The 115343-nt window shown below is 55.1% G+C and carries 110 protein-coding genes, 1 rRNA gene and 2 riboswitches (1 of these 113 cut by a window edge); of the genes, 41 read left to right on the forward strand and 70 right to left on the reverse strand.

From position 1 onward, the window contains the following. Positions 1-6 precede the first annotated feature (6 nt). The 3 genes from M655_RS25890 to M655_RS25900 form a co-directional block, all read right to left on the reverse strand. The gene (locus M655_RS25890) at positions 7-270 is read right to left on the reverse strand and encodes a hypothetical protein (RefSeq protein ID WP_025845724.1); all 264 of its coding nucleotides are present in this window, start codon (positions 268-270) and stop codon (positions 7-9) included. A 145-nt stretch (positions 271-415) separates the two neighbouring features. Then, the gene (locus M655_RS25895; protein WP_005835534.1) at positions 416-565 is read right to left on the reverse strand and encodes a hypothetical protein; all 150 of its coding nucleotides are present in this window, start codon (positions 563-565) and stop codon (positions 416-418) included. A gap of 65 nt (positions 566-630) precedes the next feature. After that, on the reverse strand, positions 631-1638 hold the full coding sequence (locus M655_RS25900; protein WP_005835535.1) for an LCP family protein: 1008 nt from the start codon (positions 1636-1638) through the stop codon (positions 631-633). Between the two features lie 189 nt (positions 1639-1827). Between M655_RS25900 and M655_RS25905 the strand changes: the two genes are divergently transcribed. Together M655_RS25905 and M655_RS25910 are read left to right on the forward strand one after the other, a co-directional pair. Next, complete coding sequence (locus M655_RS25905) at positions 1828-2001, forward strand: hypothetical protein (protein ID WP_286085932.1); 174 nt, start codon at positions 1828-1830, stop codon at positions 1999-2001. 15 nt (positions 2002-2016) lie between these two features. Beyond that, the gene (locus tag M655_RS25910; RefSeq protein WP_026558274.1) at positions 2017-2418 is read left to right on the forward strand and encodes an MFS transporter; all 402 of its coding nucleotides are present in this window, start codon (positions 2017-2019) and stop codon (positions 2416-2418) included. Positions 2419-2547: 129 nt separating this feature from the next. Here the strand turns inward: M655_RS25910 and M655_RS25920 are convergent, their stop codons facing one another. The 4 genes from M655_RS25920 to M655_RS25935 form a co-directional block, all read right to left on the reverse strand. Next, the gene (locus M655_RS25920; protein ID WP_007776867.1) at positions 2548-3420 is read right to left on the reverse strand and encodes an aldo/keto reductase; all 873 of its coding nucleotides are present in this window, start codon (positions 3418-3420) and stop codon (positions 2548-2550) included. Positions 3421-3501: 81 nt separating this feature from the next. Further along, positions 3502-3930: a BrxA/BrxB family bacilliredoxin gene (locus tag M655_RS25925; RefSeq protein WP_005835537.1), complete on the reverse strand. Its 429-nt coding sequence runs from the start codon at positions 3928-3930 to the stop codon at positions 3502-3504. A gap of 88 nt (positions 3931-4018) precedes the next feature. Further along, complete coding sequence (rnjA, locus tag M655_RS25930) at positions 4019-5689, reverse strand: ribonuclease J1 (protein WP_035316672.1); 1671 nt, start codon at positions 5687-5689, stop codon at positions 4019-4021. Positions 5690-5787: 98 nt separating this feature from the next. Beyond that, positions 5788-6564, reverse strand: a complete 777-nt coding sequence (locus M655_RS25935; protein WP_007776861.1) for a hypothetical protein — start codon at positions 6562-6564, stop codon at positions 5788-5790. Between the two features lie 110 nt (positions 6565-6674). On the opposite strand from M655_RS25935, the gene M655_RS25940 reads away from it, so the two are divergent. Further along, a complete protein-coding gene (locus M655_RS25940) occupies positions 6675-7013 on the forward strand; it encodes a YqzG/YhdC family protein (protein ID WP_005835540.1) in 339 nt (112 codons plus the stop codon). Here the strand turns inward: M655_RS25940 and M655_RS25945 are convergent, their stop codons facing one another. Further along, positions 7014-7637: an SCO family protein gene (locus M655_RS25945; RefSeq protein WP_005835541.1), complete on the reverse strand. Its 624-nt coding sequence runs from the start codon at positions 7635-7637 to the stop codon at positions 7014-7016. 125 nt (positions 7638-7762) lie between these two features. After that, positions 7763-8074: a rhodanese-like domain-containing protein gene (locus M655_RS25950; protein WP_005835542.1), complete on the reverse strand. Its 312-nt coding sequence runs from the start codon at positions 8072-8074 to the stop codon at positions 7763-7765. A 310-nt stretch (positions 8075-8384) separates the two neighbouring features. Here M655_RS25950 and M655_RS25955 point away from each other — a divergent pair, with 310 nt between their 5' ends. The 13 genes from M655_RS25955 (at position 8385) to M655_RS26015 (ending at position 20824) form a co-directional block, all read left to right on the forward strand. After that, entirely contained in the window at positions 8385-8573 is a 189-nt protein-coding gene (locus M655_RS25955) for a hypothetical protein (RefSeq protein WP_007776855.1), read from the forward strand. 115 nt (positions 8574-8688) lie between these two features. Next, positions 8689-8797: riboswitch (SAM riboswitch) on the forward strand. Between the two features lie 89 nt (positions 8798-8886). Further along, a complete protein-coding gene (locus M655_RS25960; protein WP_026558275.1) occupies positions 8887-10191 on the forward strand; it encodes a homocysteine synthase in 1305 nt (434 codons plus the stop codon). 234 nt (positions 10192-10425) lie between these two features. Next, positions 10426-11481 (forward strand): ArsR/SmtB family transcription factor, encoded by a 1056-nt coding sequence (locus M655_RS25965; RefSeq protein WP_026558276.1) that lies wholly within the window; start codon positions 10426-10428, stop codon positions 11479-11481. After that, positions 11478-12692, forward strand: a complete 1215-nt coding sequence (locus M655_RS25970) for an MFS transporter (RefSeq protein ID WP_005835547.1) — start codon at positions 11478-11480, stop codon at positions 12690-12692. The genes M655_RS25965 and M655_RS25970 overlap by 4 nt, the downstream gene beginning before the upstream one ends. A 66-nt stretch (positions 12693-12758) precedes the next feature. Further along, positions 12759-13697 carry an AAA family ATPase gene (locus tag M655_RS25975; protein WP_026558278.1) on the forward strand — a complete coding sequence of 313 codons (939 nt, stop codon included), beginning with the start codon at positions 12759-12761 and terminating at the stop codon, positions 13695-13697. 4 nt (positions 13698-13701) lie between these two features. Next, on the forward strand, positions 13702-14892 hold the full coding sequence (locus M655_RS25980; protein ID WP_005835549.1) for a DUF58 domain-containing protein: 1191 nt from the start codon (positions 13702-13704) through the stop codon (positions 14890-14892). Between the two features lie 11 nt (positions 14893-14903). After that, on the forward strand, positions 14904-16238 hold the full coding sequence (locus M655_RS25985) for a DUF4129 domain-containing protein (RefSeq protein ID WP_286085933.1): 1335 nt from the start codon (positions 14904-14906) through the stop codon (positions 16236-16238). A gap of 155 nt (positions 16239-16393) precedes the next feature. Beyond that, a complete protein-coding gene (locus tag M655_RS25990; RefSeq protein ID WP_026558280.1) occupies positions 16394-17485 on the forward strand; it encodes an ArsR/SmtB family transcription factor in 1092 nt (363 codons plus the stop codon). Between the two features lies 1 nt (position 17486). Next, complete coding sequence (locus M655_RS25995) at positions 17487-18296, forward strand: ABC transporter permease (RefSeq protein ID WP_007776835.1); 810 nt, start codon at positions 17487-17489, stop codon at positions 18294-18296. A 16-nt stretch (positions 18297-18312) separates the two neighbouring features. After that, positions 18313-19299 carry an ABC transporter ATP-binding protein gene (locus M655_RS26000; protein ID WP_026558281.1) on the forward strand — a complete coding sequence of 329 codons (987 nt, stop codon included), beginning with the start codon at positions 18313-18315 and terminating at the stop codon, positions 19297-19299. After that, positions 19296-20111, forward strand: a complete 816-nt coding sequence (locus M655_RS26005) for an ABC transporter permease (RefSeq protein ID WP_005835554.1) — start codon at positions 19296-19298, stop codon at positions 20109-20111. The genes M655_RS26000 and M655_RS26005 overlap by 4 nt, the downstream gene beginning before the upstream one ends. Before the next feature lie 165 nt (positions 20112-20276). Next, on the forward strand, positions 20277-20582 hold the full coding sequence (locus tag M655_RS26010) for a hypothetical protein (RefSeq protein WP_007776828.1): 306 nt from the start codon (positions 20277-20279) through the stop codon (positions 20580-20582). A gap of 152 nt (positions 20583-20734) precedes the next feature. Further along, positions 20735-20824 (forward strand): putative holin-like toxin, encoded by a 90-nt coding sequence (locus tag M655_RS26015; protein ID WP_221175370.1) that lies wholly within the window; start codon positions 20735-20737, stop codon positions 20822-20824. Positions 20825-21198: 374 nt separating this feature from the next. On the opposite strand, the gene pdxR is transcribed toward M655_RS26015, so the two are convergent. The 4 genes from pdxR to M655_RS26035 form a co-directional block, all read right to left on the reverse strand. Further along, positions 21199-22578, reverse strand: a complete 1380-nt coding sequence (pdxR, locus tag M655_RS26020) for a MocR-like pyridoxine biosynthesis transcription factor PdxR (RefSeq protein ID WP_026558282.1) — start codon at positions 22576-22578, stop codon at positions 21199-21201. Between the two features lie 69 nt (positions 22579-22647). After that, positions 22648-23703, reverse strand: coding sequence for an MFS transporter (locus M655_RS26025; RefSeq protein WP_051353964.1), 1056 nt, complete (start codon positions 23701-23703; stop codon positions 22648-22650). Positions 23704-23763: 60 nt separating this feature from the next. After that, positions 23764-24351, reverse strand: coding sequence for a TetR/AcrR family transcriptional regulator (locus M655_RS26030; protein ID WP_025845752.1), 588 nt, complete (start codon positions 24349-24351; stop codon positions 23764-23766). A 159-nt stretch (positions 24352-24510) separates the two neighbouring features. Then, a complete protein-coding gene (locus tag M655_RS26035; protein WP_005834020.1) occupies positions 24511-25539 on the reverse strand; it encodes an NADH:flavin oxidoreductase/NADH oxidase in 1029 nt (342 codons plus the stop codon). Between the two features lie 146 nt (positions 25540-25685). Here M655_RS26035 and M655_RS26040 point away from each other — a divergent pair, with 146 nt between their 5' ends. Further along, complete coding sequence (locus tag M655_RS26040; RefSeq protein WP_152344134.1) at positions 25686-25961, forward strand: hypothetical protein; 276 nt, start codon at positions 25686-25688, stop codon at positions 25959-25961. A 293-nt stretch (positions 25962-26254) separates the two neighbouring features. On the opposite strand, the gene M655_RS26045 is transcribed toward M655_RS26040, so the two are convergent. Continuing rightward, complete coding sequence (locus M655_RS26045) at positions 26255-27358, reverse strand: citrate synthase/methylcitrate synthase (RefSeq protein WP_026558284.1); 1104 nt, start codon at positions 27356-27358, stop codon at positions 26255-26257. Between the two features lie 123 nt (positions 27359-27481). Next, positions 27482-28399, reverse strand: a complete 918-nt coding sequence (locus tag M655_RS26050) for a LysR family transcriptional regulator (RefSeq protein ID WP_026558285.1) — start codon at positions 28397-28399, stop codon at positions 27482-27484. A 287-nt stretch (positions 28400-28686) separates the two neighbouring features. Between M655_RS26050 and M655_RS26055 the strand changes: the two genes are divergently transcribed. Next, the gene (locus M655_RS26055; protein ID WP_026558286.1) at positions 28687-30333 is read left to right on the forward strand and encodes a DUF6583 family protein; all 1647 of its coding nucleotides are present in this window, start codon (positions 28687-28689) and stop codon (positions 30331-30333) included. A gap of 53 nt (positions 30334-30386) precedes the next feature. On the opposite strand, the gene M655_RS26060 is transcribed toward M655_RS26055, so the two are convergent. The 3 genes from M655_RS26060 to M655_RS26070 all read right to left on the reverse strand — a co-directional run bounded on the left by M655_RS26060 (position 30387) and on the right by M655_RS26070 (position 33237). After that, the gene (locus M655_RS26060) at positions 30387-30833 is read right to left on the reverse strand and encodes a metal-dependent hydrolase (RefSeq protein WP_286085934.1); all 447 of its coding nucleotides are present in this window, start codon (positions 30831-30833) and stop codon (positions 30387-30389) included. A 51-nt stretch (positions 30834-30884) separates the two neighbouring features. Next, positions 30885-31247 (reverse strand): cupin domain-containing protein, encoded by a 363-nt coding sequence (locus tag M655_RS26065; protein WP_026558288.1) that lies wholly within the window; start codon positions 31245-31247, stop codon positions 30885-30887. 157 nt (positions 31248-31404) lie between these two features. Then, positions 31405-33237 (reverse strand): SgrR family transcriptional regulator, encoded by a 1833-nt coding sequence (locus M655_RS26070; RefSeq protein WP_026558289.1) that lies wholly within the window; start codon positions 33235-33237, stop codon positions 31405-31407. A 102-nt stretch (positions 33238-33339) separates the two neighbouring features. On the opposite strand from M655_RS26070, the gene M655_RS26075 reads away from it, so the two are divergent. After that, positions 33340-34587: an MFS transporter gene (locus tag M655_RS26075; RefSeq protein ID WP_025845763.1), complete on the forward strand. Its 1248-nt coding sequence runs from the start codon at positions 33340-33342 to the stop codon at positions 34585-34587. Positions 34588-34808: 221 nt separating this feature from the next. Here M655_RS26075 and M655_RS26080 read toward each other — a convergent pair whose 3' ends face one another. The 5 genes from M655_RS26080 to M655_RS26100 form a co-directional block, all read right to left on the reverse strand. Next, positions 34809-36497: a methyl-accepting chemotaxis protein gene (locus M655_RS26080; protein ID WP_026558291.1), complete on the reverse strand. Its 1689-nt coding sequence runs from the start codon at positions 36495-36497 to the stop codon at positions 34809-34811. A gap of 187 nt (positions 36498-36684) precedes the next feature. Beyond that, a complete protein-coding gene (gene clpP / locus M655_RS26085; RefSeq protein WP_025845767.1) occupies positions 36685-37266 on the reverse strand; it encodes an ATP-dependent Clp endopeptidase proteolytic subunit ClpP in 582 nt (193 codons plus the stop codon). A gap of 40 nt (positions 37267-37306) precedes the next feature. Beyond that, positions 37307-37570 (reverse strand): hypothetical protein, encoded by a 264-nt coding sequence (locus M655_RS26090; protein ID WP_026558292.1) that lies wholly within the window; start codon positions 37568-37570, stop codon positions 37307-37309. After that, a complete protein-coding gene (locus tag M655_RS26095; RefSeq protein ID WP_007780915.1) occupies positions 37567-38160 on the reverse strand; it encodes a winged helix-turn-helix domain-containing protein in 594 nt (197 codons plus the stop codon). The genes M655_RS26090 and M655_RS26095 overlap by 4 nt, the downstream gene beginning before the upstream one ends. A gap of 155 nt (positions 38161-38315) precedes the next feature. After that, positions 38316-39083 (reverse strand): MBL fold metallo-hydrolase, encoded by a 768-nt coding sequence (locus M655_RS26100; protein ID WP_026558293.1) that lies wholly within the window; start codon positions 39081-39083, stop codon positions 38316-38318. 122 nt (positions 39084-39205) lie between these two features. Between M655_RS26100 and M655_RS26105 the strand changes: the two genes are divergently transcribed. The 3 genes from M655_RS26105 (at position 39206) to M655_RS26115 (ending at position 40166) form a co-directional block, all read left to right on the forward strand. Beyond that, positions 39206-39619, forward strand: a complete 414-nt coding sequence (locus M655_RS26105) for an Lrp/AsnC family transcriptional regulator (protein ID WP_026558294.1) — start codon at positions 39206-39208, stop codon at positions 39617-39619. 98 nt (positions 39620-39717) lie between these two features. Further along, a complete protein-coding gene (locus M655_RS26110) occupies positions 39718-40005 on the forward strand; it encodes a hypothetical protein (protein WP_007780905.1) in 288 nt (95 codons plus the stop codon). Positions 40006-40031: 26 nt separating this feature from the next. Further along, positions 40032-40166, forward strand: coding sequence for a hypothetical protein (locus M655_RS26115; protein ID WP_005833986.1), 135 nt, complete (start codon positions 40032-40034; stop codon positions 40164-40166). Positions 40167-40254: 88 nt separating this feature from the next. On the opposite strand, the gene M655_RS26120 is transcribed toward M655_RS26115, so the two are convergent. Continuing rightward, a protein-coding gene (locus M655_RS26120) for an IS3 family transposase (protein ID WP_369750415.1) occupies positions 40255-41405 on the reverse strand; the annotation gives its coding sequence in 2 pieces (ribosomal slippage) (positions 40255-41147 and positions 41147-41405; 1152 coding nt in all). A gap of 239 nt (positions 41406-41644) precedes the next feature. Next, positions 41645-41989: a cupin domain-containing protein gene (locus M655_RS26125; protein WP_005833313.1), complete on the reverse strand. Its 345-nt coding sequence runs from the start codon at positions 41987-41989 to the stop codon at positions 41645-41647. 239 nt (positions 41990-42228) lie between these two features. Between M655_RS26125 and M655_RS26130 the strand changes: the two genes are divergently transcribed. After that, entirely contained in the window at positions 42229-43395 is a 1167-nt protein-coding gene (locus M655_RS26130; RefSeq protein WP_005833311.1) for a cation:proton antiporter, read from the forward strand. Positions 43396-43571: 176 nt separating this feature from the next. Beyond that, positions 43572-44711, forward strand: coding sequence for a glycerate kinase (locus M655_RS26135; protein WP_026558295.1), 1140 nt, complete (start codon positions 43572-43574; stop codon positions 44709-44711). Between the two features lie 185 nt (positions 44712-44896). Here the strand turns inward: M655_RS26135 and rpmG are convergent, their stop codons facing one another. After that, positions 44897-45046, reverse strand: a complete 150-nt coding sequence (gene rpmG, locus M655_RS26140) for a 50S ribosomal protein L33 (RefSeq protein WP_005833307.1) — start codon at positions 45044-45046, stop codon at positions 44897-44899. Positions 45047-45067: 21 nt separating this feature from the next. After that, positions 45068-46276, reverse strand: coding sequence for a GTP-binding protein (locus M655_RS26145; protein WP_026558296.1), 1209 nt, complete (start codon positions 46274-46276; stop codon positions 45068-45070). A gap of 194 nt (positions 46277-46470) precedes the next feature. On the opposite strand from M655_RS26145, the gene M655_RS26150 reads away from it, so the two are divergent. Next, positions 46471-47232 (forward strand): DUF3800 domain-containing protein, encoded by a 762-nt coding sequence (locus M655_RS26150; protein ID WP_005833303.1) that lies wholly within the window; start codon positions 46471-46473, stop codon positions 47230-47232. 311 nt (positions 47233-47543) lie between these two features. Here the strand turns inward: M655_RS26150 and M655_RS26155 are convergent, their stop codons facing one another. Continuing rightward, positions 47544-48500, reverse strand: coding sequence for a YybI family spore inner coat protein (locus M655_RS26155; RefSeq protein WP_026558297.1), 957 nt, complete (start codon positions 48498-48500; stop codon positions 47544-47546). Between the two features lie 223 nt (positions 48501-48723). On the opposite strand from M655_RS26155, the gene M655_RS26160 reads away from it, so the two are divergent. From M655_RS26160 to M655_RS26170, 3 genes are all read left to right on the forward strand, one after another. Beyond that, positions 48724-50085, forward strand: a complete 1362-nt coding sequence (locus tag M655_RS26160) for an FG-GAP repeat domain-containing protein (RefSeq protein WP_005833299.1) — start codon at positions 48724-48726, stop codon at positions 50083-50085. A 78-nt stretch (positions 50086-50163) separates the two neighbouring features. Continuing rightward, positions 50164-50874: a response regulator transcription factor gene (locus M655_RS26165; protein WP_007782640.1), complete on the forward strand. Its 711-nt coding sequence runs from the start codon at positions 50164-50166 to the stop codon at positions 50872-50874. Continuing rightward, positions 50861-52276, forward strand: a complete 1416-nt coding sequence (locus M655_RS26170) for a sensor histidine kinase (RefSeq protein WP_007782636.1) — start codon at positions 50861-50863, stop codon at positions 52274-52276. The genes M655_RS26165 and M655_RS26170 overlap by 14 nt, the downstream gene beginning before the upstream one ends. Before the next feature lie 114 nt (positions 52277-52390). Here the strand turns inward: M655_RS26170 and M655_RS26175 are convergent, their stop codons facing one another. After that, complete coding sequence (locus M655_RS26175; protein WP_026558298.1) at positions 52391-53023, reverse strand: nitroreductase family protein; 633 nt, start codon at positions 53021-53023, stop codon at positions 52391-52393. Between the two features lie 161 nt (positions 53024-53184). Here M655_RS26175 and M655_RS26180 point away from each other — a divergent pair, with 161 nt between their 5' ends. Beyond that, complete coding sequence (locus M655_RS26180) at positions 53185-53940, forward strand: SDR family NAD(P)-dependent oxidoreductase (protein ID WP_007782629.1); 756 nt, start codon at positions 53185-53187, stop codon at positions 53938-53940. Positions 53941-54176: 236 nt separating this feature from the next. Here M655_RS26180 and M655_RS26185 read toward each other — a convergent pair whose 3' ends face one another. The 6 genes from M655_RS26185 to M655_RS26210 form a co-directional block, all read right to left on the reverse strand. Then, positions 54177-55850 carry a b(o/a)3-type cytochrome-c oxidase subunit 1 gene (locus tag M655_RS26185; RefSeq protein WP_007782622.1) on the reverse strand — a complete coding sequence of 558 codons (1674 nt, stop codon included), beginning with the start codon at positions 55848-55850 and terminating at the stop codon, positions 54177-54179. Between the two features lie 15 nt (positions 55851-55865). Beyond that, a complete protein-coding gene (locus M655_RS26190) occupies positions 55866-56333 on the reverse strand; it encodes a cytochrome c oxidase subunit II (protein WP_005833289.1) in 468 nt (155 codons plus the stop codon). Between the two features lie 24 nt (positions 56334-56357). Continuing rightward, positions 56358-56525 carry a cytochrome c oxidase subunit 2A gene (locus tag M655_RS26195; RefSeq protein ID WP_005833287.1) on the reverse strand — a complete coding sequence of 56 codons (168 nt, stop codon included), beginning with the start codon at positions 56523-56525 and terminating at the stop codon, positions 56358-56360. A gap of 205 nt (positions 56526-56730) precedes the next feature. Then, positions 56731-58428, reverse strand: a complete 1698-nt coding sequence (locus M655_RS26200; protein ID WP_026558299.1) for a YcdB/YcdC domain-containing protein — start codon at positions 58426-58428, stop codon at positions 56731-56733. Positions 58429-58588: 160 nt separating this feature from the next. After that, positions 58589-59245 carry a response regulator transcription factor gene (locus tag M655_RS26205; RefSeq protein WP_026558300.1) on the reverse strand — a complete coding sequence of 219 codons (657 nt, stop codon included), beginning with the start codon at positions 59243-59245 and terminating at the stop codon, positions 58589-58591. After that, positions 59220-60311, reverse strand: a complete 1092-nt coding sequence (locus tag M655_RS26210) for a PAS domain-containing sensor histidine kinase (RefSeq protein ID WP_005833281.1) — start codon at positions 60309-60311, stop codon at positions 59220-59222. The genes M655_RS26205 and M655_RS26210 overlap by 26 nt, the downstream gene beginning before the upstream one ends. A gap of 175 nt (positions 60312-60486) precedes the next feature. Between M655_RS26210 and M655_RS26215 the strand changes: the two genes are divergently transcribed. Further along, positions 60487-61002 (forward strand): GNAT family N-acetyltransferase, encoded by a 516-nt coding sequence (locus tag M655_RS26215; RefSeq protein ID WP_026558301.1) that lies wholly within the window; start codon positions 60487-60489, stop codon positions 61000-61002. A gap of 205 nt (positions 61003-61207) precedes the next feature. Here M655_RS26215 and M655_RS26220 read toward each other — a convergent pair whose 3' ends face one another. Together M655_RS26220 and M655_RS26225 are read right to left on the reverse strand one after the other, a co-directional pair. After that, positions 61208-62206, reverse strand: a complete 999-nt coding sequence (locus M655_RS26220) for a copper amine oxidase N-terminal domain-containing protein (RefSeq protein WP_025845797.1) — start codon at positions 62204-62206, stop codon at positions 61208-61210. A 624-nt stretch (positions 62207-62830) separates the two neighbouring features. Beyond that, positions 62831-64057: an ISL3 family transposase gene (locus M655_RS26225; protein WP_353505611.1), complete on the reverse strand. Its 1227-nt coding sequence runs from the start codon at positions 64055-64057 to the stop codon at positions 62831-62833. Positions 64058-64451: 394 nt separating this feature from the next. Between M655_RS26225 and M655_RS26230 the strand changes: the two genes are divergently transcribed. Next, positions 64452-65174, forward strand: coding sequence for a hypothetical protein (locus M655_RS26230; protein WP_051353965.1), 723 nt, complete (start codon positions 64452-64454; stop codon positions 65172-65174). 633 nt (positions 65175-65807) lie between these two features. Here M655_RS26230 and yunB read toward each other — a convergent pair. From yunB to M655_RS28200, 16 genes are all read right to left on the reverse strand, one after another. Continuing rightward, a complete protein-coding gene (gene yunB / locus M655_RS26235; protein WP_026558302.1) occupies positions 65808-66509 on the reverse strand; it encodes a sporulation protein YunB in 702 nt (233 codons plus the stop codon). A gap of 46 nt (positions 66510-66555) precedes the next feature. Continuing rightward, positions 66556-69360 (reverse strand): calcium-translocating P-type ATPase, SERCA-type, encoded by a 2805-nt coding sequence (locus tag M655_RS26240; protein WP_026558303.1) that lies wholly within the window; start codon positions 69358-69360, stop codon positions 66556-66558. A gap of 172 nt (positions 69361-69532) precedes the next feature. After that, on the reverse strand, positions 69533-69793 hold the full coding sequence (locus M655_RS26245) for an HPr family phosphocarrier protein (RefSeq protein WP_005835578.1): 261 nt from the start codon (positions 69791-69793) through the stop codon (positions 69533-69535). 16 nt (positions 69794-69809) lie between these two features. Then, a complete protein-coding gene (locus M655_RS26250) occupies positions 69810-71726 on the reverse strand; it encodes a PTS fructose transporter subunit IIABC (RefSeq protein WP_026558304.1) in 1917 nt (638 codons plus the stop codon). A gap of 13 nt (positions 71727-71739) precedes the next feature. Then, positions 71740-72654: a 1-phosphofructokinase gene (gene pfkB / locus M655_RS26255; protein ID WP_005835575.1), complete on the reverse strand. Its 915-nt coding sequence runs from the start codon at positions 72652-72654 to the stop codon at positions 71740-71742. Beyond that, the gene (locus tag M655_RS26260) at positions 72651-73403 is read right to left on the reverse strand and encodes a DeoR/GlpR family DNA-binding transcription regulator (protein ID WP_007782597.1); all 753 of its coding nucleotides are present in this window, start codon (positions 73401-73403) and stop codon (positions 72651-72653) included. Before M655_RS26260 ends, pfkB begins: the two co-directional genes overlap by 4 nt. Positions 73404-73641: 238 nt before the next feature. Next, a complete protein-coding gene (locus M655_RS26265) occupies positions 73642-75246 on the reverse strand; it encodes a methyl-accepting chemotaxis protein (RefSeq protein ID WP_005835572.1) in 1605 nt (534 codons plus the stop codon). A 428-nt stretch (positions 75247-75674) separates the two neighbouring features. After that, a complete protein-coding gene (locus tag M655_RS26270; RefSeq protein ID WP_026558305.1) occupies positions 75675-76415 on the reverse strand; it encodes an MntP/YtaF family protein in 741 nt (246 codons plus the stop codon). 238 nt (positions 76416-76653) lie between these two features. Beyond that, positions 76654-77613, reverse strand: a complete 960-nt coding sequence (locus tag M655_RS26275; protein WP_005832237.1) for a sporulation protein — start codon at positions 77611-77613, stop codon at positions 76654-76656. Positions 77614-77648: 35 nt separating this feature from the next. Then, the gene (locus M655_RS26280) at positions 77649-78563 is read right to left on the reverse strand and encodes an arginase family protein (protein ID WP_286086040.1); all 915 of its coding nucleotides are present in this window, start codon (positions 78561-78563) and stop codon (positions 77649-77651) included. Then, complete coding sequence (locus M655_RS26285) at positions 78553-79332, reverse strand: hypothetical protein (protein WP_005832234.1); 780 nt, start codon at positions 79330-79332, stop codon at positions 78553-78555. The genes M655_RS26280 and M655_RS26285 overlap by 11 nt, the downstream gene beginning before the upstream one ends. Before the next feature lie 12 nt (positions 79333-79344). Further along, complete coding sequence (locus tag M655_RS26290; protein WP_026558307.1) at positions 79345-81672, reverse strand: universal stress protein; 2328 nt, start codon at positions 81670-81672, stop codon at positions 79345-79347. A gap of 15 nt (positions 81673-81687) precedes the next feature. After that, positions 81688-82248, reverse strand: coding sequence for a potassium-transporting ATPase subunit KdpC (kdpC, locus tag M655_RS26295; protein WP_005832230.1), 561 nt, complete (start codon positions 82246-82248; stop codon positions 81688-81690). 34 nt (positions 82249-82282) lie between these two features. After that, the gene (gene kdpB / locus M655_RS26300) at positions 82283-84322 is read right to left on the reverse strand and encodes a potassium-transporting ATPase subunit KdpB (protein ID WP_026558308.1); all 2040 of its coding nucleotides are present in this window, start codon (positions 84320-84322) and stop codon (positions 82283-82285) included. Positions 84323-84349: 27 nt separating this feature from the next. Beyond that, positions 84350-86023, reverse strand: a complete 1674-nt coding sequence (kdpA, locus tag M655_RS26305) for a potassium-transporting ATPase subunit KdpA (protein ID WP_026558309.1) — start codon at positions 86021-86023, stop codon at positions 84350-84352. A 50-nt stretch (positions 86024-86073) separates the two neighbouring features. Then, positions 86074-86130 carry a potassium-transporting ATPase subunit F gene (locus M655_RS28200; RefSeq protein ID WP_353505650.1) on the reverse strand — a complete coding sequence of 19 codons (57 nt, stop codon included), beginning with the start codon at positions 86128-86130 and terminating at the stop codon, positions 86074-86076. Positions 86131-86750: 620 nt separating this feature from the next. Then, a riboswitch (cyclic di-AMP (ydaO/yuaA leader) is annotated at positions 86751-86894 on the reverse strand. 277 nt (positions 86895-87171) lie between these two features. Here M655_RS28200 and M655_RS26315 point away from each other — a divergent pair. Then, the gene (locus M655_RS26315; protein WP_005832223.1) at positions 87172-87543 is read left to right on the forward strand and encodes a Na-translocating system protein MpsC family protein; all 372 of its coding nucleotides are present in this window, start codon (positions 87172-87174) and stop codon (positions 87541-87543) included. Positions 87544-87598: 55 nt separating this feature from the next. On the opposite strand, the gene M655_RS26320 is transcribed toward M655_RS26315, so the two are convergent. From M655_RS26320 to M655_RS26365, 10 genes are all read right to left on the reverse strand, one after another. Next, positions 87599-88654, reverse strand: a complete 1056-nt coding sequence (locus M655_RS26320) for an ABC transporter ATP-binding protein (protein WP_005832222.1) — start codon at positions 88652-88654, stop codon at positions 87599-87601. Next, positions 88651-90393 (reverse strand): ABC transporter permease, encoded by a 1743-nt coding sequence (locus M655_RS26325; RefSeq protein ID WP_286085936.1) that lies wholly within the window; start codon positions 90391-90393, stop codon positions 88651-88653. Before M655_RS26325 ends, M655_RS26320 begins: the two co-directional genes overlap by 4 nt. Continuing rightward, positions 90383-91474, reverse strand: coding sequence for an ABC transporter substrate-binding protein (locus M655_RS26330; protein WP_005832219.1), 1092 nt, complete (start codon positions 91472-91474; stop codon positions 90383-90385). The genes M655_RS26325 and M655_RS26330 overlap by 11 nt, the downstream gene beginning before the upstream one ends. A 35-nt stretch (positions 91475-91509) precedes the next feature. Continuing rightward, positions 91510-92289: a 5'/3'-nucleotidase SurE gene (gene surE, locus M655_RS26335; RefSeq protein ID WP_005832217.1), complete on the reverse strand. Its 780-nt coding sequence runs from the start codon at positions 92287-92289 to the stop codon at positions 91510-91512. Positions 92290-92304: 15 nt separating this feature from the next. Continuing rightward, positions 92305-93087, reverse strand: a complete 783-nt coding sequence (locus M655_RS26340; protein ID WP_025845826.1) for a sugar phosphate isomerase/epimerase family protein — start codon at positions 93085-93087, stop codon at positions 92305-92307. Further along, positions 93063-93884 (reverse strand): PHP domain-containing protein, encoded by an 822-nt coding sequence (locus M655_RS26345; RefSeq protein WP_005832214.1) that lies wholly within the window; start codon positions 93882-93884, stop codon positions 93063-93065. The genes M655_RS26340 and M655_RS26345 overlap by 25 nt, the downstream gene beginning before the upstream one ends. Positions 93885-94133: 249 nt before the next feature. Next, on the reverse strand, positions 94134-94334 hold the full coding sequence (locus M655_RS26350; protein WP_005832212.1) for a copper ion binding protein: 201 nt from the start codon (positions 94332-94334) through the stop codon (positions 94134-94136). Positions 94335-94402: 68 nt separating this feature from the next. Then, positions 94403-96820 carry a heavy metal translocating P-type ATPase gene (locus tag M655_RS26355; RefSeq protein ID WP_005832210.1) on the reverse strand — a complete coding sequence of 806 codons (2418 nt, stop codon included), beginning with the start codon at positions 96818-96820 and terminating at the stop codon, positions 94403-94405. A 204-nt stretch (positions 96821-97024) separates the two neighbouring features. Next, positions 97025-97951 (reverse strand): pseudouridine-5'-phosphate glycosidase, encoded by a 927-nt coding sequence (locus tag M655_RS26360; protein ID WP_005832208.1) that lies wholly within the window; start codon positions 97949-97951, stop codon positions 97025-97027. A 3-nt stretch (positions 97952-97954) separates the two neighbouring features. Next, a complete protein-coding gene (locus tag M655_RS26365) occupies positions 97955-99055 on the reverse strand; it encodes a carbohydrate kinase (protein ID WP_026558312.1) in 1101 nt (366 codons plus the stop codon). Positions 99056-99232: 177 nt separating this feature from the next. Between M655_RS26365 and M655_RS26370 the strand changes: the two genes are divergently transcribed. The 5 genes from M655_RS26370 (at position 99233) to M655_RS26390 (ending at position 102234) form a co-directional block, all read left to right on the forward strand. Next, positions 99233-99667, forward strand: a complete 435-nt coding sequence (locus tag M655_RS26370; protein ID WP_005832205.1) for a MarR family winged helix-turn-helix transcriptional regulator — start codon at positions 99233-99235, stop codon at positions 99665-99667. A 125-nt stretch (positions 99668-99792) separates the two neighbouring features. Next, positions 99793-100419 (forward strand): FMN-dependent NADH-azoreductase, encoded by a 627-nt coding sequence (locus tag M655_RS26375; RefSeq protein WP_007782549.1) that lies wholly within the window; start codon positions 99793-99795, stop codon positions 100417-100419. A gap of 77 nt (positions 100420-100496) precedes the next feature. After that, positions 100497-100883, forward strand: a complete 387-nt coding sequence (locus M655_RS26380) for a DoxX family protein (RefSeq protein ID WP_005832202.1) — start codon at positions 100497-100499, stop codon at positions 100881-100883. A 59-nt stretch (positions 100884-100942) separates the two neighbouring features. After that, a complete protein-coding gene (locus tag M655_RS26385; protein WP_005832200.1) occupies positions 100943-101719 on the forward strand; it encodes a pirin family protein in 777 nt (258 codons plus the stop codon). Between the two features lie 200 nt (positions 101720-101919). Next, positions 101920-102234, forward strand: a complete 315-nt coding sequence (locus M655_RS26390; RefSeq protein ID WP_286086041.1) for an MFS transporter — start codon at positions 101920-101922, stop codon at positions 102232-102234. A 174-nt stretch (positions 102235-102408) separates the two neighbouring features. On the opposite strand, the gene scpC is transcribed toward M655_RS26390, so the two are convergent. After that, positions 102409-103920, reverse strand: coding sequence for a succinyl-CoA:acetate CoA-transferase ScpC (gene scpC, locus M655_RS26395; RefSeq protein WP_005832198.1), 1512 nt, complete (start codon positions 103918-103920; stop codon positions 102409-102411). 150 nt (positions 103921-104070) lie between these two features. Next, positions 104071-104742 (reverse strand): LytTR family DNA-binding domain-containing protein, encoded by a 672-nt coding sequence (locus M655_RS26400; RefSeq protein WP_005832196.1) that lies wholly within the window; start codon positions 104740-104742, stop codon positions 104071-104073. A 227-nt stretch (positions 104743-104969) separates the two neighbouring features. Here M655_RS26400 and M655_RS26405 point away from each other — a divergent pair, with 227 nt between their 5' ends. The 4 genes from M655_RS26405 (at position 104970) to menC (ending at position 111034) form a co-directional block, all read left to right on the forward strand. Next, a complete protein-coding gene (locus M655_RS26405; protein WP_005832195.1) occupies positions 104970-106991 on the forward strand; it encodes a sigma-54 interaction domain-containing protein in 2022 nt (673 codons plus the stop codon). A 180-nt stretch (positions 106992-107171) separates the two neighbouring features. Continuing rightward, entirely contained in the window at positions 107172-108590 is a 1419-nt protein-coding gene (locus M655_RS26410; protein ID WP_005832193.1) for a YfcC family protein, read from the forward strand. Between the two features lie 96 nt (positions 108591-108686). Further along, positions 108687-109829 (forward strand): M20 peptidase aminoacylase family protein, encoded by a 1143-nt coding sequence (locus M655_RS26415; protein WP_005832192.1) that lies wholly within the window; start codon positions 108687-108689, stop codon positions 109827-109829. A gap of 56 nt (positions 109830-109885) precedes the next feature. Continuing rightward, positions 109886-111034, forward strand: a complete 1149-nt coding sequence (gene menC, locus M655_RS26420; RefSeq protein WP_026558314.1) for an o-succinylbenzoate synthase — start codon at positions 109886-109888, stop codon at positions 111032-111034. 75 nt (positions 111035-111109) lie between these two features. Here the strand turns inward: menC and M655_RS26425 are convergent, their stop codons facing one another. The 5 genes from M655_RS26425 to M655_RS26445 all read right to left on the reverse strand — a co-directional run. Further along, on the reverse strand, positions 111110-112018 hold the full coding sequence (locus M655_RS26425; protein ID WP_025845284.1) for a hypothetical protein: 909 nt from the start codon (positions 112016-112018) through the stop codon (positions 111110-111112). Positions 112019-112159: 141 nt separating this feature from the next. Continuing rightward, positions 112160-112453 carry a HesB/YadR/YfhF family protein gene (locus tag M655_RS26430; RefSeq protein WP_005832187.1) on the reverse strand — a complete coding sequence of 98 codons (294 nt, stop codon included), beginning with the start codon at positions 112451-112453 and terminating at the stop codon, positions 112160-112162. Between the two features lie 142 nt (positions 112454-112595). Next, a complete protein-coding gene (locus M655_RS26435) occupies positions 112596-113885 on the reverse strand; it encodes a sensor histidine kinase (RefSeq protein WP_005832186.1) in 1290 nt (429 codons plus the stop codon). Next, entirely contained in the window at positions 113885-114559 is a 675-nt protein-coding gene (locus tag M655_RS26440; RefSeq protein WP_005832185.1) for a response regulator transcription factor, read from the reverse strand. Before M655_RS26440 ends, M655_RS26435 begins: the two co-directional genes overlap by 1 nt. Before the next feature lie 307 nt (positions 114560-114866). Then, a 23S ribosomal RNA gene (locus M655_RS26445) occupies positions 114867-115343 on the reverse strand (it continues 2495 nt past the right edge of the window).

Consider the following 115343-nt stretch of genomic DNA (forward strand, 5'->3'; position numbering starts at 1 on the left):
ACTTTTTTAATCCATTACTCCGTTGCGAATGATGGTGGCATTGACGTGAAAATGAAACGTCGCTTTCTCAAGGATTCTCGCCTTCAAGCGTATGCGAATATCGAACACCGGCGGCGATACTTGCTCCAGCTTGATTCGGGCGTTGCTGGAAATCGTGTCAAAAGCAAGGTGCACCATATCCTTGGGATTGCCGCGGTTCTTGTCGGTCTTCCCGAAAATTTGCGCCGGGACGGACGTGTCGTAGCTGCCAATCCGGAATTTCCCGTGCACGAGCTTGATGAGAAACGCTTCCTTGGGCGATAGCCTTCGAGCAGGCGCTGAATCGCCTCCTGGGTGTGATAGACCCGATTGCTCCCGGCTCCCCCGAGCTGCCGCTCCACTTCCCCTATGCTTGCCTCAGCCAGACAAATTTCTCTCAGCTTCGGGATGAGCTCGCTGTAAACGACTTGGCATCCGCCATGCTGGTCAAAAAATACAGCCGCATGCGGCCGTCCGGCTCGTCGATATGTTCCGTTCGCAAGTCCCCTGTATGGGAAAACCATTTACGCGCAATCTCCTGGTCCATTCCCCTCACCCCCATACATAGCAAATCATGGTTAGTCTGCCCGAAAACACAAAAAAACAGCACGCTCAATTTGGCGTGCTGTTTTCGTTGCTATCGGTCGTGCTATTCGTTTGCGAAACCGCTTCTTCTGCTGGCGGTTCCAGCTTTTCCTTGATAAAAGACTGGATCTGGTCGACATCCGGAATGAGCACCGCGCCTGCCCGATGGGATTCGCGGAACATCCCCATTGGCGGCAATTGGTAGTTGCCTGGCTCCGCGGTGTTTAATTTCAGCCCAAGCGCAGACAGCCTCAGCATATCCATGGAACTGATATTCGTCTGGATATACGGCGTCACTTCTTTCAGGATGGACGGCAATTGAATCAAGGTCGTGCCGCTCTTCATCTGGCTCACCACAGCCGTCAGCAGCTTGCGCTGACGCTCTGTGCGCGTGTAGTCCGATGTGGCGTCATGGCGAAAACGAACGTATTGCAGAGCCTTGTTGCCATCCAGTTGCTGCAGTCCCTTTTTCAAATTGATGTCGTAGATGCCTTTATCGGTCGGGTCGTGATAGTACATATTTTTTTCCACATCAATCTCGACACCACCGACAGAGTCAATCAAAGCCTTGAAGCCTTCAAAGTCGGTGATGACGTAGCGGTCCACCGGAAGCCCTGTAAACTGGCTGACGGTCTTCATCGCCAGTTCCGGTCCGCCCTCCACGATCGCCGAGTTGATGCGCGAGCTGCCGTTCCCCGGAATGTCTACGTACGTGTCGCGCAAAATGGAAAATACGTCGTAGCGCTTGGAGGCCGGGTCGATACTGACGAGCATCATCGAGTCCGAACGGGGGAGCCCGTTATTTTTCATTCCCCTGCGGTCCACCCCCATCAACAGGATGTTCACCCGCTCTTCGCCATCCCATTCCGGAATCTCCGCCGCTTTCGTCGCGGCACCGCCATCCGGCGGGGCTGGCCGAATGACATTCGGCTCTTGAATATTGTGAGCAAACTGATAAAAAGAGTATCCGTAATAACCTGCTGTCGCGGCAATCGCGACAAACATCAGGAGCAACACCCGTTTCCACATTCGCATAAAGAACTACTCCACCTTTTATTCTCTGTATCACATGAACTCATCTCACCACTTGTTTAGTATACTCGAATCTATAGGATGTGGAGCAGCCTTTATTTGGGTGCTTTTCACTTTTTATATTTTTATGTTTGCAATGTTTAAAATATTCGTTATACTACAAGCAACACAATCCCAAAGGGGTGACCGGCCGTGATTTCTCCCACTTCCTTTTTGCAGCGGTATCCGCGAGTAGCCCTGTTCTTCCTGGTTGCGAGCTTCATCAACTCTTCCGGCAGCGCTTTCATGTTGCCGCTTACCACTTTGTACGTACATACGATTTTGCAACGCTCCATGACCGAGGCAGGCTTTGTGCTGATGGTTTAATCGCTGGCAGGAATTGTGGGGCAGTTCGTCGGCGGGACGCTTTTTCACCGCCTGGGCGCCAAACGGCTGATTGTCGGGGCCTTGCTGGTTCAAGGACTCATCCAGTTGTCGATTCCGCTCACGAATAGCTGGCCTGTTTACATCGCGCTGATGACCGGGCTTGGCTTTACCTTCAACCTGTCGTTCCCGGCGATTCAGGCGTTCATCGGCTTTCGCTGGAAAGAGCAGCGCCGAGAGCTGTTCAACATCGTATATGTCGCGAACAACCTGGGAATGGCCATCGGCACCTCGCTGGCCGGGGTCATTGCCACTTCCTGCGGCGAGCAGGAACGCAGCATGGAGGTGTCAATACTGCCGCCCGGATCGAGCGCCACGGCCGAACGGCCACAGCCTGCCACGCTCCAGCCTGCTTCGTGAAATCGCTCTGCCATCGACCTGCCCAATCCTCGCCTAGCTCCGGTTATCACCACCAGCTTGTTTCCAGCCACGCTCTAAAAAACAAAAAGAAAGCCCCTTCCAGAAAATCAGAAGAGACTTTCGCTTTTGTCAAAAAGACAGCTCCGGCAACTGATACCATTCGCCAGCCATCCATTCGCGCGCCTTCCAGCGCAGCACGTCCGGGCGCACCAGCGGCATGATCTGTTGAAACAGCTCCACGCGTTCGATGTCCGTCATCGGCACGAAGGCGTTGGCCGCGGCCAAGTCCGCTTCCAGCTCGTCCATTCTGCTCACGCCGAGGATCGCCGTCGAAACGGGGAGACTCCACGTATAGCGCAGCGCTTGCTCTGTCCACGGAGCCAGCTTGCCCAGCCCCATCACTTTCATGCCGATGACCGCGACGCCTTTTTCCACCGCTTGCGGAACGAAATCGTGCGCAAAGCTGTAGATGAAATGATCGAGAGCAGACAAAGCGACGAGGGCGCTGTCAAAAGGAAAGCGGCGAATCGCTTCTGCCAGCAGGCGCGGGTCTGTGTGCCCGCTGATGCTGATTTTGCGGATCAAGCCTTGCTCTCGCGCTTCCAGCATCGCTTCCAGCGCGCCTCCTTTTGCAAAAATCGCCTCCAGATCGTGCGGCTGCATGATGTTGTGCATCCGCCACTCGTCGACGTAATCGGTCTGCAGCCGCTTCAAGCTGCCCTCCAAATCTTTCAGGGCCAGGTCGCGCGTGCGTCCTCCCGTCTTCGTCGCGATCCACACGCGGTCGCGCAAGCCTGCAAGCCCCAGTCCTACCCGTGTCTCCGACTGTCCAGCGCTGTATGTAGGGGCTGTATCAAAGTAATTGACTCCTGCTTCTACGGCGCGCCGAATGATGGCGATTGCCTGCTCCTCGGTGCAATCGTGCTCGTCCACAATTCGCTGGGCGCCGAAGCCGAGCAAAGAGACTTGATGCGGATCTCGTCCAAACGATCGGGTCTGCATGCTGCGGGCAGCTCCTTTCAGGTTCATCGGGATGTGAAACAAGACGCCCGTTCGCGAGCGTCTTGTCATGGCCATGCTAGCTTATTTGTACGTGTCGTAAGCGGTAGTCAACAGGTTGGAGATCGTTTGCAGGTCGTTGTTCTCAATCTGATGACGCTCGATCATCGTCATGATTTTGCCGTCCTTCATGATCGCAAAAGACGGGGAAGATGGCGCGTAGCCTTCAAAGTACTCGCGGGCTTTCGCTGTCGCTTCCTTGTCTTGTCCTGCAAATACAGTGTAAATGTTGTCTGGCTTGGTGGAATGGTTCAAGGAATGAACCACTGCCGGACGAGCCAGCCCTGCCGCGCAGCCGCAAACCGAGTTTACGACTACCAGCGTCAGACCTTTTGCGTTTGGCAGCGTCTGCTCAACCTCTTCTGCTGTGCGCAGCTCTACAAATCCGTTGCGCGTCAGTTCGTCGCGCATCGGTTGAATTACTTGGCTCATATATGCTTCATAAGACATCATGGGGCAACCTCTCCTTTGTATCACGTATCCATTTACGTATTATTATAACCCGATCGCGTCCCCGGGAGAACGAAGAAGTGCTCCAGTCCTACACTTCCATCAAAATGGTGAGAATCATCGGATTGCGGCCCGTCTTTTCGTAAATAAACGGCTTGATGACTTCGTTGATCTGGGACTTCAACTCCGACCATTCCTTGATCTTCTTGTCCAACGCTTCCTGGAGGCGCTGGCGAACCAACAGCGTCGCTTCCTGGATGAGCGATTCCGAACCGCGCACGTACACAAAGCCGCGGCTGACAATGTCAGGTCCGGTGAGAATCTTGAAGTTTTTCATATCGAGGCTGACGACCACGACCATCAGGCCATCCTCTGCCAAATGCTTGCGGTCGCGCAGGACGATGTTGCCCACGTCGCCGATGCCGCTGCCGTCGATCAGGACGATGCCGGCGTGAACTTTGCTGAGCCATGCCTTTTCGCGGTTGCAGTTCAGCACCTCGCCGTTGTCCATGAGGAAAATGTTGCTCTCCTCAATTCCTACCTGCTGCGCCAGCTTCGCGTGCGTCTTCAACATCCGGTACTCCCCGTGAATCGGGATAAAGTACTTGGGACGAATGAAGTTGAGCATGAGCTTCAACTCCTCGCTGCTGCCGTGACCGGACGCGTGAATGTCAAACACGTGGCTGAGCACGACGTTCGCGCCCGCGCGGTACAGCTTGTCAATCGTCCTGCTGACATTGATCGTGTTGCCTGGAATCGGGGAAGCCGAGATAATGACGGTATCCTCCGGGTAGATCGACACGGTCCGGTGCGATCCGGAAGCGATTCGGGTCAATGCCGCCATCGGCTCGCCTTGGCTTCCGGTGCAAATAATCAGCACCTGATTGTCGGCGTAGTTGTCAATGTGCTTGATATCAATCAGCATGCCCTCCGGCATCTGGATGTAGCCCAGTTCTTGTCCGATCAGGAACACTTTTTCCATGCTGCGGCCTATCACCGCTACTTTGCGATTGCACTGCTCGGCAGCGTCTACTACTTGCTGCAGGCGATGCACGTTGGACGCGAATGTCGCCAGGATGATCCGCCCGCGCGCTTTGCGCACCACGTCGAGAATCCCTTCGCCAACGGTGCGCTCCGACATGGTGAAGCCGTAGCGCTCGCTGTTCGTACTGTCAGAGAGCAGCGCCAAAACGTCGCCGCTCGCCCCGATTTTCGCAATCTTGCCGTACTCGGTCGTCTGTCCGACTGGCGTCATATCGAATTTGAAGTCACCTGTATGAATGACCATCCCTTCCGGCGTATGAATCACAACCCCGAACGAATCCGGAATGCTGTGATTCGTGCGGAAAAAGGACGCTTTCAGGCGGTTGAAGGGGATTTCCGTATCTTCTGAGATCGGAATCATCTTCACGTCATTTTGCATGCGATGCTCTTCCAGCTTCGCCTTGACCAAGCCCAGGGTCAGACGACCACCGTAGATCGGCACGTTAATTTGCTTGAAAATATAAGGAATCGCTCCGATGTGATCCTCATGTCCGTGCGTTAACAAAAGTGCTTTAATCTTGTGCTGGTTGTCCACCAAATAGGAAATATCGGGGATGACCAGATCAATACCGAACATTTCATTCTCGGGGAACTTCACCCCGCAGTCAATGATGATAATTTCGTCCTCATACTCGACGCAATACATATTTTTTCCGATCTCGCCGAGGCCGCCCATCGCGAAAATCTTAACGTCGCTCAAACTCTTTCCTCCTAACATCATCGTGCATGATTTTGGGAACCCGAACCAAGCATGCCATTCTTATTGTAACACAACGCGAGGCGTTCGTTTCATCCAGTCTTGACAATTCGACACATTCATCTTCGGTCAATAATAGAAAACTGATACGCAATCGCCGCTACTCTCTCATCCGTGACCGTACTGACCCGCTCCCAAAAGTTTTCTTCCATGTTTGTATCTTCTGTCCATACCGGCGCGATTTCCCCCGCAGCGAGCTTGAGCGGCAACGCCTGTTTGTCTTCGATGACGGCCCCACTTTCGTTTTGCAGGCGAACCAAAAGCTCAATGCCCAGCGGCTGCCCCGACTGGTTCCGGACCAAAATCAGGCTGTCGTAAGGTTGGCCAGCACACCTTTTCAGACAGTCCCTTTTGCTGTAGACGAGCGTGACGTCAATCGGCTTATTGCTCGACGCCTGCACGGGCACGGCCTGCCACTTGTTTTTTACACTCTGCACAACCGAGACGTACTCCACCTTCGACATAAACGGCCCCATGCCTAAAAAAGCCCCGGCAAACAGGAGAAACAGACCAGACGACGTGGCGAGAAACAACAGATTCATTTTCCAGAACGGTTTGCGCATCACAAAGAAAAAGACGAGGTACATAATAAAAAACACGAAGACGAGGAACAGGCAAAAATAAAGAAACAGCTCCAGATCGGCTTTGGTCGGAAGCACCGGAATGCCGTACTGTACTTGCCAATACACGTTGGCAGCGAGGCAGCCTCCGTAAATCAGCAGCGCTGACACGACAGGCGGCCACCATTTTTTCCAGAAGCCGCTCCGGCGAGAGCGCAGCGCAAAAATCGCCAGGATGAGCGGAACACCAAATAAGGGAATGAGCAAGTAGTACATGAAATCCCCCGCTTTCCAAATTGTAAATATTTTCTACGAATGACATGAAAAAAAGGCTTCAAAATAGAGGGCAAGCTTGTTTTCCAATACAAAAAAGGGGGTCTTACGCCATGCAAGCCTCTGTATCCGTTCGCCTCGCGCGAAGCGTCCTGACCGCCATCGCAGCAAGCCTGCTGTTATTCTTCTTCCAGTATGCCCCTGCCTGCGCCCAGCCGCCATATGCCAAATGGGGCAGATTGGCGATGCAGGAGACGATGAAAAAATATCCGCATGCCCAGATCGTCGACTACCTGCACGTCGGGCGCACAGCAAAAACGCCCACCACGTCAGAGGAGACGTTCAAACTCTTGCTCCAGGAGGGCAATCGCAGGTGGGCGTTACTCGTGCATATTGAATTTGAAAATCAAACCGAGCATGTCGTGCAGATCACGTACGAGGAATCAGCCTGATTAGTCCGCAAGCTGCTCCATTTCCTTCAGCATCTGCTCCATGTCCATGTCGGCTGCCATGCCGTAGGCGCGGCGCATGTTTCCATCGCCATCGACGAGGAACATGCGGGCGGTATGGGCAAAGGAACCGTCAGGCTGCTTCAATACGGCAATCCCGAAATCCTTCGTCACCTTTTCCACCGCCTGGGCATCGCCGCGCAAAAACTTCCAGCCGCTCTGATCCGCCTTGAACTTCGCCGCGTACTGCTGCAACACTTCTGGCGTGTCGAAATCCGGGTCAAAGGTGATGGAAATGAACTCGACCTTGTCGCCGAACAGCTTTTTCTCCTTGAGCTGCTCTTGCAGCTTGGACATGTTGTACGTCGTCGCCGGGCAAATGTCAGGGCAGTTGGTGAACATGAACTCGACCAGCCGCACCTTGCCTTTGCCTTCCGAAAACGTAAACGAAGTGCCGTCACTGTTGTCCAACGTAAAATCGGCAATCGGCTTCATCACGGGAATCGGCTCTTTTGCCATGTATTTGTAGCCCAACACGCCTACAATCGCGAGGATAATCACGCCTGCGAGCACCGTAAACCAATGGCGCTGCAACGCGGATCCTTGTTGCTGTGCTCCCTCACTCACGATTTTCTTCCTCCCCTGCTTCTCTCATGCGTCCGCCGCTATACCGCGTAAAAGCGCATGTTTCTTTTTGTGTGGAAAACGTCTCGGCGTTGCCAGTGCGGTCGTGACCGTATGGACCGTACGGCTTACACTTCCTTCTCGCCAGGCCAAGCCAGCATGCCGCCGACCATATTGGCAGCGTCAAAGCCAAGCTCACACAAATATTCGGTCGCTCTGTGGCTGCGCGCACCGCTGCGGCACACCATGACGACCGGGATCTCCTTGTCCAGCTCGTCGATGCGATGCGGCAAAAAGCCGAGCGGAATCAGCTTGGCTTCTTTGATATGGCCTTCGTTCCACTCCTCCACCTCACGCACGTCAATCACCTGAAGCTTTTCGTTGGCCGCGAGCTTTTCCAGCAGCTCCTGCGGGGTAATTTCCTTCACGCCATGGCTCATCGCGTATGTTCCTCCTATATGTACAATCGTTTGGTCGTTTTCTGCCACTCCCATCATATCATAGGGCCATGCCATTTTCTAACGACGCGGGCGGCGAAAGCGCGGAGATATAGGGACAAATTTGTGACAGTGTGAGGGTGGGTTTGTTTTTGGACAGGGAGATGGTTGGTCGGTACAGGCGGGTGACACATTTACAAAAATAACCATTCTATATATGAAGACTACTATACAAAACAGCATTCTCTTTTTGGTTTGGAAAAAGGCGGGTGCAAAGAAACGCAGAGCACCCTTGGAAAAGGAGGTAGTTTATATGGTGTACGTACTGGGAATTGCTGCTGTTTGTACGCTATTTGCCGTTCTTTTGTATGTGAAAAAAGGAAAAGCCGCGCCTGGAATCAGCCACGCCTCAAGGAGTGCGGGGCATCAGCCTGCAAACCACGTCAACAAGGCGTATCACACAGGTACTTTGGACGTCATGGGAAACAGCATGAACGGGTGAGCATGAACAAATCTCTCAACGCCTCAATCCCACCAAATCCAACCTGATAACTCATTATTGATTATTGACAGCGAAGTGTGGTTTTTCATACAATTATGACAACAACTGAAGCAACAGTTCATCAAGAGCGGTGGAGGGACAGGCCCTGTGAAACCCGGCAACCAGCAAGCGTGCCTTGCGCGGTGCTAATTCCTGCAGAATCCATAGATTCTGAGAGATGAGTGCACACCCGTGTATAGCCGGAGCCTTCTTCTCCTCAGAGGAATGCTCCGTTTTTTTATCCCTAATCCCCATATATAAAGGAGAGATAAGCATGTCTGACCAGCAACAATGGAAACCGGAAACCCTCGCTGTACATGGTGGACAAGAAGTAGATCCCGTAACAGGCTCGCGCGCCGTTCCGATCTATCAGACGACTTCCTACGTCTTCCGCGACACGGAGCACGCCGCCAACCTGTTTGGCTTAAAAGAGTTCGGCAACATTTACACCCGCATCATGAATCCGACCCAGGACGCCTTTGAAAAGCGCGTGGCACTCCTAGAAGGCGGCGTCGGTGCTCTGGCAACTTCCTCTGGTCAGGCAGCGATCACCTTTTCCATTTTGAACATCGCCCAAGCCGGGGATGAAATTGTCGCATCCAGCAGCTTGTACGGCGGTACGTACAACCTTTTTGCGCACACTTTGCCGCGTCTTGGCATCAAGGTTCACTTTGTCGATCAGTCCAATCCGGAAAACTTCCGGGCGTTCATCAATGAGAAAACAAAGGCGCTCTTTTGCGAGACGATCGGCAACCCTCGCATTGACGTGGCGGACTTGCAGGCAATCGCTGACATCGCGCACGAAAACGGCGTGCCGCTGATCGTGGACAACACGTTCGCTTCGCCGATCCTGTGCCGTCCATTCGAGCATGGCGCAGACATCGTCGTCCACTCCACGACCAAGTTCATCGGCGGGCACGGCACAGCGATCGGCGGCATCATCGTCGATTCCGGCAAGTTCGACTGGAACAACGGCAAATTCCCGGGCCTGACGACACCAGACCCGAGCTACCACGGCGTCGTCTATACGGAAGCAGTCGGACCGCTCGCCTACATCATCAAGGCGCGCGTCCAACTGCAGCGCGACATCGGCGCAGCCGTGGCCCCGATCAACTCCTTCCTGTTCCTGCAAGGTCTGGAGACGCTGCACCTGCGCATGGAACGCCACAGCCAGAACGCCCTGGCCGTAGCCCAATTCCTCGCCGCGCATCCAGCGGTCGAGTGGGTCAGCTACCCTGGCCTGGAAGGTGACGCCAACTACGCGCTGGCACAAAAATATTTGCCAAAAGGCGCTGGCGCCATCCTCACCTTTGGCATTCGCGGCGGCGTGAAGGCAGGCAAAACACTGATTGAATCCGTGAAGCTGTTCTCGCACCTGGCCAACGTGGGCGATTCCAAGTCGCTCGTCATCCATCCGGCCAGCACGACGCACCAGCAGATGAATGAGGAAGAACAGGCGGCTGCCGGGGTCACGCCAGGGCTGATCCGACTGTCGGTGGGCACAGAGGCGATCGACGACATCATCGGCGATCTGGAGCAGGCATTGCAACGCGCCGTTCAACCTTCTACTGTCAACTAAGTTTGCTTTTGTCTCGTAAAAAGTGGCACGCAACTCTCGCGGGAGAGGCGTGCCGCTTTTCTTTTTTCGGGTGCTGTCTTCTGCTTGCTGCTTTCAGGCGCTCGCCCCTCTTCCTGCCACACTCAACGATTCTGGTTCGAAATCCATCTAACCAGTCATACGAAAAATATTGAATTTACAATTCAAAACATTTAGAATGAGACGTACTACAAATACTGGAAGGATGATCCCCTCTTGAAAGTATGGAACATCGGGAGCGAACGCACGACCTACGAGGTGCAATTCGCCTTTTCGCCGCTTTTTGAAGCAGCGCTGGGCATCGCCGTTGCCACTTACGAGCAGATTCATCACACGCTGGAGCAGCCGCCCGCCCACTGGCGCGAGCTAATCGAGGCGCTGCCTCCTGCTGTCCAGCGCGAGGTCGCTTACGCCAAGGCGCACAACACATGGAAGACGCTTTTGCATCTGCTTCACCAGTACCGCCAGCAGCCTTTTGCCGAGCTGAAGTCGTTTCTTGGCTACGTCAGGCAGTTGCCAGAGGAAGAGCTGCGCTACCAGGCACTGCCTTTTTTGGGCGAAGCGCAGCAAGCTTCCCGGCGAAAAGCCGCGCAAGGAAGCAGCGCCGATCGCGAACTGTTGCAGGCGGCCTGTCGCAGCCATCTCTTTTTCGAACGGTACATCGCCCATATTACTTCGGTGGACGCGGAGGAATTGCGCCAGCACCTGCTCGTGCTGATGGAAGGCTGGTATCAGGCGCACATCGAGCCGCAGGAGGAGCGCATCTGCCGCATGCTCGAACGGGAGATTGCCCAAAAGCGCGGCATGCAAGAAAAGCTCGACCCGGAAGCGCTGGTGGAATGGGCGACTGGAGCAAGCTATCCGCCTGAGCCGACTGTCACCCGCGTCCTGCTGATTCCGCAGGCGGTCTATCGCCCCTGGACGGTGCAGGCCGATGACGCAGGCTGCAAAATTTTTTACTACCCGGTTGCCGATGAAAACTTGCGCGAGCAAATCGACCCGTATCAGCCGCCGCAGACGCTGGTCCAATCCTTCAAGGCGCTCGGAGACGAGCAGCGGCTCCGCATGGCGAAAATGCTCGCAAAACAGGAGCTGACGCTGCAAGAACTGACAGAAGCGCTCCAGATGGCCAAATCGACGGTGCATCATCACTTGTCGATGCTGCGCTCCGCCCGGCTGGTCGAGACGAGCGGAACCCGCTATCGCCTGCGCAGCCAAGCTCTCTCGCAACTCCCGCTGCTACTCGGGCAGTTTCTCGACACGGACAAATGATGACAGCAGCCACGAGCACATCCGCCCTCTGGAAAGACCGCTCCTACCGCTACATCCTGCTCGGCCAGCTCACCTCCGAGCTGGGCGCCTCGCTCGGCACGCTCGCCAATAGCTGGATCATCTACCAGGTGACCGGCTCGCAGGCAGCCGTCGGGCAGATGTGGCTGCTCTACTTTGTACCATCGCTCGTCGTGCAGCTTGTGGCCGGACCGTATCTCGACCGCTATGACAAAAAACGCGTCATGCTGTTTTCGCAATGGATGCGCAGCATCGCGTTCGGCTGTTCCTTCGCCGCGATTGCGACCACGCCCGGCTCCTTGTGGCCGCTCTACTTGACCGCGCTCGTGAACGGCCTCGTCCAGCCGCTGTACGTCCCGGCAAGCCAGTCATTGCTTCCTGCTCTCGTCCCAAAAGAACAGTTGCTGCAAGCAAACGCCTATCTGGACAGCGCGCTGCGCATCGCCATGATCGCAGGTCCGCCGCTGGGCGGGATTCTCGTCGCCAGCATCGGTGGCGATCAGGTGCTGGCATTGGTCGCCGTCGGCTATGCGCTCAGTGGAGCTTTTCTTCTCCCGTGCAAAAACGCTCCCGCCCTCCCTGCCCGGGTGGCCGAATCGTGGTTTTCCATGTTCAAAGCCGGCCTCGCGATTTTTGGGGAAAAGCCGCTGCTTCTCTATCTGAGCCTGTATTCGGCTCTCGTGCAGTTTGCGGTAGGGGTCACGCTCGTGCTCAACCTTCCGTTTGTGGCGGGAGAGCTGCACGGAACAGCCTTTCACGTCGGGTTGTTTTTGGCCAGCTATCCGTTCGGCTACTTGTTTGGGACGTTTCTCGTGCCGCGGCTGCGCAATGGACGGGAACAGCCGCTCATCATGCTAGGCTCTCTGGTCGCAGGCGGGGCGAGCTTCGTCACTCTAGGGTTTACCCATATGATCGAACTGGCGATTTTGATAGAAGTGCTGGCGGGTGTCGCCGCGCCGTTTTTCCAGTTGCACAGCACCCGTCTCTATCAGCTCCACGTCCCGCCCGCCATGATGGGGCGCGTCTTCTCCGTGCGCCTGCTGATCGTCCGCACGACCATGCCCGCAGGCATCTGGCTGGGCGGAACACTCAGCGACAGCGTCGGCGTTCGGCCCCTCTACGTCGCCATCGGCGCGTTAATTGTCGTCGCTGCCGTCGGCGGGATTACTTTACAAAAAATTTGTAAAATATAGGATATTCCATGTATAATGAAATCCAGCAACTGCCTCTCCATCCTATCTACTTAAAGGAGAATTTCCATGACTCATCCCGCTCTGGATAGCCTTTTGACTTCCGTAAATCGCGTAATCGTAGGAAAAGAAGAGCAGGTTCGCCTGCTGGTGACCGCTCTGTTGGCGCGCGGGCACGTGCTGCTGGAAGACTTGCCTGGCATGGGCAAGACCGTGCTTGCCAAAACGTTGGCGCAGGCCATCGGCGGGACGTACAACCGCCTGCAGTTCACCGCTGATCTGCTGCCTTCCGATGTAGTCGGACTGCACGTGTTCAACCAGCGGACGAGCGAATTTGAACTGCGCAAAGGACCTGTTTTCGCGGACGTTTTGCTCGCGGATGAAATCAACCGCGCAACGCCCCGCACCCAATCCGGTCTGCTCGAATGCATGGAAGAACGCCAGGTCACCATCGAAGGCGTCACGCTGCCGCTGCCCTCAACGATGCTGGTGATCGCCACCCAAAACCCAATTGAATCGGAGGGGACCTATCCCCTGCCCGAAGCCCAGTTGGACCGCTTCCTGTTCCGCCTGTCACTCGGCTACGGCACGCGCAAGGACGCCAAGGAAATACTCCGCAGATTCCGCAGCACCTCTCCTCTGGAGACGGTGCAGCCAGTGATCTCGGTGGAACAAATCGCCGCCCTGCAAAAAGAAGTGACGGCCGTCCATGTCAGTCAGGCGGTAGAAGATTACGTCATCGACCTGACGGAATCGACGCGCAGCCACCGCTCCGTCGATGTCGGCATCAGTCCGCGCGCCATGCTCGCCCTCTTGCGCGCAGCCCAGGCTTACGCTTTTGTCTCGGGCCGCGCCTATGTATTGCCGGACGACGTGAAGGCTGTTTTCCCGAGCCTCGCCGTCCATCGCATCCGCCTGTCCATGGAAGCGGAGCTGCATGTAACCGAGCAGGAAGTGGTAGCGCAGATCATGTCGAGCGTGCCAGCCCCCGTCGAGGAAAGCGTGTAGCCGGATGGATACGAAGCAAACTTTTCATGTGATCGGCTTTGTGCTTCTGCTTTTCGCGCTGTTTTCCGGCAGTTGGTTTCTTTGGCTGCTCGGCGGGTTTTTCTTTTTCATGCCTGCCGCCCAAAAGTGGTGGGCCGAGTCGCTCCCCAAATGGATCAAGCTGGAGTGGACAAGCGATCAAACCCGCGTCATGCCTGGTACGCCTGTGACGATTACCGTGCGCCTGTACAATCGCTCCTGGCTGCCGTTGCCCTCGACATGGCTGCGCTTTTCCTTGCCTGAGCACGTCACGGCCGACGGCGGGGACGAAGTGAAAACGAGCAACCAGCGGACGATTGTGCGACTGCGCTTCGACTTGCCCATGCGCCAGAGCGCAGCCCGAACCTTGACGCTTACTCCCCACAAGCGCGGCACCGTCTGGCTGACGGAGATTCAATCGGAGACATTGCCGCTGTTCGCCGGGGAAGTCACTTCCTTGCCGTTGTCGCTATCGTTTTCCCTGCTCGTCTACCCGTTGCCGCTGCCGCTGCCTCCGCTGTCACTGGAAGAGACGCAGCCGGACGGAGGCAGGCTCTCGCGCCAACGGCAACAGGAGGATGTCACTTTTTTGCGGGGAGCGCGGCCGTATATGCCCGGGGATCGGTTCAAGCATATTCATTGGAAAGCGACTGCCAAGACGGGCACGCTCGAGACAAGGCTGTTCGAGCACACCGCCCATCCAAACTGGCGGATCGTCGGCCATATTTTGCCGTCCTATGAACCGTTGCAGCAGCGGCATAACGATGTCGTCAATGAACGGATTATATCCAGCCTTGCTGCGCTGTCCATGCTGTGCCGGAAAAAGTCGATTGGCTACGAGCTGCTTCTCACCGTCAAGCAGCGCGGCCGCGAGCATTTTCACATGCCTGCCGGCAGCGGCAAGACGCACCATCTGCACGTCATGACCCAACTCGCGCAAATGCACCATTATGTGACGACGCCGCTAGCCAGCCTGCTCCGCCGTCTGGAGGAAAGTCCGGCCAAGGAAGCGATCATCCTCGTGACGGCGCGGCCGGAGGAATTGCCCCAGACGACTTTGGAGCGATTGGTGCGGCGCGGACACAACATTGCCGTGCTCGACGTATCCGGGGAACAGGCTACGGTCAGGCGATATGAACAGGCGCGTCTGGAAAAAAGGAGCGTGATGGCGCGATGAGCTTTTCCCTCGTGAGCCGATGGACGCTTACTTTTTGGCTGGAGGCGCTGCTCGTTGGCGGTTCGCTGATGATGCTTGGCTGGATGACGGCAGACTTTGGCGCGCTGCTGTTCTTTTGCCTCGCTGGCTGTCTGCTCCTGATCGCGGGAAGCTGGCTGTATCACCACGGCGGCCGCCATACCGTGCTGCATCTCTTGCTCTATCCGTTTGTGCTTGGCGTCGGGGTGCTCAGCTTTGTTCTGTTCGGCTCGTGGCTGATCGCCCTCGCCCTGGCAGGCGTCTTTTTTTGGCGGATTCAGGGAGCGGCTGCAAACGGGATCAACCATGTCAGTCTGCTGCGGCGGTTCGTTCTGGCCTTTATGGTTTGCCTGATCCAGTTGGTTGTCGCGGCTCTGTACGGAACTGCCGTTGATTCGGAGACGTTTTCGCCTGCCCCTTACTTCGGCATGCTCGCCCTCGTGACCGCAAGCTACGTGCTGATCGCGGTCGGGGCTTACCTGCTGCGGGAGGAAGCCCTTCCCATCCGCCTGCCTGCCCGCCTCCGCCTGATGCTCGCGGGTCAGGTGCTGGGGACGCGCCTGCTTGTGACAGTTGGCTATGTGGCGGCTGCCTCTGCCCTGCTCGGTTTGTTGAGCCTGCTCTGGTCGTGGGTGAAAGGACCGCTTGGCACCGGGCTTTACATGCTGATCGAGCCTGCCTTGCAGATGCTGGCGGAGTGGATTTCCGGGCTGTCGCAAGTATTGGACAAAGACCAGCGCGTTCATAATGTGCTGAACAACGAAGGGCAAGGCGGCAATCCTCCCCTGGAACCCGTCAGTCAGGGCGAACCGCTCTTTTCCTTGCTGGAGCCTTATCTGATCTCGCTTTTCGTCGTCGTAGCGCTGTTTCTGTTGGGCAGGTACATGTGGAAACGGCGCAATCGCAACTGGCAGGCGGAGCCAAAAGCAGTCACGGCAGCCCCGGCGATTGATCTGGCCCCGCTGCCCCCCGCTGCTGAAGGCGAAGCGGCGGAATGGGATGTCTCCAAATGGTTCAAAAAACCGCTTGGCCCCGCAGACGACGCGACCCGCTACGCCTACTTCCAGTTTTTGCAGACGATGGGCAAGCAAGGTGTCACGATCCACCCGCATGAAACGACGCAGGAGTTTTTGCAGCGGCTGCAAAAGCATCCTGCGCTGACGGCGGCACAACTGGAGCTGGCAGGCAAAATCACCGACTTTTACGAGCAGTATCGTTACCAGGAACATCCCTTGTCGCAGCAAGAACTTGCGGACATGCAGCAAGCTGTCCAGGCGCTGGTGGCCTATGAGCAGACCAGCAGTCCGAGTGAACCAAAAGAAGTGTAACGGGCACGATCATGAAGCAACCACGCGCTCCCGGCGTCTGTGGTTGCTTTTTTTCGCTTGACAACCGTTTCTTCCTCTTGCATAATTTTTTCACTTTTGCCCACTCGTAAATTCAATTCACCAAACGGTTAATCGAAAAGAAAGGAGGTTTCGCAATGCAAGACCTGGCTGCCTGGCTGCAAAAGCATTTGTCGATTGCGTACGTGCCGGGTCACGAGTTTTTTCTCAGCCTGCACGTGCTCGCCAACCCTGACCACCACACGAGCCGTCTTGGCTGGGCGCAGGAGTCTCTCTCCGCGCTTCCCGCATCGCTTGTGAAAAAGCTGCACCAGTTCAGCAACATGTCCAACCAGTTTCTCGATGCAATGGACTTCCTGGTGCCGTGGGAGGAGCGATACGAGCATTCCGTCGAGGCCAGCCTGGAGCAGTTGCAGGCAATGGATGCGGCACAGTTTGCCCAGTTGATGCTGGGGCCTGTCTATCACCCCCGGCAACTGCAACAGTGGATGCAAGGGCACACGGACGATCTGTTTGAGCAGCTCAAGCCGGAGCATCGGGAGTTACTGCGGCATCCCTTGTCCACAAAACGCCGTTTTCTTGAGTTTTGCCACGCCTACCTCCCTTTTTTCCGGGCAGAGGAACGGCGCATCGAACCTTGGCTGGTACGCGCGGTCCACGAGGGACAGGAGCGGATTGCCGCGGATCCGGTCGGCTTTTTGGCGCAGGTGCATCCTCGGCTGAAGGTGCATGAGAACTTTTTGCAGTTTCACAAAGCGCAGACGTACACCTTCGCCTACTCCGAGCTGGCGGGCATCCACCTGCGCGCCTCCACCTTCGTCTCGCCCCACCTGCTGCTCGGCATTTGCGGGGAGCATATTTCCGTCGGCTTTGCGGTCGACGTTCCGGGCATCTCCACAGCCTCAACCATTCCCGCGGACTTCACGCTGAAAATGAAGGTGTTCAGCGACCCGACGCGGACGGCTATTCTCAAGTCGCTGCTCGATCACCCTTACTGCACGCAGCAGTTGGCAGACTTGCACGGCATCAGCGAGCCAGCCGTCAACAAGCATTTGAAGCTGCTGGTAGAGGCGGGCTTCGTCTGGAGCGAGCGGCGCGGTCGGTACGTGTTTTACCGCGGCATCACTTCCCGGCTGGAACAACTGGCTGTCGATCTTCACGAGTTCATCGACATGCCTGCCCCTGGCCTTGCACTCTCGACGCCAAAACCATCTGAACGGAGGAACTGACGTGTTTCGAGTTGCCAAAGCAACCTTTGTCCGCAATACGCTGGTGATGATGCGCGCCTACCCGTGGTCGTTCGTCATCGGCCACATCCTGTCTGGCGTGTACACCGTGCTGTTCGCCTACTTTGCCTATCATTACGTATTTGCCGGGCAGTTGGACGGCCGTTTCCTGCATTTGACGGGGACAGACGATTATTTGTCCTACGCCATTTTGGGCGGCGCCTTCTACGCTTTTGCCGTCTCCACGCTGATGAATGTCAGCCGCTCGCTCATTACCGAGCTGCGGGAAGGAACACTGGAGGCGGTATTGCTCACCCCGTCCCTGCGCAGAGGATACTTTTTGGGCAACGTTGCCCAACAGCTCATGCGCACAGTGTTTGAATTTTCCGTCATCGTCATCGTCGGCGCCTTGTTCGGGCTTACGCTTGTCCACGCCCACATCGGGAGCGCTATCGTTGTCTGGCTTTTGTCTACCGGGGCGTTTTTCTGTCAGGCGCTCGTCTTGGGCAGCCTGATGCTGCGCTTTCGCGATACGTACATCACGCAAAACACGCTGTTTGTCATCATGGCGTTTGTATCCGGCGTCACGTTTCCCATCCCGTACTTGCCGGAATGGCTGCAGCCGCTGGGCGCGATCATGCCGCTTGCCCCTGCGCTGGACGCTTTTCGCCAATGCGTGATCCAGGGCAAGCCGCTGATCGCCGTTTCCCCACAGCTTTTCCACATGGCGGCTCTGTCGCTCGTCTACCTCGCGATCGGCGTGTGGGGCATGCGGCGGATGGAAAAGCGCGTCGTCGAATCAATCTTTGGATAACAGGAGGTTTTTTCTCATGCTGATTGTGGAAAATGTGCGGAAAGTATATCGGGTGAAGGAGAAAAAAGGCTGGCTCCGGCAGCAATGGAAACAGGTCGAGGCGGTCTCCGACGTTTCGTTTCGGATGGTGCCCGGCAAAATCATCGGGCTGTTGGGCATCAACGGCGCGGGAAAGACGACGACGATCAAAATGTGCTCCACGCTGCTCACCCCGACCAGCGGCACGATTACGGTTGACGGATATGACGCGGTAAAAGACGATCGGTTCGTGAAGGCCAAGGTCAACATGATTGCGGGCGGCGAACGGATGCTGTACTGGCGGTTGACCGGGCGGGAAAACTTGCAGTATTTCGGCAGCTTGTACGGACTGCACGGCCAGGCGCTGCGCAGCCGGATTGACGCCTTGCTTTTGCAGGTCGGACTGCTGGACGCGGCCGATACGCCTGTCGAGCGCTACTCCAAAGGGATGAAGCAACGGCTGCAAATCGCCCGCGGACTCATCAACGACCCGCGCTACCTGTTCCTGGATGAGCCGACGCTGGGGCTGGACGCGCCCATCGCCAGACAGCTTCGCAAGCATGTCAAGGAACTGGCTGTAGAGCACGGAAAAGCGATTCTTTTGACCAGCCACTACATCCACGAGGTCGAGGAACTGTGTGACGAGGTGTACATCATCGACAAAGGAAAGCTCGTCGCCCACGACACGCCCGAGCAGTTGACTCGCTCGCTCCACCTGGAGACGGCTTTGCACGTCGTGATCCCCGCCCTCTCCGACACGCTGGACACCGATCTGCAAAAGCTCGCCCTGCGCAACGGCGGCACGCGGGAAATCGCGGAGACGGACGAACAGACATGGGAAGTGACCTTGCGCGGCAAAACCGATATGACGACTCCGCTGCTCTCGCTTTTGGCCGCCCACCAATCGCCTGTCCTGCGCCTGCACACCGAGCAGCCGTCGCTGGAGGACGTCATCCTGCACATGGCGGAAAGGAGAGGCGCATGAAACAGCTCGCTTCCTTGCTGTGGGCGGAAATGGTGAAGGAGCACCGCCATTCTTTTCACAGCAAAATGGTGTACTTCAGCCTGCTCATCTGGCCAGCCATCATGTTTGTGACCGCGTATTATTCTTTTGCCCCTTTTCGCCTGGGGGCTGACTCGCCGCTTGCCCGCTTTCTCTCGCCGGAACAACTGCCCCTGTTTTTGCTGACCGGGTATCTCGGCTACATTTTTTTCTGGTGCCTGGTGCAGTCTGCCTGGCAAATGAGCTTTGAGCGGGAGGCGGGGACGATGGAGATGATTTTTATCAGCCCGGTCAATCGTCTGGCCTTTCTATACGGGCGCTCGCTGTCTTCGCTCGTCGAGGGGGGCTGGCTGTTCTTTTGCTTCACGCTGCTTGCGCTTTTGTTCGTCGGCGGCGTTCACCTGAGCGGATGGTGGGCAGTGCCGCTCGCCTTTGTCGTCCTGCTCGGCTCGGCGATCGTCTGGGGTGGATTTTTGAGCGTCCTGTTTCTGTTTTCCCGCGATTCCAGCTTTTTGTACACCGTGCTGGATGAGCCGATGCTGATTTTCTCCGGCGTCCGCCTCCCGCCCATGGCTTATCCGCTCTGGGCCAAGGCGATTTCCTTTTGCTTTCCGTTGACCTACGCTCTCCAGCTCGTGCGCGGTTTGCTGATGGAAGGGGCTTCGCTCGCGTCCTTGCTGCCCGAATTGGCGCTTTTGGTCGGTGTCTTGCTTGTGCTGGTGATGGCGACGGTCCTGCTGTTGAAAAAAGCGGAAAGGCATATGAAAGAGACGGGGAATATGGTGATGTATTGAGGTTTTTCTGGAAAATCAAGGATGGGTAGCCTATATTGGGGACATGAAGGTACAAGCTGGTATGACGACAATCGCTGGTTCTGAGTAACGAACGTCAGTCGGCCCGCTCCAATGAAGGGTGGGCTGGCTAGTACCATGCGGAAAGGGAAAGGCTGGTGGTCATGCATGAAAAAGTATGTAGCCATGTGCTGTTTGTCAGTCGTATATACTTTTTTTGGAGAAATGCTCGTATTTTTGCTAGCCGATCCGCATGCCCTTGGCGATACTACTATTTATCACTTTTTGAAAAATGGTTATTACATCATGGGGTTTGTTATTGTCGTGTGGACTGTGAAAGTGATATATAGGAAAGGTTTTCATAGAAATAAAAAGGAGCTTGTACTCGATTATGCGATATATGCTGTGATGGTTATGTTGGCGTACACTTGCACAAATATTGTAATTGATACGTATTTTGCGCATTTGGTCTGATAATACTTGGGGCCAGTCTGGATCGCTCTTTGCCGCTGGCGGATTTCTTCTTTCAGCCGTTCAAAGCTGAGTTAGATGGTCGGCTCATCTCCCGCGTCGGAAACGGAAGGAGCGTGGGAGCGTGGCAAGTACTTCCTGAAACGCTTTCGCTCATGCTCCAGTTTGGCGGTTTTCTTGTCGGACTGTTGAGCCTTGTCGTAGCAATCGTCGTTGCCCTGACCAAACGAAATGACCGCCCTTAAAGCTTTGACAGGCTAAGGCGGTCATTTTGTCAGTCGTGCAATAAACTTGAGCCGATCCCCTGAAAGGGGCCGTCTTGTACTGCCGACATAGTGTTCCCGCACCGTGTCGGTTTCTTTTTAGTGTTCCCGTTGCATCAGTCGAAATACTGATAACTTTTCTATTTCCATCCTAGCACCCTTCCCGCTTCACTGACAACGGGCTTTGGAGATCGGCTGGCCTTTGAAGCAGATTGTCCCGTCCAGATCGAATATAAATCTCATCTCGTGTTTGTCCCCTTTGCTTTGTCGCTTTCTTGTCCATCATAGAGGGTCAAGGGCCACTGCTTGAAGGGACAGATGGAACAAGGTGAGCGGGACAGAAAAAAAGGGTACAGTCACCCGAACCAGGCAGAAGCGAGCAGGCGAATGCCTTCCTCGATCTCCTGCTCGCTCAAAGCGCCGTACCCAAGCAATACCGTCGCATACTGCCGCGTGTCATGCACCCAGTACCTTGCTGTTCCGTACACCTTCACGCCGCACCGCGCAGCACGCTCCATCCACTCCGCTTCGCTGCCCTTTTTCTGCACGGTCAAAAAAGCGTGCAGTCCCGTGTCCTTCCCTTCCACTTCCACGCGCTCGCCCATCCAGCGGGAGACGGCCTGAAGAAATGCCTTGCGCTTGTCAGCGTAGCTTTTGCGCATGGCCTGCACGTGCCTGTGCCAATAGCCGTCCGACAAATATGCAGCCAAAGTCAACTGATCGAGCCTGGAAACGGGTTGATCGTATTCCGGCACCCGCTGGTGAAAGCGCGCCAACAGCTCATACGGCAGGACGAGATAGCTGACGTTGCAGACAGGCAGCAGCGCTTTGGACAGGCGTCCGATGTAGACCACCTTTTGCGGAGACAGGCTCTGGATCGCGGGGAGAAAGCTTTCCTCGTACTTGAACTCCCACTCGTAGTCATCCTCCACGATATACGCCCGGGACTGCACCCATTCGCTCAACGCATGCCGTTTTTCGAGCGGCATGACCAGCTTGTGGATGAACTGCTGCGACGGACTCACGTACATGACATCGGCCCCGCTATCGACCAGCTCCTGCATAGAAACGCCGTCCGCCCCAAGGGATATGCCCCGCACCTGATAGCCGCCGTTTGCAAACGTGTTTCGCGCCCCGTCATAGCCGGGGTTTTCCACGCCGATGACCTGCTTTTCCCTGTCCAGCAACTGAACGAGAACCGACACAAGCTGCTGTGGAGTCGCGCCGACGATGATCTGCTCCGGCGCAGCCGCGACTTTGCGCGTCTCGTGCAGCAGCTTCACCAGCTCTTTGCGCAGGGCAAACTCGCCCTGTGGCTGCTCCTCGACCATATAGCGCTGCTGGTGGTCAGCGATTACGCGGTTGCGAAGTTTGTTCCACTGCTGAAACGAAAAACGCCCCAATTCGATATCGCCGTAGCGAAAATCTATGCGAATGTCCGCCGCTTGCGCTTCCCCCGGACTTGCGGCTGGCGTGATCGAAGGACGCTCTGCCTGATACACGACCTGATAGCCTTTTTTCGGGATGCTCCTGGCGTAGCCTTCCGAGACTAGCAACTGGTATGCGACTTCCACCGTATTTTTGCTGACGCCAAGCGATTGCGCACAACTGCGGATCGAAGGCAGAAATTCCTCGTCCTGCAAATGGCCGTGCCTGATTTCGTCTTTTACATAGTGATAAATTTGCGTAAAAAGCGGTTCCTTTTCACGAAACCGGATGGCAGACAGCTCTCGCAAACCGTCTCCCCCTTTCCAGCCGTCCTTTTTTCCTTAGTCTACCATACTGGCCGTTTTGGGGGATTCGCTTCAACTGTTGGCCTGCAAGCCGGAGCTACGGGTTTTGCCGAAGCGGAAATAGTAGAACAGGAAAATCAGCGCGTGCAAAGCGGCAAGCACCAGGTAGATATTGCTGTAAACAAAGCCGGCCGGATACGGGTTCACAGGATTCCACTGGGTCGTTGCGCCAAGATCAATCACTTTACTGTAAATCCCCGAAGCAATCCCCATGGAGATGAAGTTCAGCATCGAAAAAATCCCCCTCCCTACTCCCGCCTGCTCCTTCGCCAAGGTTGCGGAAATCGAATTTGCCAGCGTAATTTGCATGAACGACTGGCCCACATTGCCAAAGATCAAAAAGCAGGCAATCCCGATGACCGCTATGCCCGTAAAAGTAGAGAGCAGTCCGAAGCAGACGAGCAGCAAGCCGGACGCCAGAAAAAACAGGTACGCGTTCCCTTTCCGGTCTGCGAGCTTCCCGCCCACTCTGCCGAGAAGCGCCGAGGCAACGGCTGCCGGGACCATGACAAAGCCGATCCAGTTTGTCGACAGCTCTTGCACGGACGAAAGCAGCAGCGGGCTGACGTAGTACAGCGAGATCCCCATTCCGTTGATAAGAACCGCGAGTACAAGTCCTGCCGTGTAGCGTTTGTTGGCAAAAATTTTCGGCTGCACAAACGGATCGGCAGCCCGGCGAATCCGCACGATGAACAGCGCCAGTGTAAGCAGGCTGCCAAGTAGGAACCACCACGTACCGTTCGTGACTCCGAGAAGGAACAGCGCGACCGAAACGCCGAGCAGAGCGCCGCCCAGCCAATCAAAAGACCCGCGCGAGAGCGTATCTTCCTCTGCCAAATATTTGCGGTAAAACGGCAGCGGCGCGAGAATCAAAAGCGGCACGGCGAACAGCCAGCGCCAATGCGCAAAGCTGACGATGAGCGCCGACAGCACAGGCCCAAGCGCCCCGCCGAGCGCCAGCCCGACTGCCGTCATGCCGAGGACAGAGCCACGCCTCTCTGGCGGGAAATAACGGACGGGAATGAGCATCGCCGTAGCCGGAATGGCCGCCGCCCCTGCCGCCTGCAAAATTCTGCCGAAGAGCGCCAGCGCAAACGATTGCTGACTGACATTCGCTTGATAAAAAAACTAGGGAGTCAACGCCCTAGCAAAAATCTCCACGCTTTCCGCGATCAGCGCCTCCAGCGAGACACCCGAAAAGTTGTCCGGCCCATCCAGATTGTTCATGAACGCTCCGAAGTTCATCATCATGAAAGCCGTTGCCTGTGCCTCCGGGTTGGTTCGAACCATTTTGCCCCTTTTGCCCATCTCTGCGAAGTAATTCGTCAACCCGGTCAAAAGCTGGCGGGGATGCTTTTGCGTGCGCTCGCGGAAGCCTGGCAGTTGTCCTTCGTCTTTGATGCTGATCCAGATCATTTTCCGGTTTCGGTTCATCAGCTCATGGTACGTCCGGCTGACCAAAAGCAGGTCTGCGCGCAAATCCCACACGAGCCGCTCCGCAAACAGCTTTGTCATCTCCTCCGTATAATGAAAACGGTCAAAAGCGCTCTCCAGCAGATTGCGCTTGCTGCCGAACTGGCGGAACAGCGTCTTTTCACTCAAACCTGCCGCGGCCGCGATTTCTTGCGTCGTGACACCGTTGTAGCCTTTTTCCGCGATAAGATCAATGGCTGCCATCATCAGTCGTTCACTGCTGCTGAGACGATTGCTGTCCATGCTTCCCTCATCCTCAAAAATGATTGTCAGTACTGACTGACATTTGTCTTATACGTCTTTCCAGGTTGTGTCAATCCTTGCACAAGAAAAAGGGCTTCCCCCCATGTCCGCCACATCGCGGCATGAAGGGTTGCCCCGCTTTCTTCTGAAAAATGTCATTTAGAACGCGCGCGCATACTGCTTGGGCGGCTGGGCTTCTTCAGCCGACAGCGCGTGGATTGCATGCAGCGCCCAGTACGGATCGCGCAGCATGCCGCGGCCTACTGCAACCAAATCCGTGTCGCCGTTGCCAATCACTGCTTCTGCCAGCTTCGGATCGTCGAGGTTCCCTACCGCGATGACCGGAACATCGAGCGCCTGCTTGATCGCCCGGGCAAGCGGAACCTGATAGCCAGGGTGGATTCCCGGACGTCCGCCGGAGCCGATCGGGCCCTCGCCGCCACTCGACAGGTGGAAAATGTCAACGCCTGCTTCCTTGTATCTGCGGCACAGCTCTGTGCTGTAGTCCAGGCCGTATCCGCCATCTACGTATTCCACGGCAGAGACGCGCATGATGAGCGGCATGTCTGCTGGAATCACTTCTTTGATGGCGGCGATGACTTCTACGCCAAACAAAGCTTTGTCGCGTCCGTACTCATCTTCCCGCACGTTTGTCAGTGGGGAGTGGAACTGGTGGATCAAGTAGCCGTGAGCGCCGTGAATCTCGATCGTGTCCATGCCTGCTTCCACCGCGCGTCTTGCCGCTTCCTGAAACTTGACGACCATCGCTTTGACTTCTTCTGTGGTCAGTGCTCGCGGCGTTTTGTAGCGGGAGCCTGGAAACGCAATCGCGGATGCAGACACGGGAACTTCCGCGTCTTCCGCTTTGCGGCCCGCATGCCCGATCTGGATGCCGATTTTCGCGCCGTATTTGTGAACTTCCGAGACGATTCGCTTGTACGCGGGAATCTGCTCGTCGGACCACAGTCCGAGGTCGTAGTTGGAAATGCGGCCGTCCGGCTCTACGTCTGTCATCTCTACGATGATGAGGCCTGTGCCTCCTACCGCGCGGGACACGTAATGAACGAAGTGCCAGTCTGTCGGCGTACCGTCCTGCGCTTCCACGGAGTATTGGCACATCGGCGGCATGACTACGCGATTTTTCAAGGTCAATCCTTTGAACTGAAACGGGGTAGACAACAAAGCCATTTGTTCCACTCCTTACTTTTTTTCATTATCATGCCAAAAGTTAGCGTGCTCTGCAATCCCTTGGCTGCACTTTGGGGATTTTCTGGTGGGGCGGTTGGAAAAGGTCAGCATGGTTTGCTTCGTCGGTGCTTTTGTTGGGGGAAGGAATGAGACGAGATGGCTGGAGCTTCTTGGGATACCCGCTGGGGGTTAGACTGCCCGGTCGGTATCCCAAAGAGCTTTCGCGGATTTCTCCTCTTTCCTCGTCAGGAGCGAATGTGTTCGTCGATGGGTTACAAAAAGCAAGAAAAAAAGAATTGGTAGCGAATACTCGGAAGTCTATTGCCGATGCCGCTCGACCAGCCTTCCAGCTAAAAGCCAAAACACGCCTTTTATCATCTTCAACCTCGAACCAGCAACCTGCCCAGACTCCCTTCATTTAACGCGTTTTCCCTCCACCCATACGAAGCAGACAGCCCCAACTCCCTTACCGGAAGCCAAAGCACCTAAACCGTTTCCTCTTATTTTCTCCGTCCATCGCTACGACCACAATTAACCGTCAGCGCACGGTGTCTCGCTTACGAAAACTGCCGTCTTATCACCTCACCTGCACAAGCAAGCCCTGCCTGATCTGACCCGGCGTACAGCCTTGCCCCAACTCATTTCTGCAGCAAAAAAAGCCACCCGCGCCAACGGATAGCTTTTCTCCAAAACAAAAGACAAGACGCCTTCTCTATTATTCCGGCATGGTGCCGATGTAATTCGATTGAGGACGGATGATCCGGTTTTTCGCGGCTTGCTCCAAAATGTGAGCGGTCCAGCCAACCACGCGGCTGACGGCGAACGTCGGCGTGAACAGGTTGTCGTCCAGCCCTACCGCGCGCATCACTGCGGCGGCAAAGAACTCGACGTTTGTATTGAGCTTGCGGCCTGGCTTGTATTCTTCCAGCAGTTGCAGGCCGACCTTTTCTACGTGTGTCGCGAGGTCAAACCACGGATCGTTGGCCGACAGCTCGGAAGCGACGACGCGCAAAGCGGTTGCCCGCGGGTCGACGGTTTTGTAGACGCGGTGTCCGAATCCCATCAGGCGGCCGCCGTTTTCCAGCTTGTTGCGAATCCACGGCTCCGCGTTTTCCTTCGTGCCGATCGCTTCGATCATCTCGGTCACTTCGGACGGAGCGCCACCGTGCAAAGGACCTTTCAAGGTGCCGATGGCCGCCGTAACCGCAGAAATCAGGTCAGACTCTGTAGAGCTGACGACGCGGCCTGCGAAGGTAGAGGCATTCATGCCGTGCTCCTGCGTCAAAATCAGGTACGCATCCAGCGCCCGCACATGAGCCGGATTCGGCTTTTCCCCTTTTAACATGTACAGGTAGTTTGCCGTGTGATCCAGCTCCGGATTCGGGTCGAGCGGCTCGCGGCCTTCCAGACAGGCGAAGCGGTACGCGACAATCGTCGGCATTTTCGCTGCCAGCGCGATGACCTCATCAATGGTTGGCGGGAAGCCGTGGGAGGAACTGCCCAGAGCGGAAACACCCGTGCGCAGCACGCTCATCATATCGACATCTGCCGGAATCAGCTTCAGGATTCCTTTGACATGTTCCGGCAGTTCGCGGTTTGCTTTGAGCTTGTTCTTCAATTCTGTAAGCTCCTGCTCGCTTGGCATATGTCCGAACCAGAGCAGGTGTGCGACTTCTTCAAATGTGTGATGAATAGCGAGATCGCGTGCCCAATGCCCGCGGTAAACAAGCAGTCCGTTAATTCCATCGACCAGGCTCAGGTCTGTTTCTGCTACGGCGATTCCATCCAGACCAATTGCCAAAGGATGTTGTTTTGTCATGATCGCCACTCCTTTTTCATCTCTTTTCCCTCCAGTATATCGATTATCAATATGAAAGGGAAATAGAATTAAAACCCGCTATTAATCACATTTCGTAATCATTCGGGTTTACAGCAGCCCAAGCTATGCCTTGCTTCCTCCTTGCATGACCGGAGACATCGGCGGATACAGCGCCTGCAAAATCTCCATGAAGTGCTTCGCAGGCTCGCTGATCCCGGCTTTGGGCACGAGCAGGTAGGAGGCGACCTTTGGCAACACAAGTCCCGGCGTAGGCAGCTCGATAAAGCGATTTTCGAACAAATCCCGGCTCACGGCCGAACGTGGCAAAAAAGAGACGCCAAGCCCGTCTTCAATGAAGCGTTTGGTAATGTCCACCTGCGAGACAGCCATCGTGCGCAAGGCCAGCCCTCTCTGGCGCAAAAGCAGCAGCAGCTCGTCCCAGTAGCCCGGGTGATTGTGGGTCAGCAAACGGTTGGACTGCACCTCCTGCTCCCAATCGGGCAGCGGTGCGTCTATGTCCCCGCCGCTGTGCGGTACCGCAAATACAACCGGGTCCTCGTACAGCATGTACGTGTCCAACTGGAACTCTCCGGGCACCATCCGGGTCAGTCCCAGGTCTACTTGTCCACTCTGAACCAGCGGGCCGATCTCGACGGAGTCGGCAATTTTGATCGAGATGTCGACATCGGGATACTGCTTGGTAAAACGGTGAAGCAAATGGGAGAAGCGGGCACGGGCAATGATCGGCGAGACTGCCACCTGGAGCTTTTCCCGATACCCTTGGCGCCACGCCTGCAAATCCTCCATACTGTGGTGCCACTGTTCCAAAAGCCCTTTTGCATGCGGCAGATAGCGCTTGCCTGCTGCCGTCAGCCGAACGCGCTTGCCGACGCGTTCAAACAGCTTGATCCCCAACTCCTTTTCCAATTGCCGGATATGTTGGCTGACAGTGGGCTGAGCGATAAACAACGCCTCAGCCGTCTGATGAAAATTTTCGGTTGTAGCCGCCACCAGAAACGTTTGCAGCACGCGAAAGTCCACACGATCTCCTCCTATCCATCTCTTGTCTCTATAGCCCCCAAAAACCTGCTTGTACCATCCATTTTCGTCGATTCCCACCGAAAACGAAAGAAAGGATCAGACAAAACGGTCCCAGGGTGAATTTGCATAACAGCCTGCCCTACTTTTGGGTCTTTCTTCCTCTTTTTTGAAATATTTTACTGGAAATCACTTTCATCCATCCTCCTTATGGTACAATACAAAATCGAGTGCGAAAAACCATTTGCATTCGCACGCCAAAGAGAGATAGTCACAAAGGGGAGGAACTCATGGAAACCACAACAAACGTGAACCCGCCACGCAAAAGCTTGAAAAAGCCGCTGTTAATTGCCGGAGCGGCTGCTGTCGTAATTTTGGGCGGGCTTGGAACAGCCTACGCCAAATTCGACTTGTTCAAAAGCGCGAAAACGATCTACCTGCAATCCGAAGCTGAGAGCATGCTGAAGTTCTCATCTGACATGTCCAAGGCTTATGGGGAATACGAAGACTACATGAAGCCATATCTGGAAAAACCTGTACACTCCACTACGGAGCTGTCTGACATTACAGTGGATGCTGCCCTCCCGGACCCGCAAGCCCAGAAGGTACTCGAACTGTTGAAAAGTGCAAAAATTGTGATGCAAAGCAACATCGACGAGCAAAAAAACCAGCAGCAAGGCAACTTCGAAGTCCATCTCAAGGACAAGAAGCTGGCTACTATTGAATATTTCCTGAACGACACCCAGTTCGGTTTCCGTCTGCCTGAGTTTTACTCCAAGTATGGCTATATGGATTTGAAAGACCGCGATGCGCTCAACCAAAAGTTCGGCCAAGAGCTGCCGAAGCGCTTCCTCACTTATCGTGACCTGATGGAAGCTGTCCGCATCAGCCAGGATGAAGTGAAAAGCACGCTGACGCCTTACGCGATGCTGTACGCGGAATCGATCAAGGACAGCCAGGTGACCATCAACAAGGACGCTTCCTTCACGGAAGAAGGCTTCAAGGAAAGCGCGCGTGAAATCACCGTAACCTTTACCGAAGAAGAAGCGAAAGCCCTCGCAACGAAGCTCGCGGAGAAGGCAAAAGCGGACCAAAAGCTGTTTGACCTGATCTACACCCGCTACCACAATGTTTCGACATTGATGGCTGACAGCGGCTACGCCGTAGAGGAAATTTCCAAGGAAGAATTCAAGAAAAACTACGACCAAGGCTTCGACGACTTGCTGAAAGACATCAACGACTCCACTACAGAAAGCAAGGAACAGCTCAAAATGGTCGTGCTCGTAGACGGCGATCACCAAATTCTGTCCCGCAAGCTGATGTTTACCGGGAAAGACAACAAGGAAGAGCAACTGTTCTTCAGCGGCATCGCTTACCAAAAAGGCGCAGACAGCTTCTATCGCTACGCCCTGCACAATCCGGAAGACCCGAAAAACGGCGAGCTGTCCTACACGTACAAAGCGACCGAGCGAAACGGCAAAACAAACGGCAAGCTGAGCGTGATGGTCAAAGACAACGAGCAGCCTGCTCTGGATCTGGCTACCACGTTCGAATCCGTGAAGGAAGGCCAAAAAGTAACAGGCAAATACGACTTCGCTCTCGTCGTAGCGGATGAATACTCCGAGCCAGTCGCTTTGAACGGGAACATCACCGTATCCGAAACGACGACAGACAACGGCCGCGATTCCGATGGCAGCGTGAAAATCAACTTCGACAATCCGACTCCTGACATGCCAAAAGGATTCAGCCTGAAAGTGAAGTCCAAGCAAGAATTCGGAAAAGCGCTGGAGATTCCGGCGATGACGGCTGATAATGCCATCAACCTCGCAAACCTCACCGACGAGCAAATGATGGAAATTCAGCAGGAAGCAGGAACCGCAGCGCAAAAATTCATGCAAGAAAACGCCGAGCTGGTGCAGCAATTCATGATGCCGTAAGCCGCGCACCTGCGATAAGCAAAGAACCCTGTCCACAAGGCAGGGTTTTTTTTCTACCGATATCCCATGTAGATGATGAATCCGATCGCCGCGTAAAAGACGAGCCGGTCTACCGTCCGATAGAGCGTCTTCGACAGCCGCAGGCCGATCCACCCCGTCCGCAGCGGCCAAAAAAGCTGAATACGCCCCACCAGCATATCGCTGACCAGATGCGACAGCCCCCCCCAAAGAGCAGCCCAGCCCGCTGGCGTATCGCCCCAAAAAAGGGCCGGCAGCAGCAGGATGACCCAGGAATGGGTGATCGTCCGGTGGCCCAGTCCTCTTTGCAGCATTTTCGAAAAAGGGCCGAAAAGATGCCCCAGCTTGCTTCGCGCCTGATCGATATCCGGCACCAGCGCCATCGTGGCTCCAATCACGCTGCCCTCCCAGGAGGGGTACGCCCAGTAGCCCGCGATTGCGCCCAGAAGCATGTGTGTCTTCCACGTCATTTGCTGTTTCACACCGACTTTCCAAGATGTTCTCGTTCGCTTTTGCCCAGTTGGCGTGAAGAGCTATGCTTCCAAGAGCGGCATGAAACTTTGCGGATCGAGCCGCTCGCCTTCGATGACGATCGCCGTCATGCCGGACCCGGTTCCCGATTCGTGCCCTTCTCCCGTCTCCCAAAAAGCCGCCTGTCCCGCCTGAATCGGAATGCGCTGGTCATCCTCTCCCCGCACCCAGCCTTCTCCGCTGACCACGAGAAAAAGCTGCGGGCAAACAGCCGGATGGTAGCCCACTACTCCGCCAGCCTGCAGATGAATGCAGCCGATAGACACTGGCTCGTCTGTGCGCACGATACGGGAAAACACAGCGCTGACAGAATCAAAACGTTCGATCTCCTTGCCTGCCTGTCTGTCGAACCGGAAACGTTTCATAGCCTCTCCCCCAGCTTTTGTCATTGAACCCCTATCTTAGCGCAATTGCCGCCTCGCGGACAGACTCCGATTTCCCTCAGCTTTATGTTATAATAGAAGCAGGAGGAACTAGCCAATACACCTCCTCTTTTTTATGCCCGCGCGCATGCGTGTTCCGTCAATCTGTACCGGCAGCATGCTCCTGTTTGAACCAGATGTCTTTGTAGTTGGCCTGTCCGAGCGCATTCAGCGAGACTCCGGCAAGCGCCGAGTTGTAGACCGAATGCTGCCGCGTATGGTACAGGTACAAGAGAGCCGATTGCTGTTCGAGCAACTGCTCGATATCGCGCAGCCTCCTTTGCTGGCACTCCCCGGACTGCTCCTCCATCAACTGCTCCAGCTCGCGGTCGATTTGCTCGCACAAGGCCGGACTCCACAGTTGACGCACAAAGCTGATATCCGAACGGAAAAACTCGACCATGCCCAAAATCCACTGTTCATCAAAAACTTCGCCCGCCAAAACGAGATCGGCTTGCCGCAACACGTCCGGCTTTTTCAACTCCTCGATCGGCACGACAGTCACCTCTACATCCACGCCGCACTCCGCCAAATGCCGCTGTACCCACTCCGCGTTGTTTTCGTTTCCCGCTCCTTCGTATGTAAACAGCTTCAAGCACTCTCCGCGGTAGCCGCTTTGCATGACGGCAGTCCGTTTTTTCTCGCAGCTCTGCTCGGCTAACGCTGGCTCCACTCCGGCGACCTCGGGGAAAAAGCTGAAGGCGCGCCCGTAACGATTTCCGCGCAGCTCCGCGATCATTTGCTTGCGCGAAAGGATGCGATCGAGCGCCTGGCGGAAAGCGGGAATTTGCTGCGGTCCTTGCCGATTCAGGTTAAAGGCGAGATAAGTCGCTCCCCGCTCTACCTGCTTCAGCTCCTGCCATCTGCCCAGCGGCTTCGGCATGCTCCACGCTGTCTGGAAGTGCACCTCTTTCGCTGTGGCGAAAAATTTTTCGCTGCGCTTGTCGAATGGCGGCACCACCCAGATTTCCACCCGATCCAAATGGGCCCTCCCGAGAAAATAAGTCGGAAATGCCTCCAGCACAAACATCTGCTCGTCGTTTTCCACCAGGCGAAAAGGCCCGCTCCCGACTGGCAGACGGCTGTACTCTTCCCCTTTTTGCTGCACCACGTCCCAAGGAACGATGGACAGCCGATCCGAGGCCAAATAGGCGGGCAGCAAACAGTTTGGGCGGCGCAGCTCGATTTGCAGTACGGTGTCCCGCAGCGCAGTCATGCGCACGACATCCTGCAGCATCCACCAATACGGCGATTTCGTCTTTGGGTCAGCTACCCGCTCCAGCGTCCAGATCACATCATGAGCCGTAAGCTCGCGCCCGTGATGGAAAGACACGCCTTTTCGCAAATAAAACGTCCAGCTCGTCCCGTCCTCATTCGTCTCCCAGTAATGGGCCAGGTGCGGCTTGTACGTGTTTTGCTTCTCGTCGTACCGAATGAGCGTATCGAAAATTTGCCTGACCATGTGCGATTCGGTCCGTCGGTTGACAAACGCCGGGTCGAGAAAAGGAATTGTCCGGTAAAAGGCCATGCGCAGCGTGTCCAATGTGCGCGTTTCCACTGTTTGACTGCGAAAGCCAAACTGACCGGAGAGCCAGTCGAAAAAGCGTTCCCTGCCCCTTGCAGACAGCTCCGACTCATGGAGAAGCTGCATGGCCCGCTCCAGGTCGCCGTGCTGGATATGCGCCTTGGCGAGCGGGATGACGATCTGCTCCGCACTGCGCACGAAGACGAGCCGCGATCCTCGCCCGCGCCCCCGGCCCGGCATCCACTCAATCCAGCCTTGCTCCGAGAATTGCTTCAAAATGTTTTTGACATTGCGAACCGTACAGCAAAAAATCTCGGCCAACTCGCTCAACGTAATTTCCAGCGCCTCGCCCTCCGGCCTGTCGGCAAAATGCTGGCGCAAGCGCAAGTAATGATAAACAATCTGCATCGTCAGCTCACTCTTTTCGTTAAAAGGGGAACTTGTTCTCTTATTACTCTACCCTTTTTCTTCCCCTTTTTCCAACTACAATGGAGTACAAAGAGGGGGGGTATGATGTCCATGCTGGTCAGCCAAACAAAACCGAAGGCCAATCCGCAATCGCCGCAGAGCGCCTCGCTCTGGCGCAACCGGCCGTTTCTCGTCCTGTTTTGCACCTCGACTTTGCTCGCTTGCGGCAGCAAAGTGTACGAACTCGCCTTGCCGCTTATTTTGTACGACATGACCCAGTCACCCGTGGCGATGACGACGATGAAAAGCATCGAGTTTTTGCCCAATTTGCTGCTCGCCATGTTCATTGGCGTATGGGTCGACCGCTTTTCCAAAAAGCGCTGGTCGCAATGGATGGTGTTCGGGCAAATGGTGCTGCTGTTTTTGCTGTACGGCTTGTCAGCGGCGGGCCAGGCCCAGATCATGCACTACTACGTGGCCGGATTTTTGCTGATGGCCCTGCACTACGGCTTTCAAAATGCCCGGGTCAGCATGCTCAAGCAGGTTGTCCCCACACCGCTGCTCACCTCGGCAAACGCCCGCTTTTCCTTCATGACTACGTTCATCGAGATCATGGGTCCGGCGCTCACGGGCTTTATCCTGCTGCTCGCCAGCCTGCACGCGGGTTTGTTGATTACAGGCTTCGCCTATTTGCTGGCTTTTGTCGCCATCTCGTTTCTGGAAAAGACCGATACGCCCCCGGCGCCAAAAACAGGCTTCTGGCAGGAGCTGAAGGCCGGCTGGATCGAGCTTTTGCGCAATCAGGCGCTGTGGCGCATCAGCCTGCTCGTCATTTTTCTCAACGCGACTTCCGGCATGTACGACGCGATGATTATTTTCTTTGCCAAAGACCAGTTGCGGCTGGACACGTCTACGCTCGGGCTGGTTCTGTCCGCGGCCGGTCTCGGCGGCCTTGTTGGCAGCTCGGCGGTAGCCTCCCTGCGGCGGCGCTTTCCGATTGGGCAGTTGATGGGCACGACGATTTTGTTGCTCGGCTTCTCCTACCTGCTCATGGTTTTTGCCAGCAGTACGTGGTTGCTCTGTCTGTCGCTGTTTCTCACCGGGCTGATTTCTACCGTTGAAAATGTGTGCATCTGGACGTTTCGCCAGGAGACTACCCCGGCCCATTTGATCGGGCGGATCAGCGGCATTACCGGCTCCATCTTCAAGCTGGGCATCGTCTTTTCCATCTACGGCTCCGGCTTCATGACGGTATCGTTCGGCCCGTGGGCGGTATTTCTCGCCGCAGCCGTCGGCAATGGGCTGATTTTTTTGCTCTATCGCAAGCTCGCCCTGTGGCGGCTGGCATGATTGCGGGCAGCGAGGCTCAGGGGGGTGGGGGTGCTTTCCGGCTTTCTTGGCTGGCTCGGCCCTCTCCGCTGGCCCAACTCTATCAGCTTGCCCCGCCCCCTCAGCTTACCCGACTCTCTCCGCTGTCCCGGCTCCCTCGTCGTCTTGCCCGTCAAAAAAGCCACCCGCAGGTTGTTCACGCCTGCAAGTGGCTTTTCCGCTTCCCAGTTACTCCCTTATCCTCACGCCTTGAAACGGCTGATTAACTTCTCCAAATCCTCTGCGAGATTGGCCAGCGAGGCCGCCGAAGAGTGGATTTCCTGCATGGAGGCCAACTGCTGTTCGGTGGCGGCGGACACATCCAGCGTCCGTGTCACGGCCGTTTGCGTGACGGAGGCGATCAGTTCCATCGACGACGCGACTTTTCCTGTGCTCTCAGTCAGGGCGCGGGAAGCGGCCGAGACATTTTCCACGTCGTTTGCCACGCCGACAACGGCATCGCGAATGTGCGAAAAGACTTCGCCTGCCTGCGCTACGCCCTCCATCCCGGCCGCCACTTCTTGCGAGCCTTTTTGCATGGACGAGACTGCTTCGAGCGTCTCTGCGCGTATGGCCGTAACCAGTTGCGTGATCTCCTGAGCGGACGCGGAAGCCTGCTCGGCCAGCTTTCGCACTTCATCGGCGACAACCGCAAAGCCTCTGCCCTGCTCACCCGCCCGTGCCGCCTCGATCGCGGCATTGAGCGCCAGCAGGTTCGTCTGACCAGCGATTTGCGTGATGACCTCGACAATTTGCCCGATTTGCTCGGAACGGCTTCCCAGTCCGCTGACTGCATGCGCAAGCTGCTCCATAGTCTCGCCTACGCCATTCATCTGCTCCACCGCAAGCTGAACCGTCCGGGTTCCGCCAGTAGCCAGCTCTGAGGCGTTCATCGCGGCAGCGGAAACGTTTTGGGCGCGGGCGGCAATACGCTCGATGCCCGCAGCCATTTCCTGCACTTCCTTGTCGCCCTCTTCTACTTGATGCGACTGTGTGTCCGCACCTGCTGCCATTTCCTGAATCGTTTCTGCGATCTGCTCGGTCGCTTTGCTCGTCTGCTCCGAGCTGGTCGTCAACTGCTCTGCCGCCGCCGCTACCTGCTGGGCGTGCCCGCGAATGAGCGAAACGAGCTGGCGCAGATTCGCCAGCATCCGATTGAACGACGCAGCTAACTGTCCGATCTCATCGTTGGATGATACCGTAAGCTCATGGGTCAGGTCGCCTTCTCCGTCCGCTATGGCCGCAAGCTGGGCATTCACCCGGTTCAGCGGACGAATGATCGCCCGAACCAGCAGTCCCCCGATTACGAAAGCGATGAGAAAGCCCGCGACACTAAACGCAATCTGAATGTTCACAGACACAGCTTCCTGCGCTGCCAGCTCCTGCGTGTCCGCCTCTTTTTCCTGGCGCACGTCCTCCATCAGTCCGCTCACCGTCGAGTCGAGCGTCTTCCGCGATTGGCGCTCGATGCCGAAATGATGGCTCAGCGCCTCTTCCCGCTTGCCTTGGTCAAGCGCTTCTACCGCTTTGTTGCTCGCCGCCAAATATGCCGCGTATAGCTGCTGCGCTTTTTGCAGCGTCTCTTTTTGCTTGGCGGTAATGTCCTCATACTCGTTCATTTTTTGGAACAAGGCTTCCACTTTGTCCGCCTTTTCCTTCAGTTCCTCGCGAAATTCCTCGTCTCCGGTGAGCAAATACCCGCGCTCGTCATTGTTTCGGCCCGTGATCGTAAACTGCATCTCCCGCAAGTCGGTCAAAAGGTCCCCGTCATCGAGCATTTCTTCATAAGCAGCTTTCAATGTTTTCGTATGAATATACATATATTTACCTGAGCTAAACATGATGGCCAAAATCACGCCAAAAGCGAGAATAAATTTCGTTCTAATCTTCATCAGAGCGCCTCTTTCTGTCGAAATAAACAAATTTATGTCGAAAATACTCGGCTGCCACCCTTTTTCTTTCCCCGTCGCCATCGGTCCTAAACTAGTCGGAAAATTCATGCACCATTGCTTGCCAAAAAGAAAAAGCACCCGCGGAGCAGTCCGTGGATGCGTTGCAAGCATATGATCTTTTTATCGGCTACAGCTTTTCGATTACTTTATCAATCAAGCCGTATTCAAGCGCTTCGGCTGCCGACATGAAGTAGTCGCGGTCGGCATCTTTTTCGATTTTCTCGACTGGCTTGCCTGTACGCTCCGAGATAATCGAGTAGAGCATGCTGCGATGCTTGAGGATTCGCTCTGCGGCGATCTTGATGTCGCTCGCCTGCCCCTGGCTGCCGCCCCACGGCTGATGAATCATGACTTCCGCGTTTGGCAGGGCGTAGCGTTTGCCCGGCGCTCCCGCTACCAGCAGCATCGCGCCCATGGAGGCCGCCATTCCCGTGCAAATTGTGGACACGTCCGGGGCGACGAACTGCATCGTGTCGATGATCGCCATTCCCGCTGTCACCGAGCCGCCAGGCGAGTTGATGTACAGATGGATGTCTTTTTTCGGGTCTTCCGCCGCAAGAAACAGCAGTTGGGCCACCACCGCATTCGCAACCTGGTCGTCAATGGCGCTGCCCAGAAAAATGATGCGGTCTTTCAGCAAACGGGAGTAAATATCGTACGAACGCTCTCCATAACTCGTCTGCTCCACCACTACCGGAATCAGATTCATGCAAAACCCTCCTTTATTATTTGTTCACGGATGGAATGGATTACGCTGCCAGCCTCATGCTGTTGGCCTGTGGCGTCGCAACAGCCGCCTTGCTTTTGCCAAACCCGGAGGAGACTTGCGTGACGATAGCCGGGTTGTCGCTTGGCCCCACTGTCCACGCGGTCACAGCGGCTTCCCTGTCGACAGCGTCACTGCCGCCGTCTCTCGCAGGCAGCGCAATGACATTGCCCCGCTTTGATTCGGTCCGACTTTCCCACACGACGACTGGCCTTGGTTGGCCTGCTGCTTTGGCTTCAGCCTTCATGACTGATCGCCTCCTTCTTTTGGATAAACCGCGAGAATGACCTGATACGTCTCCTGCCCCTGCGCTGCTGTCTGATACTTTTTGACCAACTGATTCACCAACTGCACGTATTCCTCGACAAAAGCGCTCCGCTCCTCCGCGCTGGCGAGGCGAATGCTGGTATCGAGTGTGGCACTCGGAATTTCTTTTTCCTGATCCGAGCGCTCCAATAGGAGCAGGGCATCGCGCTTGATCCGCTCCGCCGTATGGATCAAGTGCGACAAAGCCCCCTGGTCCTTCATCTGCTGCACCGTGTCGTTTGCCCAGTTCAGCCCTTCGGAGAGCACGTAAGTCCGGGCAATCGCCAAATACAGCACCTCGACCAGATTGCGAACCTGCCGACTGCCCACCCGTCTGACCAGCCCGACTTTTTCCAAAGCCTTCAGGTGATAATTGACGCGCTGTGGAATCTCGTTGATTCCCCGCGCCACTTCTGCCGCTGAAGCAGGCTCCACCAGTCGGCTCAAAATCTCCGCCCTGAGCGGATTCAACAGCGCCATCGCCTGCTCCGGCGTCTCGACAACATACGTTTCAAGCTGTTCGTGCGCCACAACAACACCTCATGACATTAATCATTTACGTAAAAACAGTTTATTACGTGAGATTCGATTTGTCAAATGCTGGACAAGCCCGAAAAATGACCGTACGAAAAAAGCAGCTCCGCCCGTTCGCGAAGCTGCTGTATCTGTCTTTTTCCGTCGGGATTTTACCGGGGAGCAGGGTAGGCGATTCTCTCTCCATCTGCGGGTATCCGCACGCGGTCCTGAAGCTTTCTTTTCGCCAAAAACTTATGCAGCTCGGCGCGTGACAACAGGCAGTGATTCCACGTCTCCATGTGCGCAACGAACAGGTGGCTGTCCGGTGCGGCGGCCGCTACAAGAGCGATGTCCTCCCCCGTCATGGTGATCGGATCGCCCGTCAAAAACCGGGCCGCTCCGGCAAACACGACAATCACGTCGGGAGCAAACCGCCCGATGGCCTCCTCCACCTCGGCACACCAGACCGTATCCCCTGCCACGTACAGCGTCGGCTCGCCAGGTGCCTGCAACACAAAGCCGGACACTGGCCCCATCTGTTTCCCGATCTCGCCTGTCCCGTGCCTTCCGCCTGTGCGGTAGAGGCGAATCCCTTGCCATTCCTGCTCGCTTTCGATCGCGTTTACATGGGAAAAGCCCTCCTGGTGCAGCATGTCCGCATCCGGCGGCTGGCAAAAAACAGGCAGGTCGGCGGGCAGCAAGCGGAGTGCTTTTTCGTCCAGATGATCTCTGTGCGTATGCGTCACCAAAACCGCCTCCACACCATCCAGCACTTCTTCCGTGGAAAAAGGCAGCTCCACCAGCGGATTCGCTCGCTGATGCGGCGTATTTGGCACAGCAGACAGCTCCCCCGCCGCGCTGAACATCGGGTCGATCAAAAACGTGCGGCCGCCGTAGGTCACTTTGAGCGTAGCATGTCGAACAAGTTGGATGTGCATGTCTTCTCTTTCCTCCAATCGCAGGCGTATAATCGTGGTAACTTGCTTTTATTGTAAAAGACGCACGCAGGTAGCCGCGAAACAAATCCGGCGCCTCACTTTCACCGCGAAAGGAGATTTTCATGCTCGACCAAACCGACCATGCCATTCTGGCTTTGCTGCGTCAAAACAGCCGTCTTTTGTGGAAAGACATCGGCGAGCAGGTCCATCTGAGCGGGCAAGCCGTCGGCAACCGGATCAGAAGACTGGAGGAGCAAGGCGTCATTATCGGCTACACGACCATCGTCGACGAGGCAAAGCTGACTCCTTCGCTCACCGCGATGGTCACGATGTTCATGAAGACGACCGACCATTCGCGCTTTGCCCGCTTCGTCGCAAGCCGCAGCGAAGTCATCGAAGCTCATCGCATTAGCGGGGAAGGCTGCTACACGCTGAAAATCAACGTCGCGGACCACACCGCCTTAAACCGCTTTTTGGACGATCTCCTGCCCTTTGGCAACTACCGCGTCAACCTGTCTATCGGCCAACTCAAATAGTGCAGCGATTGTGACCAGAAGCAATCTCCCTTCTTTTACGTATTGCCTGATGATGTGAACAAGAGTAGAATGATGGGTACGAAAGGAGGGGAATCGCCATGGAAGATATGCTGTTGCTGCTTTCGCTGGAGGATTTCTTCGCCTTGCTCGCCCTTTTTGTGGGCTGCTTTACGTCTGCTTTTTGTCTCAGACGTTGTCATCGCCCGCAAATACAGGCGTTTCGTTGGAGTTCCAGTGACACCTATCGACCTTCCATCAATCCTTGCCTGGTTGAGACTTATCCGATGGCAGCAAGGCAACCGCTGCGCTTCCGCATGCTCCGGCGCGCGCGGCATGCGAATGGCGACAAGGATACATACCGCTCCCTTTTGGATCTGGCTGTTTGAACAAAATCCAAAAGGAGGTAGATCATATGATCGCCAAGTACATCGGAGAAGCTTTGTTGTTTGTGGTAGGTTTGCCGCTTTTCGCTTACCAGACCGGAGAAAGCCTGCACGCTTTGGCAGACGCTTTCGCGCAAATGTCCGATTTCGTTAACTGGAAATAAGCACGCCGTTTTTGGGCGGAAAAAAGTAATAAGCCTGGCTGTCTGTGGTCATAGCCCCGTCAAGTAGACACTAAAAAAAGACGCTATCTTAAGCGGCGATCGATTCCCGGTATTGGACTGGGGAGAGGTCGCCGAGTTTTTTCTGGAACCGTTCTGTATTGTAGAATTCGATGTATTCAGCGATCAGTTTGCGAGCGTGAGCTATATCTCTTGGTTTCTCCAGATACAACTTTTCCGTCTTCAGGTGTGAAAAAAACGATTCAACACAAGCGTTGTCGAAGCAGTTCCCCCGTCTGGAATGGCTTCCGGTTAGCCCTTGTTCTTGCAACAGATTTGCGTATGTCTTGGTAGTGTACTGGAATCCTTGGTCGGAGTGCAGGATCGCATCTCCATTACCCAGTTGCTTCACCGTAGACAGCACAAGATCAAGATCGTTTCTCTCCGACACTTCCCAAGCAACCGTTTCGTTATTATACAGATCCAGGACCACGGACAGATAAATGAAGTCATCGACGACTCGAATATAGGTAATATCGGTTACATATTTCTTTCTAGCCTCGTCCGCAGCGAACTGGCGATTAAGGACATTGTTGAACACGATGGAGGGCTTGCGGCCGGCAAATGGACGCTTTTTGCGGATCACTGAGCGGATGCCCAATTCTCGCATCAGTCGGCGAACTTTCTTCGTATTTACTTGTAGTCCCTCTTTGCGTAGAGCCGTGCGCATTCGTTTATACCCAAAGTATGGGCGAATGCGGTGAATTGCCAGTATATGTTCCTTTAGGTCGGCATCCTGCTCCACACGTACCTTACGAACCTTCTCCGTCGCCTTCCACTTGTAGTAGCCCGCCCGGGAGACCTCCGCTATTTCGCATAGCATGACCACAGCGTACTTGCGACTCATTTCTTCGATCGTCCTAAACCGGGTTTGCTTATCCAACTTCCCTCCCCGTGTAGATTTGGATTGAGCTTTTTTAGGTATTCGACCTGCGCTTTCAAGTAGTTGTTCTCTTCCTCTAGACTGCTGAAATACTTCTTGATCCATCGCCCTCTATAGTCTTCAAACGTTTCACCGTTTTGCCGTTTCTGTACCCACTCCCGAATCTGCGTCTTACTTTTAATGCCTAATTTCTCCATTATCATTGGGTAGCTCCAATGCTCCTCAACCCGCAAACGTACTGCTTCGCTCTTCGTTGCTTCGTCATATTGCTGCTGTTTTTGCCCTTTACGTGGCGGCATAAGAAAATCCCCTCCGGTCAACAGTGTTGATCTCATCATACCATGAGGTCTTTTTTCACTGTCTACCATGAGGGGATAATACCATCTGTTTCTGATGACAGTCAGGCTTTTTGTTTTGGCATAAAGGGGCGAAGAGCAGGTAGGCTGAGGCAGGAGAGGAGTCTTTTCCTTTTCATGCGCTCGCTAGTGCTTTTCCTGCCCTTTCCCCGCTCGCTGCTGCCTCGCCCTCGCCAAACCGGCTACTCCACCTGGATGCGATCTCCCCGCGTGGTCGGTTGCGAAATGACGAGAAACTCCACGTCTTCGCCGCTCTCGTTTTTCATCTGATGCCGTGCTCCCGGCGGCACTTCTACTCCTTCCTGCGGGCCGATCTCGTGGCGAACGCCCTCCACCTCCAGAACAGCCTGTCCAGAGAGCACAAAGAAAAATTGGCGGGAGCGCTCGTGGTAGTGGCGCACCTCAGCCGTTTCTCTCGGCATCCGCTCAAAAATGACGCTCAGCTCCGTCCCCTTGACCAGATGCCAGCCGTCGCAGTGGTCGCCCCATATGTAGTGCTCCGCATTATGCTTGCTGATTTTCACCATCGCTCGCCTCCTGTTTTTGCTTCTCATCATGACATGCACACGACCAGCCCGCAAGCGTTTCTTTACTTTTTACGGGCGCTATGTTAAAATGTCATCATAACGCAAATGAATATTCGCTTTGTTAATGGAGGAGCCTGTCATCATAGGGTTCTTTTTGTCTTTTTTCAGCCGACAAAAAGAAAACCCCGTGATTACGGGCTCTTTTTGCATCTTACACACAGATTAAAGGGGGAAACCGCATGCTTATTTTTCAACTGGCTGTCATCCTGATCGCCTCCAAAATCGCCGGAGACATCAGCGTGCGCCTCGGACAGCCGTCCGTTTTGGGGAAACTGCTGATCGGGATCGTGCTCGGCCCAACCGTGCTCGGGCTGGTGACCGACACGGAAATTTTGAAAGAAATCAGCCAGATCGGCGTCATCCTGCTCATGTTCATCGCCGGACTGGAAACCGATATCGACGAGTTCAAGCGCACCGCGAAGTCCTCCACCAGCGTTGGCGTGGCCGGCATCATCGCGCCTTTGGCACTCGGCTACGTCGCCGGGATTACGATGGGGCTTTCTTTGTTTGAGGCTCTCTTTTTGGGACTGTTGCTCTCGGCCACCAGCGTAAGCATCTCTGTACAGACGCTGAAAGAGTTGGGCAAGCTAAAATCGAGAGAGGGCGCAACTATCATGGGGGCTGCCGTCATTGACGACGTGCTCGTCATTTTGGCGCTGGCGTTTTTGATGAGCTTCGCTGGCGGCGATGTGAACCTCGGCCTGGTCATTGCGAAAAAGCTCGCGTTTTTCGCAATCGTGATCTTGCTGTCCTGGAAAGTCGTCCCGTGGGTGTTGCGTAAATTCGCGCCGCTGCAAGTCAGCGAGTCCGTGATCTCCGCAGCCCTGATTATTTGCTTCCTGTTCGCTTACTTTGCCGAGTACACGGGCGTTGCCGCCATTATCGGCTCCTATATTGCGGGTGTCGCGATCAGCCTCACCGGCTACAAGCAAGAAATCACCCACAAGGTAGAAACGATCAGCTACGCCGTCTTTGTGCCCGTCTTCTTCACCTCGATCGGCGTCACCGCCCAATTTTCCGGGATCGTGGAAAATCTGTGGCTGATTGCGATGTTGAGCGTGATCGCCATTGTTTCCAAGCTGGTCGGCGGTGCCATCGGCGCAAAACTCACCGGCTTCCCTTGGAAAAATTCGCTCGCCATCGGCGCTGCCATGATATCGCGTGGCGAAGTGGCGCTGATTATCGCGGCGATTGGTTTGGAAAACAACCTGCTGTCTGACGACATGTTTGCCGTCCTGATTGTCGTGGTTCTGGTGACGACGATTGTCACCCCGCCGATGATGAAATGGCTGTTCGCGGACAAAAACACGCAGGAAGAGCAACTTTTGATGAAAAAGAACGCATAGGCGACAAGCCGGGCTGTTCCACGTCAGATGACGTTGGAGCAGCCTTTTTCATTTGGACATCCTTCGCAATCTGTGCCGTTTCGGTTTATGATGGAGAAAAATGGTTCCCGAACACGCAGGAGCTTTTTTTCGCTGCTGTCGAAAAGGATCAGACCATGCAAAGGAGGGTGCCCGGCATGAAAGTCGTCGTAGCGCCGGACTCTTTCAAAGGAAGCCTCACTGCCAAGCAAGTCAGCGAAGCGATTCGCGCAGGCATACGTCGCGCCGATCCGCACGCCGATATCGTCGCCAAACCGATGGCAGACGGCGGAGAAGGTACGCTGCAATGCCTTGTCGACGCGACTGATGGGAAAATCATGACGGCCACCGTCAAAGACCCGCTCGGCCGACCTGTTGCCGCCGAGTTCGGCATTCTCGGCGACGGCGTTACCTGCGTGATCGAGCTGGCTGCCTCTTCCGGCCTGTATCTCATCTCCAAAGCGGAGCGCAACCCGCTTCGCACCACTACCTACGGCTTCGGGCAACTGATCGTAGCTGGCCTCGACCTGGGCTGCCGCCGCTTTATTCTCGGCCTCGGCGGCAGCGCTACGAACGATGGCGGCGCGGGCATGCTGCAAGCTTTGGGCTACAGGCTGCTCGACCAGGCCGATCAGCCCTTGCCCTTTGGCGGGGGAGAGCTTTCCCGCCTGAGCCGCATTGATTGCAGCCAAAAAGACAAGCGGCTCGCTGAATGTCAGTTTGTCATCGCCTGCGACGTCACCAACCCGTTTGTCGGTCCAAACGGCGCTTCCCACGTATTCGGCCCGCAAAAAGGGGCCACCCCGGAAATGGCGCTCGCGCTGGACGAGCATTTGCGCCATTTTGCAGACGTGATGGAGAAAAGCCGGGGAATCGCCATTCACGATCTGCCGGGAACAGGCGCTGCGGGCGGTGTGGCAGGGGCGCTTCTCGCCTTTCTCGGCGGCGAGCTGCGGGCGGGGATTCAGATTGTCATGGAGACAACCCGCCTCGCTTGCGCCATGCAGGGCGCCGATCTCGTCATCACCGGAGAAGGCCAGGTGGACGTGCAAACCGCCCAAGGAAAAACTCCGTGCGGCGTAGCCCAGCTCGCGCAGCAATTCGGCATCCCCGTCATCGTGCTGGCGGGTTCCATCGGCGAAGGGATCGAAGCGTTGTATGAAAAAGGCGTCACCGCCGTCGTCAGCATCGCCAATCGGCCGATGACGCTGGATGAGTCCATGCGGGACAGCGCGGCGCTTCTGGAGCAGGCGGCTGAGCAGGTTATGCGGATTTGGGCTAGTCGGAGCGGTTCATGAGGACTGGGGCGTGGGGGCAGGTGGTTGGTTGGCTTTCGGAGTTAGTTCGGTTGCGGCTGCACAGTCGGCTTGGTTGTGGCTCCACTGCCAACTCGACTGCCGTTCCATTGCCCCACTTGCCTGCCCTTCCCCGCCAAAAAAGCTCTCCCACAGCAACATGCTGCCAAGGGAGAGCTTTTCGTCGTCTACTTCGTTTCCCGATGCAATGTATGGCGCTTCAGGCGGGGCGAATACTTTTTCAGCTCCAGCCGCTCCGGATTGGTTCGCTTGTTTTTGGTCGTGATGTAGTTGCGATCTCCTGTTTCGGTGCATTGCAGCGTAATGTTGACGCGCATGTCGATTTCCTCCTTTTTGTCTTACACTTGCATCTCTACGACGGTGCTGGAAGTGGGTAGCGGGTCAGGCAGCTTGGCCCAGTCCGAACGGTACTCCTCATCCGTCAAGAGACAAGCATCCAACTGCTCTGTCACCGCTTCCCGGTCCAGGCCGATGCCGATGAACACAAGCTCTGTCATCCTGTCCCCGTGCTCCGGGTCCCAGGCGCGCTGCAAATCTGGTTCTTCCGCCAACAGCGCTTGCCTTTCCTCGGCAGGCAGCGCAGCCGCCCAAAAGCCTGCCGTACCGACCTCGATCGAAGGCCCTGCCTGGCTGAGCGTCATAGCCAGATCGTTGCGCGTTGCCAGCCAGAAAAAGCCTTTGGCCCGCACGACATCCTCCGGCCAGGCCGACAGCCACTCGCCAAACCGCTCGGGGTGAAACGGCCTGCGCGCACGATAGACGAAGGAAGAAATGCCGTACTCGTCCGTCTCTGGCGTATGCTCTTCTTTTTGCAGCTCGGCGATCCATCCTGCCGACTGGCTGGCCGTTTCAAAATCAAACAGTCCCGTATTCAAAATCTCATGCGGGTCCACCTGTCCGCGCACCGCCCGAATAAAGCGGGCCTTTGGCTGCAATTTGCGCAGCACTGCCTCCAGTTGCTCCAGCTCTTCCGGGTCTACCCGGTCGCATTTGTTCAAAATGAGGACGTCGCAAAACTCAATCTGGTCGATCAACAGGTCGACCACTTCCCGAGTATCGTCCTCCCCCACTGCCTGATCCCTGTCCAGAAGACTTTCTCCCGAGGAAAAGTCAAGCCAGAAACGGTACGCATCTACGACCGTCACCATCGTGTCCAGCCGGGTCAAGGCAGACAGGTTGATGCCGTTTTCCTCGTCGACATACGTAAAGGTCTGGGCGACAGGAACAGGCTCGCCGATCCCCGTCGATTCGATCAGTATGTAGTCATACCGTCCTTCGCGCGCCAGCCGCTCCACTTCTGTCAGCAAATCCTCGCGCAGCGTACAGCAGATGCAGCCGTTCGACATTTCCACGACCTTCTCGTCTACGCGGGAAACGCCCCCTCCTTGCGCTACCAATGTGCCATCCACATTCACTTCGCTGAGGTCGTTGACGATGACGGCGACGCGCATGCCTTCCCGATTGTTCAAGACGTGATTGAGCAATGTTGTTTTTCCTGCCCCCAGATAGCCGCTCAGGACGGTTACCGGGATTCTTTTATCGGTCATAAGCTGATCTCCTTTGCGCTACAAAACGTAATTATTACGATTTAATAAACATGCTAACGCAATGCTCTTTCGCTTGTCAAGACAAATCGTAATCATTACGTTTAAACACAGTAATGATGAAATAACCCCACCCCCGCTCTTATTTCTTCGTTTGCTATAATCAATTTATGTCGCAATGGAAAGTAGGAGCAGATGTGACTTTATACGGATTTTACACAGATGAATCAGGAAACAACGGCTTCAATGATATGAGAAATCAACCCGTTCTCTGCTACGCGGGCATCCTGGTCCCCATCCATTACCAGGTGCATTTGCATCATGAGGTCCAGAAAATCAAAGACAATCTGGAAAAAGATATAAAGGCCACCATTCACGGCATACCCGCTGAGCAGTTTCCACATATCGACTTTTTTAAAAAGTTTGAAATCCACGGAAAGGCGTTTATTGACGGTGAAAATTTCTACTATAACTTATCGGATCGCCAACGCTTCAAAGTGGTGGAAGAGTTGTTGTCTTTAGTGAAGGCTTCAGAAGTAAAGGTAGTGGCTGCTCTAGTCAACAAACAGCTTTACCAGACCCAGACACGTGAAACCAACCATAACCGTATGCATATCCATGCGTATACGGAACTTGTTCGCTGCCTTTCCAACGAGCTGAGCCGTGCTGACTCGTATGCGTTTGTCATTTGTGACGACGGCAAGCCGAGCGAGCTCAACCATTTTCGTGACGCGCTGCGAAATCCGGTCAATCGCAGGGTGTATCCCGACCTTCAGGTAAAGCTGTCGCACGATCATAATGGAAACCTGATCCAACTGGCTGATATGATTAACTTCATCACCTCTGTTCATTTCCGGCATCGTTACGGCTTCCCTCCGCGAAAACGACACCAGGCCGCCATCCTCGATGTGTATGCGCGACATCTGGACTCCAAGCTCATCATCTGGGAATACAAATAAAAAAGAGGAGGACGCACACAACGTGCGAACTCCTCTTGTCGGTCGTACACAACGTGCGACCTATTCCTACCCTATCCAAAATCACCGGACGATATGTCAGAATAAATTAAGACATTCTGTTCATAGGTCAATGCATGAGCTACGTACAGAATGCCTTAATTTTCATGTAGATTTAGTCGTACACAACGCGCGAGCAAATCCACATCTATAATTGTACGTTTGCGAAAGGAAGTTGTCAAGCATAACGGAGAAAAAAAGGCTTCGCCCATCTTTTTAGCGAAGCCTTCGCTTCACTTGTGTCGATCCTTACGCTACTTCACCCGCTTCATCGCCACCGCTTCCCCATACGCGCCGATGACCGGCTGATACAGGTTGCGGTTGTTCAACTGGTCCTGGCTCACTACCGGGGTCGGACGATTCATTTTCCATGTAATCTGGCTGTACACATTGCCTGTGGCGGTCGGCATCGTGACCAAAATATCTTTGACCTGGTCGTTGTTGCTGTCAGTCACGTGCAGCTTCGGCAGCAAACCTTTGTCGCGCGTGCCCACCGAAATGAACGTCTGTTGGTTGTCTTTCCCTTCGCGAACCACAACGCGCAAATTCTCGGCCGTCTGGTTCATCGACATGCCCATCTTGTCGCCTACCAAAAAGATGTGGTCTTTGATACCGTCGCCTGTCACATCTGCGTATTTCGTATCCAGCACAAATGTACTGTCGCTTTTCATGCTGAACCCGCTATTGATCGAAACATCCGGCGAAGGCAAGTTGTCGACATCGTTTTTTTCCACTGTTACCCCGAGCAACTGCGGCTTTTGGTCCACGATATTCCACACGCTGGTTGCCACGGCAATATGGTCCTGATTGTTTACTCCCCAAATATTTTGCTTGCCCATCCAGCGCAGATTGCCTTTGGCGTCGCGAAATGGCACCAGCTCCACGAGCTTTTGCACGTAGCCGTCCGTCGGCTTTTGCAGCTTGCCGTTGGCCTGATAAATCCCTTGATTCAGGTACGTTGTTTTATTGGCAGATAAATCAAACGTGCTGACTGCTTTTGTGCGCAAATTCGTTACTTTCGCTTGAAACCCGTCGGTAAACTGAACGGAAAACGGAATGTTGTGCTGCGGTTGCAGCAGGACAACTGGAGCATACGTTTGTGACTGTGACGGAAGGGCATTCGCATGAACCGGAGAGGCCCCCAGTCCTGATGTCATGAGAATAGCGCCGCTACATACGATTGTTGCCATCGTTCTTTGCCAAAGTTTCATGATATTCTCCTCCTATGTAATTGGGCATGCTATTTCTTTCCAGATTGTTACACCCGTGTCTTTCCTTCCCTCTCTTCTCTCTAAACGAGATGGACAGGTCAAATGTTGCTAGTAAATAATTCCTAAGTTTTCTCGCCATTTTTACCGATTTGCAACAACTTCGCCGAAAAGGCAGGCTACAATAGAGTCAAACGGAAGCTGCTGCAGAAAGGAACAATCACAAATGAAAAAGGCTTGGCTTTTGTCTGCCGCGATCTGCGCTTCTCTCGTGAGCGGTTGCGGCCTGGCAGATACCCCTAACGAACTGATGCGCGCCCCCTCTGCTGACGGCGATCAAAAATCGATCAATCAGGCTGTCATGCAATTTTTGCCTGCGGGCTCACAGTTGGCTGTGCCGCTCCACCCCGCAGAGGCGAGCGCCGTCTCTCTTCAAGACCTGAACGGCGATGGAACCCCTGAGGTCGTCGCTTTTTACAAGTCGGAGAAAACGGATTACGAAATCGGCGTGCTGGTGCTTTCGCAAAAGCAAGGAAACTGGCAAAAGCTGACCTCCTTTACCGGGATTGGCAATGAGCTGGACTACGTCTCGTTTCACGATCTCAACGGCGACCAGATTCCCGAAATGCTGATTGGCCTGGGCGGCGGCGACGGTCTGAACAGAGAGCTGTCCGTGTACTCGATTACCGACGACAAAACCGCGGAGCTGATGAAACAGCCCTACTCCGTCATGGCGGTGGGCGACTTGACCGGGGACGAACAGACCGAACTGGCCCTGGTCCTGCACGACCACAGCAATTTCACCTCCAAAGCCGAGCTGTTTGGGGCCAAAGACGGCCAAATCGCCAAGCTGACCGAGATCGCGCTGGACGGCTATGTGAACGGATACGAGCAAGCGCTTATCGGAAAAGCGTCCCCTACGCAAAATGCCCTGTTCATCGAAGCCGGGGTAGGGGCGCACTCGGCCGCCACCGACATGCTCCTCTGGGAAAATGGCACCTTGCACAACCCGTTGGTCAAAGTCGAGGGCGAAATGGATTTGACCTTCAAGCCCTACCCTTTGTACAGTGAGGATATTAACGGGGACGGCATTATCGAGATCGGCACCAGAACACAGCCGCCCGGCACAGAAGAGCTGGCCATGGTCGAAATTCCCTGGATCTCCTCCTATTTTCAATGGGACGGCAAGACCGGGCTGAAGCATGTAGAGGATCATTACCAAAACTATGACCTGGGACTCGATCTGAGAATACCGGAAAAATGGAGCGGAAAATTCACGATTGCCGCCAGTCCCAACGCCAATTCGCACATCATCCGCTTTTTCTACTACGGGGAAAACGGGAAAAATAAAGCCGAGCTTTTGACGCTCCAAACCGTTCCGCAAACCGAATGGAACAAATTCGAGAACGGCCTCAAACAAAAGCAAGTGCCCTACGTTCTTTTAAAGGAAGAAGGAAAACAGGTCCTGATCGCGATCCTTCCGCAAACGACACCAAGCCTCGGCAAGTCTGCCATGCAGGAGTACCGCTCTATGCAGCTCACAGCAGACGAGATACGCCAGCTTTACAAGCCTTTATCCATTTCGTGATAAAGGCCAATGCCGTTTTCCCTGTACCGATCCGCCTGCGAGCGAAAAAAGTCGAAATCAGACCAAGGGGATTTGTTTATGAAGGTTTTATTGCTTGAAGACGAAAAATCAATTCGCGATTTTGTGCGCATCAATCTGCGGCGCGAAGGCTGCGAGGTCATTGAGGCGGCGACAGGCGAAGAAGCGCTGGAAATCGCGCAAGCGCAAAGCGATATCGAAATCGCGATTCTCGATGTGATGCTGCCCGGCATCGACGGCTTTGAAGTGTGCGGACAACTGCGCAAAAAATACCCGCGCCTCGGGATCATCATGCTTACTGCCAAGAGCCAGGAGCTGGACAAAGTGATGGGGCTGGAGTTCGGGGCCGACGATTACGTGTCGAAGCCGTTCAGTCCGGCTGAGCTGTTGGCCCGCGTAAAGGCATTGCACCGCAGGCTGGCTCCCCTCCCCGCTCTTGTGGAGGACAAAAATACGATTGATATCGCTCCCTTCACCCTGCTGCTCGATGAGCGGAAGCTGACGAAAAAGGATCAGGAAATTGTCCTGACCCCGAAGGAGTTTGCCATTATCAAGCTGCTGGCCGAAAATGCCAACAAAGCGATCAGTCGCGACGAAATTTTGACGAACGTCTGGGGACAGTTTTTCGTCGGGGACTTGAAAATCGTGGATGTGAACATCCGCAGGATTCGCCAAAAAATCGAAGACGATCCTGCCCACCCGGCCTTCCTGGAAACGGTCTGGGGGTACGGATACCTTTGGCGGAAGGACGCTCCTGATGAAAGGAATTAGAAGCAGGCTCGTCTTTTACTTCGGCATGATCTTGCTGTTGATCGTGCTTCTGTTGGAGGGACTGTTTTACTGGGCGGTCCATACGTACTACTTCGGAACTGCTACCGAAGCGTTGGAGACGCGCAGCACGACCTTCACCAATTTTATTAACAAGTACGCAACCGGCTATCGCTTAAAAGACAAGGCCCGCTATATTTTGGAAAACGTATCGAGCCAGGAATACGCCAAAATCGAGGTGCTCGACCTAAACGGCAAGGTCATTCTCAACTCGTACGGCTTCCAGACGGGAGAGCTTGTCCAAACCTCGGACGTCATGGAAGCGATCAGGGGGCAAAAAGGACTGTTCGTAGGCCGAACGCCCCAGTCGCGCGAGCGGGTCATTGCCGTGTCCAATCCCCTCACCTTCGGGTCTGAATACGTCGGCGTCCTCCGCTACACGATCTCGGCAGAGCCTCTTTATCAGGCGGTCAATCGCATCGCCTTGTACGGGCTGGGCGTCGGGGCTGGCGTCGTCCTGCTGGCTTTTGCCCTCAGTCTGCTCATGGCCAAACGGATCGTCGACCCCATCGAGGACCTGACGAATGCCGCGAAGCAAATGGCAGAGGGCAACTTCACCGCCCGCGCTCCGAAGCGCTACGACGACGAGGTCGGGACGCTCGCCGATACGTTCAACTACATGGCAGCAGAGATCGGCAAAAACGAAAAGCTGAAAAACGACTTCATCTCCTCCGTCTCCCACGAACTGCGCACGCCGCTGACCTCGATCAAGGGTTGGGGAGAAACGCTCCTCTCCGGCGGCCTGGAGGAGCCGGAGGAAACAATGCTCGGGCTGGAAGTCATCTCCAAGGAAACCGACCGCCTCATCGGCCTCGTGGAAGAGCTGCTCGACTTTTCGAAGTTCCAGTCCGGCGAAATGAAGCTGTCCCGCGAGCTGCTCGATTTGCGCGAAATTCTCGACGACATGCACGTCCAGTTCGCCATCCGCGCCCAGGAAAAGCAGATTGATTTTCAACTGGCGCTCCCGTCTGCTCCCCTGACCGTCATGGGCGACCGCAACAGGCTGAAGCAAGTGTTCGTCAATCTGCTGGACAACGCCTTCAAATTCACGCCAAAGGGCGGTACGATTTCCGTGACAGCGACAGCCTCGGAGGGAAGGCTGACGGTCACCGTCGCGGACAGCGGAGAAGGGATTCACCCGAATGACTTGCCGCACGTCACGGAAAAATTTTTCAAAGGACGCTCCAAGCTGTCTGGCAGCGGACTCGGGCTCGCGATCTGCAAAGAGATCATTCAGTTGCACAAAGGAGGCTTTTTGGTCAATAGCAAGCAAGGACATGGCACTTCGATCATGGTAGAACTGCCTCTCGCCCTTGGCCCTGAGGAAAATTTTCCGGCAAGCTAGCCGTGCTGTCGTAAATCGCCCTTGAAACGACAAACAAGCGCCCTGACTGATTTGTCGGCACACAGCAAAAAGGAAACCCTGACCAAGCGGGTTTCCTTTTTCACGCGTTTACGATTAAAATTTGTTCGTAATCACCAGCTCATCCAGTCCAAAGCGGGCTGTCGGATAAGCTTGAACGCTTGCTTTGCCGAGCGTCAGCATCAATGTCGGGATGTAGCGGGACGGGATGTTCAGCTCTTTGATGAGCGCATCGCGATCGTATCCGCCCATTGGGCATGTGTCGTAGCCTTTGGCTTTTGCCGCCAGCATCAGTTGCATCGCCGCGTAGGAAGAGTTGCGGATGGCTTCGTCGCGGGCGATCTCCGGATTGTTTTTGTAAGCTCCTTCGATTTGCGCGATCATGTTGTCACGCACTTGCTCGGTGACGTATCCTTTTTCGAGGGCAGCGTAATAAACCGGGCGCGCCGACTTGTACGCCTCCAAATCTCCGAGTATGATGATGGTGGCATACGCATCCACGACTTGCTGCTGACCGTAAGCGATCGGCAAAAGTTTTTCCTTGATCGCTGGATCCGTCACGACGAGAAAACGCCAATGTTGCAGATTCCAGGAAGACGGAGCGCTTGCCGCGAGACGCAAAATCTCGTTCAGCTCTCCTTGTGGAATCGTTACGTTCGGATCGTATTTGCGCACGCTGTGGCGTGCTTCCATCACTTGTTCAGCCGTCATTTTCAGTTCCGTAGTCATGAGTTTTCTCCCCTCCATGTGTCCATTGCCTGTTCCAAATATATAACTTACATTAATATAGTTACAAACGTTATTCAATCCCTTTTTCTTCCCGATTGCAGTTTGACGGGAGAAGGACAAGGGCACGCTGATACATACTTTATTGTTTGGAGGAGTTTTGCTTGAAATACACGGATAACATTGTCATCGTCACAGGCGGCGGGCAGGGCATCGGACTTGCCGTCGCCACCATGTACGCTGCGCACGGCGCTCACGTCGTCATCGCCGAGCGCAATTCCGAGGCTGGCGAAACTGCCGTCCAGAAAATAAACGGAGCAGAAGCAATCGCAGGCTCGGCCGCTTTTGTCCAAACGGATGTGAGCGAGCCCGAGCAAATCGAGAATCTGATGCAGACCGTTGACGCCCGCTGGGGACGACTCGACGTGCTCATCAACAACGCCGGCTTGTCGGTCTGGGAATCCCCCTACGACCTGACCGTCGAAGCGTGGGACCGGATTTTGAACACGAACCTGCGCAGCGTCTTCCTCGCTTCGCGGGAAGCGGCGAAGATCATGCGACGAAACGGCGGCGGCGCCATCGTCAACCTGGCCTCGACCAGAGCCCACATGTCTGAACCGCACTCAGAGGCGTATGCAGCATCAAAAGGAGGCATTTTGGCGCTCACTCACGCTTTGGGCGTATCGCTTGGCCCCGACGGGATTCGCGTGAACGCCATCTCGCCAGGCTGGATTGAAAACGGCGATTACACGGCACTGCGCCCGCTCGATCATGCGCAGCATCCCGCAGGCCGCGTCGGCACGCCCGACGACATCGCCCGCGCCTGCCTCTTTTTGACGCAAAAAGAAAACGACTTTATCACCGGAACCGAGCTGGTAGTGGACGGCGGGATGACCCGCAAAATGATTTACGAGCCATAAAGCTAAACCAATGCCTCTCCTCCTGAATACTTTGTGGGTAACGAGAGATAAAGGAGGAGTTCCATGTCTTTTGAAGAGGAAGATCTCAGGTTGCTCGCTCTCTGGCTGCTGGCGATTGGCTATCTGATTCTCGCCTTCACCGAATTGGCCGCTCTTGGATACTGGTAATGCGAAAGAGCCACTCCCCCATGCATGACAAATGGGCAGTGGCTCTTTCTTTTCCTCGTTTGCTTATGTTACCAGGTTCGGAATGGAGGCGAGCCTGGCGCCTGATGCTGAATTTGCTCCATGATCGGATAGCCGTAAGCCAAAATAATCAGGAAGGCGACCAGTCCGACCCATACAGGCCAACGCTCCAAAATGCGCGGAACTTCCTGGGTAGTCTCGGTTTCGGCAATCGGATACTCGGTGTTTCCTTTTGGTGCGTAGAATGTCAGGTACAGCAGGATGAGAATCAGCAGAACCGCCGATACAAACAGCAGCCCTCCGCCAAACGCCATGACGCGTTGGTAATCCATCCAGCCGAGCGCGGTCGGATGGTCCATGTACGTCGTATAGTCCGTGCGGCGCGGCGCCCCTTGCAGCCCCATCGTATGCATGGCGAGCGACATCAGGAACATCCCTACTGCCCAGAAGACGGTTTGCACCATCCCCATGCGGTTTGCCGTCTTGGTCAGCTTACGCCCTGTCAAGGCCGGCACCAGCCAGAAGCTGACCCCGAAGAAGGTGAGCGCAACTGCCGCGCCGACTGTAATGTGGAAGTGCCCTGTTACCCAAATCGTATTGTGCACCACGGCGTTGAGCTGGTTACTTGCGTTGATGATTCCGCCCGCACCGCCCGGAATGAAGAACAGCATTCCCACAAACGGAGCGAAGAAGCGAACGTCTGTCCAAGGCAGTTTCTTGAACCAGCCGAACAGACCGCTGCCGCCTTTTTTGCGACCTGTCGTTTCAAAGACTGCAAACATCGAGAACGCCGTCATCAGCGACGGAATGACCACGATCAGCGTCAGCGTGACGTGAATCATTTTCCATCCGGCGGAAATTCCCGGCTCCATCAACTGGTGGTGGAACCCGACCGGAATGGAGAACAGCAAGAGACAGATAAAAGCGAGGCGACTGAGCGAATCACTGAACACATGGCCGCCGATAATGCGCGGAACACATACGTACCAGGCCATGTAAGCGGGCATCAGCCAGAAATAAACGAGCGGGTGACCGAAAAACCAGAACAGCGTGCGGCTGAGCATGATGTTGATTGTCGGCACCAGTCCGAGCGACCACGGAATGAGCTGGAACAGCACCTCGACGGCTACCGGAAGGGTCGCGATAATCCACATGATGTAAGTCGTGACCGCCATGAAGACGAACAGCGGAGAGTTTTTCCCCGGATTTTCCCGTCTCCATTTGCGGTAGCTGGCAAAAACCCCGAAGCCCGCCAGCCAACTGCCCACTACGAGCAAGGCCGAGCCGATGTAAAAATACGGCGATGCTTTCAGCGGAGCGTAGAAGGTGTACAAGACCGAAGCTTCATTCATCAAAATCGTGACGACAGCCATCGAGGTGCCTGTCACCATGAGAATCCAGCCTGCCCAGCCGAATTTCAGCGCTGCTCCATGCAAGGAACCGCCTGTCGTGCGAGCTACCCCGGAGAAAATAAAGCCGACGATGAAAAACGTGGTAAAAATGAGTGCCATCAATACGCCGTGAGCTGTCAAGATTTGATAGTAGTTCGTCCAGCTTGGCAGTTCTATGATACCGCCGCGCACCATTCCCTGAAGCATACCTGCCAATGCAGCCAGCCCGAAGGCGATATACGCCACCCACACATACGACAGACTAAGTTTAGCCGCCGAACGCTGTATCGGAACGTGGGGAATCGAATCGTCTATTTTTCGTGCGATTACCATAGGGTTCACCTACCTCTATTTCACAATAATCGTGGTCGCCATCACCTGATGGCCGGCGCCACAGTATTCGTTGCAAAGAATCAAGTACTCGCCTGGCTTGTCAAACGTATAGCTGGCCGAGCTGATATGTCCCGGCAAAACCATGAAGTTGACGTTCGTTTCAGGAATCTGGAATCCGTGAATGACGTCCGGACTGGTGACGTGGAAGTTGATCGTCGAGCCTGCCGCGACCTCCATCTTCGTCGGCGAGAAGCCGAAGGCAAACGCCGTCATGTAAGCGTCGTACTCCTTGTCCCCTACCTGCTTCAGCCCCGGTTTGTCAAAAGGAGGGGTTTCCATCACCTGTTCGGGGTCGATCATTTCCATACTGCTTGGCGGGGCCATCCCCATCGCAAACGCATTGACGCACAGCAACAGGACAAACAGCGCCAGTCCGCCCGCACCAAGCATCAGCCATATTTTTTCATAACGGTGCAAATGCATAAGTATCCTCCTTCTCTTCCTCTATTACGCCCGGTCCAGGAAAAGCCCGAATACACCCAGCCAACCGACGAGAATGATGCCTCCCACAATTAACACAGCGGCAAACGTTCCCTTCAGTTCCTCTTGCTCTGGCTGTGTCTTTTTTTCTTTTGATTTTTTGCCTTGTTTCAATTTGTCGATTTGCGTCTCCATCGCACTGTTCTCCTTTCTGTGTGCCGCGCAGGCGCATCATATCTTTCACGCCTTCATTCTACCCCTGGGACCAGTTGGAAGTAATTCGGGGAAATCCCCTAAAATGGTCAGGGAAACTCCTGATTCTGCCCGGTTTGTGTCACAGGTTCGACAAAAAAAGCCGATTTCTGCAAGAGCAGATCGGCTTTAACGGTTTTGGAGAGGCTTACCGGTATTTGATTTCGATCAATTTTCCAGTAGTGGCGTCGACGAAGCGGTAGCTGTCCTCCCGTTTTCGCTGATAGACCAGTTTCGGCTCAGGTGCGCGCTGATCTTCGTACTGTTCCCAGTAATACACCAGCTCCAGCTCGACTTCCTTTTGATACGTTTCTTTGGCTTCCTGGGCGCTGACCAGCTTCGTGGCAGCAGGCAAGGCGATGTCAGGGTGGATCGGGTGGAAACTCAGCCCTGTAACCGCGCCTGTCACCTGATCGATGCCAACCCGGTAAAATTCATCCGACACGGGGATTCCGTTGCGTTTCCCCTGAAAATTGAAGTAATACTCACGCGGCTCGTTCCTTTTTTCCAGCTTGCTTTTGTCCACCCAGTCCGGGATTGCTTCATCATGTCTGAACGTAAACAGCGTCAGCTCGGAAACAGCCGGATCGAGGTATGGCTGCAGCGCGGCAATCGCTTTTTTCCGCGCTTCGTCGACGCTGATTTTTTGCTTTTGCTCCTGTCTTTCCGGCAGGTACAGATGAAAGTCGATCAGGCGGTCGCTGGCAGCATCAGTCGTAAGCGTAATGGTTTCAAAAGCCTGATTGGCCTTTTCCGTGAAGTCCATCCAGTGGTACGACTCAATCGCCTGCAGTCCTTCCCGCAGATTGTCCTTGTGATCGTCGTATTCAAAAGTAGCGCCTGCAACGTCAATGCCAAACTGCGACTTCAGCCATTGCTCGGCCTCTTTTTGCGAAGCGATTTTGATGGTCTTCCCTTCTCCTTTTACCTGAACGCTCTCCTTGGCCTGCTGGTCTGGCTCGTCCAGCACCTCTCCGGTGAGGGCGTCGATTCTGTACACACCGTATGGCTGATAAACAAGCATCGGCTTCTTCTCCTCTGCCCTGCCAGGCGCGGAGTAGGAAGTCGGCTGCTCGGCTACGTATTCCAGCTCCATTTTCAACTTATCCTGATAAATTTGCTTTGCTTTTTCCAGGGAGATCGCTTTTTGCGGGTCGGGCCATTTTACCTCGTCAGGCCGGATTTGATTGTACGCGTCAAAGCGGATGACATGCCCGGCGTGGTCGACAGAAACCGAGAGCGCGTTGCCATCGAGCGCAATCTGATTGATTAGCGTCTGGTAGTAGACGGTAGAGTTTACCCATTCGATCATGGCGCCTTTGCCGTCGCCTATCCCTGCTTTTCCTCTGCTTAGCGCTTTTGACTGCTTGAATTGGCTGGCATCCTTGCCGAGCATGCTGGCGAGAAACGCATCGGCCTTTTCGCGCGCCAGCTTTTCGTCCGGGTAGTCAGCAGACGCCCAGGCCGGATTTTTCACATCCAGGTAAAGCAGTCGCCCCGTCTGGGCATCCAGCTCGATTCTGGCCGTTGCGTAGGCAAGGCGGCTTTTCTCTGCTCCTGTTTCCGGCCGATCCGTCAGCAGCACAGTCCAGACCTGATGTGGATAGTTCCGGAAGCTCGGCTTGCCTACGGACTTTCTTTCCAGGCGTAGCGCCTTTATTTCCGGAATGGCTTCCTTCAGCTTGTCCAGCGTGTTTTGCACTTCCTGGGAAAACTCCTTTTGTTGCGGCAGTTGCTCCTGCGCGCTGCCTGCTGCTTCTGCCTGCGGCGGCATTGTCCAGATCGGCGTGGCAGCCAGCAAGCAAGCCGCGACGGCCGTCATGACAGACTGGTTGATCCTCTTCATCTCGATCCTCCTGATAACCTGTTTTGGGTATTTTTTACACGTTCACCCAATAGACGGACAAACCAGCCGTCAGGTTACATAATCTTCCAATCTCTGCCGCAATAAAAAAACACGCCCTGGCACAGCGGCAAGGGAGTGTTGAAGCGTGAGCATTGGACCTTTATTCAAAATCAAGCCAGCCTTTTTTGATGGCATACCGCACCAGATCGGGACGCGTGCGCAAATGCAGCTTTTCCATGATGTGCGCCTTGTGCGACTCGACGGTCTTCACAGAAACGGTGAGCTGCTCCGCGATTTCCTTGTTGCTGAAGCCTTTGGCGACCAGCACGAGCACTTCTTTTTCACGATCAGTCAAAATCTCGTACTTGGCCTGCTCCTCGCCGTTTTTGACCATCTGCAAAAATTCCTCGATCAGCGATTTGGTCGCTGACGGATACAAATAGGCCATGCCGTTGTTCACCGAGCGGATCGCGGCGATCAGATCGAGATCGGGAGCGCTTTTCAAAATATATCCGGCAGCTCCGGCCTGCAGTACGCGGAACAAGTATTCTTCGTCGTCGTGCATGGTCAGGACGAGCACCTGAATGTCCGGCGCCGCTTCCTTCAGTCTTGCGGTCGCGGTCAGGCCGTTCTCCCCCGGCGGCATGCTCAAATCCATCAGCACCACGTCCGGGCGAATTTCCAGGGCTTTTTCGCAAGCTTCCTTGCCATCAGCCGCATAGCCGACGACCTCCATGTCCTCCTGGGCGTTGATTAGCATGCCCAGCCCGGACCGTACAATCGCATGATCGTCAGCGATCAAGACGCGAATCGTCATCCAAAATCCCCTCCTCTGGCAACGGAATACGGACGATGACAGTCGTCCCCTCTTGGGGCGCCGAGCGAATATCGACCGTACCTCCGAGCAGTTGCGCCCGTTCCTTCATGCCGAACACGCCAAGCCCTTTGCCGAAATTCAACGTCTTCTCCACCTCAAAGCCGATACCGTCGTCCACTATCGTTACAACTACTTCTTTTTCGCGATTCTCGAACATGATCCCGAGCTGGCTCGCCTGCGCGTACTTCGCCGTATTGGTCATGGCCTCCTGAACGATCCGGTACAGCGCGGTTTCCATCGGGGCCGAGTACCGTCGCTTCTCTCCCTGCACGTGCAGCTCGACCTGGATGTGAAACGTCTTTTCCACACGCTTCATCAACGAGCGCAAGGCGGGCAACAGACCGAGGTCATCGAGAGCGGACGGGCGCAGCTCCAGCGCCATGCGTTTGACTTCCTCCATCGCCCTGGATGTCATGTTCACCAGCTCTGTTACATGCTGCATGACCGCTTCGCCCGGATTGCCTTGCCTGACCACATTCAGTCCAACCAAAATACTGTAAAGCGCCTGCCCGATACCGTCGTGCAGCTCGCGGGCAATACGCTTGCGTTCCTCTTCCTGAGCCTGAATGGCAAAGTGGGTCAGCTTGTGCTGGTAACGCTCTTTTTCCGCACGCTGCTGAGCCGACATGTCGCGCAAAATCATCACCAGCTTGCCGCCTGATTCTTCAGGCAAGCGGGCAGAGCTGGCCGCTACGGGATAATCACGCCCGTCTTTTGTACGGAGCTTCATTTCAAAGGACGGCATTTGTACGCGTTTGAAAAAACAGTCCGTACAGCTCGTCTCCTCCATACAGGTTGCCATCCCCAAGCAAAGCTCGCAAATATGCTTTTCCCGGATCAGCTCGTCTTCGGTCCAACCCGTCATCTGCTCCAGCGCGGCGTTGGCCCTGACGATCCGGCCCTCATGGTCAATCACCAGGATGGCGTCACTGACGTTGGCAAAGATGGACTGCATCAGGGATATGGCTTCATTGGATGTCCCCAGATCTTCTCTCCACGTACTCATGCGCTCCTCCTTTGAGACAATCATCTAAATGCTATTGTAGAGTTTACATGGGCGGTTGTGTATCAGGGAATTCCCTTAACCTGCGCGGGCTGGGGCGCTGAGGGCATTGACATTTTCTTATATTAGATTATCATCTAATTAGATTGTTGTTAAATGACGAGAAAGGAGCCTTCGTATGCCACATTCTCCTGCTTTTATCCCCTCCAGCAAGCGGCTGCATTTTTCGCCAGTCACTCCCGCAGATTTTGCCGAGCTGCTTGCTGTCTATAACTCGAACCCCGACTATATGGAGTGCGCCTTCGGAAAACGCGCCGTCACTGTCCAGGAGATAGAAGCCGATCACCTGGAAAACCTCGCCCTCGAGGACTCCTACAGCATGGCGCTGCGCGAATCCGCCAGCGGCAACATCATCGGGATTGCACAGTTTATTCTCTGCAATCCGCGGGACAAGCAACCTTGGCTCGGGCTTATCATGCTGCACAGCGACTGTCAAGGCAAAGGCTACGCCAAAGAGTTTCTCGACTGCCTGATCCAATGGTACCGGGAACATGGCTATACGTCCCTGCACCTCGCCGTCCTCGCCAAAAACAGCAAGGTCGTTCCGTTTTATGAAAAGTACGGCTTCACGGCCTACGAGGAACGGGAGCATGCGACACTCGGCCGGGTCATTTGCATGGCGTACGCTTTTTGAACGAAAACTGCCGGGATTGCCTCATTGCCGGGCTGTGCAGCCTGTGACCTGCCCCGAAGCAAAAAAGGCGACCCGGTCGCTGCCGTTCCGCTCTTGAGCATTCGCACAGGGCGATTGATTTTTGACAGAAAAACCGGGACAGCAAGTGCCATCCCGGTTCCTTTCTATTAGCAGGTCAGCCTGGGTGTTTTCCGGTTGACCTGTTTTATTCGGCTTCGGTGATTTCCACGACGATTTTCTCCGCCACACCGATTGGCGGCAGGCTGCGCGTCAGTTTCGGCCCGTAGAACGCGAACACATTCATGCCAGCCTTCAGGTCTTCCGGCTTGAGGGCCTTGTTGTCTTTGGCATTGACGATGCTGGTCTTGTCGTTGATAATCAGCGCTACTTTTTCCGGAGAGGTCGCTGTCAGGCCGCGGCCCTCTACTGCCATCTTGTAGGTGCCTTGCTGGTCAGGCTCGATGCTCGTTACTTTTCCGGTTGTCCCGATGACTTCCGCAGATTCCAGGCTGCTCTTGACAACGATGCTGAGCGCGCCTGTCTGCGGCGGCATGCTCATCGTCATCATTTGCTGGTGTGTCGCTTCCACTTCCATGCCCAGCTTCAAGTCTTCCGGCTTCAGCTCTTTGCCGGAAGCGTCAGTCATTTTGGTTTCCGCGCTGATGTGCAGGATGATTCCCGTCTCGTATCCATTCAAGGCAATCGAGATTTTGCCATCGTCTTTTTTGTTGATTGCCGTGATCGTGCCCGTACGCACTGGCGCTTTTTCTGCCTCTTCGTCCACAACCGTCACCGCACTGTCTGTCACATGGACTTCTGCTTGCAGGATTTCATCCACGAAAGCGACCGGAACATAGGTGCTGCCATTTACGAGAAGCGGTTTTGCTCCGAGTGTCTTGTACATTTTCGCAAACGGGTAGCGATCCTCTCCGACCTTGGCGTAGCTTGCAATCGCGCCTTTTTGCACTTCGGCTGCCTGCTGTTCGTTGTTCCAGCTTACTTTGTACCCAAGGGATTCCGCTACAGGGCGCAGCGGGACCAAAACGGTTTGTTGTTCTTTATCAAAAATTGCGGCTTGCTCAAGCGCGCTTCCGTTTACATTGACCGACAGTTCTTTTACCGGTTCGGAGGCAGCCGATACGATGTTCGTTCCCAGCACGGCCAAAGCCGCCAATGTCATCATGCCTGTACGAATTGTTTTCATGTTGTATTCCTCCAATGATTGTTTTTCACTTGTTGCGTGTTTCTATTCATTGGACGGAGGAGTTTTGGATACGTTTCAGCAAATTTTTTCGGTTAGGATTTTACACTTGGGGAAAGTGTAGGCTAGATTCTTGGATAGATTGGAAAAGAGACGGACAAGAAGTAACTCAGTCATTATAATAAGATTTTGGAAATTAGGATAACCTAGATCCCATTCATGAGACAACCTGTAAGTGAAGAGATTCAACAAATTGCGCATCAATGGGCCCGACTCATTTTTCAATAGGATAGCCGCATTAAATAACCTTTAATTTCCATTTTTACCATTTTGCAAATACTCTCTAGTCAATTACATTAAAATGTAATAGTGACAAGAAGCATGATATTGTTTTACTAGCTTTACATTTATATTTGCCAACAAAACACGTACAAAAAAAATCAAGCTTATTATTTCCGGGGATTTTATGCACTGTCGGAGACTAGACGAGCAATATTTTTATAAAAATAGCAAAATAATTGCTTTTTACAAAACATAAACTAAGTTGGTTATTTTATGCAATTATGTGTTATTATAGCTCTTCACCATAAAACGTGCTTGATCTCCCTCTATCGCAGTTTTTCGTAGTTATGTAGCCGGTTTACACTCCAGTCTAATGCGAATCTTGAATCTCTCTAGATTGCGGTAGCCGTAGGCTCTTCGTTTGATTACCTTCACTTTGTTGTGTGTCCCTTCAATCTTGGCATTCGTTACCCGAAAGGAAAAATAATTCTGAATGGGCTCTTGCCACTGGACAATCGTTTTGGCAATGGAACGAACCGCAGGAGTCGGAGAATAGAGATGGTCGACAATCCATTTCTGAAGCGCTTCCTCCCCTGCCTCTTGGGTTTCAACGGCATACACGGTTCTTATGTCTTGAAGCGCAAAGTAGAGTCGTTCCAGATGTGGATCTTCTGCTAACCAAATCTTCAGTTCCTGAAGCTCTTCGGGCTTCAGCTTGTCAGGGATCGTATGGAGCAGGCGTTGCTCATGTCTGCCCCGACGATGTGTTCCACGAGCATGAGTGCGTTTTCGGGTAGCTTCCAACGCTTTAGAGAAAAGCTGGATCACGTGAAATTTATCTGCTACCACAAGGGTATGCTTCCAGACATGGCGTACGGTTTCAGCCATTCCTGGAGCCAAATCCGTGACAACTACATGGGGAGCCTTACGAAAAGGCCATTGCTGCAGCGCGTTTCGTACTTGTTCACGTGAACGTCCTTCTGTGACTTGCCAGATATGACCGGTTTGAGCATCCATGAGGTTCACGCCATACTTATGTCCTTTTTGCAGAGCAAACTCATCCAGACAGACCACTTCAGGAGCTACATGTTCTTTTGGTTGAGCAAGGCGTTGGGGGGCCAGTTGGTAGTACCAGCGTTCGAGTGTCGAGTAGGCCACACTCAATTGCTTGGCAACAGAGAGCAAATCCCGACAGCGGCACATATCCACCGCCATCTCTTGAAAAGCAGAGGTAACGGATCCTCGAGGCGGGATACCGTTCCATTCCACTGTCCATGTAAGCATACAACTAGCACAGCGCTGGCGATACACGGGAACGGATACCCAGACGGTCCCCCAAGAAGGAACGAAACGATGACGAAGAATACGCCGTCCAGGACGTGCATGGTTGGTACTGGCTCCGAGGCAGATCGGACAAAGATGACAGGCAGAATGCGGTTCCAGAACAGCGATCCAATCCGTTTCCTTTGTTTTTTCCCAATGTGTGAGATGGAATGATGGAAGTCTGATAAAGTCTGTGCTAAAATCAAGGCACAACGCAGATTTCCTCCTTTTCAGTGGTTGTCTCGACAACTCCCACGATAAAGGAACATCTGCGTTTTTTCAATGTCTAGCACGGGTTATGGTGATGAATCGTTATTATGTTATTGTCAAATAACAGGAGCAACGGTACGATTTTTTATCGACCGTAATTTTGGTCTGAAAAGGAGTATGAGAAAGTATGAAAAATTTCTCTATATTTTTCACATTATTCTTTTTAGTAGCGTTTGTATTGTACCTGATAATGCAACACGCTCCATTCCTACTGCCTTTTATTTATTACTTAGCCATATTTCTTCTAATTATATCAATCTGCTATTTAATATATTACTATTTGGGGAGTAAAAAAAGGTAGACAAATCTGAGAGTATCGGAATATAATCTTGATATAAAAAGTAATATTTTTCCAAATGAGGTATATTAGGGTATGAAGGCATTTTTCAGTACTCTAATTGCAGGGACATTAATGCTGACAACAGTTTCTCCAACTTTTGCAAATGGCACAATTGAAGATGGAAGTAGGCAGGAAAAAATTTCAGAAATTAGATCTTATATTAATACTAGTGTCCCTGCTTTGATTCAAGAGCTTGAAGATTTGAAACATAAAGATGATGTTACTCTTGGAAAGGTTGAAAAAACGATCGATACATTTTTTTCTGAACATCCAGCGCCTGAAGCTTTTAATGACCCGACGTTATCTTTAGAGGATGTCTTTCCAGCAGAAGTAAAGAAAATTAATCAAAAATATGGAAAGAATAAACCACTTAATAATATTAATGCGTTTATGGACGAGAAGAAAAATAGCATAGAACGCTCGGATGATAAAGTTATTACTATTAAAAATGATATGAGTGAAATTAACGTTTACGTGTCTCAATTAGGAGAAATTTTTGTTCTTGAAGTAAGAACAGTTTCATCCAATGCCGAGAATCAAAGAACTAGTCTTGTCCAACCTCGCGCTCTTACGTGGGAGTACACTGATACAAAGCGTACTACTGGAATTGGTTACAATGCACAGGGGAATAAGATGTTTACATTGTGGGCAGAGGGGTCTTTTAAGTATAATGGGAAGTCGGTTGAGGTAGATACTGCTGATGGTGATTATAGTCGCCATTTCTGGGGATCTACACTGGAACTTCCCCCCCCGTAAGCTAGGAGAGAAGAGAACTACACGCGTTGAAGGTTACACATATGCAGAAGTTTATTCTCGTCTGTATTTTGAAGCTGGATTCGGGATCAGATGGGCACAAATCACATTTAATTCAGGCAGTTGCGAAACACTAGTTGGTTCTACGGTTGATGGAAACATGTATGGTACCGCTAAAACTGTATAATGCTTCATAATTAGTGGATGTACCAGCGGTTTATTAAAACGCTGGTTAATGTGTGAAGTGCATCCTTTAGAGTAAACATTGGGAAACCCTCTACCGAAAACAGGGGCTGTGCAGAAAGTCCATCCCTGACTAAAAAGACCAAAACCTAAAACCCAAGAATGTTGATTTCATGGCATTCTTGGGTTTTGCTTTTCAAGTCATTGGGCTGAAAAAACACTTTTCGGACAGTCCTCATTTTTTGAAACTTCCGTTCCGATGATTTAGCACTTACATGCGCCCCTTTTGTTGTTATTTCTTCCTCTTCCAAGAAACGACGAAAGCTATAAAAATGCAAATACCGTGTTAAAAACCTGCTACAGCAAATATTATCAAAAGCTTGTCTTGGGGCTTACTGTTGCTTATGCATTTGACCAATAGAAAAGGGCGGCCAAATTGCCGCCCCTCTTCCATTACGGCTGGTGAATCATCTGCTCATTCCTCGGCATCGGTACATCCGGCTTTCCGGACGGGTTGTTGTACAGGTAGCTCGGCACCTTGCCCACGATCAATGCCTCGCTGATCGGGATCTGCGTCGTGACGGTCTGCTGCTTGGTCGCAAACGGAATGACTACGCGCAAATCGACCTCGACGTAAATGTAGACGGTGACGAGCACCATGTTGATGCCAGCCTGCTTCATCTCCGTCTCCAGGCGGGTCTTCACGGCGCCGATCGGCACGAACGAGACGGGAATTTCCGGGCCGAGGTGCTCCAGAAACACGTTTTTGGTAGCCAGGCCGAGCGGGATCGTCGTCTGGACGTTCTCCTGCTCCAACTCCTTCAGCCGATTTTGAATGCGGGCGGTCGTCTCCCCCACGATCCGCGAGTATTCGCGGAAGTTGAAATTGACCGCTTTGATGCTCCCTTCCTCGTCTTTTTCCATCATCACAATCTCGTTGAAATCCACGCCTTGCTGCGTCAGACGCTTCGTGACCGCATCCGTAATGGCGAGCTTTGCCACCTGATCGGCTTTGGCTTGGGCGATCAGCAGCAAGGTCGGCTCGATCCTTCTTTCCACGACGATGAACAGGATCACCAGGGATACGACAATAAACAAAAACGTTGCGAAGATGCGTCTGCCGCGCCTTTTCCAGCCTCCTTTTCGAAAACGCACAATTTCTTCCTCTCCCTCGTTTCGCCGTACGAAACCAACTCAGTTCTCAATCAGGACGTACTGTGCGCATGGAAGAACGCTTTTGCTTGCCTGCTCGTGGTCGGCCGCTGGCGAGCACGCCGCCGATCCCTGCCACGAACGTCGGGACACCGGATGTGACGAGAATCAGCGCCCAGTCGCGAATGGACAGATCGGTCGTTTTGAAAATCGGCTGGAGAGCGTCGATGTACACGACTCCGAGCACCAGCACCAGGGACGAAATAACGGCCCAGACGAGGTATTTGTTTTCAAACACGTTGCGGTGAAACACGCTGTACTGGCTGCGGCAATCGAACACGTGAATCAACTGGGCCATGACCAACGTCACGAAGGCGACGGTCTGGGCGTGGACCAGATCGTTCGGATTCTCGCGCAGCGTCAGCCAGAAAGCGAGCAGCGTCATGGCTCCGATCAAAAAGCCGCGGCTGATGATCTTCCAGCCCAAGCCCCTGCCGAAAATGTTTTCCGCCTTGTTGCGCGGGCGCTGGTACATCGTGTCGGCCTCAGCCTGATCGACCCCGAGAGCCATGGCGGGCAAGCCGTCTGTCACCAGGTTGACCCACAAAATCTGAATGGGAACGAGCGGCAACGGCAAGCCGAGCAGCATCGCAAAAAACATGACGAGAATCTCGCCTACGTTGGACGCGAGCAAATAGCGGATAAATTTGCGGATATTGTCGTATATGTTGCGCCCTTCCTCGACGGCGGCGACAATCGTGGCGAAGTTGTCGTCGCGCAGGACCAGATCGGCCGCTTCCTTCGTCACGTCTGTCCCGGTGATCCCCATGGCGATGCCGATGTCCGACGTTTTGATCGCCGGAGCGTCATTGACGCCGTCGCCTGTCATGGCGACTACGTGCCCTTTGCTTTGCAGGGCGCGCACAATCCGCAGCTTATGCTCGGGGGATACGCGGGCGTACACGGTTACCCGCTCGGCGTGGTCGGCGAGAGTCTCATCCGACATCCCGTCCAGCTCCCGGCCCTCCAGCACTTCGCCGTAGCCGCGCATCAGCCCGATCTGGCGGGCGATCGCTTCGGCCGTCACCTTGTGGTCGCCTGTAATCATGATGGTCTTGATGCCCGCCTGATGGCACAGGTTGATCGCGGAACGAACTTCCTCGCGCGGCGGGTCAATCATCCCGGCCAGCCCGACGAAGACGAGATTGTTTTCCATCGTGCCGATCGGCTGCCCAGGGCGATAGCCTTGCAGCGTTTTGTAGGCGAAGCCGAGAACCCGCAGCGCTTTGCCCGCCATCAGCTCTGTCTGCTCCAGTACCCGATGGCGCAATGAAGCGGTCAACGGCTGCAGTTCGCCGCCCCAGAGAATGTGCGTGGATCGCGCCAGCACCGCCTCTGCCGCGCCCTTGGTCAACAGGGAGTGAACGCCGTCTGCGCCTTTCTCGACGACGGACATCATTTTGCGGTCTGAATCAAAAGGCAGCTCTTCGACGCGCACCGACTGCTGTTTCGGGTTGCCCCGCTCTCCGGCATTGCCCGTTGCTTTTGCGGCCAACACCTTCAGCGCTCCCTCTGTCGGATCGCCGACGATCTGCCAATGCCGCGTGGTTTTGCCCATGCCAAGCAAGTTGCGCGTGCCTTGTTCCTCGCAGATCAGGCGCGCATTGTTGCAGCGGTCCGCGATGCGAATGATTTGCGTCAGCGCTCCGTCGCGGGCAGGCGACACCATTTTTCCTTGGTAGTGAAAAGCTCCCTCCGGCGCGTAGCCGCTTCCGGTGACTTCATAGGTGGAATCGCTGTGCCAGACATGGGTCACCGTCATTTTGTTCTGGGTGAGCGTGCCTGTCTTGTCGGAGCAGATGACCGATGCGCAGCCGAGCGTCTCTACCGACGGCAGCTTGCGCACGATCGCATTACGCCGGATCATCCGCTGTACGCCTAACGCCAGCGCGACGGTCACAATCGCTGGCAAGCCTTCCGGGATCGCCGCTACCGCGAGGCTGACTCCTGCCAAAAACATCGTGAACAGCTCATGTCCGTGCCAAACCCCGGCGACGATCACGACAATCGTCAACAGCAAAGCGACGACCACGAGAATTTTGCCCATTTGCTCCAGGCGCACTTGCAGCGGCGTCTCCGCTTCTTCCGCTGTATTCATCAGGTGGGCGATCTTCCCGATTTCCGTCTCCATCCCGGTCGCCACGACGATGCCGCTACCTGTTCCGCCCGTCACCATCGTGCCCATGAAGGCGAGGTTTTTCTGATCTCCCAGCGGAACCGTCGAGGCCTGAGCCGTGTCCAGTTTTTTGACGTTTTTTCCGACAGGGACAGACTCCCCCGTCAGCGCCGACTCTTCTACCTCCAGCCGATTGGCGGTCAAAAGCCGCATGTCTGCCGGAACCCGGTCCCCCGCTTCGAGCACCACCAGATCGCCCGGCACCAGGCGCGAAGCGGGAATCATGGAGATGTGCCCCTCGCGAATAACCCGGGCCATCGGGGATGCCAGCTCTTTTAGCGCTTGCAGGGATCGTTCAGCTTTGGCCTCCTGAATGAACCCGAGTATGCCGTTAATGATGATGATCGCAATAATCGTAATCGCATCCAGATACTCTCCCAGGAAGTAGGAAATCAGCGTGGCGATAAACAGGATGAGCACCATAAAATCCTTGAACTGGTCAAGAAAGACCGAGTAGAGAGGCTTGCGTTTGTTCTCAGCCAACTGGTTGGCACCTTGCTTAACCAGTCTCCGCTCCGCCTCCTGCTGGGTCAATCCCTGCGCCGCATCGCTATGAAGGGCTTCGGTCACGTCGGCCGCTGCCAGCGTGTACCATTTTCGAATTGGCTGTGTATCCACCTACATCTCCTCCATCCACTTCTCACTCATTGTCATGTGTATGCAGACGAGCCAGAAAATAAAACAGGGGCTGTCCAGAAAGTCAGTGTAAACTGACTGCTGGACGCCCCGTTTTTATTGAATGGTAACGCGAGCTTTTCCCTGTCGTTCCCCGAAGGCGGCTTCCTGTCTGTTACTCGTGAACCGACTCAAGCAGCTTGCCCAGTTCCTCCATCGCTTCCTCTACTTGTTCTCCGGAGATTTCCAGCGTGATTTGATCTCCCTTGGCTGCTCCCAGCGTCATCAAGCCCATGATGCTCTTGCCGTTGATTTTCTTGCTGCCTTTGACGACGTTCACTTCGCACGGAAAGGAGGTCGCTTTCTCCACAAACAATCTGGCCGGACGGGCGTGGATGCCGCTTGGATTTTGAATGGTGAATGTTTTGGTCAACATGATGCCCAACTCCTTTTTACTCTGCCATGTCTTTTTTCAGTACTTTTATCATCAGGGCCGTAACAATGACCCCCGCAACAATCGAAACGAGGTACAGCGGCCAGTTACCGACAACCGGCAGTACGAACAAACCGCCATGCGGAGCCGGCAATGTGCACCCGAACAGCATTGACAATCCGCCGGCAACGGCAGAACCGGCCATAATGGAAGGAATGATGCGGGTAGGGTCAGCCGCCGCAAACGGGATCGCCCCTTCCGTGATGAAGGAAGCGCCCAGGACGTAAGCGGTTTTTCCCGCGTGCCGCTCTTCGGCCGTAAATTTCTTTTTGAACAGGGTAGTGGCCAAGGCAATGCCGAGCGGTGGAGTCATGCCGGCAGCCATAATCGCTGCATGCGGGGCGTAATTCCCCTCGGCAATCATCGCAATCCCGAACGTAAAAGCCGCTTTGTTGACGGGGCCCCCCATGTCAAAGGCCATCATCGCGCCCAAAATGACACCAAGGATAACAGCATTTCCCGTACCCATGTTTTTCAGCAAGTTGCCAAGCGCCGTGTTGGCTGCCGCGACGGGATCGGAGACGATGTAGACCATGATAAAGCCGGTAATCAAAGTACCCAGCAGCGGGTACAATAGCATCGGCTTGATCCCTTCCAGCGATTGCGGCAGTCCAACAAACAGCTTTTTCAGCCCAAGCACAATATACCCGGCCAAAAAGCCGGCAATGATTCCTCCGAGAAAGCCGGAGCCCGATGTAGTTGCCAGCAATCCGCCCACCATACCGGGCGCAAAGCCTGGCCGATCGGCGATGCTGGAAGCGATAAACCCGGCCAGTACCGGAATCATCAGTTGAAATGCCGTTTTTCCGCCGATGTCCATCAATACTTTGGCCAGCGGATGGAAGGACGGATCGTTCGGGTCAGACGCGTTGATCCCGAACAAAAAGCTGATCGCGATGATAATCCCGCCGCCCACGACAAACGGAAGCATATTGGACACGCCATTCATCAAGTGACGATAAAAGGCTGGCTGCTTGGACTTTTTCGCGTCCTTGCCTTCCTGAATCTTTTCCTGATAATTGGTCGCGCTCCCGCGGTAGACGCTGCCCCTCTGATTGACGGCGCGCTGCAGCAGGTCTTCGGCATTGCGGATTCCTTCGGCTACCGGTACTTCGATGAGAACCTTTCCGACGAAACGCTCCATCTCCACCTGCCGGTCAGCGGCCACGATGACAGCAGCGGCTTCTTCAATATCGCTCGACGTTAGCTTGTTTTTTACTCCTCCGGAACCGTTCGTCTCCACCTTGAGCGAGATCCCTAGCTCCGCCGCCTTTTTCTTCAGTGCATCGGCAGCCATGTAGGTGTGGGCGATGCCGGTCGGGCAAGCCGTTACTGCGACCACTTTGGCGGACACGTGCTGCTGATCGGCTGCCACGTCTTCTGTAACGCTTTCATCTTCGCTCTCAAGTTCCTTTTCCTTGTTCGTGATAATCTCAAGCACCCGTTCCTTCGTCTCTGCTTTCATCAGCTCCTGGCGAAACGACTCGTCCATGAGCATCTGGGAGAGCAGTGCAAGCGTCGCCAGATGAGCCTGGTTGGCGTCTTCGGTTGCGGCGATCATAAAGAAGAGATGCGCTTTTTGTTGATCCAGGGAATCAAATTCCACGCCCTCTTTGGAAAAACCGTAGGCGATGGCAGGTGTCTTGACCGCGGCTGTCTTGGCATGCGGGATGGCTATTCCCTCGCCAATTCCCGTAGAGCCTTGAGCCTCGCGGGCGAGAATGGCCTGCTTCATGCCATCCTTGTCGTTCAGTCGTCCCGCTTTGTCGAGTTGCTCGATCAACTCATCCAGCACAGCTTCTTTTGTGGTCGCCGACAAATGAACGACAATCGTGTCTGAATTCAGCAAATCACCAATGCGAATCTTATTGTTCATGGGTAACCCCCCATCACGAAATGAAGGTAATCGTAACGTCCTGAATGAATGCTTCTATTTTTTCACGCGTGCAAAAACCTTCCGACAGGGCGGTCGTACTCCCGGCCGCTACGGCAAAACGAAACGCCGCTTCGGTATCCATCCCGCGTGTCAGACCGTAGAGAAATCCTGCTACCATCGAATCTCCGGCGCCGATCGAATTGACCGGTTTGCGCTGTGGAATCTGGGCAAGATAGGACTCATTCCGGTTGACAAAGACCGCTCCTTGTCCGGCCATCGAGACGATGACGTTTTGCGCGCCCATCTGGAGCGCTTTTCGTCCCCACTCGATCGCTTCGGCAGGAGTCGCAATCGTCACGCCGTACAATTCGCCCAGTTCATGGTGATTCGGTTTGATGAGGAACGGTTCTTCCGGCAAACCGTTTTTCAAGGCCTGCCCTTTGGCGTCAAGGAAAATGCGGACTCCCTTGCCGCGCAGCCGCTGCATAATCATCTGGTACATATCGGAGGGCAAGCTCTTGGGGACGCTTCCGGCGAGGACGAGGTAATCGCCGCTTTGCAAACGGTCGATCTGCTCAAAAAGGCGCTCAAGCGCTTCTTCAGGAACGGGGGGAGAGACCCCGCTAATATCCGTCTCGTTCTCAGCCTTTATTTTTACGTTGATCCGCGAATCGTGATTAATCTGGATAAACTGATGAGCAATGCCGGCTTGCTCGATCTGCTGCTGTATAAATACTCCCGTAAACCCTCCGACAAACCCCAGAGCCGTACTGTCTTCACCGAGGGCGCGGAGAACTTTGGAGACATTGATCCCTTTTCCGCCTGCAACCTTCCACTCTTTTTTCGCCTCGTGAATCGCTCCTTGCGACAGGGCAGACAGCCAGATGTGGTAGTCAATCGACGGATTCAGGGTTACTGTGTAAATCATGCTTTCACCACTTTAAGAGTTGTTATTCTGCTGTATACTTGTTGTTCCTCTTGGCTGATACCGCTATCCGTGATGAGCGTAATTCCGTGCAGGTCGCCCACTTTGGCAAACGTGACGCGCGAAAACTTGTCGGAGTCGCACAAGACAAAGCGTTCATCCGAAAACTGCAGCGCCAACTGCTTGACGTACGCTTCATCGGGATCCGGTGTAGTCAGACCGTGGCTTTGGTCGATCCCATTCATGCCGAGAAAACATTTATCAAAGCGATATTGGCTGAGCGACTTGATCGCGTCTCGCCCGACGAGCGACAATGTAGCCGCTTTCAATTCACCTCCCAGAAGAATCGTTCGGATGTGGCGGTTAATCAGATGGAGGGCTATATCCACCCCATTCGTCACGACCATGATGTTCTCGGGCAAGTACGGGAGCATCTGATAAGTCGTGGTGCCCGCATCGATAAAAATCGAATCGCGGTCTTGTACCAGGCTGGCAGCGTATTTGGCGATCGCCGTCTTTTCCCGCTCGCGTTTGACCGACTTTTCCAGGATCGTCGGCTCCTCGATTTTGCTTTGCAACACAGATGCTCCACCGTGGACGCGCTTGAGCAAGCGCTGTTCTTCCAATTCGCTCAAATCCCGCCGAATCGTCGACTCGGACGCTCCTGTAGCCTCGACAAGTTCATGGATTCGCACGAAGTCTTTTTCTTTTACGAGCGCAATAATCAACTGATGACGTTCCGGAGTTAGCATCGTACCCTCCCTTCTGGCAGTGCCATCTGATTGATTTTGATTATACATGCACATTCAATCAAAAACAATCACAAATGGTCATAATCAATCAGTAATGCTGACGGAAAGTGTTCACGCCTCCGCCAAACAGCCGTTTGATTCAAATATGTCAGCAAAAAAACCACGACCAACATGCTCCACCATGGTTGATCGCGGCTTCCTTTGTAATCCCGTATGATACTTGTGTTGTACGGCCCGCTTACAGCTCGAACCGCTCGGCAATCTGGTGAATCTTCACAGATGTCTCGTGGAGTCGTCTGGCTTGGTCGGATACCTGCTCGGTTGCGTTTAGCTGGGCCTCGCCGGCTGCTGCCGCTTCCTTCGCTGATACAGAAAAGCTTTGCGAGATGTACATGACCTTGTCGATATTTTGTTCGGCCGCGTCGACATCGCGCAGCACTTCGCCCATGACTTCCGCATTGCGCGCCGTATGAGTCGCAGAGAGGGCTGATTTTTCGGACAGGACGTGCACGATTGTTTGCAGCTCCTGCACGAGCGCGAGTCCGCTTTGCACCTCCTGGCGTTCTTCCTGGACGACTTGCACGGTCTGATGGGACTTCTTAATAATCGCACCGGCGACGTCCATAATGTGGGAAGCAGCTTCGTCTGCCCGGTTCGCCAGCTTGCGCACCTCATCCGCGACGACTGCAAATCCCCGTCCTTCCGCACCCGCTCGCGCAGCTTCGATCGCTGCATTCAGCGCCAGCATGTTTGTCTGTTCGGCGATTTCCCGGATGTCGCGAATCATTTGCTCAATCCCGGCAGCCTGGCGCTTAAGCTCATACATGGAGGTCTCTGTCGTATGGCTCGCCTGCTCGATGCGCTGCATTTGCATGTGCAAGTGGCTGGTTTTCGCAATCCCCTCCCGGGCGGCCAGCTCCGCTTCCTGGGTCAGCGTACTGGTCTCTTTCAATTCGCTCCCGGCTTTGCGAATCAGTGCCGTAATCTTTTTTAATACCGCCTCTGTATCTTCAACCAGACTCGCCTGCTCCACCGCTCCGCCGTGCACCTGCTGCAGACCGGCAGAAAGCTGCTCGGAAGCGCTTAGCAGCTCCTGAACCATCGCTTCCTGCTTTGTACTGATCTCTTTGGTCGCATGCGACGTCTGCCGCAACTCAGTCAATATGCCATGAATGCCAATTAACATTTTGTTGATTTCAAACGACATTTGCCCCCATTCGTCGCGCCGTGCAGTCTGCACTCTCGCTTTCAGCTTTCCTGAAGAAATGGCTTTCGTGACCCTCATCCAATCGCGCCAGTTGTGACGGAAATTGCGATGGGTCAACAGCCCGATACAAGCGGCGAGCATGAGAGCTATCGCTGCAACCGCTCCTTTTGTCCAGGGCGACTGAGCCAGCCACAGACCAACTGTTGCGAAACAAACGGGCATGACGAAGGCCGCCACCAGCTTCCAGCCGTAGGACAAAGCGGGTACGACCACGCCTAAGCGCAGACTGTAAGCGTTTTCTCCTCTTACCTGAACAGGTACTGATGTGTCCAGCAAAAGCTCACCGGTGTTGCGGGGGTACATTTGTGCCAACGGTTCATTGGTTCGTGCGGCACGTAAACCGACTTCATCGTTGAACAACGTGCCTTCCCGCAACCGGTTAGTGTGAATGATCCCGAGTCCCTCCCGCGTGACGAGAACAAAATATTCGTCTCCTTCCAGCATGTCATCCAGCCTTTGTCTGATTTTCGCGCTATCGTCCTGGACCGTTCCTTCCTGCAAGAGCGCTTCGATTTCTTTTGCGGCTTGCTGCACCTTTCGCAATGACCTTTGCTTCAGCTTTTGACTCGCTTTCACAAAAACCCCCACCCCATTAAGCAGAATAATACCGTATTGTTATATTTCCCCAAGTACGATCGCTCTCCTGTCTACCGCTTTGCATTTGCCCGCAAAAAATGCCATCGTGCCCATGAAGGCGAGGTTTTTCTGATCGCCCAACAGAACCGTCGAGGCTTGGGCCGTGTCCAATTTTTTGACGTTTTTGCCGAGGAACAGACTCCCCCTTCAGCGCCGACTCTTCTACCTCCAGCCGATTGGCGGTCAAAAGCCGCATCGCTATGAAGGGCTTCGGTCACGTCGGCCGCTGCCAGCGTGTACCATTTTCGAATTGGCTGTGTATCCACCTACATCTCCTCCATCCACTTCTCACACTGGGGGTTTTCGTTAGAGAACGAATAAAACAACCCGTCCTTTTTCCAGGACGGGTCCGAATTTTTGAATGGAAGTTATTTCAAACTTTTGGCCAACCCGATGCAAATGAGCAGAATCGGCGGCAGCCAGGTCAGGCGGGCAAGCCACCTCGTTTTTCCCGCACGCCGTCCGATCGCCAGCCCGACCGCAAGCAGCAGCGCGCTCATTATCGCGATGCACAACGCGACGACGAGTGGCGAGTAGCCCAAAAATGTGAGGCTGATTCCCGCGCCAAAAGCGTCCAAAGAGAGCGCCAGCCCCAGCATAACCGCCTCCCAGCCCATGATATGACCCGAACGGTCCGCATCGGCTTTGGAGGGGTCTTTCAAAATTTGAATCATGACACCGAAAATGCGAAATTGCGTTAATACTGTGCGATCCAGCTCTACCTGCGTTTCTCTGGCTGACACTGCCGCCTCGCCATTCGCGGCAGTCAGCGCGCCTGCTTGACCCGCCGGCATACCGGACTGTGCGGGCAGCAAATCCGGCTCCGTTCCCCTGCCCTGACGCGAAGAAAAAAGCCGCCAGAGAGTAAACAAGCCCATCAAAATCAAGACGGCTGCGCCGATATGCTTGCCAATCTCAGGCGTCAGCCAATCCGTCAGCGAAGCACCTACGAGCATGACACCATACACAACGGCAAAAGAACATCCCGATACGACGACCAGCGACAAAAACGGCATTTTCATGTTGCGCAAACCATACGTCAATCCTACGCTGACACTGTCCATGCTGATGGCCAGGGAAACGAGCAGGAGTGCGAGCCATCCGCTCATATGTGGTCACCTCTTTCCCATTGCCTATTAGATATACGCGAGAAGGGCTTTTCATGTGCAAACAAACAAGGGATCGGCTCATCACCGAAGCGCTCGGCGCTTCACGAAAAGTCCGTGAGTGGGCGTGCCGATGAGATCACGCCCGTTTTCGCTGCATTCCTACACACAAAAAAGCCATCGCCTGCCGTCATCCAGCAAGCAATGGCTTTCTTTCCTGTATGTGTATGCGAAATGCCTTTTACAGTTCCTCGTCAAATCCGCCAAAGTCAAAATCCATCTCTTCGCCCTCGCCGCCATCCTCTGAGGCCATTTCCTCATCCGGCGACATCAGCTCGCTAAGCAGCATGCCGCCCAAGAACCCGGCTGCCATGCCCCCGATCATGCCGCCCATGCCGCTGCCGCGATGTCCGTGGTGGCCGTGTCCGTAATGCCCCTGTTGGTAGGAAGCGAGCGACACGTACGGAATCGCTTGCGGATTGTTCGCGTATTCGCGAATTTTTTCGATCAGATAACGGGACAGCTCTTCCTCTTGTCCGTCTGCGAGCAATTGCTGCGGAACCACGATTTCGGCCTTGTACTCCTTCTCGCGGCGCAAAAAGCCTGTAGCCAGGTCCAGCTCTACCAGCATGCGCAGCTCGTCTGGCGCGGTGAAAAAGACCACTTCCAGCTCATTGAGCGGAATGCCCAGGTTGGCAGCCGGGAAAAAGGAGAACTCTTGCCCGTACGGCGTCAGCTTGCCGGAGTCTGGCTTTTGGCGCAAGTTCAGGCGGTCAAACGCACAGAGTACGCGCTCCACTGGCTCGGGCGGCAAAATCTCGACGCGGTCAAAATCGGTCGGGTCGAGGGCCATTTCCACATCGAGCTTGGTTTGCAGCGCGTACTGGATCGCTGGCGTCGACACAGCCAGTCCATGCGGCATCTCAAACGAAAACGGAATCTCCTGCACGAACGGCTTTGGCTGTACCGTAAAGTTGCGGCTGATCGGGTACACCTGCACCTGCTTGGTCACTTCCTGCCCGCGCAAATTCACTCTCATCAGCAGGACTGCGCTCAGCTCGGAAATGCGCTGCTCCACGTTGCCGCCCTCGATTCGCACGACACCGGTCATCGTCTCTCCCAGTCGGTAGCCAGGGGCGTCCAGCTTGAGATCAACCGTTGCCGCTCCTACACCGAATTTTGCCATCAGCTTTTTGAACATCGGCTTCTCCTCCATATATAAGCAATTACTTATATTTATAGTGTAGCAGAAAAAGAGCCTTTAACGCGAGTGGCTAATGCGCGAGCGAGCAATTCCACCAGTCTGGCGGCCTGCTCCCCGGTCGTATCCCGCAGCGCGGAAAACTCCGTCACTTCCATGGCGACGACACGCTCGTCACCGAGCACTGCGGCGAGCAAGGCTTCCGCTTCCTGCAAAGACAGCCCCGTCTCGCTTGGCGCATAGGCGGCTGCCATCGCTTCCTTGTGCATGACATCCACATCAAAATGAACGAGAATCCGGGCATCGGACGGAATCGCCTGCAAGATGCGGGCGATGGAACCAACCACGCCGTCCTTTTGCAGTTGCTCCAACGTCGTCACGTCGATCCCGTATGCTTCGGCAGGCTGCTGCTGACAGCCCACGAGCCGGATTCGCTCTGCCTCCCAGCCGCTGCGCTCGATCCACTGTCCCTGATCCTGGAGCAAAAACCACAAGCCCATCCCTGCCGCGCCAATGCACCGCGAAGCCGAGGGAACTACGGCGTCGAGATGGCCGTCGATGACCAGCAAAAACGCCTTTTCTTTATGTCGCGCCTGGTGAGCCAAAGCCGTGCCCACAATCAGGCCGCAGTCTCCGCCCAGCATCAGCACAAACTCGTCAGACGCAAACCAGTTCTGCGCCTCTTTGCCCAGCAAGTCCCACAGCATGCGCGGAGCTGGCCAGTTGCGAACTGGCGGAATATTGTGACGGGGCAAGTAATCAGGGAGCCGCACATTCCCGATGTCCTCGACGCCAAGACCTGCTTGCTGCAATTGCCCGATGAGTCCTGCTTTGCGTAGCGCATCCGGGGAGAGCTCCGTGCCGGAGACGTACGCTCCCGTGAAATGCGGAATACCAGCCACTTTTACGTTAATAGACAGTCCCTCCATTGCTTTTGAACTAGGAATCATCACCAGTATAGCACAGCCTGGACTGAATATATTGCACAAGCTCGCTGACGGAAGGCGCAAGCCAGCCGTCCGGCATGAGGGCGCGCTCGCCTCGCAGCAGGTGGCAGGCAAACGCATTCGGATGGACGCCCGGACTCAAAAAATACACTTGCTGAAACGGAGCCGGAATCGCGTCCATCGCTGCCACGCATTTGCTGACATACGTTTGCAGCGCCTCCTGATAGCGCGGAGCGGTCAGCGCCGTCCCGCAGCGGACTTCGATTCCGGTCAATTCCTTGGCGTGCGCGGCATCCAGGCTTTTGGCGAGCGAGCAGACCACAAACAGCAGCTTGTCGGGCGAAAGCTTGTAACGCTTCTGATACTGCTTGGCAAAACGGGCCAGGGTAGCGTTCCAGGAAGGAGTGTCGTAGCTGCCCAGATCGGGAATGCACTTGAGCGCCGCGACCAACTGGTCCTTGCTCCAAAGAAACAGCAGACCGTCCATCACCTGAAAAGACAATCCGGCAAGTCGCCCCGCCAAAAACTCCCCGACCCGCTCATGCATGACCCGCGAGATGCGCTGGGACGACTTGCGCTTGAGCTTTTGCCGAACACGAATTTCCTCTTCCTCCACATAAATCCGCACAAGCGTCAAAAACAGCAAGGCTTCTGCCCTCCGCTGGCGCTCGTCCTCCTGCCCCTGCCGGGCGCACGCTTCGGTCAGGCACTCCAAACGGCTGTAGGCGTCCCGGAGGCTTTTCGCCCAGCGTCCTGCTTTTTCTGTGCCCATGCTACTCCTCCTCTAGCTCTTGTCAGATGCCTGATCGGCTACGACCAACACATCCATGTGCCGCGCCTCCCGCAGCAACCGCTGAACGACCGAGCCTTCGCAGATTTCCTTCCACCTCGTCCGCGCCGATTGCCCGATGATGACCTGTGTCGTGCCTTTTTCGTTCATGTGGAAGATGAGCTGGGTAAAAACTTTGCGCCGCCCCGCTGCCTTGTATTGCTCGAAGCGTCCTCCCAGCCGCTCGGTCAGGCCGCGCAGCTTGGCCAGTTGCCCCGCTTCCTCTTCCGTCAGCGGCTCGTGATCCTGGACATACGCCACATGCCAGACAGCCTTCAGCCGATAGGCGATACGGAAGCCTCGGCGAATCAACCGCTCGCTGTCCGCCCGCAGATTGACGCAGACAAAAATGACTTCCCGTTGCCGCCAGGGACCGCGCAGCGTTCGCCGCTCCCACGCTTCGAGCCGTTCGTCGACATCGTCCGCCACCTCGCGCAAGGCCAGCTCCCGCAAGGCAATCAGGTTTCCCGTCCGAAAAAAATTCGCCAGCGCCTGCTCTACCTTTTCCCGCGCGTAAATGTTGCCCTCGCGCATCCGCTGCCGCAGCGCCTTGGGGGAAATGTCGATCAGCTCTACTTCGTCCGCCTGATGCAAAATATGGTCGGGAACCGTCTCCCGCACGCGGATGCCCGTGATTTGCTCCACGCTGTCATTCAAGCTCTCCAGGTGTTGAATGTTCATCGTGGCAATCACCGAGATGCCTGCCGCAAGAAGTGTTTCTACATCCTGGTACCTTTTTTCGCGCTCGCTGCCTGGTGCGTTGGTATGAGCCAGCTCATCCACCAGCACGACCTCCGGATTGCGCCGGATAATCTCGTCCGTGTCCATCTCTTCCAGCGTCACGTTTTTGTAGGGGATGCGTTTGCGCGGAATCAGGGGAAGGGCGCCGATCTGCTCGCTGGTTTCTTTTCGCCCGTGGGTTTCCAACAGCCCGATCACCACATCAATGCCGCTTTTGGCCAACTCGTTTCCTTCGCGCAGCATCGTGTACGTCTTGCCGACGCCAGGAGCTGCTCCGACGTACACCTTCAAAGTGCCGCGCCTGATTTTTCCGATCTGTTGCTCCAACTCTGCCTGCGACAGACGGCGGTACGGGTTGGCGGCTTCCGCAGCTTTTCGCCTGGCTGGCAAAACCCGCTCCCCGTTGCGCTCCGAGCGGTCGGCCACGATCAAAATATCAATGTTTTTGGTCTGCCTGAGAATTTTATGGACAACCGAGCCGCGCCAGATTTCTTCCCAGCGCGTTCGCTTGGACTGCCCCATGACGATGCGGGTCACATTGCGGGCCATCGCGTAGGCGACCAGTTCGCTTGCCACTTCCGTTTCCCGCCGCAACGGCGCTTCCGCAAACGTCCCGCCCACTTTATCGACGAGCTTGACGATCGCTCTGCGAAAAGTCGCTTCCTCCTTGGTCAGCTTTTTATGCAACGGGCGAAAACAGACGACCAAAAGTTCTCCGCCGAGTCGTTTGGCAACCTGTTGTCCGCGCCGGACCAGAATCGAGCCGTTCCAATGATACTGGGCCGAGACGAGGATTCGCTCCGTCGCCCCAGAAGCGCCGACCATGCCGTGCTTCTCGCGGTAGTCCTCCAAATCTTCATTTACGCCTGTGGCGACGAAGCGCAGAGCCAGCTCCCGCAGCACGTGCAGATTGTCCCTGCGAAACAGCGGATGGTTGCTACGGGTGGCCGATCCGTCCTCCTGAAGCCGTTTCAGAATCGCTTCCGGGGTCACGTCCAACAGCTTCACCTCGTCCGCGAGCGACAGCGTGTCTTCCGGCACGCACTGGTCGATCTGCACCTGCGTCCGGGTCAACCGCTCCGCCAGCTCCTTCATGCCCGCCAGCTCGTAAATATTGACGGTCGCCATCACGCTGATCTGATGGTCGAGCAAATAGCGGACGTCATCGAGTCGCGTCGGACGGGGCGCATCGGGACGATTGCGGTGGGCCAGCCCGTCGACCAGCACGACCTCGGGATCGCGCTCCAAAATACGCGGCACATCGAGATCGTGCCGCGTCTCGCCCTGCGAAAACCAGACGAGAGGGGGAATTTGCTCCAGCCCTTCCCGCATCTGGGCGAGCTTTGGCGAGGCGTCCCCTCCGGTAGCGGCGATCACGACATCAATCCCTTTTTTCCGCAGGCTCTGCCCTTCCATCAGCAAATGGTACGTCTTGCCCGAACCGCTCACGGCCCCCAAAATGATTTTGAGCCTGCCCCGGTGCATGTTGGAGATGGACTGCAAAATTTCCTCCGGGGACTTTCGGCGAAACTGCTCGACCATCTGGCAGCCCTCCTGCTATTTCAACTGGTCCAAAGCGATATTCAGCTTCAGCACGTTCACCCGCGGCTCTCCGAACACGCCCATGCTTCTTCCCTCCGTATGCTCCGCAACCAACACCTGCACCTTCGCCGGGTCGAGTTGGCGCGCTTTCGCGACGCGCTGCACCTGAATGGCAGCCGCCTGCGGCGAGATATGCGGATCCAGACCGGAACCGGAGTTAGTCAGCAGGTCGACTGGAATGTCTTCCTGCCTGACGCCGGGGTTGGCTGCCAGAAAAGCGGCGATGTCTTTTTGCACGCGCTCGATCAAGGCTGGATGGGACGGCGCATAGTTGTTCGAGCCGGAGCCTGCCGCATTGTTGTCGATGGAAGAAATGCGGCCCCAGAAATACTTCGGATCGGTGAAGGTTTGCCCGATCAGCTCGGAGCCGATCACGGTGCCGTTCGCATCGGCAATCAGGCTGCCGTTCGCCTTGGCTGGCATGACGACCTGCGCGATTGCCGTCATCGCCAGCGGGTAGGCCAGGCCGCAAATGAGCAGCAACACGAGAGACAAGCGGAGATTTTTCCAGACCATACAGATTCACCTTTGCTTTCTTTTTTCAATGGGTTTACACAAGGTTCAGTCCGACGAGCAGCAGGTCGATCAGCTTGATGCCGATAAACGGGACGAGGATGCCGCCTCCCCCATAGATGACGAGATTGCGGCTGAGCAGCTTCGACGCGCTCATCGGCGTGTACTTCACGCCTTTGATCGCCAGCGGAATCAGAAGCGGGATGATGAGCGCGTTGAAAATCAGCGCGGACAAAATGGCGCTTTGCGGCGTAGCCAGCCCCATGATGTTGAGGGCGTTCATCTGCGGGATCGCCAGCATGAACATCGCCGGAATGATCGCAAAGTATTTCGCCACGTCGTTTGCGATACTGAACGTCGTCAAGGCGCCGCGCGTCATCAAAAGCTGCTTGCCGATCGCCACGACTTCGATAATTTTCGTCGGGTCGGAGTCGAGATCGACCATGTTCGCCGCTTCCTTCGCCGCGGCGGTTCCGCTGTTCATCGCCAGTCCGACATCCGCCTGGGCGAGCGCAGGCGCGTCATTCGTTCCGTCGCCTGTCATGGCGACCAGTTTACCTTCTGCCTGTTCTTTGCGGATCAGTGCGATCTTGTCCTCCGGCTTCGCTTCCGCCACAAAGTCGTCGACGCCTGCTTCGCGGGCAATCGTCGCTGCCGTCAGCGGGTTATCGCCCGTGCACATCACGGTGCGAATCCCCATCCGTCTCAACTCTTCAAAACGTTCGCGCATACCCGGCTTCACCGTATCCTTCAAGTAAATCAACCCGAGAATCACGTTGCCCTCCGCCACTGCCAGCGGCGTTCCGCCTGCGGTTGCGATCCGGCTTGCCTTTTCGTCCAGATCGGCAGGAATCTCCCCGCCTTGCTCCTTCACGTATGCTTTGATCGCATCGACAGCGCCTTTGCGGATGAGCACGCCGTTTGCCAGATTGGTGCCGCTCATGCGCGTCTCCGCCCGGAATTCCACCCCCAGAGACCCCGGCAGCTCCAGCTCGCTTGCTGACAGCCCCTGCTTTTTCGCCAGCTCCACGATCGAGCGGCCTTCCGGTGTTTCATCGTGTACCGAGCTTTGCGCTGCCGCCCGGTTCAGCTCCGCGGCCGTACCTGCACCTACCGGGACAAACTCTGCTGCCATGCGGTTTCCGTACGTAATCGTGCCGGTTTTGTCCAAGATGATCGTATTGATGTCGCCTGACGCCTCGACCGCTTTTCCGGACATCGCAATGACGTTGAACTGCGTGACCCGGTCCATGCCGGCAATCCCGATGGCCGACAGCAGACCGCCTATTGTGGTCGGAATCAGGCATACGAGCAAAGCGACCAGGGTAGCGACGGGAATAGCCGCGTTCGCGTAGCTGGCGATCGGCTGCAAGGTCGTGCAGACGATCAGGAAAATCAGCGTCAGGCTGACCAGCAACGTATGCAGGGCCATTTCGTTGGGCGTCTTCTGCCGTTTGGCCCCTTCGACCAGCGAAATCATCCGATCGAGGAACGACTCGCCGGGATCAGCCGTCACCCGAACGCGAATGCTATCACTCACAACACGCGTCCCGCCTGTAACCGAGTTGAAGTCGCCGCCCGCCTCCTTCATCACGGGAGCCGATTCACCCGTAATCGCTGATTCATCGACGGAAGCGATGCCCGCCACGATTTCGCCGTCAGCAGGAATCAACTCGCCTGCCTCCACCAACACCAGATCGCCCTTCCGCAGCTCTGTGGCGCTGACAATCTGAATCGTGCCATCTTTGGCAAGCCTTCTCGCTTTCGTGTCCTGCTTCGTTTTTTTCAGGCTCTCGGCCTGTGCTTTGCCGCGCCCTTCCGCCAATGCTTCCGCGAAGTTGGCAAACAGGATGGTCACGAACAAAATCAGGCTGACGACGCCGTTGTAGAGCCGATCCGATGCCCCGCCGAACAGGTCGGGAAAAATCGTCAACAGCAGCGTCAGGAAAAATCCGACTTCGACGACAAACATGACCGGATTTTTCAGCATGACCCGCGGGTCCAGCTTTTTCACGGACTCGACAAAGGCCCGCTGGTACAAATCTTTGGGAAGCGCAGTCGTGCGCGTTTTGCTCATGGGAATATCTCCTTCGTCTTCTCTGTATTAGCGGATGGTCAGCCACTCGGCAACCGGACCGAGAGCGAGCACGGGCAAAAACGTCAACGCCCCCACGATCACAACCGTCGCCAGCAACATCAGCAGAAAGACGCTGTTGTCCGTGCGCAACGTTCCCATCGTCTCGGGCACAGGCGTTTTCGCGAGCAGGGAACCCGCTACCGCCAGCATCACAATGATGGTGACGTAGCGGCCAACCAGCATGACCAGGGCAGTAGAGAGGTTCCAGAATGGAGTGTTGTCGCCCAATCCCTCCAAGCCCGAGCCGTTGTTGGCTGCCGAAGAGGCAAACTCGTACAGCACCTGAGATACGCCGTGGAAGCCGGGATTGGAGATGCCTGCTGTGCCCATGTCTGTCGCGAGCGCAACTGCCGTCGGCGCCAAAACAATCAACGGATGAACGAGAATCGCAATCGCGATCAGCTTCATCTCTTGGCCTTCGATTTTTCGCCCGAGAAATTCCGGTGTGCGGCCGACCATCAAGCCTGCGATAAACACAGCCAAAATCTCGTACATCAAGATGTTGACCGTCCCGACGCCATCTCCGCCGAACACGCAGTTCAGCATCATTTCCCCAAGCGGCACGAGGCCGCCCAGCGGGGTCAATGTATCGTGCATGTTGTTGACCGCCCCTGTCGTAGCTGCCGTCGTCACCGCTGTATAGAGGGCGCTTTGCGCGATGCCGAAGCGCACTTCTTTTCCTTCCATGCTGCCCATCGCCTGCGACAAGCCAGCCCGCTCCAGCGCCGGGTTGCCGTTGGCCTCGCTTGTGTAGGCGAGCGTCAAAAATGCCAGAAACATCAGGCCCATTGCCCCGAAGATCATCCAGCCCTGCTTGCGGTTTTTCGTCAGGAAGCCAAACGTAAACGGCAAGGCCGCCGGAATCAGGAACATCGCGAGAATTTCCATCACGTTTGTCAACGGCGTCGGATTTTCAAACGGATGCGCGGAGTTGACCCCGAAGAACCCGCCGCCGTTCGTGCCCAGATGCTTGATCGCTACCAACGAAGCGACCGGGCCGCGCGCGATTTGCTGCTCGGCGCCGCTCAGTGTCGTCGCTGTCGCCGTCGATTCCAGCGTCTGCGGCACGCCTTGCGCCACCAGGAGCAGCGTCACCACCACCGCCAGCGGAAGCAACAGCCGCGTATGCGCCCGCACCAGGTCCACGTAAAAGTTGCCGATGCTGCGCTGCCCGGTCAGCCCGCGCATGAACGCCATGACGACGGCAATCCCCGTGGCTGGAGTCGTAAACATCAGGTACATAATCACCGTCATCTGCGACAGGTAGGACAGACCGCTTTCCCCGCTGTAGTGCTGCAGATTGGTATTGGTCAAAAAGCTGACAGCCGTATTGAACGAAAGCAACGGGTCCATAGCCGCTACCCCGCCCGGATTGCCCGGCAGCACCCCTTGCAGCCGCAAAAGCACATAGGCAATGGCACCCATCGCGAGATTGCTGACCAAAACCGCTCCCGCGTACTGTTTCCAGGTCATGTCTGCGACGCGAATCCCCGACAGCCTGTAAATCCCTTTTTCCACCCCGCCAAACAGACGGTCCAATCGAGTCTCTTCCAGCGAAAAGGCTCGCGCCAGATAGCGCCCCGTCGGAACAGCCAGTACGAGCAGCACCGCCAAAACGAGCGAGATTTGTATAAAGTCCACGGACAATTCCTCCTACTTCCTCTATGAAATGAATCGTTCGACCTTTTCGCCTAATACTTTTCCGGGTAGAGCAATGCGTGACCCAAATAGAGGGAGAGTCCAGCCACAATCAGCAGCAACACGATCATTTCCCCTTCCCTCCCTGCTCTCTCACCACGGCGTCACAAAACTGGATGAGTGCAAAAAACGCACTGAATGCAAGCCCCAAGAGCAATATCGAAACCAAGTCCATTCGAAGCCCCTCCTTTTTTCATCTGCTGCCTGTCGTTTCTTTCGCGCCATCCTCTTTTTCTGGCCCCTGCCTCCGCCTGCCCACGAACAAAATCGAACCGGATCGCCTCTTTCGCTCCCCCTTTTGGAACAAGCTTTCTCATCTGAAAAAACCTGCCAATCGGGTAAAAAAATAGACCAATGCTTACCCATTCCCCGACACGCAGATCGTCACGACAGGCCGGCAGAGATGGACAGACGGGCAAACCCCGCCCGCATCCAGCGGCATGAAAATGAAAAACGATCGCTACTTCGGAGAAAAAGTACTCATTGGTCTACCTAACGCCCAGCCGACTTGATTTGCCTTCTTTGCGTTTTGTCTCCCGTTTCCTTTTTCAAAAAAACAGCGTATGCTTTTTTGGGCAAAACGAAAAGACCTGCGGATTACGTTTCGAGCAAGTCCTTCTCGCCGTCCCGACGGACAACAAAAAAGGCCTCCTCAAACAGGCGGTCTTTTGACCTCCCTCGCTTTAGCCGACGAAGTTAGCTGACGGGTAGGATGGCGAAAGAGTCTCTCATCCCTTCCACGAAACCGTGGAATTAACCCCAGAAGATTGGGTCCTCCGTTCCCGAGTGCCTCGGGATTAGGCCAGATTTGCAATTGTTGGTTACGAGTCTCATTATACGTCTGGCATAATCGGTTGTTAATGTCTTGTTTTTCGCTTTTTGGCACGCTTTGCGCATTCTTTATCGATGTAAGCGCTTTAGCTGCATCAAGCCTCAGCCGCGCGCTATATTTCATCCGTTCTCTCCTATTTTCGCGAAAAATCATCCGGCTCGCTCTCCGCCTTGTCGATCCAAAGTTTTGCTTTGTTGACAGGCTTCCGTCCGTCTCAGTAAGATTAAGCTCAACGAAGCAATCTTGGGAGGAATCTCGTTTGGCCATCTCGATCAAAAAGAAGCTGGAGGCCGAAATCAGCGAAGCCTTTATCAAATTTCAACGCGACCTGATCGGACGGGGGCCGCAGGAGGCCAAGACATATATCGTCTCTGACATGGTGATCGCTCGCTTCAAAGGTGTCCTCACCGTCGAGGAAAAGCATCTGTCCAGCCACGAAAAAGGCAGGCGGATCGTCAAGGAAATGCGCGAGATTTTGCGCGAAATGTACAGCGAGGAATCGGAACAAATCGTCGAGAAGCTGACCGGGTGCAAAGTGCTGTCCAGCCACAGCGACATCAGCACGAAGATGGGCGAGCGGATCGAGGTTTACGTCCTGGATAAAGATTTGGAAAAACAGCTTGGCTCGTAACCGGATAAACAAGCAGAAGGCTTCGCCTGCGCGTGCAGTGCGAAGCCTCGCTTTTTTACAAGCACACCTCAACCTGCACCGGCTCGTCATACGCAAAACGCTCGCTGATATCGGTGACGACCTCCCATTCTTCCTCCCCGACGCGGATCGAATAAATCAGCTCGCGCCCCTGAAACTGAACGTGAACGACCTTCCCGACAATCCCGTCCGCGCCTGGCTGCCAGGCGGAGAGCTTGAGCTGGTCTGGGCGCACAGGCAATACTTGCTGGGCATAAAAAGCGGAGAAGTCGCGGGAAACGGTGATCGGCAGCGCTGGCGCCCCGTGCTTTTCCAGCAAAAACGTGCCCGGAGCGGCCCAGCTTCCTTTTAAAAAGTTGGCCCTGCCGACAAACTTGGCGACAAACGGCGACTCGGGCGCGTAGTAAATATCGTGCGGCGTGCCCGCCTGTTCGACTCTGCCGCTCTTCATCACGACGATCTGATCCGCCATTGCCAGCGCCTCTGACTGATCGTGCGTCACGTAAACAATCGACGTTCCCAGCTCGCGGTGGATGAACTGGATTTCTTTGCGCATCTGCATGCGCAGCTCTGCGTCGAGGCTACTCAGCGGCTCGTCCATCAGCAAAAGCGTCGGGTTAAACACGATGGCCCGCGCCAGGGCGACACGCTGCTTTTGCCCGCCGGAAAGCTGGCTCGGAAAGCGCTCCTCCATTCCCCCCAGCCCGACCATCTCCAGCATCTGCGCTACGCGCGCCTTCGGGTTTTGCCTGAACGCCTCCGGCACCTGCTGTTGATGCTGCAAAGGAAACGCCACGTTTTCGTACACCGTCAAATGCGGCCAGAGCGCGAACGACTGAAACACCATGCCGATCCGCCGCTCCTCTGGCGGCTTACGCTTGCTGGCATCGGCTACACACTCGTTGTTGATCCAGATTTCACCGCTCGTCGGCGATTCAAACCCGGCCAACAGCCGCAAGAGCGTCGTTTTGCCGCAGCCGCTCGGCCCGAGCAGGGCGACAAATTCGCCTTGGCCGATCTGTAAATCGAGCTGGTGCAGCGCCGTCACACCGCCGAATTTTTTCGATACCCCTACTACACGCGCACTGTTCATCGTTCGATCCTCCGTTGCCAGTATCGTTTCCACAGGCTGCCCGCTGCCAGCGCCAGCAGAATAGCCACTACAATCACGGTAGAGAGGGCCGTGCTGTAGGTAGTGGAGCCCGCCTGCTCAAAGCTGAAAATGACGACGCCGATCGTTTCCGAACCGGACGTCCACAAGAGCGACGATATCGTCAGTTCCGTAAAGGCGGTGAGAAAGACCAAAAACAAACCAGTCGCCATCCCCGGCGCATAGAGCGGCAGCAAAATTCGCCGCCACCTCGTCCAGAAACGCCCGCCGTTGATGCGCGCCGCTTCCTCCACTTCCTTGCCTACCTGCATGATCGAGACGGTGCTGCTTTTCACCTGCAGAATGAGAAAGCGCGTCACATAAGCGATCAGTATGAGCCAGACGGTTCCGTACACCCCTGGCTGCCAACCGGGAATCGGCTCGATCCAGGTCAAAATCATCGCCAGCCCCAGCACCATGCCCGGCAACGCATACGGCAGCGCCACGACGCCTTCCATCGCTTTGCCCGCCGCAGACGGTTTATGGATGCGCCAATAGGCGAACAGCGTACCGGTCACAACGCACAAGACACCTGCCATGCTGGCGAGCATCAGGCTGTTGCCGATCGCCCCCCGCGTGCCCGCGTGGTCGAACAGCACGAAGGCAAAATGCTTCCAGGTCAAATTTTCCGGGACAAACGGCAAGCCGTACGCTTTGACGAAGGCGTTTGCCGCCATGGACAACAGCGGCAGCACGCTCGTCACGAGCAAAAAGCCGCCGACGGCAATCTCCACTGCCAACCGATGTTTGCCCAGCGAACGCCGGATCGACTTGTCCTCGGCACTGGTCTGGTCGACGCGGCTTTTTCGCAGCAACCCCCACTGTAGCCCTGTCCCCGCAAGCGCGATTACGCCGAGCAGGACAGACAGGACAGCCGCCCGCGCAAAAGCGCTCGGCCCAAATCCGATGACTTCTTCGTAAATGAGCGTGCTGAGCACCGCGATGTTTTCCGGGATGCCCAAAAATGCCGGAATGCCGAAGTTGTCCAGCCCGGAGATAAAGGCCAAAAGCCCTCCCCCGGTGATGCCCGGCAAGGCGAGCGGCAGCGTCACCCGGGCAAATACCGTTCGCGCACTCGCGCCAGAGGAATGCGCCGCCCATTCCAGCTCCTTTGGAATCCGGTACAGCACGGACAGCGTCAGCATGTACACCAGCGGATAGTGAGTCAGCCCCATCACGACGACGATGCCGTCAAGCCCGTAGACGTTCCACAACTCGACTGGCCCTCCCGCAAGCCAGCTCGCTGCCCGGTTCAGCACGCCCTGCGGCCCTGCCAACTGCGTCCAGGCCAACGTCATCACGTAGGAGGGAATGAGCAGCGGCAACAGAGCGAGGGCGTGAATAGCGGCCTTCCCGCGTATGTCCGTATAGGCGCACAGCCAGGCCAGCGACACGCCCAGCCCAATGGAGATGAGCGTGGAGAGGCCAGCCGCCGTAATCGTATGTCCGACCGCCTCCCACGTCCGGGCATTGGCGAGCACTTCTGCAAAATACCGCAGCCCCAGCCCTGCTTCTGTTTGTACACTCAGCGCAATCAGCTTCCACAACGGATAGACAAAAAAGAAGGCGACCGGCACCAGCACGATCCACGTAGCCGCCTTGTCCAACGACAGGGAGGCGGCGAATTTGCGCCGCTCCCCCATCTGCCTCTCGCTCACCGCCGTCTGCCAGTTAGTTGCCACCCATCATCTCTCCAAATTTCTTTTTGTCCGCTTCTCTCGCTGCTTCCAGCTCGTCAATATTCGCAGAAAGCGCCTTGATCTGGTCTTGCGCGCGCAAGCCTTCCGGTGCCTCGACGCCTTTGCGGATCGGCGTGTAGCCAAGGCTGCTGGCGAGCTTTTGTCCTTCTTCCGAGAGGACGTAATCGACGAACGCTTTTGCCGCAGCCTCGTTTTTCGTCGCCTTCATGATGCCAATCGGCTCGGTGATGACAGGCACGCCCTCGTTCGGGTACACCAGTTCGACTGGCGAGCCTTCTTTTTTCGCGCGAGCCACAAGGTAATCGACGACCATGCCGTAGTCTTTTTCGCCGCCCGCTACGCTTTTGAGCACGGCGCCGTTCCCTTTTGTGACGGTCATCTGGTTTGTCTTCAGCCCGGCAATGTAGTCCCAGCCAAAATCGTTTTGCCGCGTCAGTACGCCTACGTTGTACGCCGCCGCTCCCGAGTAGAGCGGGCTTGGCATGATCGCTTTGCCTGCCGCCTCCGGGCTGGTCAGCACCTTCCAGCTATCCGGGAGCGTCTTGACTTTGCTGCTGTTGACCGCGAGCACAGTCGCCATCACTTTTGTTCCGGTGTACGCGCCGTCCGCGTCCTTCCACTCTGCCGGAATGTCCGCCGCCTCAGGCGATGCGTATGGCAGGAGCAAATCTTGTTTTTTCAGGCTGGCAAAGGTCGGCGCATCCGCGACCAATAGCACGTCCGCCTTGACTTGTCCCGCCTGTGCCTCCGCCTGCAAGCGGCTGATGACCTCCTCTGTCCCCGAGCGGAACAGCTCTACTTTTACGTCAGGATACTTTTTGGAAAAACCGTCGATCAAAGCAGCCGCGTCGGCATCCGGCTGGGACGTGTAAAAGCTCAGCGTCCCCGCTACTTTGGCCGAAGCAGGCTCCGCTGGCGCGGCAGTTGCGGCCGTTGGAGCCGATTGCGGCGCTGGCTGCGACGGTGTCGACGAAGAAGGCTGGGAACCGCAAGCGGCAAGTCCGAAGACCGATGCGGCTGCGAACAAGGAAAGAGTCCATTTTTGCAACAGAACACGTTTCATTTTTCATTCCTCCTGATTCAAGTAGGCGTGCTTCGTTAAGAGCTTTGCTTCGCGGTTTGAAACCATTTTCCGATCTTGGCCTTCATGGCGGTGTTCGTCATGTTCAATTGCAGCGGTGTAATCGTGATAAATCCGTCACGCAGCTTGTAGTAATCCGATTCCTCGTCCTCGAAGTGCAACTCGCTCAAATGGTCGGACAGCCAGTAGCACAAGTAGCCTTGCGGGTCGTTCAACCCGACGTACTGGTAGCGCAGCACGTCCATCGCGAGCGGCGTGACGGCCACGCCTTTTACCATCTCCTTGGACAAATACGGCAAATTGATGTTCAGTACCGCTTCCGGGCTGAGCTTGTGCCGCAGCAGCGTCTCAAACACGTCGTAGGCAAGCGGCTCGACGATGGAAAAGTTCGGGCTTGGCTTGAGCGTGGCGAGCGACACGGCAATGGAAGGAATCTGATACATCGCTCCTTCAATCGCCGCCGAGATCGTGCCGGAGTAAAACACATCCCGTCCCAGGTTCGGGCCGCGGTTGATTCCGGATACGATCACGTCCGGCTTGTCCTTGAGAATCACCTCGACTGCCATTTTCACGCAGTCAGCCGGAGTGCCGTTGACCGCCCAGGCTTCGAGCGACGTATCGAAAAAGTTCACTTTGTTCGCTTTTACAGGGGATTTCAACGTGATCGCATGGCTGATCGCGCTGCGCTCCTGGTCCGGGCAGACGATGGAGACGTTGCCGAACGGCTGCAAGGCTTGCGCCAGGCACAGCACGCCGCTTGCAAAAATGCCATCGTCATTCGTTACAAGAATATTCAAAACAATACAGACCTCCTATCCAAATGAGACACAGTTTCCTTGCTGCAAATACAGCAGGTTTTGCTTGAGCTGGGACAAATTCCGCGCATCGTCGAAGCCTTCGACGACCAGAGGCTTGTCTGCGGCAAGCAGCAACGGCCAGATCGTTTCCAGATCAATTTCCCCTGTTCCAAGCGGCACGTGCAGCTTCGTCGCCGTCGCGTCGCTCACGTGAATTTTATCGACTCCCTCCAGTTCCCGGAAAAACTGCGGCAGGGAACAGGTCAGAGGTACGTGCGCAATGTCAAAGGTGGCTGCCGTCGGGTAATCGAGCGCGGCGCGCAGCCTGTTCAAGTCTTGCGGCGTCACGATCAGTTCCTTGGGCAGCGGCTCGATATGCTCGATCGAGAGCACGCGGCCCTGTCTCATCGCCTCTTGCGCCAGCTCGTTCAGGCCCTCGACGAGAACGGCCTCGTGCCATTCCCGGTTTTTGTGCGTCAAGGTCACACGGCCCGGATGGATCGTGACGCTTTTCGCCCCGATCTCGCCCGCAAGCGCCAAAGAACGCTTGATTTCCTCGACAGACTGCTTGCGAATGCCGCTGTTCAGCGAGCACAGGTTCAAATCCCAGCTCGCCGCATGCAAGGTCAGCTTCATGCCCACACGCCTGGCTGCCTGCTGGATTTCTCGCGGGTGGCTTTGGTGGAACCAGACGTGCTCGGCCCAGACTTCCATCCCGGCAAAGCCGTATTGCCGGGCGATGAGGATCGCTGCCTCTACCGGGTACGCCCACATCAATGTTGATGAAACATACAGCATTTCCACCACTCCTTTACTTCAGCCGGGATGGGCACGCTGCCGACCGGATACGGGTTGCGCGACTGGTGCCCGTGAAAGTCGCTGCCTCCCGAGCAGATCAGGTGATTCGCTTTGGCCTGCCGCTCCCAAAATGCCGTCTGCGCCGCCGAATGTTTCGGATAATACACCTCGATGCCGTCGAGGCCATAGGCGAGCAGCGCCTCCAGCTTCACTTCAAAGGAGTAGATACCCGGATGAGCCAAGACCGCAATCCCGCCTACCTCGTGCGTAAGTTCGATCGCTTCGCGTGCGGAAAAAGAAGGCCGGGGCACGTACGCCGCGCACCCTTTGCGCAAATACGTCTCGAACGCAGCCTGCGGCGTGGGACTGTAGCCGCGCTCGGCGATTGCTTCTGCCACGTGCGTGCGCACCATCACGCCGCCTTTTGCCCGCGCTGCACATTCTTCCATGGTGATCGCCACGCCCAAGCGGTTACAGCGCTCGATCATCTCGGCGATCCACTCGATCCGCTCCCGCTGCCGCCTGTCCATGACGTGCAAAAGCCGCGGGTCGGCCATGTCGAAGCCGTAGCCCAAAATGTGCAGCTCGTCTTCCGGGCCGTCCGTATTCCACTCGATTCCCGGCAGGAGCGCCAGGCCGAGCCGTGCGGCGTCTTCGCGAGCCAGCAGATATCCATCGACGGTATCATGGTCTGTAATGGCTAGATGAGTCACGCCCCGCTGCTTGGCCCAGACGAGCAGGTCTGCGGGAGCGAGCTTCCCGTCAGAAGCGGTGGTGTGCATGTGCAAGTCCATCATCTGACCATTCCTCCTGTTCTTGTCCGACTTGTTTGCTTTCGTTTGATTTCATTGTAACTGCCGTTTTTGAAGGTCGTATAAAGCGGGCGACAAGGTTTGATAAAGGAGAGGCGCGTGTCTATGCGGGTTTTCAGTTGTTCGGTTGGCGGAATATTGAGGTTGTGTTAACGATTTACGAAGTCTTTACAAAAAGAAAAAGCCCCCGCCCGAACTCGTAGTCCAGGCAGAGGCTTAGCGTGCTGACAGCTATTAAACGACGTCGTATCCTTGCTCTTCGATAGCTTCCTTGATCGCTTCCAGCGTCAGAGTGCTTTCGTTATAAGAAACCTCGACTGTTTTGGCTGCGAGGTTGACTTTTCCCTCTGCGCCAAGCTCCTTCAACGTTTTTTCCACAGCGTTTACGCAATGGTTGCAAGACATGCCTTCTACGTTCAATGTGACGTTTTTCATTCTCAATCTCTCCTTTGGTTTTATGTGTATAGGGATGCGGACAATGCCGCTTGTTGCTGTTTTTTGGCTTACAGCTTCACTCGCTGCAGTCGCAGGGCGTTGAGCACGACGGAGACGGAACTGAAGGCCATTGCCGCTCCGGCGAGCCACGGGGCGAGGAAGCCCAGGGCGGCAAACGGAATGCCCAATGTGTTGTAGGCGAAAGCCCAGAACAAGTTTTGCTTGATGTTGCGAATGGTGCGCTTGCTCATTTCGATGGCGTCGGCGACACTGGTCAGCTCGCCGCGCATGAGCGTGATATCGGCCGCTTCCATCGCCACGTCCGTCCCGGTTCCGATTGCCATGCCGATGTCAGCGGTGGCAAGCGCCGGGGCGTCGTTGATTCCGTCGCCGACCATGGCGACCTTTTTGCCTTGGGCTTGCAGCTTTTTCACTTCGGCGGCCTTGCCTTCGGGCAGGACTTCGGCGATGACGCGCTCGATTCCTGCCTCGCGGGCGATCGCCTCCGCAGTTTGGCGGTTGTCGCCGGTCATCATGATGACCGTCAAGCCCATTGCTTTCAGCCGCGCGATCGCTTGCTTCGAGGTCGGCTTGATCGTATCGGCCACGGCGATCAACCCGGCCAGCTTGCCGTCCACGACAGCCAGCATCGCCGTTTTTCCCGCCTGCTCCAGCGAGAGCATGGCATCTGCCACCGACTGGTACGACACGTGATGCTGCTCGAGCAGACGGCGGGTGCCGACCAGCACGTCCTTGCCCTCAACTGTGGCCCGAATGCCAAAGCCGGGGATCGCTTCAAACGAGCTGGTTTCGGAGAGCGCCACGCCTTTTTCCGCGATGCCGCGAACGATCGCCTGGGCCAGCGGATGCTCGGAGTTTTTCTCCGCCGCCCCCACCAGTGCCAGCAATTCCTGTTCGGCAAAATCAACGGGGATTACATCTGTCAGCTCAGGCTCCCCTTTGGTGACGGTCCCCGTCTTGTCGAGGACGATCGTGTCCAGATGGTGCGCAGTTTCCAAATGCTCTCCGCCTTTGAACAGAATGCCTAGCTCGGCGGCGCGTCCGGAGCCAGCCATGATCGAGGTCGGGGTAGCCAGACCAAGTGCGCACGGGCAAGCGATCACCAGTACGGCAATCGCCTTTTCCAGCGCCTCGGCGAAGTTGCCGGGAATCACGGCGAAATACCAGATGAGAAAAGTAACAACAGCAATCCCGACGACGATGGGAACGAAAATCCCGGAAATGCTGTCAGCCAGCCGCTGAATCGGCGCCTTTGTTCCTTGCGCCTCTTCCACGACCTTGATGATTTGCGCAAGAGCCGTTTCTTTGCCGACTTTGGTCGCGGTGACCTTCAGGAAGCCGTTTTTGTTCAAGGTGGCCCCGATGACCGTATCGCCAGCCGCTTTGTCTACCGGGATGCTCTCTCCCGTCAGCATGGATTCATCCACCGCAGACTGGCCTTCCAGCACGATGCCGTCGACAGGCACTTTGTCGCCAGGCTTCACATACACGACGTCACCCGGCCGCACATCCTCGACGGAGATCGTCATTTCTACGCCATCGCGAATGACTACCGCCGTTTTGGCTTGCAGGCCCATCAGCTTGCGGATCGCTTCCGAGGAACGTCCCTTTGCCTTCGCCTCAAACAGTTTGCCCAACAGGATCAACGTAATCAGCACCGCGCTTGTTTCAAAATACAGCTCCAGCATGTGCGCGTGGGAACCGATGGAAGAAATCGCCACGTACAGGCTGTAAAAGTAGGCAGCCGAAGTGCCCAGCGCGACAAGCACATCCATGTTGGCGCTTTTGTTGCGCAGCGCTTTGTACGCCCCGACGTAAAACTGCGCCCCGATGATGAACTGCACAGGCGTCGCCAAAGCGAGCTGCACCCACGGATTCATCAAAAAGTCCGGCAGCCAGATGAACGAGGTGAAGGAAAAGTGACTGACCATCGACCAGAGCAGCGGCAGCGAAAAGATCAGTGAAATCCAGAACTTTTGCGTCTGCCGCCTGATCTCTGCCATCCGGCGATCGACCTGTTCCTCTTCTTTGCCTTCTTCCTTGCGGGCCGCCTGATACCCGAGCTTTTCCACCTGGCGAACCAGATCGCCCACGCCCACCTGCGCCGAATCGTATTCAATCGTGGCCGTTTCCATGGCGAGATTCACGTTCGCCTTCAGGACGCCGGGCATTTTATTCAAGCCTTTCTCGATGCGGGTCGAGCAGGCTGCACACGTCATGCCTGTGATGTTCAGCTCTACCTTGTCTGCGGCCACGCCGTAGCCAAGTGCTTCAATTTTCGAGCGAATATCGTCGAGGCTCGTTTTCGCCGGATCGAAGACGACCGTCGATTTTTCCAACGCCAGATTCACATTGGCTGTCTCGACGCCATCCAGCTTCTGCAAGCCTTTTTCAATACGAAGCGCGCAGGCCGCACACGTCATCCCGGAAATCGGAACTGTAGCTTCTGCCGTTTTGACACTCATACCAATTCCTCCACATACCCACACGGGGTATAATTTATCGTATTGTTTCCCTGAGGCTTATTTTTTATCACACCTTCACTATACAATACCCCCATAGGGTATATCAAGTGGTTTTGGCACAAATTTTTCCCGCCCCTCGATTGTGCCCCGAAACCAACGCAAAAACCCCCGATGGATACCACCGGGGGCTTGTCTGTTCTTCGCTTATTTTCCTTCGTTCACTGCTTGCTGGTACGCTACTGCCACTTTCGCCGCTACCTCCGCATTGTGGCGCACCAGCGCGATGTTGGTCTGCAAGCTTTTGCCTGCGGTCAACTGCTTCACTTTGTCGAGCAAGAATGGCGTTACTTTTTTGCCCGCAATGTTGTTTTCCTTCGCTTCGTTGAGCGCTTGCAAGATCACGCCCTCGATTTGCTTGTGGTCAAGCGCATCCGCTTCCGGCACCGGGTTGGCGATAATCAGGCCGCCGTTCAGACCGAGGTTCCATTTGGTGTTCATCAGGGTCCCTACTTCTTCCGGCGTATCCAGGCGGAAGTCTACGCCAAATCCGCTTTCGCGGGCGAAGAAGGACGGGAACTCGGAAGTGCGGTAGCCGACTACCGGAACCCCTTGTGTCTCCAGGTATTCCAGTGTGCGGCCGATGTCGAGGATAGACTTCGCCCCCGCGCACACAACCGCGACATTCGTTTGCGCCAGCTCTGTCAGGTCTGCGGATACGTCCCAGGTGATTTCGCCTTCACGGTGTACCCCGCCGATGCCGCCAGTCGCGAACATGCGGATGCCCGCCAGGTCTGCTGCGATCATCGTAGCCGCTACAGTCGTCGCGCCGATTTTGCCGCTAGCCAAAATGTAAGGGAAGTCGCGGCGGCTCACTTTTTCTACCGACTTGTTGGTCGCGAACTCTTCCAGCTCGCTCTCGGTCAAGCCGATCTTGATTTTGCCGTTCATGATCCCGATGGTCGCAGGTACCGCACCGTTGTCGCGGATAATTTGCTCGACTTCTTTTGCCATCTCGATGTTTTGCGGATACGGCATGCCGTGGGAGATAATCGTCGTCTCCAGGGCAACGACCGGCAAATTGTTCTCCAGGGCGTGGCGTACTTCCTCTGTAAAGGTCAAGTATTGTTTCATCATTTATCGCTCCTTTTCGTATTGTTCAACGGTCAGTTGCAGTTGTTCCGGTTTTAATAAGGGGGAAACGGATTGCTCTGTTTGCAGGGTCAAGGCCGAGGCAGCCAGTCCGAGACGGCAAGCTGTCTGGAACGACTCTCCATTCACGATTCCATACAGCAGGCCGGATGCAAACGCATCTCCCGCCCCTGTCACATCTACCACTTCAGTCGGATACGGCGCCATGTGCTCCGATACGTCCTCCGACTGATAGTAAATGCCCGCTTCGCCCATGGTCACGATGACGTGCTTGACGCCTCGCTCCCTGATTTTGCGGCACGCTTCTGCGCAATCCTCAATCGAGCGGATCGCCATGCCAGCCAGCAGCTCCGCTTCTTCCCGATTGGGCAGGATCGCTTCTACTCCGTCCAATTGCTGTGGGAGCTTTTTCGCTTTTGCAGAAGAGACCGGGTCAACGAAAAGTCGAATGTTCTCCTCCCGGCACCGGCCGATAATGTAGGCCAGGCAATTCCCCGGTATGTTCGTATCAATAAAAATCGCGTGGGCTGCGGCAAGGTGGGACCATTTCTCCGCGAACATTTCCGGCGTGAGCGCGTCGTAAATATCCATGTTGGCCAACGATACGACCATTTCTCCATCTATATCGAGCAGCGCGGTGTACGTCCCTGTGCGCTGCATCGGCAGACGCCACACCTGGCTGATGTCTACGCCGTGCTTTTTCGTCTCCTGCAAAATCCACTCGCCTTCCTTGTCCTCACCGACACTGGTGAAAAGTGACGTATTGCATCCGAGCCTGCCGAGATTCTCCGCAATGTTGCGCGCCACCCCGCCGCACGACTCCATGATCGTGACCGGATTGGAAGAGTGCAGCCGCACCGCTTGCTTGCCGCGCGCTTTCCGGTCGAGGTTCGCTCCGCCGATGCAGGCAATCATGCCTTCGTCGCGCAATATATACGCTCTGCCTTTGATCTCGCCACGCTTGGTCAACTGGGCAATGTACCCGGCAACAGCCGAACGCGAAATCCCGATCAAGTCAGCCAGCTCCTGCTGGGAGATGAACGGATTTTGCCGGATGTGGTGAAGGATCAACATGTCTTTTTCCACGGTCATCCTCCTTTCTTCTGATTAGCATTCACAGCTTCGTTCACAAACAAAAGTCTATCACAAAAACTTTTGTTTTGCAAAGGGATGATTTTCGCCATTTGACAAAGGCAAACGAGATCATGTAGGATTGTCTTAAATTCAAGATATTGAAATTTCGATGGAAAGGAGGGCTTTTTCATGGAGCGAAACAATGCCCTCGACCTGTTTGTCGTCTTGTCGCGATCGTATAACTGGGTGACCGCCCATTCCAATCGTCACATCCGCCAGCACGGTTTGAACCCGACAGAGTTCGGCGTCCTGGAAGTACTCTACCATAAAGGCCCGCAGCCTTTGCAGCAAATTGGCGAAAAGATCCTGATCTCCAGCGGAAATATCACGTACGTTGTGGACAAGCTAGAAAAGAAGCAACTGCTGATTCGCAAGCCCTGTTCGGCCGACCGCCGCGTCATTTACGCCGAGCTGACCGAGAAAGGACACGCCTTTTTGGCAGAGATTTTCCCTCCCCACCAGCAGGCGATTGAAAAAGCGGTCGCAGGACTCACTCCCGAAGAACAGCAGCAAGCCATCGGTTTGTTAAAAAAGTTGGGACGTGCTGCTCAGGATACGTATTAGACTGAGCAGCACCCAACAGGTGCAAAAAAAGTGTTGACAAAACGTTCAGCACATAATAATCTTGAAATCAAGATTTATGCATTTGAAGTTAGATGCTTACGAAAAGAAAGGGGAATAAATTTCTCATGAGTAAAGTACTTTTCATTAAAGCAAATGATCGCCCTGTTGAACAGGCTGTGAGTGTAAAGCTGTACGAGGCTTTCGTCCAATCGTATAAAGAAAACCATCCAAACGACGAAATCGCCGAGTTGGACCTGTTCGCAGAAAACCTTCCTTACTACGGAAACGATCTGCTCACGGCTATGTTCAAGGCAGGCCGCGGCATGGAGCTGACTGCCGAAGAGCAAAAAGGCGCAGAGCTGGTCAACAAATATTTGAACCAATTCGCTGACGCTGACAAAGTGATGATCGCGTTCCCAATGTGGAACTTCACCGTTCCGGCTGTGCTGCACACCTATGTGGACTACCTGTCTCAAGCAGGCAAAACATTCAAATACACCGCGGAAGGCCCTGTAGGACTGATGGGCGACAAAAAAGTGGCGCTGTTGAGCGCACGCGGCGGCGTTTACTCCGAAGGCCCAATGGCAGAAATCGAGCTGGCTAACCGCTACGTTCGCACGGTGCTTGGCTTCTGGGGAATCAGCAATATTACCGAAGTGATCGTAGAAGGTCACAACCAATTCCCTGACAAAGCAGAAGAAATCGTAGCAGCAGGCGTAGAAAAAGCAGCAAAACTGGCGGAAACCTTCTAAGGCCCGCCAGCCTTTCTTGTCCAAATATCTCAAATTTAAAATACTATAATTTAAAACAATTAAGGAGAGATGAAAAAATGATGGATCTTGGTTTGCTGATTATTCGTTTGGTTGTTGGGTTGTCGTTCGCAGGTCACGGTGCGCAAAAGCTGTTTGGCTGGTTTGGCGGTTACGGTCTGAAAGGCACAGGCGGCTGGCTGGAGTCTATCGGGGTGAAGCCTGGTGTGACCATGGCGCTGCTTGCCGGATTGGCTGAACTCGTCGGCGGCTTGCTGTTCGCGGCAGGTGTCGGCACATGGGTTGGCGCTCTGCTCATCGTCTTCACAATGCTTGTTGCGATTGTGAAGGTTCACGGTCAAAATGGATATTGGGTAACGCAAAACGGCTATGAGTACAATCTGACCTTGATCGCGGTCGCTATCGGTGTCGCTTTGATCGGTCCAGGCGCATACGTTTTGTTTTAAGCAACCGCTCGTAAATCCGTACCCGTAAGCCAGCATTCCACCAAGGGAGGACACAACAGATGAAAATCCGCGTCTACACACAAAACGAACAAGCAAAAGGACATTTTGGCGACGGTGAAATCGTAGAAAACAAACCGATTGGCTTCCCTCATGAAGGCTCCGTTGTAAAACGGGTTGGACCGCTTTTTTACTGGGCGTGGGCAAAATCTCTCAAAACGTTCGAGATTCCCCTGCACCCGCATTCCGGCTTTGAAATTTTGTCTTACGTCCTGCAAGGTACAGTCGGCCACCGGGACACGCTGGGCAATTTGCAGCAGGTCACTACGGGCGGTGCGCAGATCATGCAAACAGGCTCAGGCGCTTACCATGCCGAAGAGCTGGGCAAGGATACCGAGATGTTCCAGATCTGGTTTGAGCCGCACCTCGCCAAAACGACCAAAAACCCGCCGACGTACAACCAGTACGACCACGAGCAGTTTCCGACCGAGACGGCGGATGGCGTACGGGTGAAAAACATCATCGGTCCCGCTGCCCCCATCTCGCTCGTGACCGATTCGCTCATGAAAGATATTGCGATTCCCGCAGGCAAAGCTTACTCGCTGCAACTTCCGGCCGGCTACGCCCACGCTGTCGTCGTCGTGGAAGGAAGCGGAAGCGTTGGCGGGCACAGCGAAGCGGGCGAGCCGCCGACCGTCGCACACAAAGGAGATTTTGTCGTAATCTCTGCGGAAGCAGAAACAGCAAGCGTCACTTACCAGGCGCAAGCAGATGCGCCGTTGCGGATCGTGCTCATTCAAGTTCCGCTGGAAGTAGACTACCCGCTCTACCGCAAGTAACCTTGTCTGAAAAACCGCCCTTATGCATGGATAAACCTTGGACCGTCACCTTGTCGTGACGGTCCTTTTCGCCTTTTCTGCCGCCTTCAAAAAATCTTCTCTTCCTCCAGCATCATTTTTTGCTCAAACGGCGCCGTCAGCACGATCAGCGTATAGGAATAGCCTGCTGCTCCATGCGGTCGTCCTGCTTTTTTTTGCCGATGTCGACAAAGCTGTTGGCAGGCTCAATCGTCGCCGTCATGCTCTGGGTAGCTGCCGTGCAAACGACCGTCCCTGCCCAGCAGTATTACTTGATCTCGTTGACCCCGCACTCTTCGCAAGTGGCGCTCAGCATCAATACATCCGTTTTTCAGCTCGGGCTGGCGCTGGGCGCGGGACTTGGCGGCGTCATCGTCAACCATGCGGCAATCTGGCACATAAGCTGGGTCGGCGGTCTGTTCGTGCTCGCGGGCTTCGGCTTTGCCCTGGCTTCGTTTGCCCAGCCAAAAGAGGCGCGAAAGGCGAAAAGCGCGTAAGCAGGTCTGGCAACCGCAGACGCGAAAAAACAGAAATCACTTGCGTTACTCACAACACCCGCTAGAGCAGCAACTGCTCGCGTTCTGGCGGGCGCGCCCGCTTTTTTCAAAGCAAAACCCGCCCAGGCAGCAGCGCCCGAGCGGGTTTGTTTCTATGATGCGGTTCGATACAACTTACACCAGCGCCGGCTTTTGCTCCAGCATGGTTCCTTCCTCGGCGTAGCGCACGTGCCAGGAAAATGCTTTTTCCAGTACGTGCGGAGTGTGCCCGCCGCGAGTGAGCGCTTCTTCGTAGTACGCTTTAAGCTGCTCACGGTACATTGGATGCGCGCAGTTTTCGATGATTTTCAAGGCGCGCTCGCGTGGTGCCAGCCCGCGCAAATCAGCCAGCCCTTGCTCGGTGACGATGATGTCGACGTCGTGCTCCGTATGATCGACATGGGAGGCAAACGGCACGATGCTGGAGATTTTTCCGCCTTTGGCGATCGACTTGGTTACGAAAATGCCCAGACGCGCATTGCGGGCAAAGTCGCCAGATCCGCCGATCCCGTTCATCATCTTGCTGCCCGAAACGTTCGTCGAGTTGACGTTGCCGTAGATGTCCACCTCAATCGCCGTATTGATGGCGATCAGCCCCAGGCGGCGAATGATTTCCGGATGGTTGGTGATCTCCTGCGGACGCAGCAGCAGCTTGTCGCGGTATTTGGCAAAATGTTCGGTGACGTACTGCATTTTGTCAGCCGTCAGCGTGATCGAACAACCGGAAGCAAACGAGATTTTCCCCGCGTCGATCAGGTCAAAGACCGCGTCCTGCAGTACTTCCGAGTAAACGGTCAGATCGGTGAACTCGGAGTCGAGAAAACCGTTGAACACGGCATTGGCGACAGACCCGATACCGGATTGCAGCGGCGCGAGATTTTCCGGCAGCCGTCCCGCCTTGACTTCCTCGCGCAAAAACGCGATCAGATGAGCGGCGATTTCAGCCGTCTCCGCGTCCGGCTCGACGATTGTCGACGGCGAATCCAACTGGTTCGTCAACACAATGCCTTTGATTTTTTCGGGATCGACCACAATGCCCGCTGTTCCTATCCGTTGGTCTACCGCCGTGAGCGGAATCGGCTCGCGCGCTCCCTGGCTCGCTGGCGTGTAAATATCGTGAATGCCCTCCAACTCAGCGGACTGGGCGAGATTCAATTCAATGATGACATGCTTCGCGTAATCGACGAAAATGTTCGAGTTGCCGACAGAAGTGGCGGGAATAATCATGCCGTCCTCTGTGATTGCAACCGCTTCCACAATCGCGTAATCAATCGCACTCATCGCTCCTTGGCGAATCAGCTCGGCGGTGTGGGACAAATGCTGGTCCACGAACATCATGCTGCCGTCGTTAATTTTTTTGCGCATGACCGGATCGGCTTGAAAAGGCAGCCGCTTGTTGACAATGCCCGCCTCCGCCATGACAGCGTCCACGTCTGATCCGAGCGAAGCTCCTGTATATACATTCACGCCAAAAGGCTTGTTGTCTTGTTTGACTCGCTCTGCCAATGCGAGCGGTACAACCTTGGCATCCCCTGCACGAGTGAAACCACTTAACCCGATTGTCATGCCATCCTCGATCCAACTCGCTGCTTCCTCAGCCGTCACGATTTTATCTGCCAATCTTTTATCGCGTAAGCGCTCCCACATCATTGTGACCCCCTATGCCATCTTTTCTTGTTCATACACTAGCACAAGAATTCTGAGCGGGCACTCGATTTTCAACAAAGCAGAATATTTGAGCAGCGAGTTAGCAAAAAAGACAGCGAACCGTTCTCACTGGCAAGGGGCCTGCAAAAGCTAGAAGCCGAGCAGTTGCCGGAACGTGCTGGCATACGTCTGGCTCACGGGAACTCTCGTCTTCTGCTTGTCCTTCATCTCCAGCATGAAAGTCGAATGGAAATGCGGATGGATAAAGCCGATGGACTCCAGATTGACAAAATAAGAGCGATGGCAACGCGCGAACCGCTCAGGCGGAAGCATGTATTCCAGCTCGGACATGCTGTATTTGTTCGGGTACGACCCGCTTGCCGAATGCAGCAGCGTCTTGCCCTCGTGCGAGCTGATGTAAACAATCTCGTGCAGCGGAATCGGCAGCCAGCCATCTTCCCCTTTTCCAATCAAAAACGACAGCCTAGGCTGCGGATTAGCCAGCGGAACGCTTTGCAAAGGATAGATGGCGGTAATACAGCCCATGACCTCTCCCCCGCGGAACAGCGGCAGCGACAAACCGTAGTACGGCACGCCAAAAATGCGGCTCTCCACCTGATGTCCGACTTTTCCTCTCTCCATCAGCGCCTTGTGCGTGGCAGAGCCAATCGGGACCTGGTCGCCCGGGGAGATTTTCAGATCAATGTTTGAGCTTGGCTGATAATACAAGTATTGGGTGCCGTCCGAGATCGCAATCGACACTTCTTCCGGCACAGCTTGGCCAATCATCTGCAGCATTTCTGGAACAATCTTGTTCTCCATGCTGAATCCTCCTGCTCCTCTTCACTCTTTTTCTTTTTTCTCTTTCTTCTATTAAACCACACTTCCCTCCCGGCAGATCAATCCTTGTCTTTCCTGCGCAGACAAGGGAATCCATCCGTTGCGGGACAGCCGTTGTGCTATCATGGTATCAACAGTTTTTTGCGAAAACTTGGCAGCGCCAAGCCATTGGCGAAAGCTTTAGTCTGTACAAAAAAAGGCGGTGCACCATGGACCACACCATTGTCTTGATTGCAAAAGGAACCGACACGCTCGCTTTTCTGCTCAAGGAGCTGCGAGCGTATTTTGAGCCTTATTGCAAGGTCATCGGCTTTGCCAGCCACGAACAAATCCCTGACCTCTCCGGGGTGTCCCACGTCTTCATTACGACCAGGGCGCCTGAGTTGTACACGATCGCCCGTCAGGCCGTCCCCGAAACGGTCCCGATTACCGTGCTGAACCGTTTTTTTGAACTGCGCAAAATAAAGGCGCTGATGCAAATCCCGCCCGGAACGACCGTGCCTGTCATGAACAACTCGCCGGTCACAGCCCAGGAGGTCATCCAAAACTTGCTGGAAGTCAAGATTGACCACCTGAATTACGTCCCTTTTCACCCAGGCAGTACGTTCGAGGAGCGCTTTCGGTATGCGATCATTATGAGCATTCCCGATGTGCCGCTGCCCCCTCACGTGGAAGTCATCGACCTCGGCTTTCGCAAAATCAGCATTCACGATCTGATTGATACCGGGCGCAAGGTGGGCGTCCCGATTGAATGGGAGCGGCAATACCTCTCCGCCTTCATCGTGGAAATGTCCGAGCTGGCCAAAATGCTCGGCACTTCCTACGCCGAAGTGCAAAAGCTCAACAGCCAGCTTCAATCCACCTTTCAGGCGGTGAAGGATCCGGTCATCGCCTGTAATGAGGACGGTCTAATCACGTTCATTAACGATGTCGCCGTCGAGCTGTTCTGTCCGCACGAATCGGTCGTTATCGGCAAGCCTTATACGATCCTCAAGGAACACGGCCTGCTCGCCCCCTTTTTTGAACAGGAGGGGCAGGAGGATGCGCTCATCGCCATCGACCAGCGGCAATTCATCGTCAGCAGCCACAGCATTCGCCGCAGCCATGAGCATCTCGGCTTCGTCTGTACGCTGAAAGACGTGACGGAAATCCAGCGCCTGCGCACCCAGCTCGCCCTGCGCGGCCACACCGCTACCTACTCGTTTGCTGATATAAAAGGCAGCAGCCAGCCGCTCCTGCACGCCATCGAGCTTAGCAAAAAGATGGCGAAAAACAACCAGACGATCCTGCTCACGGGTGAAAACGGGACGGGCAAAGAGCTGTTCGCCCACGCGATCCACCAGCATTCACTGCGCAAAAACGGCCCGTTTGTCGCGATCAACTGCGCCTCCCTGCCGGAAAACTTGCTGGAGAGCGAGCTGTTCGGCTACGAGGACGGAGCCTTCACAGGCGCGCGCAAAGGAGGCAAGCCCGGACTGTTCGAGCAGGCGGATGGCGGCACGATTTTTCTCGACGAGATTGGCGATATCTCCCCCGCGATCCAGGTCAAGCTGCTGCGCGTCCTGCAGGAAAAGCAAGTGATCCGCGTCGGCGGCACAGGGATTTTGTCCGTAGACTGCCGGGTGATCGCTGCCACCAACCGCAATCTGGAGGATGCCGTCCGGGATGGCGCTTTTCGCGAAGACTTGTTTTACCGGCTGGCCGTCCTGCCCATCGAAATCCCGGCGCTGCGCGAGCGAACGAGCGACATTCCGCTGCTGATTGACGATCACTTGAAGCAGCAAGGGATTCGCAAAAGCTGGTCGCCGGAAGTCATGGAGCTGTTGCTCGCCCACGACTGGCGAGGCAACATTCGCGAGCTGAAAAACGTCGTGGACTACGCCATTACGGTAAGCGAGCATCCTGTCATCGGCATTGCCGACCTGCCCAAGCGTTTGACCGAGCGGATATTTCAAAAGCAATCCGCAGCGGCGGCCGTGCCTCTCGAGGATGAGCGGAATCTGGATATTTTGCTCGGACTGTATCAATATTACCTCGCCAACAAACCAGTGGGGCGCTACCAACTGGCGCACACCCCCGTCCTGCAGGCGAACGGCTGGACGGAAAGCGCGCTACGCAACCGCTTGAAACAGCTTGAGCAGCTTGGACTGGTGCGCTCAGGCACAACCCGTCAAGGAACCTCGATCACCCGTGACGGCATCGAAATGTTGAGGAAATATGGAAAAATATAGTGCAAGGCAAATGAATATTAGGTTGTATTAGGACGAATAAATCCTAATAAACATTCCTAAAGAGTGCGTTTTCGTTTGGACGCTGCCACCCTCCGTCCAATGAAAACGCCTTTTTTCGCGAAATTTCGACAGTTGGCACGCCACTTGCTTATAGAAAAGGCAAAAAAGCGAGGTGACCTCATGGCTACAAAACATTCTTCTCCAGCAGCGCCAGCCAAAAAACGTTTTTCCGTCCCGCACACTTATGCCATTCTCTTTATCATCATCATTTTGGCAGCGCTTGCTTCCTACGTGCTTCCGACAGGCGAGTTCGAACGCATCAAGGACGACGCCTCGGGCAGAACCATCGTGGTAAACGGCAGCTATCACGCTGTCGAGAGCAGCCCTGTCGGCTTTTTCGACATGTTCAAAGCAATTCCTGAAGGGATGCAAAAAGGCTCGCAAATCATCTTTTACATCTTCATCGTCAGCGGCGTTTTCGGAATCATCCGCCAGACGGGGGCCATTGAGGCGGGCATCAACAAAGGCGTCCGCTATCTGGAAGGCAGGGAAAAGCTCCTGATCCCCGCATCCATGTTCCTCTTCTCCATCGGCGGCTTCACGATGGGGATGGCGGAAGAAAGCATTATTTTCGTGCCAATCGGCATCGCTCTCGCCCGCGCAATGGGCTTTGACGCCGTAACAGGTACCGCCATGATTACGATGGGGGCAGCGGCCGGCTTCATGGGCGGCATGCTCAATCCGTTCACGGTAGGGGTCGCCCAGTCTTTGGCGCAGTTGCCGCTCTTCTCCGGTCTGACCTTCCGCGCTATCGTGTACGTCTTTGTCCTCGGCTTTGCCATCTGGTACGTCATGCGCTACGCCTACCGGGTGAAGGCAGACCCGACCAAGAGCGTCATTTACGCGATCGAGCAAAAGGAAAGCGACGAACAAGTCGCCGTCGAAATTCCCGATCTCAACGGACGCCACAAGCTGGTCTTTCTGGTCATGGTCTGTGGACTCTCCTTCAACGTCTACGGCGTGTTCGAGTACGAATGGTTCCTGACCGAGCTTACCGCTTCCTTTTTAATCATGGGACTGGTTGCCGGGCTTGTCGGCGGGCTGAATGTAAACAAGCTGTTTGACTCCTTTGTCGCTGGCGCCAAAGCCGTTACCTTCGGCGCCCTGATCGTCGGCTTCGCCCGGGCGATCACCGTCGTGCTGGAAGAAGGAAAAATTATCGACACGATGATTTACGCGCTGACTTCCGCCATCGGCCATTTGCCGGATGCCATCAACGTGCTGGCCATGTTCCTGATTCAAGCGGTGTTGAACCTGTTCATTTCGTCCGGCAGCGGCCAAGCGGCGACAACGATGCCGATCATGGTGCCAATCGCCGACCTGCTGGGCATTTCCCGTCAGGTCGCCGTCCTTGCCTTCCAGTACGGGGATGCGGTGACGAACTCGATCATTCCGACTTCTTCTGCCTTGATGGGCTATCTGGCTGTCGCTGGCATTCCGTATGAAAAATGGGTCAAGTTCATTTGGAAGCTGCTTCTCGGCTGGGCCGTCATCGCCGCCATCGCCCTGATCGTCGCTGTAACCATCGGCGTTTCCTAGAGCTAAAGACGACGCACACCTTTTTCAAAACAAGCTGGCTTGCGTCGCATGCACCCCGCTGTGGCGCAGCCCCAGCCGCAAACCTGTGGAGGAACCATGCGCACAACAATCAAACAATTGCAGCCCGCCATTTTTTCTCTGTACGAGCATTTGCATCGACATCCGGAGGTTAGCTGGCAGGAAGTAGAAACGACCGCTTATATCGCCCGTTTTTTGCAGGAGCGTCATTGCCGGGTCACGACGTTTGACGACGTAACCGGAGTGGTGGCGGAATGGGGAGACTTGACCCCGGGAGGATTGACGGTCGGCGTGCGGGCAGATATGGATGCGCTCTGGCAGGAGGTAAACGGCGTCTTCCAGGCGAACCACTCTTGCGGGCACGATGCCCATATGACGATGGTGCTGGGCGTCCTCATGGTGTTGCAGGCGCAAAACATCCAGCTCCCCGGCCGCCTCAAGCTGATTTTCCAGCCGGCGGAGGAAAGCGGAAACGGCGCTTTGGCTATGGTAAAAAAACAAGTGGTCGACGACATCGACTATTTGTACGGCGTCCATCTGCGCCCGGTTCAGGAGATTCCGCGCGGCACGGCTGCCTCTGCCATCATGCACGGCGCGGCAGGCACCATTTTCGGGCAAATCAAGGGAGACGATGCCCACGGGGCGCGCCCGCACCTTGGCGTCAATGCCATCGAGGTGGCAGCGGCGATCGTCGAGCAACTCAAAGGGATTCACCTCGATCCGCTCGTCCCTTATTCCGTGAAAATGACGCAGCTTTCTGCGGGCAGCAAGAGCAGCAACATCATTCCCGGCTCGGCCCAGTTCCACCTGGACTTGCGCGCCCAGACGAACCTTGTCATCGACGCGCTGTTTTCCAGAGTCGAGCACATTTTGCAGCACGTCGCCCAGCTTTATGAGGTAGACTTGTCCTATGACATCACCGAGCGGGTGTACGCCGCCGAAGTCCACGAAGAGGCGCGGCAAATCATGGCCGAGGCGATTGTGCAGACGCTCGGCGCAGACCGTCTGGAAGCGCCGATTCAGACGCCAGGCGCGGAAGATTTTCACTATTACACCAAGGAGCGCCCTCACCTGCGCGCGACGATGCTGGGACTGGGCTGCGGCCTCGCACCCGGCCTGCACCATCCGCAGATGACATTTGACAAAGAAGCGCTGCTGGATGGGATCGAGATTTTGGCCCGTACAGTACTCACCACGTTTGAGCGGCACGCTGGCAAGTAAATCCGCCTGTGCGCCGCCATCGCTCATACGAATCCCAAGTCTGAGGAGAGATGGTCATGAAAATCGAACGCGTCGATCTGCAAAGAATCAAAATACCGTTGACAGCCCCTTTTGTCACCAGCATGGGCTTGGAGACGCACAAGGAATGTATTCTCGTCCGCGCCTACAGCGGAACACATGTCGGCTTCGGCGAGAGCGTCGCGATGGACGTTCCGGTCTACAACGAGGAGGATGTCGATACGGTATGGTATATGCTGGAAAAATATTTGATTCCACAACTTTTTTCCCGTGAAATCGAGCACCCTGATGAAGTATCGCAAATCTTTTCCTGGATGCGCCGCAACCAGATGGCGAAGTCAGCGTTGGAAGGCGCGGTTTGGGACCTGTATGCGAAAATGAACGGCATGTCCCTCTCCCGGGCACTTGGCGGAACCCGGACGACGATTGACGTAGGGGTCAGCATCGGCATCGAGCCGACGATCGAGAAGCTGCTTGCACGCGTAGACAGCTTTATCCGCGACGGCTACAAAAAAATCAAGGTCAAGATCAAACCGGGCTTTGACGTAGAGCCGATCCGGGCGATCCGTCACACCTTTGGTCCGGACGTTCCGCTGATGGCCGATGCCAACTCCGCCTATACGCTGGCAGACATCGACATGCTGAAGCAACTGGACGACTTCGGGCTGATTATGATCGAGCAGCCGTTGGGGCACGACGACATCATCGACCATGCGACATTGCAAAGAGAACTGAAAACGCCGATCTGCCTCGACGAGTCGATCCATACGGTGGAGGATGCGCGCAAAGCGATTGAACTGGGAAGCTGCCGCATCATCAACATCAAGATCGGGCGTGTCGGCGGCCTGACCGATGCCAGGAAGCTCCATGACCTGTGCGCGGCAAAAGGCGTTCCCGTCTGGTGCGGCGGCATGCAGGAAGTCGGCATCGGCCGCGCGCACAACATCGCCATCGCTTCGCTGGCCAATTTCACCATCCCGGGCGACACGTCCCCTTCGCACCGCTATTTTACAGAGGATGTAGTGACGCCGATGATCGATTTCGTTTCGCCGGGCGTACTGGCCGTTCCAACCGGAGCCGGCATTGGTTATACAATCAATGAAGCCGCCATTCTCCGCGCACTCGTTCAGCACAAGAGCTACTTTGCGAATCAAGAATCTACCACTACCGTCATTCCGAACTGGTAGGCCACATAGCCACAGGCAAAACAGGGAGCGCTACAGCAGCCTCCCTGTTTTTTTAACGCCCGTCTGCTCGTCTGTCTACTCCATCGTCGTCAACAGCTTGCACAGATTGCGTTCGGCATCCGGCCGCTCCCCGGCAGGCAGTCTTCCGAGCAGATCAAGCGCCGCATAAGGAAGCTTCAGCGCATGCGGGTCGCTGTACGTTTTTTCCCAGTATGCAGGCGAAAAAATGTACGCAAACGCAGGCTCCTTCACCTCATCCGCCAAAACAAACTCCGGCATCTGCCGATTGAGGTAAGTCTGAATCCGGTGGTTCACGATGCCTGCCTGCACCAACTCCCCGTATCCGAAGCGCTCCAGGTCCGTCAAAGCTTGCGCGTGCGTCACGCTGTGGACGACCTCGCCTGCAAAGTGGTAGCGCTGCCCGTCGATCACTCGCCCCGGCACGACGGTATGCAGCTCGGCAAACGTCCTTCGCGCCATCTCCTCGGTTGTGTCGTACGGAGCCACTTCCTCCGCCACATCCGCAGTTGTGACGGCAAAATAGCTGTCGATGCCCCAATAGCGCGTCGGTCTGTCTTCTGTCGTCTTTTTCAGCATTTCGACCAATCCGGCGACCACGCTCGGACGAACCAGATCGGGCCGATCCCGCAACGCCTTCAATGCCAGCACGCCCAATGCCAGCCCATGCCCGGATGTCCGCAGTTGCTTCACATTTTGCGTCAGTCCGTCAACGACCTGCTGCAGCAAAGCCGGATCAGCCTGTTCCTCTTGACCCAGCGGCGCAAACCATTCCGGCTGCAAGCGCCGAAACGCCTCACAGGTTCGCTCAATTCCTGCTTTTACATGCTCAGGCAGCTCATGCTCGCGATCCATGTAGTAGCCCGCCAACAAAGCCGCACCGTAATGCCCTCCAAACCAGCCTGCCTGCGCGGCCCGCGCCATTCCCACTACGCCAAGCTCCAAATACGAATCGAGTAACCGCATGCTCCATCCTCCTTTTTCCAATCGGGTATAGATTCATAATATAATAAATATTTTTGTTTGTTAAGTATAAAAATAAAATGACTCCTGCCTCGGGAGTCATTTCGGTATCGTTTGTATCAGATTGAGCGATTCGCTGCTTGCTCACGCTTCATCCAGTTTGAAATCCACTTCATCCGTCGCCGGTCGGTAGTCGACGATCAGTCCATTTCCATTCATATACCACAGCTCATCCTGCTCCATGTAAAAGGTAATGCCGTCTACTACCGCAGAAAGCCCGACTTCGTTCGGCTGCTCTTTGGCAATCCCCATGGAAAACGAATCCTGCACCGTGCTCACGCCTCCATAGCGGACAAAAAAGCGGACGCTGTCGCCTTCCTTGCATCCCCACTCTTCCTTGAACCACGCTACCGCCGGGGCCGTTACTGTCAGTTTCATCGCTCGTCACTCCTCTCTTCCCTTGTAGTTTACCTGACTTTCTAAATATGTAAAGCAAAAAAGTATATTATTCGCACTCGCCCCATGCGGCGGAACGGAAAAGAAAGACCGCTTTCCTTTTCGGAAAAGCGGTCTTCTGCTGTTACTTCAATGGAAGTGTAACCAAAAAACTCGTTCCTATGCCTTCTTCGCTGCTTACCGTAATTTTGCCGTGATGGGCGTCCACGATCCACTTGGCGATGGACAGGCCGAGCCCAGTTCCTTCCGTCGCACGCGAACGCATTTTGTCCACCCGGAAAAAACGATCAAACAGGAATGGAATGTTCTCCTTGGAAATGCCGATCCCGCTGTCCTTCACCAGAATGGCGACGCGGTTTCCTTCTTTTTTGCACGAAACAAAAATGGTGCCGCCTTTGTTCGTGTACTTGAGAGCGTTGTCCAGCAAAATGACCATGAGCTGGTGCAGGCGCTCCTCGTCCCCGACGATCTCCAGCGGCTCCTCAATCGCTGTCTCCAGGCTGATTTCCTTCACGATGGCGAGCTGGGAAAATACTTGCGTGCATTTCTGCACCATCTCATCCAGCCGAAATTTTCTGCTCATAATCTGCAGTTCATTGGAGTCGCTGCGGGCGAGCGTCAACAGGTCGGCTACCAGCTTGCTCAACCGCTTCGCCTCCTGCATGCCGATCATGATTTTTTCGCTTTCCTGCTCGATGGTATGATCGGGATGGCGGAACAGCCGCTCCAGATTGACCATGATCGCTGTCAACGGCGTGCGCAACTCGTGCGAGGCATCTGCAATAAACTGCTGCTGCTTTTCCCACGATACCTGGATCGGGATGAGGGCGCGTCTCGCCAAAAACCAGCCGACGATGATCGCAATGACAATGCTCACTATATCGCCAATGACCACGACGTACAACAGGCTGCTCAGCATGTTCTGCTCGGGCGCCAGATTGTAAATCAACTGAAACTGGTAGGCTACTTGCAAGTGATCGCCCACGACGACTTTTTTCGGCACGGTGACCGTCTGTACCCGATATACCTGTCCTTTGATCGTCACGGTTTCGATGCCGTCCGGCTTGCCGATATGGAAAAAGTTCGGCAACTCCTCCGGCTCCAGACGCTCGCCAAAAGCCGTTCCGATCACCCGGCCAAAGCTATCCCAGACCAGCAGGGCGTACCTGCGATCGAGATCCATGTACTTTTTTCGCTCCAGGCGATTGTAAGGAAAAGGATCATCGTTAATCCGCTGCAAGCGAGGCAGAGGGTCTACCGTAAGCCGCTGACTCACCTTCTCCAGCTCGCGGTCTACTTGCGAGTACAGCCGATACTTCATCGTATAGTAAACGGCACTCCCCAACGCATTGAGCAGCAGAAATACCACGATGACATTCAGTGTCACCAGGCGAATCCGCGTTTTTCGAAACATTACCGTTCTTCCTTTTTCAAAATGTAGCCCACGTTGCGGATCGTGCGAATGTAGCTTTCGTAAGCTCCCAGCTTTTTGCGCAAATAATGGACGTACAGATCGACTACTCCGTAATTCGCCTCTGAGTCGATGCCCCATACGCGGTCAAAAATTTGCTGGCGCGTCAGGATTTGCTCCCGATTTTGCAGAAAATATTTGAGCAGCTCGTATTCCTTCGTGGTCAGCTTCATCGGCTCGTCATCCACAAAGCCGTCGTATTCATTTACCTTTAACGAAATCGGGCCGTATGCCATTTCGCCTTCTGTGCCGGTCTTTCCGTTGCGCCGCAGCAAGGCTCGCACTCTTGCCGTCAACTCTTCTGCGGCAAAAGGCTTGACCAGATAATCATCGGCTCCCGCATCCAGTCCCTCGACTCTCGCCTTGACGCTGTCCTTTGCCGTCAAGAACAGAACAGGGGTCATCATTCCTTTGGCACGAAGCGTTTTAACCAGAGTCAGGCCATCCATGCCCGGCATCATGATGTCGAGTACAAGCAAATCATAAATGCCTCGCTGCGCCAGCAGCAAGCCATCATCTCCCCGATCAGCCGTATCCACTTGATAGCCTTCATCGCTCAAAACGCCAGCAATAGTCTGTAGCAGGGCTTGTTCATCTTCGACTGCAAGAATCAGCATGTATATCCCCTTTCATCTATAACAGCTAGCTGTTGTTGTTCATATGCTTCTTCTTTTCCAGCATGAATCGTTATTTCATCCAGCATAGCATAAACGACCGGAATCACAATGCTTGCGAGTAGACAGACACTTTCATTAGAGCATTCGTTCTTTTGAATGAGATTTGAGAGCCAAAAGCAGAGCGTCGTTGTCTTGTTGCCTGATCTATGCAAAAAAGCTGTATTCCCGATTACTTTTGTGAGTAATGGAGAATACAGCTTTTTTCTCATTCCTTCAAAACTGAATACGCATGTTTGCTAAGAGATGTGTGGATAAGTCCTCGACCGATTAGTATTCGTCAGCTCCACGCGTTGCCGCGCTTCCACACCGAACCTATCAACCTCATCGTCTATGAGGGGTCTTACCAGCTTAACGCTGTGGGAAATCTCATCTTAAGGGGGGCTTCACGCTTAGATGCTTTCAGCGCTTATCCCTTCCATACATAGCTACCCAGCCGTGCTTCTGGCGAAACAACTGGTGCACCAGCGGTATGTCCACCCCGGTCCTCTCGTACTAAGGGCAGCTCCTTTCAAATTTCCTACGCCCGCGACAGATAGGGACCGAACTGTCTCACGACGTTCTGAACCCAGCTCGCGTACCGCTTTAATGGGCGAACAGCCCAACCCTTGGGACCTACTTCAGCCCCAGGATGCGATGAGCCGACATCGAGGTGCCAAACCTCCCCGTCGATGTGGACTCTTGGGGGAGATAAGCCTGTTATCCCCAGGGTAGCTTTTATCCGTTG

Origin of the sequence: Brevibacillus sp. NSP2.1, from assembly GCF_000470975.2 — a bacterium.
Lineage (GTDB): Bacteria > Bacillota > Bacilli > Brevibacillales > Brevibacillaceae > Brevibacillus > Brevibacillus agri.

What these genes read in the sequence shown, in the direction of transcription:
- M655_RS25900 (WP_005835535.1), bottom strand. Translation starts at nt 1,638, where the DNA reads ATGCGAATGTGGAAACGGGTGTTGCTCCTGATGTTTGTCGCGATTGCC.
- M655_RS26220 (WP_025845797.1), bottom strand. Translation starts at nt 62,206, where the DNA reads ATGAAAACAATTCGTACAGGCATGATGACATTGGCGGCTTTGGCCGTG.
- M655_RS26390 (WP_286086041.1), top strand. Translation starts at nt 101,920, where the DNA reads ATGTCGACAAAGCTGTTGGCAGGCTCAATCGTCGCCGTCATGCTCTGG.
- M655_RS26015 (WP_221175370.1), top strand. Translation starts at nt 20,735, where the DNA reads ATGCTCCAGTTTGGCGGTTTTCTTGTCGGACTGTTGAGCCTTGTCGTA.
- M655_RS26200 (WP_026558299.1), bottom strand. Translation starts at nt 58,428, where the DNA reads ATGAAGAGGATCAACCAGTCTGTCATGACGGCCGTCGCGGCTTGCTTG.
- M655_RS25980 (WP_005835549.1), top strand. Translation starts at nt 13,702, where the DNA reads ATGGATACGAAGCAAACTTTTCATGTGATCGGCTTTGTGCTTCTGCTT.
- M655_RS25975 (WP_026558278.1), top strand. Translation starts at nt 12,759, where the DNA reads ATGACTCATCCCGCTCTGGATAGCCTTTTGACTTCCGTAAATCGCGTA.
- M655_RS26230 (WP_051353965.1), top strand. Translation starts at nt 64,452, where the DNA reads ATGAAGGCATTTTTCAGTACTCTAATTGCAGGGACATTAATGCTGACA.
- M655_RS26090 (WP_026558292.1), bottom strand. Translation starts at nt 37,570, where the DNA reads ATGAAGGCTGAAGCCAAAGCAGCAGGCCAACCAAGGCCAGTCGTCGTG.
- M655_RS26320 (WP_005832222.1), bottom strand. Translation starts at nt 88,654, where the DNA reads ATGAACAGTGCGCGTGTAGTAGGGGTATCGAAAAAATTCGGCGGTGTG.
- menC (WP_026558314.1), top strand. Translation starts at nt 109,886, where the DNA reads ATGAAAATCGAACGCGTCGATCTGCAAAGAATCAAAATACCGTTGACA.
- M655_RS26360 (WP_005832208.1), bottom strand. Translation starts at nt 97,951, where the DNA reads ATGAAACAATACTTGACCTTTACAGAGGAAGTACGCCACGCCCTGGAG.
- M655_RS26330 (WP_005832219.1), bottom strand. Translation starts at nt 91,474, where the DNA reads ATGAAACGTGTTCTGTTGCAAAAATGGACTCTTTCCTTGTTCGCAGCC.
- M655_RS26030 (WP_025845752.1), bottom strand. Translation starts at nt 24,351, where the DNA reads ATGGACAGCAATCGTCTCAGCAGCAGTGAACGACTGATGATGGCAGCC.
- M655_RS26070 (WP_026558289.1), bottom strand. Translation starts at nt 33,237, where the DNA reads ATGCAGATTGTTTATCATTACTTGCGCTTGCGCCAGCATTTTGCCGAC.
- M655_RS25935 (WP_007776861.1), bottom strand. Translation starts at nt 6,564, where the DNA reads ATGTACTACTTGCTCATTCCCTTATTTGGTGTTCCGCTCATCCTGGCG.
- M655_RS26175 (WP_026558298.1), bottom strand. Translation starts at nt 53,023, where the DNA reads ATGACTACGGAACTGAAAATGACGGCTGAACAAGTGATGGAAGCACGC.
- M655_RS26055 (WP_026558286.1), top strand. Translation starts at nt 28,687, where the DNA reads ATGGAAACCACAACAAACGTGAACCCGCCACGCAAAAGCTTGAAAAAG.
- M655_RS26135 (WP_026558295.1), top strand. Translation starts at nt 43,572, where the DNA reads ATGAAAGTCGTCGTAGCGCCGGACTCTTTCAAAGGAAGCCTCACTGCC.
- M655_RS26125 (WP_005833313.1), bottom strand. Translation starts at nt 41,989, where the DNA reads ATGGTGAAAATCAGCAAGCATAATGCGGAGCACTACATATGGGGCGAC.
- M655_RS26260 (WP_007782597.1), bottom strand. Translation starts at nt 73,403, where the DNA reads ATGCTAACTCCGGAACGTCATCAGTTGATTATTGCGCTCGTAAAAGAA.
- M655_RS26195 (WP_005833287.1), bottom strand. Translation starts at nt 56,525, where the DNA reads ATGGAGACGCAAATCGACAAATTGAAACAAGGCAAAAAATCAAAAGAA.
- M655_RS26245 (WP_005835578.1), bottom strand. Translation starts at nt 69,793, where the DNA reads ATGTTGACCAAAACATTCACCATTCAAAATCCAAGCGGCATCCACGCC.
- M655_RS26285 (WP_005832234.1), bottom strand. Translation starts at nt 79,332, where the DNA reads ATGGGCACAGAAAAAGCAGGACGCTGGGCGAAAAGCCTCCGGGACGCC.
- M655_RS26110 (WP_007780905.1), top strand. Translation starts at nt 39,718, where the DNA reads ATGGAAGATATGCTGTTGCTGCTTTCGCTGGAGGATTTCTTCGCCTTG.
- M655_RS26165 (WP_007782640.1), top strand. Translation starts at nt 50,164, where the DNA reads ATGAAGGTTTTATTGCTTGAAGACGAAAAATCAATTCGCGATTTTGTG.
- M655_RS26375 (WP_007782549.1), top strand. Translation starts at nt 99,793, where the DNA reads ATGAGTAAAGTACTTTTCATTAAAGCAAATGATCGCCCTGTTGAACAG.
- M655_RS26075 (WP_025845763.1), top strand. Translation starts at nt 33,340, where the DNA reads ATGATGTCCATGCTGGTCAGCCAAACAAAACCGAAGGCCAATCCGCAA.
- M655_RS26280 (WP_286086040.1), bottom strand. Translation starts at nt 78,563, where the DNA reads ATGATTCCTAGTTCAAAAGCAATGGAGGGACTGTCTATTAACGTAAAA.
- M655_RS26080 (WP_026558291.1), bottom strand. Translation starts at nt 36,497, where the DNA reads ATGAAGATTAGAACGAAATTTATTCTCGCTTTTGGCGTGATTTTGGCC.
- M655_RS26290 (WP_026558307.1), bottom strand. Translation starts at nt 81,672, where the DNA reads ATGGTCGAGCAGTTTCGCCGAAAGTCCCCGGAGGAAATTTTGCAGTCC.
- M655_RS26440 (WP_005832185.1), bottom strand. Translation starts at nt 114,559, where the DNA reads ATGCTGATTCTTGCAGTCGAAGATGAACAAGCCCTGCTACAGACTATT.
- M655_RS26130 (WP_005833311.1), top strand. Translation starts at nt 42,229, where the DNA reads ATGCTTATTTTTCAACTGGCTGTCATCCTGATCGCCTCCAAAATCGCC.
- M655_RS26170 (WP_007782636.1), top strand. Translation starts at nt 50,861, where the DNA reads ATGAAAGGAATTAGAAGCAGGCTCGTCTTTTACTTCGGCATGATCTTG.
- M655_RS26435 (WP_005832186.1), bottom strand. Translation starts at nt 113,885, where the DNA reads ATGTTTCGAAAAACGCGGATTCGCCTGGTGACACTGAATGTCATCGTG.
- M655_RS26370 (WP_005832205.1), top strand. Translation starts at nt 99,233, where the DNA reads ATGGAGCGAAACAATGCCCTCGACCTGTTTGTCGTCTTGTCGCGATCG.
- M655_RS26190 (WP_005833289.1), bottom strand. Translation starts at nt 56,333, where the DNA reads ATGCATTTGCACCGTTATGAAAAAATATGGCTGATGCTTGGTGCGGGC.
- kdpB (WP_026558308.1), bottom strand. Translation starts at nt 84,322, where the DNA reads ATGAGCAAAACGCGCACGACTGCGCTTCCCAAAGATTTGTACCAGCGG.
- M655_RS26425 (WP_025845284.1), bottom strand. Translation starts at nt 112,018, where the DNA reads ATGCGGTTACTCGATTCGTATTTGGAGCTTGGCGTAGTGGGAATGGCG.
- M655_RS26400 (WP_005832196.1), bottom strand. Translation starts at nt 104,742, where the DNA reads ATGGAGAACAAGATTGTTCCAGAAATGCTGCAGATGATTGGCCAAGCT.
- M655_RS26350 (WP_005832212.1), bottom strand. Translation starts at nt 94,334, where the DNA reads ATGAAAAACGTCACATTGAACGTAGAAGGCATGTCTTGCAACCATTGC.
- M655_RS26065 (WP_026558288.1), bottom strand. Translation starts at nt 31,247, where the DNA reads ATGAAACGTTTCCGGTTCGACAGACAGGCAGGCAAGGAGATCGAACGT.
- M655_RS26275 (WP_005832237.1), bottom strand. Translation starts at nt 77,613, where the DNA reads ATGTTCAAAAAGCTGATGGCAAAATTCGGTGTAGGAGCGGCAACGGTT.
- M655_RS26000 (WP_026558281.1), top strand. Translation starts at nt 18,313, where the DNA reads ATGCTGATTGTGGAAAATGTGCGGAAAGTATATCGGGTGAAGGAGAAA.
- M655_RS26185 (WP_007782622.1), bottom strand. Translation starts at nt 55,850, where the DNA reads ATGGTAATCGCACGAAAAATAGACGATTCGATTCCCCACGTTCCGATA.
- M655_RS25990 (WP_026558280.1), top strand. Translation starts at nt 16,394, where the DNA reads ATGCAAGACCTGGCTGCCTGGCTGCAAAAGCATTTGTCGATTGCGTAC.
- scpC (WP_005832198.1), bottom strand. Translation starts at nt 103,920, where the DNA reads ATGTGGGAGCGCTTACGCGATAAAAGATTGGCAGATAAAATCGTGACG.
- pfkB (WP_005835575.1), bottom strand. Translation starts at nt 72,654, where the DNA reads ATGATTTACACAGTAACCCTGAATCCGTCGATTGACTACCACATCTGG.
- M655_RS26040 (WP_152344134.1), top strand. Translation starts at nt 25,686, where the DNA reads ATGAGACGAGATGGCTGGAGCTTCTTGGGATACCCGCTGGGGGTTAGA.
- M655_RS26405 (WP_005832195.1), top strand. Translation starts at nt 104,970, where the DNA reads ATGGACCACACCATTGTCTTGATTGCAAAAGGAACCGACACGCTCGCT.
- M655_RS26215 (WP_026558301.1), top strand. Translation starts at nt 60,487, where the DNA reads ATGCCACATTCTCCTGCTTTTATCCCCTCCAGCAAGCGGCTGCATTTT.
- M655_RS25920 (WP_007776867.1), bottom strand. Translation starts at nt 3,420, where the DNA reads ATGCAGACCCGATCGTTTGGACGAGATCCGCATCAAGTCTCTTTGCTC.
- kdpC (WP_005832230.1), bottom strand. Translation starts at nt 82,248, where the DNA reads ATGGTCTGGAAAAATCTCCGCTTGTCTCTCGTGTTGCTGCTCATTTGC.
- M655_RS25895 (WP_005835534.1), bottom strand. Translation starts at nt 565, where the DNA reads ATGGACCAGGAGATTGCGCGTAAATGGTTTTCCCATACAGGGGACTTG.
- M655_RS26210 (WP_005833281.1), bottom strand. Translation starts at nt 60,311, where the DNA reads ATGAGTACGTGGAGAGAAGATCTGGGGACATCCAATGAAGCCATATCC.
- M655_RS26345 (WP_005832214.1), bottom strand. Translation starts at nt 93,884, where the DNA reads ATGATGGACTTGCACATGCACACCACCGCTTCTGACGGGAAGCTCGCT.
- M655_RS25970 (WP_005835547.1), top strand. Translation starts at nt 11,478, where the DNA reads ATGATGACAGCAGCCACGAGCACATCCGCCCTCTGGAAAGACCGCTCC.
- M655_RS26160 (WP_005833299.1), top strand. Translation starts at nt 48,724, where the DNA reads ATGAAAAAGGCTTGGCTTTTGTCTGCCGCGATCTGCGCTTCTCTCGTG.
- M655_RS26415 (WP_005832192.1), top strand. Translation starts at nt 108,687, where the DNA reads ATGCGCACAACAATCAAACAATTGCAGCCCGCCATTTTTTCTCTGTAC.
- M655_RS26410 (WP_005832193.1), top strand. Translation starts at nt 107,172, where the DNA reads ATGGCTACAAAACATTCTTCTCCAGCAGCGCCAGCCAAAAAACGTTTT.
- M655_RS26100 (WP_026558293.1), bottom strand. Translation starts at nt 39,083, where the DNA reads ATGCACATCCAACTTGTTCGACATGCTACGCTCAAAGTGACCTACGGC.
- M655_RS26355 (WP_005832210.1), bottom strand. Translation starts at nt 96,820, where the DNA reads ATGAGTGTCAAAACGGCAGAAGCTACAGTTCCGATTTCCGGGATGACG.
- clpP (WP_025845767.1), bottom strand. Translation starts at nt 37,266, where the DNA reads ATGAATCTGATTCCGGTAGTGGTGGAGCAGACGAGTTATGGAGAGCGT.
- M655_RS26340 (WP_025845826.1), bottom strand. Translation starts at nt 93,087, where the DNA reads ATGCTGTATGTTTCATCAACATTGATGTGGGCGTACCCGGTAGAGGCA.
- M655_RS25940 (WP_005835540.1), top strand. Translation starts at nt 6,675, where the DNA reads ATGCAAGCCTCTGTATCCGTTCGCCTCGCGCGAAGCGTCCTGACCGCC.
- rnjA (WP_035316672.1), bottom strand. Translation starts at nt 5,689, where the DNA reads ATGTTAGGAGGAAAGAGTTTGAGCGACGTTAAGATTTTCGCGATGGGC.
- M655_RS26005 (WP_005835554.1), top strand. Translation starts at nt 19,296, where the DNA reads ATGAAACAGCTCGCTTCCTTGCTGTGGGCGGAAATGGTGAAGGAGCAC.
- M655_RS26105 (WP_026558294.1), top strand. Translation starts at nt 39,206, where the DNA reads ATGCTCGACCAAACCGACCATGCCATTCTGGCTTTGCTGCGTCAAAAC.
- M655_RS26250 (WP_026558304.1), bottom strand. Translation starts at nt 71,726, where the DNA reads ATGAACAATAAGATTCGCATTGGTGATTTGCTGAATTCAGACACGATT.
- M655_RS26010 (WP_007776828.1), top strand. Translation starts at nt 20,277, where the DNA reads ATGAAAAAGTATGTAGCCATGTGCTGTTTGTCAGTCGTATATACTTTT.
- M655_RS26380 (WP_005832202.1), top strand. Translation starts at nt 100,497, where the DNA reads ATGATGGATCTTGGTTTGCTGATTATTCGTTTGGTTGTTGGGTTGTCG.
- M655_RS25960 (WP_026558275.1), top strand. Translation starts at nt 8,887, where the DNA reads ATGTCTGACCAGCAACAATGGAAACCGGAAACCCTCGCTGTACATGGT.
- M655_RS26270 (WP_026558305.1), bottom strand. Translation starts at nt 76,415, where the DNA reads ATGAGCGGATGGCTCGCACTCCTGCTCGTTTCCCTGGCCATCAGCATG.
- M655_RS25955 (WP_007776855.1), top strand. Translation starts at nt 8,385, where the DNA reads ATGGTGTACGTACTGGGAATTGCTGCTGTTTGTACGCTATTTGCCGTT.
- M655_RS26035 (WP_005834020.1), bottom strand. Translation starts at nt 25,539, where the DNA reads ATGGCTTTGTTGTCTACCCCGTTTCAGTTCAAAGGATTGACCTTGAAA.
- M655_RS26145 (WP_026558296.1), bottom strand. Translation starts at nt 46,276, where the DNA reads ATGACCGATAAAAGAATCCCGGTAACCGTCCTGAGCGGCTATCTGGGG.
- rpmG (WP_005833307.1), bottom strand. Translation starts at nt 45,046, where the DNA reads ATGCGCGTCAACATTACGCTGCAATGCACCGAAACAGGAGATCGCAAC.
- M655_RS26205 (WP_026558300.1), bottom strand. Translation starts at nt 59,245, where the DNA reads ATGACGATTCGCGTCTTGATCGCTGACGATCATGCGATTGTACGGTCC.
- M655_RS25950 (WP_005835542.1), bottom strand. Translation starts at nt 8,074, where the DNA reads ATGAGCCATGGCGTGAAGGAAATTACCCCGCAGGAGCTGCTGGAAAAG.
- M655_RS26045 (WP_026558284.1), bottom strand. Translation starts at nt 27,358, where the DNA reads ATGACAAAACAACATCCTTTGGCAATTGGTCTGGATGGAATCGCCGTA.
- M655_RS26155 (WP_026558297.1), bottom strand. Translation starts at nt 48,500, where the DNA reads ATGAAACTTTGGCAAAGAACGATGGCAACAATCGTATGTAGCGGCGCT.
- M655_RS26430 (WP_005832187.1), bottom strand. Translation starts at nt 112,453, where the DNA reads ATGAAACTGACAGTAACGGCCCCGGCGGTAGCGTGGTTCAAGGAAGAG.
- M655_RS25925 (WP_005835537.1), bottom strand. Translation starts at nt 3,930, where the DNA reads ATGATGTCTTATGAAGCATATATGAGCCAAGTAATTCAACCGATGCGC.
- M655_RS26385 (WP_005832200.1), top strand. Translation starts at nt 100,943, where the DNA reads ATGAAAATCCGCGTCTACACACAAAACGAACAAGCAAAAGGACATTTT.
- M655_RS26115 (WP_005833986.1), top strand. Translation starts at nt 40,032, where the DNA reads ATGATCGCCAAGTACATCGGAGAAGCTTTGTTGTTTGTGGTAGGTTTG.